This window comes from Sphingomonas faeni, assembly GCF_003053745.1.
In the GTDB taxonomy this organism is placed as follows: Bacteria; Pseudomonadota; Alphaproteobacteria; order Sphingomonadales; family Sphingomonadaceae; genus Sphingomonas; species Sphingomonas faeni.
Genome location: NZ_QAYE01000005.1, coordinates 1 through 113,825 on the forward strand (window position 1 = coordinate 1; position 113,825 = coordinate 113,825).

Consider the following 113,825-nt stretch of genomic DNA (forward strand, 5'->3'; position numbering starts at 1 on the left):
TTCCTCAACAGGAACCGTCGCGGGGTGGAGCAGCCCGGTAGCTCGTCAGGCTCATAACCTGAAGGTCACAGGTTCAAATCCTGTCCCCGCAACCAAACTCACTTGCAACACCTCCAAGGGCTCACCCGCGGAGGGTTTTCGCGTTTCTGGCTCAGCGCATAGCGACAGCATCGATGCCAGTTCGCCGTACCGCTCGAACGCGAGATCGCCGCCTTCCGGCGTCCGCACCACAGCCTCAATAAGCGCGCGCAACCGTTCGAACGCCTGCGCCTTCAGCGCTTCGTCCTCGAAGGCCGCGGTAAGCTTTCCGACCTTCTTGCATAGACGCGGCGAAGACTGCGTGCAGCAGCTCAGCATCGGTCGAGACGGCGTGGGCAGCGTTCTGCTCTGCGACCGGAAGCTTTGCCGATCAGTCCAGATCTCGTTTTGGCCGACCAACATGTCGCCGCGACGCCTTTCAGGATAGCCGCCTCGATGGCACTATCTGCTGCAGCGCGCGGATGCACTCGCCATTCCCGAAGTGCTCGATGCGCTTTTCTTAGCCGTCGGCAGAGACGCCGGGATTTTCTTCGGTCGCGTGGCGACGGACCAGCGCATCGCGGGTCTTGTCGCCAGTGGCGCTCAGGTGCTCGGCGTTGATGGTGAAGGTCATACCGATATGCAGCGGGGTCGCCACGTCATTCCTGCGCGTCGCCAGCATGATGCCACGAAATAGAAGGCCATCGAACAAGGTCGGATATCGGCCTGACTGCGCGACAACCGGTCCATCGCATCGGCGTAGACGATGTCGACGCCGCCTGCCGAAACGGAGGCGAGAATTGCACTTATTTCGCGAGTACCAACGGCAGACATCCATTCATCCCGGGCCGCGCGTCGACAAGCGGTCTTTGAAGGGCCGGGGTGAAATTTGGTTACCCTTCACAGGATCTTGGATAATCGACTATTTTCGAACAAAACAGACCTTTCGGCTCGTTCCGAAGAACCCGGATGACAACCAGTGATAGTCACCGGCTAGGCTCTGACGGCGAACGATCCATTCCGGAGAGGGGGCATTGCAGATTTACTTTAATCGGCCAGCCAATCGGCAGTGATCTCGCCCCTGTGCCCCTCCGGCGCTAGCACGGCGCGCAGGGCTTCCAACAGCGGTGGTAGGGCCTGCGTGAAAGCGTAGGGCGGATTGATGATATAGAGGCCCGCGCCATTATAAACGCCGGGCTGATCGCCATCATACAGCCAATGCTCCACCCCCAACAATTTCGGAATGCCGAGCTTGCGTAGCTGCTCCTTCCAGTGCCAATGCGTAGTGCGGTCTTTCAGCGGATACCAGATCACTGTCACGCCGTGCGCCCATTTGCGGTGAGCAGCGGCGAGGGTGGCTGTGATACGTTCGCGTTCGTCGGGCTGCTCGTACGGCGGGTCGACCACCACTACGCCGCGCGCGGTTCGGGGCGGCAGCATCGCCAGCCAAAGCTCGTACGCGTCGCGCTCATGCACAGCAGCGGATATGTCGCGCATCGCTCTGCGCAGGGTCGACGCGTCCTGGGGATGCTTCTCGTTCAGAATTAGAAAATCCTGTGGACGTAGAAGTTGCGCCAGTATCCGTGGCGAGCCGGGATAGGAGTGTAGCTGGGGCCCCACATTCACCGCCTGTACGGCGGCGCGGTAGTCGCTGAACAAGGGGTTCAGATCAGCTAAGGCGAGCAGCACGCCCTGCACGGACTCGCCGGTGCGCTGGGCGTCCTCGCCGTCAAGGTCGTACAGGCCGCAGCCGGCATGGGTGTCAATCAGAGTCAGCGCGCCCTGTTTTTGCTGCAAGGCCTGTACAAGGGCGATCAGCAGGCTGTGCTTCACGACATCGGCACTATTGCCAGCGTGGAAGGAGTGCCGATAATTCATTGCGATTCAAAATCCTGGCGATCGACCTTTATGCGTACTGCCGGGCCCTAGTGCCGAGCGCGAGGCGACCGAAGTAACTGAGCAGGTGCTATTATAAAGTCGGGCGGCAACCTTCAACGCACTTTTGCGCGAGGCTTCGAGCCCTCGTTTGTGGAAGGGAGGGGGCTTAGGGCTGGCTTTCGCCTGATACAATTCGCCGCGTTGGGGCAATAGACGTCGTCTGCGAAGCCGTTCATTCGAGGGTTCCCCTTTCCGCGTCCCGCGCGCGCACTGTAGTCGCCTGAGTCGCCTGCGCCATCTAGACGACATGGTATCGCGCCGTAACGAAGCGCTCACATCGGGACGTGTCACGATCAGACCGTACGATTGATGCGGTCGGCGCGCGGGCAAGCGCATTCAAACTCCGCGAATTCGCGGCGCCGAACCTGCTGGCGGCGATCATGAGTTGCTTCCTCGACACCGGTCGATCCGCGCGGTCGACGGCAATGACAGCGATGAGGTATTTTTCGGTTCTAGTGTCCCCGCCGGTCCAAATGATAGCTGGCGCAATACGCGTTGGGGCGCCAGATGGTGCCCGCGGCGGGCGGTATGGCGGTGCTCGATCTCTCGGGGATCGGCGTTTGGTTCGGACGTCGCCGATAATTGAGGACGACCGCTATCTCGCGGTGCACCCGCGATACGGTTCTATACAGAGGCTGTGATCGTGGCTTCTGGCGTTTATCTTCTGCAGAGCCTTGTCGCGTGACCGAAGCGATCGAGTTCGGACTACCGCTGCCGGCTTTCGATCGACAAGATAACAGCGACGACCTTGGCTTCTGCGCGCGCCTGCGTTTAGTCACACACAGTAACGAGGCAGTTGTCGGGCACTTACGAGCTCGTACCGTGATGCGATGCGATGCGATCGATGCGATGCGATGCGATCGTAGCTGGCGGGCGGGTGCTCGACCTTGTGTCGAGCTGGGTTAACCATTTGTTGGATGAGACCGCCTATGCCGAGGTGATTAGCCACGGCATAAATGCGGACAAACTTGCGGCCAACTCCCGCCTCGACCGCTTCTGCGTCCAATACCTCAACGATGTGTCTGATTTGTCCGAAGAGGATGCGCGTTACGATAACACGCCGATGTATGTAGGCGCTTAATATCTGCAATACCTGCCAGCGGTACTACGCCAGGTCGTCGCTTGATGAAGTCAGGGGCCATCGCCATCATAAGCTTTTCGAAATCGCCGATTTCCAACCAACGCGGTAACGGTCTGGCGCGCTCCAAATACACAACCACGCGTCACTAATTCGCTTTGATTTGAAAACGGCGAGGTTATTGGATATTACGGTGCCTCTACTTGCCGACATTTGTCTAGGCGATCCATTCGCAATAACTGGTTTCGCTTGAGTCTATCGGAATTACATCAGTAACGAGGTGCCCGCCCGCCAATTTAGTCCGTTGCGCCTGCTACGAGCATGTACCAGGCGCAACAGTGACCCAGTGGTCAGGCCTCGACACTGGCGGTCAAGGGTGGCGTTTGCTGGTGTTGAACGACCAGCCAATCGTCGTGTCCCCGCATCCGTAAGGTCGAGGTGCAGTGTGCTTCGTACTTCTCGTCGCCGCTCGCGCACCGCACGGTGTAGGCAACGACGATCAGGCCCTCCTGAGGGCGTGACACTCGCCGGTCTGACAATTCGACCGAATCCCAGTCGGGCGTCGCCTTGACGGCGTTCTTCGCTTCCTGCCCCTGGAAAACATACGGCGGACGGGGAAGGACCATGACGATCTCCTCGTCTATCCACTCCTGATAATGCTCGTCGCTGGCATCCCATAGGCTGCCTTCGAATTCCCACACACGCTGGTCGTCCATTCTATCTCTCCTTGGTAGCTCAAGCGCGGAGGATGGAAGACGGTTCCGGCGTTTTAGTGCTATCGCGCCGATATTCGTCGCCGTGTCAGGCCAAACGTCTTCGATAAATGAGGCGCCTAGCGTTGATGCAACAAACCTTCCGCTACAATTTCAACAGGGGGAGGATCGGCTGATCAATGAAGGATGATCGTGGTCTCGGCGCAGACCGTCAGGTGCTCTCACATCGCCTTCAGGAGCGGTGCGATCCCCGGGGAATGCAGTCCGATCCCTACTGCACGAATAGAAGCCGTGGATTCCGCCAGGCTAGATCGAGAGGTGCGCAGCGTTGCCCGTTGGCTACCGGCCCTTATGCATGAGCAGGCTGTCGTCCAGCAGCGGATCGATACGATACTGAACAGAGTCGGGGGATGTCTACAGGTCGGAGCATTCCCGCTGCCAGCACCCTCGCGCTGAAACGGTCGCTTCGGCGCCAACTCTCGGCGGGTTAGTCTAAAGAAGACATCGGGCCTGCTGGACGTAACTAATCAGCAACCGATTAACTGCGCAACGTTTGAGTCGAGCCTATTTTCTCTATGCGAGGGAGGTCGACTGCGCATAGTTGCAGGACGTATTGAACAGACATGTCAACGCGGCCGGGGCCCATACAGGATAGGCGGTGGATGCACCGTCGGTATAGTGCATGCGCTATACCGACGGTGCATTTCAAGGTCATAGCACTTCGAACAACCCGGCCGCGCCCATGCCGCCGCCGATGCACATCGTGACCACGACGTACTTCGCGCCGCGACGCTTGCCTTCGATCAGCGCGTGGCCGGTCGCGCGGGCGCCGGTCATGCCGTAGGGGTGGCCGATCGAGATCGCGCCGCCGCTGACGTTGAGCAGTTCGTCGGGGATGCCGAGATGGTCGCGGCAATACAGGACCTGCACCGCGAACGCCTCGTTCAGCTCCCACAGGCCGATATCGTCCATCTTGAGGCCGAAGCGCTTAAGCAGCTTGGGGATCGCCACGACCGGGCCGATACCCATTTCGTCGGGTTCCGTGCCGCCGACCGCCATGCCGACATAGCGACCGAGCGGCTGGAGACCGCGCTGCGAGGCAATCTTTTCTTCCATCAGTACCGACGACGACGAGCCGTCCGACAGCTGTGACGCGTTGCCCGCGGTGATCGTGAAGTCGGGGCCCATCACGGGCTTGAGCGACTGGAGCCCTTCCAGCGTGGTGTCGGCGCGGTTGCCCTCGTCCTTGGTGATCGTCACGTCCTTGTACGTGACTTCCTTCGTCTCCTTGTTGACGATGGCCATGTTGGCATCGACTGGCACGATTTCGGCGTCGAAATAGCCCGCTGCCTGCGCGGCGGCGGTGCGCTGCTGCGACTGGAGTGCGTAGGCATCCATCGCGTCGCGGCTGATGCCGTAGCGCTTGGCGACGACCTCGGCGGTCTGCAGCATCGGCATGTAGACGTCCTTGTGCATCGCGATCAGCTGGGGATCGGGCGCGGCGCGCATCTGCGGAGTCTGGACAAGACTGATGCTCTCGACGCCGCCGCCGATCGTGATGTCCATGTTATCGGTGATTATCTGCTTGGCGGCGGTGGCGATCGCCATGAGCCCGGATGCGCACTGGCGATCGACCGACATGCCCGAGACGGTGACGGGGAGCCCGGCGCGCAGCAACGACGTGCGGGCGATGTTGCCGGCCTGGTGACCTTGCTGGAGGGCGCAGCCGAAGACTACATCGTCAACTTCGGCGCCGTCGATGCCAGCACGTTCGACCGCGGCCTTGATCGAATGCGAGGCGAGCGTGGGGGCGGGGGTGTTGTTGAAGCCGCCGCGATAGGCGCGGCCGATGGGGGTGCGGGCGGTGGAGACGATGACGGCTGAACGCATGGGTATTTCCTTATCTGCTCCCTTCCCGCTTGCGGGAGGGGTTGGGGGAGGGGGTGGTCCAAGCAGCCGGAGCAATCGCGGCTATCTCGGACCCTCCCCTGACCCCTCCCGCAAGCGGGAGGGGAATTAGTTTCAAACGAAGACTTGGCTGATCCATTCGGCGATCAGGGCGGGCTTTTCCTGGCCTTCGATCTCGACGGAAAACGCGTTGGTCTGCTGCCACTGGCCGGGGCGTTTCTCGTCGAACGAGACCAGCTTGAAGCGGCCGCGCACCTTCGAGCCGGACCGGACCGGCGTCAGGAAGCGGACCGAGTTGCCGCCGTAGTTCACGCCCATCTTTGCGCCTTCGATGGTCGGCGCGTCCGGGACCTTCGACGACAGCAACGGCATCAGCGACAGCGTCAGGAAGCCGTGCGCGATCGTGCCGCCGAACGGCGTCTGTGCCGCACGGACCGGATCGATGTGGATGAACTGATGGTCGCCGGTCGCATCGGCGAACTTGTCGATCATGGCTTGCGTCACCTCGACCCAGTCGGAAACCGTCTCGGTGCCGATGCGCTGCTGCATCTGCGTGGTGGTGATCGGCGCCACGGCATTCCCCTCAAGGCTCATTTGGCGCTAAGCGCTGCAATGTCTCTAGGCGTACAGGCAAGCGGATCGCAAGCCTCACCCAACCGGAAGCTGGAAAATGTCGACTGCCGTAACGTCCAATGTCCGCGATATCATGGCAAAGCTGTACCGCGCGAGCGAACCCGATGTTCTAAAACCGTTGCTGGACCGCGCCGCGCTCGATTCGGATTCGCGCGAGCGGGTGATGGGGCATGCGCTGGGCCTGCTTGCGGACCTGCGGGCGGCGCAGAGCAAGGGCTGGGTGAACCAGTTCCTCCAGGAATATCGGCTGAATTCGTCGGAAGGCGTCGCGTTGCTGTCGCTGGCCGAGGCGTTCCTGCGCGTGCCCGATCCCGAGACGGCGGATCTGCTGATCGCGGACAAGCTGGGCGATGCGGATTGGCGTGCGCATGCGGGCAAGTCGAACTCGAAGCTGGTGAACTCGGCGACCTGGGGGCTGGTGGTCGGTCGCGTTCTGGTCGGCGAGGGATCGACCGGGCCGCTGCGACGCCTGATCAGCCGCGCGGGCGAGCCGTTCGTGCGGCAGGCGGTCGGCGCGGCGATGAAGATGATGGGCGAGATCTTCGTGATGGGCCGGACCATCGATGAGGCGATGAAGCGGATGCGCCGGCCGGAGAACAAGGGCTTCACGGCGAGCTTCGACATGCTCGGCGAGGCGGCGCGGACGCATGCCGATGCGCAGCGATACTTCCAGGCGTATGTCGGTGCGGTCGATGCGGTCGGGCGCGATCCGGCGGCGGGGCATTCGATCTCGGTCAAGCTGTCGGCGCTGCACCCGCGGTACGAGGTGGCGCGGTGGAGCGAGTGCGTCCCCGCGCTGACCGAGATGCTCGAGGCGCTGGCGGTGCAGGCGGCTTCGAAGGGCATCGCGTTGACCGTCGATGCGGAGGAATCCGAACGGCTGGAGATGAGCCTCGACATCATCGGCACGGTCGCTGGGCTCCCTTCGCTGAAGGGCTGGGACGGGTTCGGCATGGCGGTGCAGGCCTATGGCAAGCGCGCGCGGCCGGTGATCGAATGGGCGAACGGGCTGGACCGCGTGATGAACGTGCGGCTGGTGAAGGGCGCGTATTGGGATAGCGAAATCAAGCGCACGCAGGTCGAGGGGCTGGCGGACTATCCGTTGTTCACGCGCAAGGCGGCGACCGACGTGTCGTACCTGGCCGTGGCGAAGGACATGCTGGCCGCGGAGAATATCCGGCCGGCGTTCGCGAGCCACAATGCGCTGACGGTCGCGACAATCATGGAGTGGGCGGGCAACTCGCGCGACTTCGAGTTCCAGCGGCTGCACGGGATGGGCGACGGGCTGTACGAGCGGCTGGTGCAGGAGAACGGCTATCATTGCCGGGTCTATGCGCCGGTTGGTGGGCACCGGGACCTGCTCGCGTATCTGGTTCGGCGGTTGCTGGAGAACGGGGCGAATTCCAGTTTCGTGCACCAGTTGGCGGATGAGCGGCTGACCGAGGCGGAGATTCTGGCGGATCCGGTGGCGAAGATCGCTGCGGTCGGGGGGAAGCGGCATCCTAGCATTCCGTTGCCGGTGGATCTGTTCGGGGCTGTGGGGCACCGGAATTCCGCCGGGTTGGATTTGAGTGATGTGGGGACGTTGGAGGCGACGGTGAGGGCCGTTAATGCGCCGTTGTCGCCTTACCTCCACCCCGGCGAAGGCCGGGGCCCAATTGGGGGCGGTGGATTGGCTGAGGACGGCGAGTCGTCACGACAGACCTCCCAATTGGACCCCGGCCTTCGCCGGGGGGGTACAGAAGGGCTTGGCGGGGGTGCCGTTGCGGCCGCCATTGGGCGTGCGCATGCGGCGTTTTCGGGTTGGTCGACCACGCCGGTCGACGAGCGCGCGGCTTGCCTGGAGCGCCTCGCCGACCTGCTCGAGAAGCATCGCGACGAACTCATGGCGATCTGCGTGCAGGAGGCGTTCAAGACGATTGGCGATGCGATCGGCGAAGTGCGCGAGGCCGCGGATTTCTGCCGGTATTACGCGCAGCAGGCGCGGCTGAACCTGCATCCGATCGAACTGCCGGGGCCGACGGGCGAGCGCAACACGCTGCATATCGAGGGTCGCGGCGTCTGGGCGACGATCGCGCCGTGGAACTTCCCGCTGGCGATCTTCCTCGGACAGACGGTGGCGGCGCTGGTCACCGGCAACACCGTGGTCGCCAAGCCTGCACCGCAGACCCCGCGGATCGCGGCGCGTGCGGTGGAACTGGCGCACGAGGCTGGCGTGCCGGTCGATGCGCTGGTGCTCGTGACCGGCGGGCCGGAGGTTGGTGCGGCGCTGACCGCGGACGTGCGCATCCAGGGTGTCGCGTTCACCGGATCGACTGCGACGTCGCGGAAGATCGCGCGGTCGTTGCTCGACGACGAGACGCGGCCGATCGTGCCGCTGATCGCGGAGACCGGCGGGATCAACGCGATGATCGTCGATTCCACCGCGCTGCCCGAGCAGGTGGTGGCGGACGTGATCGCGTCGTCGTTCCGGTCGGCGGGACAGCGTTGCTCGGCGTTGCGCTTGCTGCTGGTGCAGGAAGATATCGCCGACGGCGTGATCGAGATGCTGTCGGGGGCGATGGAGACGCTGCGGATCGGGCGCTCGGGCGATCCCGCGACCGACGTCGGGCCGGTGATCGACCAGGCCGCGTATGACCGGCTGATGGCGTATCGCGAGAGCGTGAAGGCGAAGATCGTCAAGACGCTCGATGCGCCGGCGGACGGGCTGTTCGTGCCGCCGACTTTGGTTCGGATCGGTGCGATCGAGGATTTGAACCAGGAGTGGTTCGGGCCGATCCTGCATGTGGCGACGTGGGAGGCGGGGAAGCTCAGCGAGACGATCGCTCGGGTCAACGCCAAGGGTTACGGCCTGACGATGGGCCTGCACAGCCGCATCGCGCGGGCGGCCGAGGTGATCGAGGCCGAGGCTGCGGTGGGGAATTTGTACATCAACCGGTCGATGATCGGCGCGGTTGTGGGGTCTCAGCCTTTTGGTGGCGAGGGGCTTTCGGGGACCGGGCCTAAGGCTGGTGGGCCGCGGTATCTTTATCGGTTCTGTGCGGAGCGGGCGGTTTCTGTGGATACGACGAGTGCGGGCGGGAACGCGACTTTGTTGTCGTTGGATGAGGGTGGGATTTAGTCTCTCTTCAACCGAACCCGAAGTCCGCGCGGGCGGACTAGAGAGTACCTCCCCGGCGGAGGCCGGGGTCCAATTGGGAAACGGCGCTGACGACCGTTGCGCGTCGTTACTGCGACCTTACCAATTGGGCCCCGGCCTTCGCCGGGGAGGTGTTGGGGCGTGGCGGCGAGTTCTTCATGTCCAGCTGATCTCGGCAGCCGTGATTTCACGGTACTCTAGCAAGCATTGTTTCCCCGCGAAGGCGGGGACCCAGACTGGGCTCCCGCCTTCGCGGGAGAACAAGATAGGGTAGGACTGCCCTAACCGGCGCGTACATATCCGAAGGCGAGGGCGTCGAGCGGCCGGGTGGATAATCAGGCGGGCGTTGCCTCCGCATCCCCCCGTCGCCCTTCGGGATACGGCATCACGACCGAGCCATCCGGGGCGGCCATCATGTTGACCTGCGTGGGGAAGGCGATCTCGATCTTCTCGTCGTTGAAGCGCTTCAGGATCGCGATCCCCACCGCCGTCCGACCGTCGTAGAAGCTCGCATAATCGGGCCCCTTGCTGTCGAATTGTACCTCGAAATCGAGGCTCGATGCGCCGAAGCCGGTGAAGCCGGCGCGGGTGAAGATCTTGTCGTTGGCTTCGACGATCTCCTTCAGCATCGCGGGGATGCGCGAGCAGACCTCCGGGGGCGTCGAATAGGTGACGCCGATGACGAACTTCGCGCGGCGGTGGTTGCGCTGCGTGTTGTTGAGGATCTCCTTGTTGAGGAGGTTCTTGTTCGAGATCACGCGCTCTTCGCCGTCGATGCCGCGGATGCGCGTCGATTTGAGGCCGATCGCCTCGACGCTGCCCGAGGCGGTGTCGTAGCTGATCGAGTCGCCGCGGCGGAACGGACGGTCGAAGATGATCGCGAGCGCGGCGAACAGGTCGGCGAAGATGCCCTGTGCGGCCAAGCCGATCGCGATGCCGCCGACGCCCAGACCCGCGACGAGGCCAGTGACGTTCACTCCGAGATTGTCGAGGACGACGACCAGCGCGACCGCGAACACCACGAACGTGACGAGCAGGCGGATCAAGCCCATCGCCGAGAGCAGGGCTTCGCCCGAATAATGTTCGGACTGCGTGCGGTGCTCGATCGCGCCGAGAATGATCTCGCGCACCCATACGGCCGCCTGGAACACCGCGGCGACGGTGAAGAGGAAGTTGATCGTCGTCGCGACTTCGCCGGGGGCGGCGGAGTATCCGGCGACCAGCTTGGCGGCGAGCATGACGATGAAGAAATTGCCGGTGCGGGCGATCGCCTTGCCGACGACGATGCCCCAGCCGTTGAGCGCGCGCGGGCGTTCGCAGAGCTTGCTGCCGAAGCGGCGCGCGGTGTGGAGCGCGACGACGATCACCGCGCCGATCCCGAACGCTATCAGGATCTGGAGCCAGTAGGCTTGCACCCACGCGAAGCTGGCGGTGACGAAGCCCTGGGCCTGGTCGCCGACGTCGCCTGCGTCGAAGATCGGTTGCTTGGCGGCGGCAGTGGTATTGGTCATGGAAATACTCGTCAGGCCGCTTTAGCCAATGTCGCAACAGCGGGCGTACCGGCTTCAAGGAAGGTGATCAGGCCACATTCCTCGCGGCTGAGATAGCGCTTGGCGCGCGGAAGGCGGAGCGCCTTGCGGAAGGTCGACTGACCGGTCTTCACCAACGCGATCAGCGACGGGTGGACGTAGCTCTTCCGCGCGATGGCGTGCGTGTTGCCCAGGCGCGCAACGACAGGTTCGAGCATCGTCTTGAGGCTCAGGTCGCGCTCGGCCGACGCGAGCGCCTCGAACGCGGCGACGCTGGCGGCCCAGGTTCGAAAATTCTTGGCGGTGAAATCGGTGCCGGTGACATCGCGGATGTAGCAGTTCACATCGGTCGAGGTGACCGGGTGCGCGACGCCGGCATCGTCGAGCCATGCGAACAGATGCTGTTCGTCGAGGTCCTGGCATTTCTTGACGAAGCTGCTGAGCGAGCGGTCGGTGATCTTGAGCGTCCGCATCTTGCCGGACTTGCCCTTGTACTGGAGCTTGAGCGTCGAGCCCTTCACTTCGCCGTGGCGCTTGCGCAGCGTGGTGGCGCCGAAGCTTTCGTTCGCTTCGGCATAGGCTTCGTTGCCGATGCGGATGTGGCCGCCGTCGAGCAGGCGGATGACCGCGGCGACCGCGCGTTCGCGGGGCAGCGAGCGCTTGCGGAGGTCGGCCTCAACCGCTTTGCGAATCTTGGGGAGCGCATGGCCGAAGTCGGCGCAACGCTCGTACTTTGCGGCCTCCTGTGCTTCGCGAAAGCCGAGGTGATAGCGGTATTGTTTGCGCCCCTTCTCGTCCCAGCCGACCGCCTGGATATGACCGTTGGGCTTGGGGCAGAACCAGGCGTCGCGGTAGGCGGGGGGCAGGCCGACTGCGTTCAGCCGGTCGATCTCTTCGCGGTCGGTGATGCGTTCGCCCTTGGCATCCCAATAGCCCCAGCCGTTCCGCATCTTCTTGCGGGTGATGCCGGGCTTGGAGTCATCGGAATACACGATCTTGGTGGGCAATGCGGTGGTCCCTTGGGGGCGTCTGATTCTGACTATCTCTGCAAATGTTCGGGAAGGCGCATCGTTCCGGAACGAGGCGGGCTGCGCTTGGTTGAGGGGGCACGGGATTTCACTGGAGACATGACATGGCCGATCTTTCCCAAGCTCGCGTATTGATGCTCGCTGCCGATGGTTTCGAGACCGTCGAACTGTTCGAACCGCGGAAAGCGCTGGAGGCGGCGGGCGCGAAGGTGACGCTCGCCTCGATCAAGACCGACCCGATCCAGGGCATGAAGGGCGACATCAACAAGGCCGATACGGCGACGCCCGACCTGACGCTCGATGAGGTCGATACCGACGATTACGACGCGCTGGTGCTGCCAGGCGGCGTCGCCAACCCGGACACGATGCGTCAGGAAGAGCGCGCGATCGAGATCATCACCGAGTTCATGGAGGACGGCAAGATCATCGCTGCGATCTGCCATGCGCCGTGGTTGCTCGCCGAGGCGGACGTGATCGATGGACGCCGCGTGACGAGCTTCCCGTCGATCCGCACGGACCTGGAGAATGCGGGCGCGGACGTGGTGGACGAGGAGGTCGTGGTCGACGGCAACCTGATCACGAGCCGCAAGCCGGACGATATCCCCGCGTTCAACAAGGCGATCATCGAGGCGCTGGAAGAAGAACTGGCCGACGAGCCGGTCGACTGATTGAGGAGTAAAGCACGCTCCTTCTTGTTCTCCCGCGAAGGCGGGAGCCCAGACTGGGTCCCCGCCTTCGCGGGGAAACAAGGAGGGGCGGTCTACAGGCTGTTGAGCCAGCGTTGAGCGGGGCGTTCTATCAGGTGGTAGAGGGCGATCGAGGCTAGCATAACCAGACCGAAATACAGCGCGATCCTGGTTGGCGAGACTGCGGTCGCGTCGCTGACGAAAACGAGTTTGAAGGCCTTCCATAAGATGAAGTGGCTGAGATACGTCGCGTAGCTGATCTCGCCGAGATAGTGCGTCCATCTAAGTTCGAACGGATTTCCTAGCCTGCCGGCGGTCAGTGCCAGCAAGAGCAGGACCGCTGCAAATAATGCCGGAACGACCAGAGTTTCCGGCGCGCCGGCGATCCAGCCTCCTGCGGCAAGCACAGTAACGAGTGTCGCACATACTGGTGCTCGTGACCCGCCATGCCAGCGCAACCACAACGCGCAGACGATGCTGCCGGTCGTAAACTCTACCAGGCAACGAAGCAGGCCGTAGCGCGGGATGTCGGTGCCGAGCGTCGGCGCGTCCATCGCCAGATGCAGGCCGACCAGCAAGCCGCCGGCAATTGCCAGCAATGCCCAGCTCGGCAAGCGCCGCCAGTCCACCGGCATAACCAGCAACGGAAACAGCAGGTACGCACCCAGTTCGGCGCTGATCGACCAGGCCGGGTCGTTCCAGGCGAGTTGATGCGTGAAGCCCCAGTTCTGGAGCAGCAGGAGGTGGAACGGCAATTGTGGAAACACGAATTGCGGATCGCTGCGGCCGGTCGCGCGAAGCAGCAGGGCCAGTGCGACGGCGCCGCCCAAGGCGACAAGATGCAGAGGCCAGATGCGGGCAATGCGTTTTTGCAGGAAGCGCGGAATGCTTCTCGCGCCGCCGGTACGAATGCGGTCGGACCAGGTCAGCCAGATCACGAAGCCGGACAGCAGGAAGAAGAAGTCGACCGCCAGATACCCTTTGGCAAAGACGTCGCGCACGCCGGTGGGCAGCCCCGCGATCGACAGGCGGATGTGGTAGAAGACGACGAACCACGCGGCGATTCCTCGAACGCCGGTGAGCGCGCGCAGTTCGTGGACCGGCGCTCGGTCGATCACGTGGAGGTTACTCCGGTAGCTACAGGTTGGGCGCCAGGGGTCACACGACGCATGGGCCGGAACGATTGCTCGCTCCGCTTGCGCGCCAGATAGGTATCGAGGCCGATCTGCGCGCCGATCAGCATGTAGATGAACGGCTGGAACGCGATCGCGATGAACCCTGCGCCGAGCAGGTAGACGATGTGCCCGCTTTGCAATGCCGCTGCAAGCGGTCCGGCCCAGGCGAACTCCCCGTCCGGATCGCGGTAGCGGCGACGGATGAACTCCATGCGGACGATGCCGATCAGGTTGATCGCGAGCCATATCGCAAGGCCGGGATAGCCCTGCTCGCCGAGCATCTCGAAATAGGCGCTGTGATACGCGCGGGCCTTGTCGACCTCGACCTTGGGTGCCTCGGCAGCGCCGGGCGTGGTCTTCAGATCATAGCGGATGTGGTTGCCCAGATACGCGTTGAAGCCCCCACCGAACGGGTTCGCCTTTGCGTATTCGATCGTCCATTTCCACACCGCGAGCCGCGTCGAGGCGGATTCGTCCGCATCATAGGTCTTGATGGTGTTCATGCGGTTGGTGAAGGTCGACGGCAGGAACGGGATCGCCGCCAGCCCCAGCACGCCAAGCATCGCCAGATACGCTACCTTGCGCTTCACGTTGCGGATCGACAGCAATGCCAGCAGGCCGATGCAGAGCAGCCCGGTGCGCGTCGACGTGCCGACGGGGATCAGCAGGCAGGCGAAGACCAGCGCGAGGCAATAGGCCTTTACCCGCCAGTCCGGTCTAAAGATCGTGCCGTGGTGCATGAACCAGATGATGATCGGGACGATCGCGATCGCCACCGCGCTGATCGTGCTGCCCTCGTACAGTCCTGAATTATTGTCGACCATCAGGTTGAGTTGGCCGTATCCGCCGCCGCCGCTGGCGATCGTCTTGATCCCTCCGACGACGATGATCGACGATGCGGCGAGGATCATGAAAAGCAACAGCGCCTCGATCCGCACGCGCGTGCGGAGCGTCAGGGGGAGGAACGCGGCGAAGGCGAGCGCCTTCCACACCCAGTCCCATTTCTCCTTAGCCTCGGCGGGGAAGTCGGCGGCGATCGTCGTGCCCCAGCAATAGAGGAGGAGCAGCACGATCAGCACCTGTCGCCCACCGATGCGCGTGTCGCGCTTGTCGTCGGCGAGGATCCATCCGCCGACCGCCAGCGCGACCGCGATCAGCGAAATCGGCACCGAATTGAGCAGGAGGTAGGTCAGCCGCTGCGGCGAGACGATGTCGATATAGACATAGACGAGCACAAGCAGGAACGGCCGCTTGAACCCCATTCCGAAGAACGCGAGCAGGAAGGCGATGAATGCGAGGTCACGCATCGCGGCGGGGTTTCTCTGTGGCCTTGCGCTTGGTAGCGGCGGTGTCGTGCGGGCTGGGCTCCCGGTCGAGATCGGGACGCTTGAGCAACAGGAACGCCGCAAGCATCATCAACCCGTGGCTGAGGCCGAGCGCGAGATTGTCGATCATGGGTACGGCCTCCTTTCCGGATATGCGGACATCACGGAATCGTCTGTAGGTATAGTCGGTTGACGCGCCGTTAAGCGATCTGTGGCAGGGGGATAGCACGATGCGTATCCTTCATATCCTCGATCATGGCCTGCCGCTGCAAAGTGGCTACACGTTCCGCACGCGGGCGATCCTCAAGGCGCAGGAGGCGCTCGGCTGGACCGTGGCTGCGGTGACGGGTCCGCGGCACGGTGTCGCGCCTGCTTCGGTTGACTCGGTCGACGGGCTGACCTTCCACCGTACGGATACGGACTTGAAGCCGGGGCCGGTCGGCGAGGTCGTCGGGATCGCGGCGTTCGCCAAGCGGATCGATTCGGCGGTCGATGCCTTCAAGCCCGACATCCTCCACGCGCATTCGCCGGTAATCGATGCGCTCGGCGCGCTGATCGTCGCGCGCAAGCGGAACCTGCCGCTGGTCTACGAGATCCGGGCGTTCTGGGAGGATGCGGCTGTCGGCAACGGGACGGGTACCGCGACGTCGTTGCGGTATCGGGCGACGCGGGCGCTGGAGACGTGGGCGGTGCGGCGAGCGGATGCGGTTGCGGTGATCTGCGAAGGCTTGCGCGGCGACCTCATTGCGCGGGGCATCGCGGGGGACAAGATCATGGTGTCGCCCAACGGCGTCGACCTCGACCTGTTCGGCAACGCGCCGCCGCGTGACGATGCACTTGGGGCTGAACTGGGCCTCGACGGTGCCGACGTCGTCGGGTTCATCGGCAGCTTCTACGATTACGAAGGGCTCGACGACCTGATCGCGGCGATGCCTGCCCTGGTGGCGTTGCGGCCCAAAGCGCGGCTGTTGATGGTCGGCGGCGGGCCGATGGAGGCGGCGTTGCGGGCGCAGGCGGAAGCTTCGCCGGTGGCGGATGCGATCCGCTTCGTCGGGCGGGTGCCGCACCAGGAGGTCGAGCGCTATTACGGGCTCGTGCACATCCTCGCCTATCCACGCAAGCGCATGCGGCTGACCGATCTGGTCACGCCGCTGAAGCCGCTGGAGGCGATGGCGCAGGGGCGGCTGGTCGCGGCCTCGGACGTCGGCGGCCACCGCGAACTGATCCGCGACGGCGATACCGGCACGCTGTTTTCGCCCGACGATCCGGGCGCGATTGCAGAGGCGCTCGCGGGGATGTTCGCGGATCGGTCGGGGTGGGACGAACGGCGCGCACGGGGGCGTGCTTTCGTCCAGGAAGAGCGTAACTGGTCGTCAAACATTCGCCGTTATGCTCCAGTCTATGAACGGCTGATCGCGGCCGCGGTGCGGGAAAATTAATGGCAGAGTTTGCTCTTCGGACTTTGCAGCGCGGCAATCTGAATCGTCTGGTGCCGATCGTCGGTGCGATTGCCGGGGGCGTGATCGCGGCGGCGGGCGTGATGCTGTCGTCGGGCGATGCGCTGGAAGCGTTCGTATCGGATACGGGTATCGCGGCGCTGATCCCGATGGCGGCACCGCCGCTCGGGGCGACGGCGCGCGCGATACTCGCGCTGGGGGCGGGGGCGTTGGTCGCGGCGATCCTGTGGTCGTCGCTGTACCTGCTGTTCGGGCCGGGTGGGGTGTTCGCTGGTACGCGACCGCGAGAGGACGGCGTGCCGGTGATCCGCCGCGCCGACGCACATCCCGACGCACCGCCGCGCAAGCCGATGTCGGCGGCCGATCTCGGTACGCCGTTGATGGAGGTTGGCGTCGCGGGTTCGGCCGATGGGGCCGCGCGCGATGAACGGGCTATTCCCGCCGATCTCGACCTGCCGCTGGCCGCCTATGATCCGAAGGCGATGCGGCCGGTGCCGATGGAGCCGGCCCGGCCGGTCGCGCCGCTGGCGCAGCCAACGATGGTCGCGCCGGTGATCGAAATGTCGCCGACCGCCGAGCCGGACACGTTCGTGACCGCGCCTGTGCCGAAGCCGGTCGAGCCACCGGTCGTCGAAACGTCACAACCGGTGGAGGAGGTCAGCGCGCCGACGCCGATTGCCCGGCCTCTGCGTGCGCAGGCCGAGCCGACTACGCCGCCGACGATCGAGACGCTGTTGCAGCGACTGGAACAGGGCGCGCTTCGTCGCGGGCGGATCGGGTCGCACTGAGGTAGACGTGCGCCGCTCGCTCTGGCGTACCCGAGCCTACAGAAAGCGCTGTTTCTCTCTTGTTGCCTCTGATACCCATAGCTCGAAAAACATCGAGGGGGGATCATGGCGAACGCCGAAACCGTTATGGGCGAGCCGGAGAAAGGCGCATCGCGATACGCCTGGTACGTGTTGTCGATCCTGTTTCTCGTCTATGTCCTGAACTTCGTCGACCGGCAGATCATCTCGATCCTGGCGGAGGACATCAAGCGCGACCTGGGGCTCAAGGACCAGGATCTGGGGTTCCTGTACGGCACCGCGTTCGGGGTGTTCTATTCGCTGTTCGGGATCCCGCTCGGGCGGCTGGCGGACAATTGGCACCGCGTCAGGCTGATGACGATCGGGTTGTCGCTGTGGTCGGTGATGACCGCGCTATCGGGCTTTTCGAAGACCGGCGGACATCTTGCCGCCGCGCGGATCGGCGTCGGGATCGGCGAGGCAACCGCTAGTCCTTCGGCATACTCGATCATCTCCGACTATTTCCCCAAGCGGCTGCGTGCGACCGCGTTGTCGATCTATTCCGCGGGGTTGTACGTGGGCGGCGGCTGTTCGCTGTTCATCGGCGGGCTGATCGTGCAGGGCTGGAACAAGGCCTATCCCGGAGGCGGCCCGCTCGGGCTGGTCGGCTGGCAGGCGGCGTTCATGGCGGTCGGCGTGCCGGGGCTGTTGCTCGCGGTCTGGATCGCGACGTTGAAGGAGCCGATCCGCGGGCTGGTCGAGGGCTTGCCCGAACCGGAGAAGCATCCCGCGCCGTTTCGCGCGTTCGGGGCCGAACTGGTGACGATCGTGCCGCCGCTGACCTTGATCGGCGCGGCGATGGGGGGAGCGCGGGCGCTGGGGTATAATCTGGTTGCGCTCGCGCTGGTGGTCGCGGCGGTGTCGGGGGTGGTCGCGGCGGGCGAGCCCTGGCCGCAATGGGTGGCGATCGGGATCGGCGTGTACGCGGTGTTCTCGTGGGCGTCGGCGCTGAAGCGGCGCGATCCGCCGACGTTTGCGCTGATCGTGGGGACGCCGGCGTTCCTGTGCACGGTCGTCGCGTACGGGTTGAACGCGTTCCTGAGCTATGCCGCGAGTTTCTGGGCGGCGCCCTATGCGTTGCGCGAGCTTGGTGCGACGCCGGCGTCGGCGGGGTTCATGATCGGCAGCCTTGGCGCGACCGCGGGGTTTCTTGGGCTGACGATCGGTGGCGTGGTGTCGGATCGGTTGCGGCAAGGGAATCCGGCGGGGCGGTTGTGGGTGGTGATCTTTGGTGCGGTTGTGCCGGTGCCGTTCCTGATCCTGGCCTTCACCGCGTCGTCTCCGGTCGCGTTCTATGCGGGGATCTTCTTTGCGCAGTTGACCGCATCGTGTGCGCTGGGGGCGGCGGCGGCGACCACGCAGGACATGGTCTTGCCGCGGATGCGGGGGACGGCGACGGCGACGTTCTTCATCGGGACGACGCTGATCGGGTTGGCGCTCGGGCCGTACATGGCGGGGCGGGTGTCGACGCTGACCGGGAGCCTGTCGATCGGGATGCTGTCATTGCTGGTGGTGACGCCGATTACTTTGGCGTGTGCGGTGGCTGCGTATCGGTTGGCGCCTGGGGCTGAGGCTACGCGGGAGGCTAGGGCTCGGGCGGCGGGGGAGGGGATTTAACCGCTCCTGTCGAACTTATCTCGTCACACCCTTCCGTTCGCCCTGAGCGAAGTCGAGACACCTACGCTTGCGGTAGACCCTTCGACTTCGCTCAGGGCGAACGGAGATGGGGGCGGGTCAGTGCGCGAAAAACGTGCTTCGATACGAGCCCTCGATACGCCGCCTTCGGCGACTGTTCGGTCTCTACTCAGCACGAACGGACGTTGCGCAGGCGAATGTGCCCCTCCTGAAAATTAGGAGGGGCCACGCACTCACCCCGCCTGGAACACACCGCAGGCGATCCGCCCGCCGCTGTTACCGGCTGGGTCGGTCATCAAGTCGTCCGGACCCGCGTGCACCACGAAGGCCGAGCCGTCCGTATCTATCAGGCCCGCCATCGTCGCGCCGGGGATCGTGATGCCGATCGTGCCGCGGCCGTCGGTGCCGATGACGAGGTTGGGCAGGTCGCCTTCGTGAGGACCCTGTGGGTTCATGCTGCCGTGCTTCATGCCTGTCGGGTTCCAGTGGCCGCCCGCGGTCGTGAAGTCGGGGGCGTCGCAGCGGCCGACCATGTGGATGTGCGCGCCGTGCGTGCCGGGGGGCATCGCCTTGGCGTCGAGCGTGAAGCGGAGGCCGCCCGCGACTTCGGTGGCGGTGGCGCGGCCGACATCGCTGCCGGTCGCGGTCTGGAGCGTTGCCGTGGCGCGCTGCCCGCCGGATACGGGGGCACCAGTCTCCATGCCAGTCTTCTCGCAGGCGGTCAGCCCGATCGTCGCCGCGCCGAGCAGTGCCAGTGTCGCAATCCGCATAATGTCTCTCCCTGTTGTCTCTTGGCGAACCCTTCGCCGTGGCTCAGGTTCCACCCCCGGTATCGAGCGCCCAGCGTGCGACCGGTTCGTACGTCGCGCCGTCGCGGCCGAGATGGCTCTGGTACAGCACGAGATGGGGTAGCGGGAAGGGCGCGCTGGACAGTGCGGCATGTGTTGCAAGCCAGTCCTCGATCGCGAACCCGACACCCGCCGACCGCGCCAGCCGCGCGACGGTGATGTGCGGGAGATAGGCGCGATGTTCGGGCGGGAGGCCGGCGCGGACGCACGCCTGGTCGACCTTGCGGTGGAGCGCGGCGAGCGCGCCGGGGGGCGTCACGCCGGCCCAGAGCGTATCGGTCCGTCCGCGCTTCTCGAACCGGCCGACTCCGGTGAGCGCGACGCTCGGGACCGGCGCGACGATCTGGCTCAAAGCGACCGCGACGTCCTCCGCGACCGGTCGTTCGACCTCGCCGATGAAGCGCAGCGTCACATGCAGTTGCTCCTCGTCCTGCCAGCGCGCGGACGGCACGCCCTCCATTATGTCGAGCAAGCTCTGACGGATAGCGGGCGGCGGGCGGAGGGCGACGAAAAGGCGGATCATGGATTGCGGCAGGTTAACCGCGAACCACCATGCCGATGCAACCACTCTGCTTGAAAAGCGTCCTGTAAAAGACGATATTCACCGTAACCGGCACCATGCCGGACAAAGGAGCTGATTTCACCATGGCTAATTGGTCTGACCCCCGGCCCCGCGCCGCGCCGTTCGGAACGACGGCCACGGGCCAGCGTACCGAGGCCTATGACGCTGGTCTTCGGTCGTACATGCTGTCCGTGTATAACTACATGGGCTCGGCTGTCCTGCTGACGGGCATCGTCGCGATGCTGTTCGCATGGGGCGGCGCAGAGTCGCCCGCCGCACAGGTGTTCATGAGCGGCGGCATCCTGAAGTACGTCATCATGTTCTCGCCGCTCGCGATCGTGTTTGGCATGAGCTACGGCCAGAACAAGATGTCGACCGGCACGATGCAGATGCTCTTCTGGGGCTTTGCCGTCCTGATGGGCTTGTCGATGTCGACCATCTTCCTGGTCTATAGCGGCACGTCGATCGCGGGCGCGTTCTTCGCCACCGCAGCCGGTTTCGCTGGTCTCAGCCTGTACGGCTACACCACCAAGCGCGACCTGTCGGCGTTCGGGACGTTCCTGATCATCGGTGTCGTCGGCCTGCTGGTCGCGAGCCTGATCAACATGTTCCTGCAGTCGGGCGTGATGCAGCTGGTTATCAGCGGCGTCGGCGTGCTGCTGTTCGCGGGCCTCACCGCCTACGACACGCAGCGTACCAAGAGCCTGTATGGGCAGGTTGCCGGCACGGACATGGTCGGCAAGGTCGTCATCATGTCGGCGCTGAGCCTGTACCTCGACTTCATCAACATGTTCATGTTCGTGCTGCGTCTGTTTGGTAGCAGCCGCAACTAACTCCCGCTAAGGGTGTGACGAACGCAGGGCTCGGCGGGACACCGCCGGGCCCTTTTCTTTTGGCCTCGGGACAGGAATGGGACGCGCAATGCGGCTCTCGATCGACGTGCGTCTGGATTACGGGATCACCGGGGACGCCGATGTGCTCCTCCAGATCGAGGCTGCGGCGATGGCCGACCAGCAGATCGAGTCCGAGTCCCTTACCTTGTGGTCCGACAGTCCAATCCGGGCGGTGCGTGGCGAAGACGGGATCGGGCAGCGTTGCTGGTCGCGCGGACATGGGCGGTTCACGGCCGAGTATAAGGCCATCGTCGCGGTAAAACGCGAGCGGGTGCAGCTCGAGCTGTATCCGGCGACGCCGCCGCGGATGCTCGATGGCGAACTGACGCCGTATCTGATGCCGAGCCGTTATTGTCCGTCGGATCGGTTCGAGGGGTTCGTCGCGCGCGAGTTCGGCGGGCTGGAAGGCGGTCCGCTCGCGGCCGCGTTGACCGAGTGGGTGTACCAGTCGCTCGACTATCGCTGTGGATCGAGCAGCGGGGAGACGACCGCGCTCGATACGTTTGCGTCGCGCTCGGGGGTGTGTCGGGATTATTCGCATCTGCTGGTATCGCTCGCGCGCGCGGGTGGGATCCCGGCGCGGTGTGTATCGGCCTATGCGCCGGGGGTCGATCCGCCCGACTTCCATGCGGTCGCGGAGCTGTGGCTGGCGGGCGACTGGCGGTTGATCGATGCGACCAAGATGGCGACGTGCAGCGATATCGCACGTGTTTGTGTGGGGCGTGATGCGACCGATATCGCGTTCATGACGGTGTTTGGGCAGGCGTATCTGTGGGAGCAGACGGTCAAGGTGACGCCGCTCGATTGAGCCGCTTCCCGGGGCCCGTCGCCGGGAAACAAACTTCGCTTCGACCGTTGGTCATCGCCAAGATTAAAAAGGGACGTCGCAATGACCGACATAGACAAGAGCGCGCTGGATAGCCTGTCCGTAGCGCCCGACGACAAGGATGCCGAGGGCAAGAGCTCGGGTCGCGATCCACGCCAGGAAGCGGGACAGGACAAGTCGATCGGCAAGCGCCTGCAGAAGAACCCGGACAGCGCTGACGCACGTCTCGACAACGGGCTCGACGAGTCGATGGACGGCAGCGATCCGATTTCGGCGACCCAGCCGGGGTCAGGCACCGAGCCGGCGAAGTCGTCGGGTTATGACGAGGATGCCGAGCGGGCGCTGCGCGAAAAGCAGGCGTAACCCTTAGCATCTGCTCAACGAACGGGCGTCGGTCGGCAACGACCGGCGCTTTTTTGTTGCCCAAACGCCTCGCAAGACGATCAAATCGCTTGGTTTCGTTCGGTTCGTCGCAGCCTTGTTGCAGCGCAACAGCTTTCATGGTCGCTTGGTGTTACGGAAAGATGACGCGCGATAGGGTCGTTGTTAACCATCCGAGCGCATAGTCTGCCGGTTCCTTGACGAGAGCGGGGTGACGACATGGCTTCCAGAATGAAACCGGCACAGGGGTCGATGACCCTCGCCGAGATGAAGGAATTCGCGGCTTTTCCGAGTTCGACGCAGCGGTATATCCGGCGTTCGCTCGACGTGGGCCTGGACCGCGAGGATGCGATGCAGCGCTGGTCGCGCGACGTGGTCGAGGCGGCAAGCATACGGGCGCAGGCACGGCTGTACAACAACCTCCCCGATCTGCGCGCGATGGTGCCGGACGATAGCGGCCTCGATGCGATCGAGCCGTTCCTGGCGCCGTTGATGACGCTGGTTGCGTTCGACCTGGGGCAGGGGCGGCTGACGAGTTTCTCGGCGTTGCGGTTCCTGTACGAGCGGTTGATCGGGGCTGAGGTCCGGCCCTGGCTGCCCTCGGCGTTCTGCGCGGCGGCGGCGCTGCCGCATCTGCATCCGGAACTGCGGCGAAAGCTGCTCCAGTCGATCAGCGAGGCGGCGGCGACCGCGTCGGGCTGGTCGAACCGGCAGCCGGCGTTCTTTCCGTATTGGGTCGAGAAGGTGGATTCGGGGACGACCTTGGCGAGCTGACCCCTGCTGATCCTCCCCCGCCAGGGGGAGGTGGCGCCGTAGGCGACGGAGGGGGAGGACACGAAGCGGGGGGTAGCGCTTTCCTCCCCCTCCGTCTGGCAAGCGCCAGCCACCTCCCCCTTGCGGGGGAGGATAGGTTCTCTCTCGCCAAACTACCGGCACGCGCGCCAGCGGGTTGCGCCGCGGTTCGCCTGGTCGAGATGCAGGTGGTCGGCATGCGCGGCATTGTAGTCGGGGGACAGCGTCGTCGCGAACAGCTGGCACGCGCCGTCGCGGACGTCGCGGAGAAATGCGGCTTTGGGGGCGTCGCCCTTCCAGTCTCGCGCGACGGTGATGCGGGTGCCGTCGGTCAGGCGGAAACCGGCGATGTCGACCGCGTCGGCGGTCGCGTGTTCGCTCCAGTTGCTCGAATGGCTGCCGGCGATGCGGCGGCAACTATAGCTGCCGAAATGATCGATCGTCGCGACGCGTGCGCCGATGTGGCGTTCGGCGGCAGGCTGGACGATGTCCCATTCCCACATCGCCAGTGCCGCGGCGACCGGACAGGCGACGCCTAACCCGGCAGGTGCGAAGGCGATCTTTCGGGCGCCGCCGGTCAGGCGCACGCCGTCGGCATAGCCGCATTGCCCGTCGCCCTTGCGTGGCGGCAGGACGGTGTAGCGGACGCCGGCGCGGTCGAGCAGCGCGCGGCATTGCGGAAAATCCTTGGTCAGCGCGGTGAGCTTGCGGCCCGTGAACAGTCCGATCGGCTGGCCGAGATCGAGTGGCGCCCAGGGCACGTCCCGCGGCCGGCCGCGCAGGCTAGCCCACAGCATCAGCGCCAACGTCGCGATGACGACCAGCGCCACCAGCCACCCGATCGTCCTCCGCACCGCGCGCATGTCAGCCGCGCACCGCGTCCGACATCGGCTCCGACGTTACCGGATAGCCGAGGTCGTCGGGGATGCAGAGATGCTCGACGCCGTCGCGTATCTCGGTCCACGGCGTGACGGTGCGGATCGGGTGCGCGCGGGCGTCAGCGACTGCGGCGTCGAAATCGGTGAACTTCGCGAGGCGTTCGAGATTGCGGCGGGTCGGGAAGATGATCGTCGCGCGTCCGGAGTCGGTCTCGGCGAGAATGTGCGCGGCGGTTGCCCAGAACAGGCGGACGTTTTCGGTCTCGTCGACCCGCGCCGCAGGGGCTTCGGCGGGCCGGCGGGCGAGATAGAAGCGCGTGTCGAAGATGCGTGCGTGGGCGTGCGCTGGCCGCCAGCGGGCGAAATACTCCAGCGTTTCGAGGTCGAGGGATGTGCCTGCGTCCGCCAATGCTGCGCCGAACGCGGTTCCGGCGTGAAGGGCGGCGCGCAACTGCTCGAAAGCCTGGATGGAGGGCATCGGTGACAGGCCGATCGGCAGGCCGGCCTCCTCTATCGTCTCGCGGATCGCGGCGATGCGCGCGGCGGTTTCGTCGTCGGGGTGGCCGAGCAGAGCCGCCAGCGCATGGTCGCCGGGATCGACGCGGCCGCCGGGGAATACCAGTGCGCCGCCCGCGAACGCCATCGCCTTGGCCCGCTCGACCATCAGCAGTTCCGGGGGACCGGCTGGCGTGTCGCGGAAGATGACGAGCGTCGCGGCGGGGATGGCGGGGGGGAGCGCGTCGGTCATTGGCTTTGGTAACGCGCGAGGGCGGGATCGGGTAGCGTCGTGGGGTGGAGTTACTCAGAGGTGGGACGGTGCAATCCGACGCAGTTAAGCTTGTTCTCCCGCGAAGGCGGGAGTCCAGTCTGGGTCCCCGCCTTCGCGGGGAAACAGGGACGTTCGGTTCTAGCCGTCAGTCTGCGAGCATCGCGGCGAGTGCGGGAGTCAGGGATTCGCGGGCGGTGCCGTCGATTTCGGTGACGAGGCGGGCGGCGATGCCGTGATTGTGCGCGAGGTCGAAGCCGTTTGGGCCGAGGACGGTGAGTGCGGTTGCCCAGGCGTCGGCGTCGAGCGCAGTCTCGTGAATGACGCTGGCGGAGACTACGGCGGTGTCGATCGGGCGTCCGGTGCGTGGATCCAGCGTGTGCGCGCCGCGGCGGTAGTCGCCGGAGGTTGCTACCGCTTGGCCGTGCAGCGCGATCCGGAGCGGGGGGAGTGTCAGGCCCGGTGGGCTTTCGAGGTCGACCCACCAGGGCTCGCCGTCCGGCTTGATCCCGCGACCGACGAGTTCGCCGCCGATCTCGACCAGTGCGTTCGGGATGCCGGCGTCGTGCAAGAGGTCGGCGATGGCGTCGACCGCGTGGCCCTTGGCGATCCCCGACAGGTCGAGCGCGGTGCCGCCGGGTTGGCGGAGGTGCGCGCCGGTGGCGGCGAACGAGATCCGGGACCAGCCCGATGTCGCGCGCGCCGTCTCGATTTCGGGTGTGCTCGGGGGGCAAGCGACGGGGACGGGGCCGAAACCCCAGGCATCGACGAGCTTGCCGATCGCCGGATCGAACGCGCCGCCGGTTATCTTGGCGATCGCCAGGCCGCGCGTCATGACGTGCGCGAAGTCGGGTGGGAGCGTCGTCCAGGTGCCGCTCGGCGACCGGTTGAAGCGGGACAGGAGCGAGTTCGGTGCCCAGTGGCTCATCTCCGCGACGAGCTCGGCCAGCCGCGCGATGATCGCGGACCGGATCGACGACGGATCGGTGCCGGCGGGCGCAGCGAAGCGTACGCTCCACGACGTCCCCATCGTCTCGCCGCGGAGATCGAGCACCACCGCCGACGGATCGCGCGCCGCGAACGCTGCGGCGTCGATCGTCGGCGGCAGCGCGATTCTCATGCCGCCAAACTCATGCCGAACGCCTCAGGGCGTGAGGACTTCGAGCGTCGTGACGTAACTCATCCGCCGCTCGGTCGCGCGCGGGCTGGTTGCCTTGGCGTCGGTCAGCGTGGCGTTGAGCCAGTACATCCCGGCGGTCGGCCACGAGACGCTGAGCACGCCGTCAGCGCCGGTGGTCAGCTCGCGTGCGCCCTCGTCGTTGCGATAGCGCTTGCCGCCTGGGATCACTGTCACCTTCAGCCCCGCAGCGGGTTTGCCGTCGACCAGGAAGCGGAACTTGGCGGTCTCGCCCGCGACCAGTTCGTCGGGGTGCGTGATCGGTGCGAATTCCAGGCCCTTGCCGGTCGGCTTGAAGACGGTGGTGGTCGGCGCGCCCGCGGTCACGAAGATCTCGTTGCGGCCCGACACCTCGGTGACCTTAACGTCGGTCGCGTTGGCGGGGATGTCGGCGACGGTCAGCGGGGCAGGCGCGTTCGGCTGCGGCGGACCACGACGACCGCCGAGGCGCTTCTCGACGCCATCGACCTTGAAGCTGCCCATCACGGCGGACATCTGCGTGCTGATCTTCCACGTGCCGGGCTTGTCGAGCTTCACGTCGAACACCGAGCGATAGCGCCCGGTCGCGCCGTTCTGCAAAATGCCTTCGCTACCGTCGGGCTGCCAGACCTTCATGGCGTCGAGGCGAAGCGGTTGGTGATCGAAGAAGAAAAGGTCGTTCGAGACGGCGGCGTCGACCGTGACCCAGCCATCGGTCCCCGAGAACACGGTGGCCGAGGGCAACAGCCACATGCGGTGCGCCGACAGTGCGGCGGGGATCGACAACAGCGCGGCGGCGGCCATCAGGCGTGCAACAAAAGGCTTCATGCTGTGATCCTTAGCGGGCGGAGATGGCGACGACGCCGAGCTCGGTCTTGCCCGTGGTGCGGGCTCCGGCGGTAAGCGGTACGGAGACGAGTTCGCGACCGCCGGTCTCGCGCGCAGCCTCGACGTTGAGGACATACTGGCCGGGCTTGACGTCGGCGGGCAGGGGAATCGTGTACTGGCCCGGCGTCCGCGTCGCCCCGCTGACGCCGTCGGCGGGCATCGTCATGCTGCGGCCGCCCTTGCGCCACCACGCGCGCAGATCCGCGAGCCATTTGGTACCGGGATCGTTGCCGCGCTTCTTGAGATCATACCAGACCGCCAGCGTCCGCGGCGCGCCGCCGCCGACCGGCTCGAGCCATACCGCGACATAGGGGCGATGATATTCGGCGACGTCGAGCCGCGGGATCGTGATCGTCACCGCACCGGGCGGCGCTGCAACCGCAGGCGACAACAGGGCAGGTGCGGTGATCGCCCCGCCGAGCAACAGGAACGCGGTAGGACGCATGGCGAAACCCCTCAATGGATGAACAGGATGGCGAGCAAGACGGGAAGCGCGAGCCCGGCGGCGACGATCGGCCAGGTCGAGGGCCGGTGCCGCGCGTGGAGTTGCAGCAGCAGGAGTCCGGTGAGTGTGAAGAGGATGCACGCGCCGGCGAAGACGTCAATGAACCAGAACCACGCCGCGCCCGCGTTGCGCCCCTTGTGCAGGTCGTTCAGATACGAGATCCAGCCGCGATCGGTGGTTTCCGCGGTGATCGCGCCGGTCGCGCGCGCGATGCTGACCCAGCCGTCGCCGCCGGGTCGCGGCAGCGCGACATAGGCGTCGCTATCGGACCATTCGACAGGCTTGCCAGCGGGATCGAGCCCGACTGCGGTCGCGACCGCCTTGGCGACGGGAACGGGGAGCGGCGCGTCGGCGGTATGCGGTGCGCTCAGCATGTGGAGCAGCGGGCGCGGTAACGTCCCGCTTTTCTCCACGACGACCGGTTTGGCACCGATCGATGCCGCATGATTGAGCGTGATGCCGGTGATCGCGAACAGCAGCATCGCGGTCAGCGACAGCGCCGCGCTGATCCAGTGCCAGCTGTGCAATTGCTTGAGCCACCAGCTTCGCCACTTGCGTTTGCGCTTGGCGGTCGTCGCAGGCGACGGGGAAGTTCGGGACGCGTTCACAGAGGTCCGCCTATCGGCTCGCGACACGCAGATCAAGGCTATTGAGAATAGTTAGCAGAAATGACGAGTGGTGCCTCGACGTCGCAGGAGGGCGTCGAGGCGATAGCATCAGTCTCCGCGTCGTGCGCGCTCGGCCATCTCGTTGAACTGGTCGAGCGTTTCCGAAAAGCGGTGATCGGCTTCGGCATTGCGCAAAGGGCGGACGCGTTCGACGAGAATCTCGCTCGGCGTCGGCTGTTGTGTCCAGAGCGCCATGACCTCATCCGCAAACGCCTCCAGCGGCATGTAGGCCGAGCGCGTCTCCTGTCCGGGGGTGAGGCTGGTTTGTACGCCGGGGGGCACGATCTCGATGACCTCGACCTTGCCGTCCAACGCGCGACGCAGGCTGACGGTGTAGGAGTGGATCGCCGCCTTGGTCGCGGAATAGACCGGCGCGGTGGTCAGCGGGATATAAGCCAGCCCGGACGTCAGGTTGACGATCGTGCCGCCGGACTGTCCCACGAGATGATCGACCAGCGCGTTGGTCAGCCTGATCGGCCCGAGCAGGTTGGTGACGATCGTCGCCTCCGCGTCGGCGAGATCGCGGCGGGTCGAAATATCCTCCAGCTTCATGATGCCGGCATTGTTGACCAGCACGTTGAGCGCGGGGTGTTCGGCGACGAGGCGCTGCGCAAAGTCCTCGATCGCGGCGGGATCGTCGATGTCGAGCGTCATCGCGCTCATGTTCTCGCGCCCCGCAATCGTCTCGTCGAGCGCTTCCTGACGTCGGCCGGCAACGATCACCGCGTTGCCCGCATCGTGGAGACGATGCGCCAGCGCGGCGCCGATACCCGACCCGCCGCCGGTGATGAGAATGGTGTTGCCGGTCGGGTTCATGCCGCGTCTCCTGATGATAGCGGCGGTACAACGCAGGCGATGCGCGTTCGGTCCGCATCGATCAGGGGTCGGCTTCTACATAACCTCGACCGGACTCGCCGAAGCTGAATGGCGTTGATCGCGTACGGTATTCCGGCGAACGCTGACGATCACCGCGACGAGGCCAAGCGCTGACGAGACGGCACCCGCGATCGCCACCGCCGGATACCCGAACCCTGCCGCGATCACGCCGCCGCCGACCGCTGCGCCAATCGCATTGCCCAGGTTGAACGCGCCGATGTTCATGGCGGATGCGAGGTTGGGCGCGTCCGCCGCGGCGTGCATCACGCGGATCTGCAGCGGCGGAACGAGCGCGAAACTCGCAATACCCCAGAGGAAGATGAGGATCGCGGTCGGAATCTTGAATGGCATTAGCAGTGCGAAGACGATCAGGATTGCCGTCAGGGAGGCGAGCGTGACGATCAACGTCTTGTCGACCGAGCGATCGGCGAAACGGCCGCCGAGCCAGTTGCCGAGCGTCAGCCCCAGGCCGTAGGTCACCAGCATCGCGGTAATGTAGCCGAGCGAGGCGTGGGTCACTTCGCGCAAGATCGGCGTGATGTAGGTGAACACGGTGAACATCGCGCTCGCGCCCACCACGGTCAGGCCCAGCGCGCCGAGCACGGGGCCCCGTGTCAGTACGCGCAGTTCCGCCATCGCATCGCTGCCCTCGGGCGCAGGCAAAGCCGGCAGCGTCAGCCGCAGCGCCGCCATCGTCGCCACGCCGAGTGCCGATATGCCCCAGAACGACGCGCGCCAGCCGAGATGGTCGCCTGCCCAGGTCGCGAGCGGCACGCCGACGACGTTCGCGATCGTCAGCCCCATGAACATCGCCGCCACCGCGCCCGCGCGTCGTTCCGCCGGTACGAGGCTGGCCGCCACGATCGACCCGACGCCGAAGAACGCGCCGTGGTTGAACGAGGTCAGTATCCGTGCGGCCATCAGCATGCCGTAGCCGGTCGATACCGCCGCGAGCAGGTTGCCGATGGTGAAGATACCGGCGAGTGCGATCAGCAACGTTCGCCGCGGCACCCGCCCGGTGGTCAACGTCATCAATGGCGCACCAATGACGACGCCGAGCGCATAGGCGCTGATCAGCAATCCCGCGGTCGGGATCGACACGCCGAGATCGGTCGCGATGACCGGAAGCAGCCCCATCGGCGCGAATTCGGTCACGCCGATGCCGAACGCGCCGACGGCGAGGGCCAGCAGGCCGGGATTGAGTTTCATGATGTCGTTCCTCAGACCAGCGCAGGGTTTAGCCGGGCGAAACCCTCTTGCTGGCGATAGGGCGTATGGGGGTAGGGCGGCAGCACATCGCTGGCCGTATCGAGCACAGCGACCTGTGCGGCCGTCAGTTCCCAGCCGACCGCCCCTAGATTGTCGCGCAACTGGGCTTCGTTACGTGCGCCGATGATGACGGACGATACGGTCGGGCGGCGCAACAGCCAGTTGATCGCGACCTGCGGCACGGTCTTGCCCGTCTCCGCCGCGACCGCCTCGAGCGCGTCGATCACGCGGTAGAGATGCTCGGCCTCGACCGGCGGTGCGAACTGTTCGGTGTCGTGCAGGCGGCTGCCCGCGGGGATCGGCCGGTCGCGCCCGATCTTGCCGGTCAGGCGACCCCAGCCAAGCGGGCTCCACACCAGCGCGCCGACTCCCTGATCCGCGCCGAGCGGCATCAGGTCTGCCTCGTACGCGCGGCCGATCAGCGAGTAATAGACTTGATGCGCGACCAGCCGCGGCGAGCCGTGGCGGTCGGCGATGCCTTGCGCCTTCATGAGCTGCCAGCCGGGATAGTTGGACACGCCCGCATAGCGGACCTTGCCCGCAGCGATCAGCGTGTCGAGCGTGCCGATCACCTCCTCCGTCGGGGTCGATGCATCGAAGGCGTGAAGCTGGAGTAGGTCGACGTAATCGGTGCCTAACCGCCGCAACGAATCCTCGACAGCGCGGATCAGCCGCGATCGCGACGCGCCCCAATCCTGCGGGCCGTCACCCATCGGCAGGCCGGTCTTGGTCGAGATCAACACCCGGTCGCACCGCCCCTTGATCGCCGCGCCGAGCACGGACTCCGAGGCGCCGTTGGAATAGACGTCGGCGGTGTCGAACAACGTCACGCCCGCTTCCAGGCAGACATCGACCAGCCGCCGTGCTTCGGTCTCGTCGCTGCGTCCCCACGCGCCGAACAACGGCCCCGTGCCGCCGAAGGTCGCGGTGCCGAAGCTCAACACGGGAACGCGCAAGCCCGATGATCCCAATTGCCGATAGTCCATGTGCGTATCCCCGATGTTCGCGTTGGTGCATAGATGGACGGTATGGTGCCCCCTTATTAGACGATGCGGCGGCGAAGGATTTGTGACGTGGACGCAAAGATCGGGATAGGCGCCGACCGGGCCCGTGCGCTGGAGATCTTCGCGACGGTGATGCGCGAGGGCAGTTTCTCGGGGGCTGGTCGCGCGCTGGGGCTGACGCCATCAGCGGTGGCGCGGTCGATCGACCGGATCGAGACACGGCTTGGCGTGCGGTTGCTGCTGCGCTCTACGCGGGCCCTGACGCCGACCGTCGAGGGGCAGGTCTATCTGCAGACCGCGCGGCGGATTCTTGCCGACCTGGACGACGCGGAGCAGCAGATCGCCGATCAAGGTGCGCCGCGGGGGCGGCTGCGGATCAGCGCCGCGCTATCGCATGGGCGGTTGTGCATCGTGCCTCTGCTGGGCGAGTTCGCGCGTTCGTACCCACATATCCTGGTCGATTTCGCGCTGACCGATACGCTCGTCGATGTCGCGGGCGGGCAAGCGGACGTCGCGGTGCGCTTCGGTCCGCTGGCCGACAGCCTGCTGACCGCGCGCAAGCTGGGCGAAAGCGGCCGCGTCATCGTCGCGGCGCCCGACTATCTCGCACGGTGCGGGACGCCGACGGTCCCCGAAGACCTGCACGCGCATAATTGCCTCAACTTCAACTTTCGTCGCGTCGAACCTGTTTGGCCATTCCGCCGCGATGGGCAGGACATCGCGTTGTCGGTGAGGGGCAATATCGAGGCCAACAACGGCGAAACGTTGGGTCAGCTTGCGTGTGCGGCGGTCGGAATCGCGCGTGTCGGCGCGTTCAGCGTCGTCGACGACATCGCCGCGGGACGGCTCGTGCCCGTACTGGAGGACTTCAATCCAGGCGATGTCGAGCAGATCCACGCGGTGTTCGTCGGCGGCACGAACACGCCGGCGCGCGTGCGCGTGTTCGTAGACTTCCTCGTCGCCCGGCTGGCCAACTAGGCGATCGGACGGTCAGCGCTCGATCGAGAGTATGCGCGCATAGCCTTCCAGTTGCAGCGCGCGGTCTCGCGTCAGGATTGTCCCGGAAGCCGCCTCCATCGGGACGTACATCGTGCCGCTGCGGGTGGCGTAGATAGCAGTTCGCACCCTGTCCTCGGCATCCCGGAAGGTGATCCAGACCCTTTGCGATTGGCGCAGGGATTGCGCCGCCGGGGCAGGGAGTCGCCGCAGCAGTGCCGCGTACGCAAGGTTCATGCGCCGATCATAGTCGCGCAGCGCTGTGGTCTCGCATTCGGTCTGGCCGGCGGTGGAGGCGTTGGCTTCGCGCTCCAGGCAACGCGGCAAGCTGGTGCCGGTAGGATCACCCGACGGCATTGCGGCAAGGTCGGCGGGCGATGCCAGCAGCGTCAGGAGATGCCATGCGAGAGTCATCGGTTCGCCTCGATGCGGGTCGATCCGCGGCAATCTGTTCGATAGAAAAATGGGCCGGTGTTACCCGACCCATTTCACTTAGTTGCTGTCGGAGTTGTTGTCGTCTTCATGATCGACGATCAGGTACGTCACACCAGCGACGATGCCGACGCCGATGATCAGCGGAACAATGCTCACGCCCGTGAGATTGCTTGCCTTCTTCGACGACGTGCCCGCACGAACCGGCGACGCGACCGAGAGCGACTGTGCCGAATTGGCGACAGGCGCGGCGCTGGCCGCAACTGGCAGGGCAGTCATGGCGACGGCGGACGCGCCGAGAATCAATGTTTTAATCATAAGTCACTCTTCTCATGGAACAGCCGTTGCGGCTGCGGGGCACCAACGATTCCAGACCGCGTGGGTTCCTGATGATAACATGTCCGGATCGGACGAATAATTGTGTCGGGTATCGATGCGGATTAGTTGCTTGTAATGAAGAGAATTATACGTTCAAATATAACTGTTTTGGGTTTCTTATACTTGTAACATAGTGCGTATGTGTCGAGAATGGCGTCCTAATTACCTGAAATATCTGCATAAGGTGGTCAGTCGGCTCTTCCGTGCGCGTCCGCATGGGCAGTGATGGCTTCGCAGAGCGCGTGTGTCGCCAAAATGGCTGCAGCCGGGGTGGTGCGTTTCTCGCGTACCGCCGTCAGAAAGTCGGCGCACATCGCTTCGAAGCCGCGCTGACGTCCGACGGAGGTCCAGTCACTACGCCGATGGTGGCACTCCGTGCCGGCGGAGCGCACCCGTTCCGCCATGTTCCGCACCGACTGCCTCACGCCGTTCCCGATCACGTCCAGTCGTTCCTCGTCCAGTCCGCTATCCCGGTGCATCGTGCCGATGGCCGTAAAGCCCTCGCCCGCCAGCATCAGCGTCACCACCTTGAGCACTCCATGCTCGACATGAGTCTCGATCGTGCGGCGCAGTAATGGGGCAGGCGCCAGAAACAGCAGCGTGTCGGCGACATGGATGAAGTCGTCGAACACTACTTTGCGCGGGGTGTCGGCCTGGCGGTAACGGTGCTTTTCCATGACGATCAAGCTCGGGCCGGTACCACGAAGCGCCGCGTAGTCCGGGGCAAACCGGCGGTTGAACCCGACTGTCAGCAGCGTTTCCTGGCGTTCCGCCAGCGCCACAAGTTCTTGGGTTTCGGCAAGATTGTCGGCGAGCGGCTTGTCGACAAAGGTGGGGATACGCCGTTCCAGCAACAGTCGAACGAGCGCCGGATGCGCACCGGTCGCGGCGTGGATGAAAGCCGCGTCGAAGGTCGCCGCCTCCAATGCATGCTCTACGCTGGCATGAAGGTGAGGCACGCGGAACGAACGTCCGGCTTCACGGAGAACCCGCTGGTCGCGCGTCGCCAGATGGAGTTCCAGTTCGGGGTTCGCCGCCAGCACCGGCAGATATCCCTTGTGAGCGATGTCGCCCAATCCCGTCACCAACACGCGCATCGCGACCTCCGAACCGTCAATTCCGGTGCGCTAGATACCGCAATCGCGCTCCGTGCCGATACGTGGCTTCGCGGGGCTGACGATTTACGCAGGCGCCACAGAACCGACCCGGGTTTGCGACGTTGGACAGGGAAAGGAGACCTGAAATGCTGATCCTAGCGCTTGCCCTCACCCTGGCTGGCTCGCCCGATCTCGACCGCTGCCTCAACACCGGGGAGGCCGCACAGGGTATCACCCCGGCGATGGCGGCCTGTTTCGGCGCGGATTACAAGCGGGCCGATGGGCGACTGAACAGGACCTATGTTGCCACCATGAAACGGTTGCCGTCTGCGCGTCGCACCGCATTGCGCATGTCGCAGCGCGCCTGGATCAAACAGCGCGACGCTGCCTGCCCGCTCGATCAAGGCGACGGCGTCGGCACGATCGAACGCCTGAACCATCCCGCCTGCCTGACGAAGCAGACTGACCGGCGCACCGCGTGGCTTGCGCGCTACCGCTGATGTGATTCCTGCCGCAGCCGATTGGAAGCGGGGCGGGGTCGGGGAGAGTCTTCAGCCCGGTGAGATCCTCTATCCGTGCAATCCGATTCTCAATGCCCCGCTGTTCCAGTCGACGGCGCGCCGGGCCCGGTCCGAACGACCCGGATCAAGCCGCGAGCATGCTGATGGTGGCGCGGTTGCGGCCGTCACGCTTGGATTGATACAATGCCATGTCCGCCGCCTGGATGAGCGTCGTACCATCCCGGTCCATGGCGTCGGACCAGGTCGCGATGCCGAACGACATGCTGGTCGAGCCCAGCGTGCGGTTGCCGTGTCGGACAGCCAGTTCCGCAATGGCGCGCCGCACGGTCTCGACGCGACCGGCAAGTGCTTCCGCGGTCGTGCCCGGCGCGATGATCGTGAACTCCTCGCCGCCGAAGCGGCAAATGACATCGCCGTCGCGGAACCGACTGCGCATCTCCGCCGCGACCATCTGCAGCACTGAGTCGCCGGCATCGTGGCCGAACTCGTCGTTGAACCGCTTGAAATGATCGATGTCGCACATGACGAGGCTGAGCGGACTCCCCGCGCGCAAGGATCGGGCGATCTCCAGCTTGAGCGTTTCTTCCATGTAGCGACGATTGAACAGGCTGGTGAGCGGATCGCGGATCGTCTGCTCGCGTAGCGATCGCTGCAAGCGGTGGTTGACCAGCGCGGATGCGATGTTCTCGGTCAGAACGTTCATCCGGAAGCGGTTCTCGGCTCCGATCCGTCCCTGGAGATAGAGCACGCCGATGACCTCGCCGCCCGCGAGCAGGGGTTCGCAATGATACACCTCGTTCTCCGCGACATGCCCGCAGACGATCTCGCGGCTGGGGTCTTCGACGGAGTGGCTCTGGCCGCGACGCAGCGCCCAGCACCGCTCTGGCGCGAAACCTTCGATCGGCACGGTAATGCCGCCCCAGCTCGCGACGGGGGCAAGGCAATTGCGCGAGTTGTTGTGCGCGTACAGCGCGCCGGGGATGTCGGGGAGCACCTGCGGTACGAACACCCGGACGATCTGCGCCAACTCGTCGTCGGTGCGCGCGGCCTGCATGCGATGCGCCATGCCGCCGAGCAGTTCGATGACGTCGCCGCGTTCGCGAAGCGACTTCGTGTTCTGCTCGAGTTCGGTGTTGACGATCTGCAATTGCCGCTCACTGGTTCCCTGGTCTGCGACGGCACCCCTTAATCGGTCGGCCATCGCATTGTAGCCGACGGCGAGGCGGGTAAACTCCCGCGATCCCATCGCAGTATCGATGCGGGCGTCCTGTTCGCCGCTGCCAAGCGCGGTCATCGCTCGCATCATGGTCGCCAGCGGGCGGCGGATCGCCCGGACGAGCAGCGCAAAGCTGCCGACGACGATGAGGGCGACGGCGATCGCGCCAAGTATCGCCAATCTCTTGCCGCTTTCCAGCCGCTGAACCGCTGCGTCCTGCCGCGTGGACTGGAGCGCGCGTTCCTCGTCGAGAAAGTCCTGCGCGCGCACGCTGATCGCATCCATCAGTTCGCGGCCGCGGCCACTCGCGATGACCGCGACCGCGCCGGAAAAATCACCCCGGCGGGCAAGATTCAACGGTTGCAGCAAAATGGCGGAGCGCTCCTTCATCAGCACCGCGATTTCCTGCGCCCGTGCATGCTGAAGCGGATTGTCGTCGGTCTGTTCAACGACTCGGGCGATGGTTCGGGCAGCGCTATCCACACGTTCGGCGTACGACCGAGCATAGGCTGGATCGCGCGTGATGACGAAGCCACGCTGGCCGGATTCGGCCTCGCGCAGATCGCCCAGCGCCGCTTCCGTCGTCTCGATGATCCCGGCGGAATGCGCGGCCCAGTGAACGCTCTGGCTGGCCTGATACGACGCATCGGCGAGGAGCCCCGCCAAAGACGCCAACGCGAGGAGGACGATGAGTCCGATCGCGGTTATACGCGCTGTCAGCGATACGAACATCGCGGCATGCTTATCCCCAAGAGCTTAGCGTTTGGTTACGCTGCGAGGGACCGGCCCTGTTTCGTCCTAGGGAGAAGGGGCGGGCCTGATAAAAATGTGTGCGAACGGCTCGCTTGGAAAAAAAGGCAAACCGCTGGAAACCGACTCTTGACGGGCTTCCGCTGTGTGCGGTCATCCAGTCACGGATCGAAGCTCCACGAAGGCCGCTCAACTAGTCCGCCGAAGCACGCACGGGGTTGCCATCCCGCCCCGCGCATCGGCATAGGCGCGCGTTCATTGAAGGACGACGCGATGCAGACGGACGCTGGCGGCCCCGCCTTGGGGCTGGATTTCGGCACGACCAACAGCGTCGTGGCGCTGGGGACGCGCGGCGGGACGCCCGAACTCGTGAGCTTCGCCGCCCCTGCCGAGACGAGCCCGGTATTCCGCTCGGCGTTGTGCTTCTGGCAGGACGACAGCGGCAAGGGGCTCGCGTCGGACGCGGGGCCGTGGGCGATCGCGGAATATATGGAGTACCCGCTCGACAGCCGGTTCATCCAGTCGTTCAAGTCGGTCGCGGCGATGAAGACGTTCGAGCAGGCGTCGGTCTTCGATAAGCGGTACCGCTTTGAGGAAATGGGCCAGCTGTTCCTCGAAAAGCTGATTTCGCATGCGGGCGGCAAGCTCGATACGCGGCCGCACCGGATCGTCGTCGGCCGCCCGGTCGAATATGCCGGCGCGCGGCCTGACGAAGCGCTCGCCCGCACGCGCTATGACGCGATGTTCAAAGGCTTCGGGGCGGAGATCCATTACGTCTACGAACCGCTCGGGGCGGCGTATAGCTACGCGACGCGGCTGACCGAGCCGGCGACGATTCTGGTGGCGGATTTCGGCGGTGGTACGAGCGACTTTTCGGTGGTGCGCGTTGCCGAGCCGGGCGCGGCGCGGCGCTGTACGCCGCTTGGGCATGCGGGCGTCGGGATCGCGGGGGATCGGTTCGATTACCGGATACTCGACCGGCTGGTACTGCCGATGCTGGGCAAGGGCGGCGCGTACAAGTCGTTCGGCAAGGAACTGGAGATTCCGCGCGCGTATTTCGCCGACTTCGCGGACTGGTCCAGGCTCGCGCTGATGCGCAACCGCAAGACGATGACCGAACTGGAGCGGTTGCAGAAGACCGCGGTCGATCCCGACGCGATCGGGCGGATGATTGCGGTGATCGAGAACGAACTGGGGTATCCTCTGTACGATGCGGTCGGGTCGCTCAAGCGGGCGCTGTCGAGCGGCGAGGATGCGCATTTCCACTTCGCAGGCGCAGGCCTGGAGATCGAGGCGGACGTGACGCGGGCGCAGTTCGAGGGCTGGATCGCCGACGACGTCGTGCGGATCGAGGCGGCGGTCGACCGGGCTTTGGAGGTGGCGAACGTCGGTGGCGGCGAGATCGACCGGGTGTTCCTGACTGGCGGGTCGTCGCTGATCCCGCGTATCCGCCGCATCTTCGTGGAGCGGTTCGGCGAGGCGGCGATCATGAGCGGCGGCGAGCTGACCTCGATCGCACACGGTCTCGCGCTGATCGGCGAGCAGGACGATATCGCGGCTTGGTCGGCATGATCCCACGTGTGCTTCTCGGGACGGCGCAGGTTCCGGGTGGGGGTGAGCTTCGCTTGCTCCAGCGTGGCGCCGAGTTTTCGATCATGCTCGGTGCGAACGAGTTGATGAACAGTCGGTTGAGCGGGTCGGAAGAGGCGCTGGCGGAGCAGGCGTGCGACCGGATCGGTGGGCGGCCGGGTGTTCGGATGCTGATCGGCGGGCTTGGGATGGGGTTTACCCTTCGCGCGGCGCTCGCACGGCTTGGGCCCGATGCGGCGGTGGCGGTTGCGGAGATCGTGCCGGCCGTGATCGAGTGGGCGCGCGGGCCTATGGCGACGCTGCACGACGACAGCCTGACCGATCCGCGGACCCGGATCTTCGAGGGCGATGTCGCCGCGGCGATCGCGGAGGGTGATTGGGACGCGATCCTGCTCGATGTGGATAACGGTCCGGACGGGATTTCTCGGCCGGGTAACGATCGGCTTTACGGGGCGCGCGGATTGTCTCTGGCGCGAGCGGCTTTGCGGCCGGGCGGCGTGCTCGCCGTGTGGTCGTCCGCTCCGAGCAAGCCGTTCGCTACCCGACTTTCCGAAGCCGGGTTCGCGGTCGACGAAGTGATCGCGCGGGCGACGCGGAAGGGCGGCGCGCGGCACACGATCTGGTTCGCCACCAAGCCATGATCTGGCGGTGGGCTGTCTTGATCGCGCTGTCGGCGGTGATCGCCGGTCTGCTTGAGGTCGTCGGGCTGCCTGCGGGGTTGCTGCTCGGGCCGATGGTCGCTGCGGTCGTGCTGGCGGTGCGGGGATGGTCTCTGAGCGTGCCGACTTCGGCGTTTCGCGGGGCGCAGGCGGCGGTCGGGACTTTGATTGCGGGGTCGATCACCACGGGGATCGTCGCGACAGTGGCGGATCACTGGCCGGTGTTCCTGATGGTCAATTTCGTCACGCTCGCGGCGAGTAGCGTGCTCGGATACCTGCTGAGCCGGTGGCAGGTGTTGCCGGGCACCGTCGCGGTGTGGGGTTCGACGCCGGGTGCTGCGAGCGCGATGGTGTTGATGGCGCAGGCCTACGGCGCGGACTCGCGGCTGGTCGCGGTGATGACCTACACGCGGGTGGTGAGCGTGGCGGTGGTCGCGTCGGTGCTGGCAGCGGTGATGGTCGGCGGCGGGAGTGGGCATCATGTTGCGGGCGCGTGGTTTGCGGCGGTCGATCCGGTCGCCGTCTTGCGGACGATCGCGATTGCCGGGGTTGGTGCGAGTGTCGGTGTGGTGCTGAAGCTTCCCGCCGGCGCGCTGCTCGGGTCGCTGGTCGCGGGGGCGGCGCTCAATGTCACCGGCGTCGCGCAACCGGTTTTGCCGCAGTGGCTGCTCGCGATCAGCTATGCGGTGGTCGGGTGGCGGATCGGGCTGTCGTTCACGCGCGATACGTTGCGGGTGGCGGGCAAGGCGATGCCGCGGATCCTGTTGTCGGTGGCGCTGCTGATCGCGTTCTGCGGCGGGATCGCGGCGGCGTTGACGCGCTGGTGGGGGATCGATCCGGTTACCGCGTATCTGGCGACGAGCCCGGGCGGGATGGACTCGGTCGCGATCATCGCTGCGTCGAGCCCGGTCGATGTGCCGTTCGTGATGGCGCTTCAGGTGTTGCGGTTCCTGGGGGTGTTGCTGATCGGGCCGCCGCTCGCGAAGTTCGTGGCGACGCGGCAGGGCGGTGTGCCGCCGCCGGTTATTCCGACTTAGATCTCGATCGGCACTCACCCTCGCCGCCCTGATCCTCCCCCGCAAGGGGGAGGTGGCTGGCACTTGCAAGACGGAGGGGGAGGTAAGGGTAACCGCTGTTCCGTGTCCTCCCCCTCCGTCACCTTCGGTGCCACCTCCCCCTGGCGGGGGAGGATTGAGAGTCACCCCTTAGTCGGGCGGTAGGCCTCGACGTCGATCTCGTGGCGCTTGAGCTTGTCGTAGAACGTCTTGCGCGGGATGCCGAGCGCGGCCAGCGCGGAGCGGACGTCGCCACTTACCTGTTGCAGCACGGCGCGGATCGTCGCTTCCTCGAACTTGTCGACGCGGGCGGGAAGGGGGATGTCGCTGTCCTCGTCGACCGCCTCTTCCGCCTCGACTCGGAGCACGAGACGTTTCGCCAGGTTGTCGAGTTCGCGGACGTTGCCGGGCCAGTCGTGCTGACCGAGATACGCTAGCGTCGCGGTGTCGATCGTCGGGACCTCGCGGCCGAACCGTTCGGCGGCCTGGTGGAGCAAATGGCCGAACAGCAGCGGAATGTCGTCGCGGCGTTCTCTGAGCGGCGGGATGCGCAGGCGGACCGCATCGAGGCGGAACAGGAGGTCGGCGCGGAACCTCCCTTCCTCGACAGCCTGTTCGAGGCCGGGTTTGGCGGCGGCGATTACGCGCAGATCGAGCGCGCGGGGGAGATCTCCGCCGACGGGCATCACCTCGCGCTCCTCGAGCACACGGAGCAGTTTTGCCTGAAACGCCGGCAGCGTGCTCTCGATCTCGTCGAGGAACAGCGTGCCGCGGTTCGAGGCCTCGATCCGGCCGGTGCGGGGGAGGCGGGAGTCGCCGTCGTGGCCGAACAGCTCGATCTCGGCGACCGCCTCGGGGAGCGCGGCGCAGTTGACCGCGACGAACGGGCGGGAGCGGCGGTTGCTCCAGCGGTGGAGCAGGACGGCGACGAGTTCCTTGCCGGTGCCGGTCTCGCCTTCGACCAGCACGTCGATATCGGCTTGGGCGATCTGGCGCATCGTTTCGCGGAGGCGGACCATAACCGGGGTCTCGCCGATCAGCGGTTCGGCACCGATCGTTTCTTCGGCGGCGGCGCGGAGACGGCGGTTGTCGAGGACGAGCCTGCGCATTTCGAGCGCCCGGCGTGCCCCCGCAATCAAATGGTCGGTCGCGAAGGGTTTCGGGATGAAGTCGAACGCGCCGTTCTTCAGCGCGGCGACCGCCATCGCGACGTCGCCGTGGCCGGTCATCAGCAGCACCGGGATCTCATGGTCGATCGCGGCGATCCGGCGGAAGAGTTCGAGGCCGTCCATCTTCGGCATGCGGATGTCGGACACCACCGCACCATCGAACCCGGCGGTCACGCGGGCGAGCGCGACGGTCGGGTCGCGCTCGGCGATCACCGCGATGCCGGCGAGTTCGAACGATTGCTCCAGCGCGCCGCGGAGGACGTCGTCGTCGTCGACGAGCAGAACCGCTTGCTCGCTCATGCCTTCACCAGGATCATACGGAAGATGGCGCCTTCTGGAGCGGGGACGAGGTCGAGCGTGCCGCCGAACTCGGTCATGATGTCGCGCGCGATGCCGAGGCCGAGCCCGAGGCCGTCCTTCTTGCTCGTCGCGAACGGGGTGAAGAGGTGGTCGGCGATATCGGCTTCGATCCCGGGGCCGTTGTCGGCGACGGTCAGCACGACATCGCGGCCTTTGCGTCCGACGGTGACGCTCACGCGGGCATCGCGGCGGTCGGCGACCGCGTCGAGCGCGTTCTGGAGGAGGTTGACCAGCACCTGCTCCAGGCGGACGCGGCCGGCGATGACAGTGAGCCGTGCCTCGGGGCCATTCGGCAGGTCGAGCGTCACGCCCTTGGCGCGGAACCGGTCGCCGATCAGCAGGCGGACGCCGTCGATCGCCTCGTCGAGCGCCACCGGGCCGATCGATCCTGCACCGCGCCGGGCATAACGGCGGAGGCCCGCGGTGATCGTTCCGATCCGGCTGGTGAGGTCGACGATCGACTGGAGATTGGTTGCCGCGCGCGCGGGTTCGCCGCGGTCGAGGAAGGCCGCGGCATTGTCGGCGAAGGTGCGGATCGCGGCGACGGGCTGGTTGATCTCGTGCGCGACGCTGGCGGTGATCGTCCCAATCGAGCCGACGCGGTTGGCGTGCGCGAGTTCCTCGCGTGCCTGGCGGAAGCGCTGGTCGGACGCCTCGCGCTGCTCGACCTCGATCTGGAGGCGATCGGCGGTGGCGCGGAGCTCGGCGGTGCGGCGCGCGACCTCCGCCTCTAGTTCGGCGCGAGCACCGACGTTGCGCTTGCGCCGTTCGTACAGCCACCACGCGCCGAGCATTGCGGCGATCGTCAGCATCGCGGCGATCGCGGTGGCCCAGCGCGTGCGGGCGGCGGCGGTGCGCAAGGCGGCGTCGAGCGGCTCCATGTGCACCAACCGCCAACCCGAAATCGGTACCGGCAGCGACACCGTGATCGCAGGCGATCCGTCGGGCAGCCGCGAAACCCCCTCGGCAAGCGTCAGTGGGGCGGGGGCCAATGGCGACGTCCCGAACTGCCGCGTCTCGACCAGCTCGGCGCGACGCGAAGGCGAGAGTGGGCGGGTGGTCCTAAATTCGAGCTTCGGATCGCTGGAGATCAGGATGACGCCGTCGGGATCGGTGACGAAGGTCGCCATCCGGTCCTGGATCCACGCGCGCGCGATCTTCTCGAACTCGACCTTGACCACGACCACGCCGAGCGGGCGACCGGCGCGGTCGATCCGTCGCGACAGGTACAGGCCGGGCCGCCCGCTGACGCTGCCGAGTGCGAAGAACTCGGTCGCGCCGGAGGCCATCGCCTTCGTGAAATAGTCGCGGAACCGGTAGTCGTGGCCGAGGAAGCTGTCCGGGCGCCCGGCGTTCGAGGCGGCGATCGTCATGCCCTGCGTATCCAGCGCGTAGATGACGGGGGCGCCGGTGCGCTCGGCCAGCAGCGCGAGCTTGGTGTTGAGCGCGGGGTCGACCTTGCCCGACGCGAGTGCTGCCCGGACGTCGGGGTATTCGCCGAGCATGATCGGCAACAGGCGATAGGTCTGCAGCTCCGCTTCGAGCAGGCGAAGGTTGCTCCGCGTCTGCTGGCCCGCGCGCATCCGAACGCCGGCGCGCGCGTCTTCGGCGGCGCGCTGGCCGTAGATCGAGGCGACTCCCGCGACGATCATACCAAGCGCCGCGAACGCCATCAGCACCGTCAACGCCGTGACGAAAAGAGGAGATCGGAGTCGCGTCATTTTGTGCGGATTATCACACACGCAATGGCCGCGCCATTGGTGAAACGCGGCAATTTCCGCACGTCCGAACAATGGGTATGGTAATAAATGGCTAGAAACCAACGTTTTAAGCGCTGAAGGGGCTGCTCTTGTGGTCCTGGGTTCGGCCCGGCATTACCGTCGCACACAACGTCCCGCGTGAGTGGACGAGAATACCAGGAGGCGATGTTGACCCTACCCACTCAGACATATGGCGTCGCGGAAACGCCCGCGCGGAAGCGCTGGAGCGGCCAGCTTTATATCCAGGTCCTGATCGCGATCGCGCTCGGCGCGGCGCTCGGGCATTTCTATCCGACGTACGGCGCGGCGCTGAAGCCACTCGGCGATGCGTTCATCAAGCTGGTGAAGATGATCATCGCCCCGGTGATCTTCCTGACGCTCGTCACCGGCATCGCGGGGATGAAGGAGCTCGGCTCGGTCGGCCGCGTCGCGGGCAAGGCGTTCGCCTACTTCCTGTTCTTCTCGACGCTCGCGCTCATCGTCGGCCTGATCGTCGCCAACGTCGTCCAGCCGGGCGCGGGGATGAACATCGACGCCGCCACGCTCGATACCAAGGGCATCGCCGACTACACCGTGAAGGCGCACGAGACGACGATCACCGGGTTCCTGATGAGCATCATCCCGGACACGATGGTCAGCGCGTTCACCGAGGGCAACATCCTCCAGATCCTGCTCGTCGCGATCCTGTTCGGCATTTCGCTGAGCCTGGTCGGCGAGCCTGCCAAGCCGGTGCTGAACTTCCTCGAGCGCCTCAGCCTGATCGTCTTCAAGCTGGTCGGCATCCTGATGCGCGCAGCCCCGCTCGGTGCGTTCGGTGCGATCGCGTTCACGATCGGCAAATACGGGATCGGCAGCCTCGCCAATCTCGGCGCGCTGGTCGCGACCTTCTATCTGACCGCTGCGCTGTTCGTGATCGTCATCCTCGGCACCGTCGCGCGGCTGACTGGCTTCTCGATCTTCAAACTGATCAAGTATCTGAAGGCCGAATTGCTGCTGGTGCTCGGTACGTCGTCGTCGGAAGCTGCGCTGCCGAACCTGATCCAGAAGATGGAGGCGGCAGGCTGCGAGAAGTCGGTGGTCGGGCTGGTCGTGCCGACCGGCTATTCGTTCAATCTCGACGGCACCAACATCTACATGACGCTGGCGGCGCTGTTCATCGCGCAGGCGACCAACACGCATTTGACGCTCGGCCAGGAACTGTTGCTGCTGGTCGTCGCGATGATCTCGTCCAAGGGTGCGGCGGGCGTCACCGGCGCGGGCTTCATCACCTTGGCCGCGACGCTGTCAATCGTGCCGACCGTGCCGATCGCCGGCATGGCGCTGATCCTCGGCGTCGATCGCTTCATGAGCGAGTGCCGCAGTCTCACCAACTTCATCGGCAACGCAGTAGCGACGATCGTCGTCGCCCGCTGGGAGGGCGCCCTCGACCGCGACAAGCTCGACGCTGCCTTGTCGGGCAAGCTTCCCGAGTTCGTGCCGGCGGCAATCCCCGCCGCTGCTACCGCCCATTGATGCCGGCGGGGACGGCCAGTCCGTCCCCGTTCGCCAGTACCGGAACTTGCTTATGACCTCGATGACGATGCGCCGCTTGCGGCACGCGGCTGGCCTTGCCACGTCCGCGCTCTCGATCTTCGCGTTCGCGAATGTCGCCACCGCGCAGGCCGAGGCGCCGCCGTCACGGCAGGCCAATATCGGCGCCAAGGACGTGTCGAGCACCGCCGAAGCCTCGCCGATCGCCGAGAGCTATCCCAACGCCGCGATCGGCGACGGCGTGACGGCGGGTGGTTACAACCAGTCGCGCTGGGCGGAGGACTGGTCGAAGCTGCGCGATCCGAAGAAGCGCAAGGACATCGTCGACCAGTTGAAGTTCATCTCGATCGCGGGTGATGGCGACGTCTATCTGACGCTGTCGGGCGAGGCGCGGTTGCGCGTCAACGAGACGACCAACCCCAATCTGCGCGATGCCGAGGCACAGCGGCAGGACATTCTCCGCCTGTTCGGTGGCGCCGACCTGCACGTCGGCCAGCATCTCCGCTTCTACGGCGAACTCGCGCACGGCACGCTGGAGGGGCAGAATCTCGGCACCGCGCTGCCGAACCTGCGCAACAAGCTGGCGGTGCAGCAGGCGTTCGTCGATCTGACCGGGACGGTCGCCGATGTCGATGTCGGCGTGCGCTATGGTCGCCAGACGTTCGCGGACGGTCCGAATCTGCTGGTCGTGCCACGCGACAACAACACGTTGTTCTTTGGCTTCAACGGCTTCCGCGCCTGGGCGCGCACCGCCGGTGTCCGCGCCGACGTGTTCGATTTCAAGCCGACCGCGTATGGCAATGGCGGTACTCAGGACGACAACGCCGAGCGCGCACGGCGCTTCTCGGGCATCTCGACGGGCATCGTCGTGCCGGAGACGCTGTTCGGTGGCTCGAAGCTATACGTCGATCCGTTCCTCTGGCGCCTGCGCAACCGCGCGGCGGTATGGGGCACGGACAATGCGCGCGAAGTCCGCAATTTCTACGGCCTGCACGTCTGGGGCGATGCGGGGCCGGTCAACCTAGACTGGACGATCAACTATCAGGGCGGTTCGTACGACAACCGCTCGATCAAGGCGTGGCTGATCCTGTTGGCGCAGACCTACAAGCTCGGCGAGGGCAAGTCCGCACCGCGCGTCGGCTTCCACGCGGACTATGCGAGCGGCGGCGGCGCGTACGGTAACGGCACGTTGCGCAACTCGTTGGCGCCGTTCGGCAACAACATCTATTACAGCTATCAGCTGTTCGCGACGCCGACCAACCTGATTGCGCTGGCACCGAACGTGACCTTCACGCCGTTCGGCAAGCTGCGCATGACCGCGGAATATCAGCGCTCGTGGCGCGATACGACGAGCGATGCGGTGTACCGCGCGAACGGCTCTGCATTCGCGGGAACGCAGAATTTCGGGGGCAAGAAGATCGCCGATACGCTGCGGTTCCAGGCGGTGTATCCGTTCACCTCGCGGCTGTCGTTCACCGGGCGATACGAGCATCTGATCGCCGGGCCGGCGCTGACCAATGCGGGGTATAAGAACTCCGACTTTCTGGCGGGCTGGATCAGCTACCGGTTCTGACGGGGCGATCGCCCCACTCCACTCCGTCATCCTGACGAAAGTCAGGACCCAGGGTCACGGGCGCTAACGTTCCTGGCTCTGGGTCCTGACTTTCGTCAGGATGACGGGAGGGGCCGCGATACCGTTCGGATCAACCTGCGTCGCTCCGCACGACAAATTCGATTACCCAGACCATACCGGTCCTTCAATTCTTCGATCGACTGTGGCACACAGGCTCCAACATCAGGAGTCACATGGTCATGGATCTCAGCTTCACGCCCGAGGAAGAAGCCTTTCGCGAGGAAGTCCGCGCGTTCTTTCGCGACAAACTCCCAGCGCGTCTTTCTACGCTGGTCCGCGAGGGCAAGCGACTGCGCAAGTCGGACATGGAGGAATGGCACGCGATCCTTAACGAGCGCGGCTGGCTGGCGAACCACTGGCCCGAGCAATGGGGTGGTCCGGGCTGGAGCGTGATCCAGCGGTTCATCTTCGACAATGAGTCCGCGCTCGCGCACGCGCCCCGCGTCGTCCCGTTCGGCGTCAACATGCTCGGCCCGGTGCTGATCAAATACGGCTCGGAAGAGCAGAAGAAGCAGTGGCTGCCGCGGATTCTCGACGGCTCGGACTGGTGGTGCCAGGGCTATTCCGAGCCGGGCGCGGGGTCCGATCTCGCGGGCCTTAAGACGACGGCTGTGCGGAAGGGCGACGTCTATGTCGTCAACGGCCAGAAGACGTGGACGACGCTCGGCCAGCATGCCGACATGATCTTCTGCCTCGTTCGCACCGACCCGACCGCGAAGAAGCAGGAAGGCATCTCGTTCCTGCTGATCGACATGAAGTCGCCCGGCATCGAGGTCCGCCCGATCACGCTGATCGACGGCGAGCAGGAAGTGAACGAGGTGTTCTTCACCGATGTCGAGGTGCCCGTCGCCAATCTCGTCGGCGAAGAGAACATGGGCTGGACCTACGCCAAGTACCTGCTGACCTATGAGCGCACCAACATCGCCGGCGTCGGCTTCTCGATCGCGTCGTTCGAGCGGTTGAAGGAAGTCGCGCAGATGCAGAAGAAGGGTGGGCGTGCGCTGGCCGACGATCCCTTGTTCGCGGCGCGGATGGCGCGGGTCGAGATCGATCTGGCCAACATGCAGACGACTAACCTGCGCGTGCTCGCGGCGGTCGCGGGTGGCGGTGCGCCGGGTGCGGAGAGTTCGATGCTTAAGATCAAGGGCACCGAGATCCGGCAGGAGATCACCTCGCTGACGCGTCGCGCCTATGGCTCGTATGCGGCGCCCTACATACCCGAAGCTCTGGAGGCAGGCTGGAACGGCGAGGATGTCGGCCCGGAGGACGCGGCGATGGCGGCGCCGAGCTATTTCAACAATCGCAAACTGTCGATCTTCGGCGGGTCGAACGAGATCCAGAAGAACATCATCTCCAAAGCCATCCTGGGTCTGTGATACCATGAACTTCGAACACACCGACGACCGCCGCATGCTCGCCGACACGCTCGTGCGGGCGTTGCGCGACGGCTATCCGATCGAGACGCGCAATGCGGGTGCGTATGGCGAGGCGGGGTATGACCCAGCGGTCTGGCAGCAACTGACCGAACTCGGGATCGTCTCGGCGTTGTTCGACGAGGCGGCGGGCGGTTTCGGTGGCAGCGGGTTCGACATCATGGTGGTGTTCGAGGCACTCGGCCGCGCGCTGGTGGTCGAGCCGTTCTTGGGCGCGCTGATGGCCGGGCGTGCGCTGGCTGCGGGCGGCGGCCATGACGAGACGCTGGCCAGGATCGTGTCGGGCGAGACGATCGCCGCGTTCGCGCATGACGACGGCGCGACGCCGCTGATAGCGACGAAGAGTGGCGATGGCTGGACGCTCAGCGGGACGAAGGCGGTCGTGTCGCAGGCCGGTGCGGCATCGGTGTTCGTCGTGACGGTCGAGCAGGATGGCGACCCACTCGTGCTGCTCGTGCCGGCGGACACGGCGGGGGTGTCGGTCCGTAGCTTCAACGTCGTCGAGGGTGGTGCGGCCGGGGATGTGACGTTCGAGAACGTGGCGCTTAGCGCCGATGCGCGCGTCGGGGGCGAAGGGCAGGGGCAGGCGATCGTCGATGCGGCGGTCGGGGCGGGGTTGCTCGCGCTGTCGGCCGAAGCGGTCGGGGCGATGGAGTTCGTCAAGGAGGCGACGCTCGGCTACCTCCGCGACCGGAAGCAGTTCGGCGTGCCCATCGGCAAGTTCCAGGCGCTCCAGCACCGCATGGCGACGGTGCTGCTCGAGATCGAACAGGCGCACTCCGCGGTGATCAACGCGGCGTCGGCGTTCGATGGCGACGATGCGAAGGCGCGCGAGCGGGCGCTGGCGGCGGCGAAATACACGATCGGGCGGACTGGTGCGCTGGTCGCGGAGGAAACGATCCAGCTTCATGGCGGGATCGGCATGACGTGGGAATACGCGGTGTCGCATTATGCGAAGCGGCTGGTGATGATCGACCACCAGCTAGGCGATGAGGATTATCACCTTCAACGCTACATCGCGCTGGGCTGAGCTGGGTCGGTTGGCTAGTTTGAATAGACCAAGCCAGCCTGCCCACAACGCGTTCCCCTCCCTGGAAGGGAGGGGCTAGGGGTGGGTTGGCTGCTTGGGATGCTCGGCGCTAGCCAACTGGCCGACCCACCCCCAACCCCTCCTTTCCAGGGAGGGGGGCAGGTTAGTGTCTGGTCTCGACTGGTACGCTTTCGATCGGGACGACATCAGGCACCGTCTCGACCAACGCCGTTTTGACCGTGACCCGCTGCGCGATCATTGGCCGCAATCGTACCCCAAGGCAGATCACCGTCGGCCATAGCAGCGTGTTGACGATGTCCAGCGAGGTATCCTCCCACCGCCACGATCCGAAGTTCAGCCGATCCATGATCTCGTTGAACGCCTCGCCCGCGACGACCACCCACCACGGAATGAACGTCCCGAACGACCGCCGCGTGATCAGCCGCGCGATCATGAGCAGCGCCATGCCGGCATGAATATGGAGGATGATATCGGGGAGGCCGGTGCCGTCGCCGATCGCGTCGATCATCTGGTGATAGAGTTTGGGGATCAACGCGCTGCTCCAGGCCCGGCGATGCTGCCATGCAACATCGATCTATACGGGCCTCACTCGGGGGCGGCAATCGGTGGGGACGACACGCCCATCATCAGCGGCTTCAGGTCGCCAATGGTCGAGTCCAGCCAGGCGATGAACCGGTCGATCCGCGCGATCCGGCGGACGTCGCGGTGGACGACGAGCCAGAACGAGCGCTGGATGTCGACGGCTTCGAGAAGGACGCGAACCAGTCCCGGCACGCTGTCGCCGATGAAGCACGGGAGGATGCCGCAGCCGGCGCCGGCCGCGATCAGCTCGGCCTGCGCGACGATGCTCGAACTGCGGATCGACGCGTCGAGCCGGCCGTCGATCTCCGCTAGATACCGGAGTTCGGGCGCGTAGATCATGTCGGGCACGTAGCCGATCAGCTGGTGCCGCATCAGGTCCGCGGTGGTCGCGATCGGTCCGGACCGCGCGAGGTGATCGGGATGCGCGTATAGGCCGAGGTGATAGTCGGTGAGTTTTCGCGCCACCAACGGGCCACTCTTCGGTCGCGCGAGCATCACCGCGATATCCGCCTCTCGCCTTGAGGGATTGAGGAACCCGGTCGACGCGATCAGGTCGACCGCGATCCGCGGATGCTGGTTGGTGAACGACGCGAGACGCGGCGCGAGAATGCGGCTGCCGAAGCCTTCCGAGACGCTTAGCCTGATCGGCCCCGCGAGCACGCCTGCGTCATTGCCCACCACTTCCTGGATGCCGAGTGCGGACGCCTCCATCGTCTCCGCGTGGTCGAGCAGTGCAGCGCCACGTTCGGTTAACGCGTAGCCGGCCACAGTCTGTTCGAACAACGTCGTCTGGAGGCGTCGTTCCAACCTTTGCAACCGCCGCGAGACCGTCGTTGCGTCTTGCCCGAGCAGTTTTGCCGCTGGCCCAAGCCTGTGCGTGCGCGCCAAAGCGAGGAAATACCGGACGTCGTCCCAATCCATGAACGCCTCACCCTATGCTGCATATTCGCAGAGCGATTCTGCAAACAACCCCGCTTGGCTGCGAAACGCTTATGCCCGACGGTGCGTGCAACTAGAAGAGGATGCCCATGCGGACGATCGAGAATTTCGTGAGCGGTGCGGTCAGCACGGCCGAGCGCTTCGGTGATGTGTTCGACCCGAATTCGGGCGACGTACAGGCGCGCGTGCGGCTGTCGGGTGCGACCGATCTGGACCGTGCGGTCGCCGCCGCAAAAAAGGCGCAGCCGGGCTGGGCCGCGACTAACCCTCAACGGCGTGCTCGCGTGATGTTCGAGTTCAAGCGGCTCGTCGAAGCGAACATGGACGAACTCGCACGACTGCTCTCGTCCGAGCACGGCAAGGTGATCGCGGATTCGAAGGGCGACATCCAGCGCGGGCTCGAGGTCATAGAGTTCTGTTGCGGCATCCCGCACATCCTCAAGGGCGAATATACGCAGGGCGCCGGGCCGGGGATCGACGTATATTCGATGCGCCAGCCGCTCGGCATCGGTGCCGGCATCACGCCGTTCAACTTCCCGGCAATGATCCCGTTGTGGATGTCGGGCGTCGCGATCGCCACCGGCAACGCGTTCATCCTCAAGCCGTCCGAGCGTGATCCGTCGGTGCCGGTGCGGCTCGGCGAATTGTTCGTCGAGGCGGGGCTTCCCGAGGGCATCTTCCAGGTCGTCCACGGCGACAAGGAAATGGTCGATGCGATCCTCGATCACCCGGCGATCTCGGCGGTGAGCTTCGTTGGCTCGTCCGACATCGCGCATTACGTATACCGTCGCGGCGTCGAGGCGGGCAAGCGCGTCCAGGCGATGGGCGGCGCGAAGAACCACGGCATCGTCATGCCCGACGCGGACCTCGACCAGGTCGTCGCCGACCTGTCGGGTGCGGCGTTCGGGAGCGCCGGCGAGCGTTGCATGGCGCTGCCGGTGGTGGTCCCGGTCGGCGAGAAGACCGCAATCGCGCTGCGCGAGAAGCTGATCCCGGCGATCGCGGCTTTGGGCGTGGGCGTGTCGACCGACAACGACGCGCATTATGGGCCGGTGGTGAACGCGGCGCATCGCACCCGGATCGAAAACTGGATCCAGACCGGCGTCGACGAGGGCGCGGAACTGGTCGTCGATGGGCGCGGGTTTGCGTTGCAGGGCCATGAAAAGGGCTTCTTCATCGGGCCTTCGCTGTTCGATCACGTGACGACCGAGATGTCGGCGTACAAGGAGGAGATCTTCGGGCCGGTGCTGCAGATCGTCCGCGCCGCCGATTTCGAGGAGGCGGTGCGCCTGCCGAGCGAGCATCAATACGGCAACGGCGTCGCGATCTTCACGCGCAACGGCCACGCGGCGCGCGAGTTCGCGGCGCGGGTGAACGTGGGGATGGTCGGCATCAACGTGCCGATACCGGTGCCGGTCGCGTATCACACGTTCGGCGGGTGGAAGCGCTCGGCGTTTGGGGACACCAACCAGCACGGGATGGAAGGCGTGAAGTTCTGGACCAAGGTCAAGACGATCACGCAGCGTTGGCCGGACGGGTCTGCGCTGCCGGCTATGGCTGAGGATGGCGGGCCGGCGCGGAATAACGACGCGTTCGTTATCCCGACGATGGGGTAAGGGATGCTGCCCTCTCATCCCGTCATCCTGGACTTGATCCAGGATCCAGAGCCATCAGCGGCGACGTCCGTGGCTCTGGATCCTGACTTTCGTCAGGATGACGGGATTGGGGTGGGGAGCGGATCGAAACCCCAGTCTTCGGCCAGATCGCGCCACGTGGGATTGTCGGTCTCGATCAGTTCTTTCTTCCAGGAGCGCTTCCAGACCTTGAGTTGCTTCTCGCGGGTGATCGCCGCTTCCATCGTGTCGGCCATCGCGAACCACACCAGTTGGTTCACGCCGTATCGCTTTGTGAACCCAGCGAATGCGCCCTCGCGGTGCTGAACGATCCGCGCCATCAGGTCCGACGTCACGCCGATGTAGAGCGTTCCGTTGCGCCAGCTTGCCATGATATAGACCGCCGGTTGCCTAGCCACATCATTCCCCCAAGTCGTCATCCTGACGAAAGTCAGGATCCAGAGCCACCAGTTTTGGCGTTCCTGGCTCTGGATGCTGGGTCGAGCCCAGCATGACGGAAGAGAGACCTATGACCAACCAGTTCGACCTCACCGACGACCAGCGCGAGATCCAGGACCTCGCGCGCCGGTTCACCGCCGACAGGATTACCCCGCACGCGGCCGAGTGGGACGAGAAGCACATCTTTCCGCGCGAGACGATCAAGGCGGCGGCCGAGCTCGGGTTTGCGGCGATCTATGTCAGTGAGGAGAGCGGCGGGATCGCGCTGGGGCGGCTTGAGGCGGCGCTGATCATGGAAGCGATGTCGTACGGGTGCCCTTCGACGTCCGCTTTCATCAGCATCCACAACATGGCGGCGTGGATGATCGACCGGTTCGGATCGGCTGCGGTGAAGGACAAGTATCTGCCCGATCTAGTGACGATGGACCGGCTGGCGAGCTATTGCCTGACCGAGCCGGGGTCAGGTTCCGACGCGGCTGCTCTGAAGACGCGAGCCGTCCGCGATGGCGACGACTGGATCGTGACCGGTTCGAAGCAGTTCATCTCGGGTGCGGGCGAGAACGAGGTGTATGTGACGATGGTCCGCACCGGTGAGGACGGGCCGAAGGGCATCTCGTGCCTCGTGATCGAGAAGGACATGCCGGGCGTGTCGTTCGGCGCGAACGAGAAGAAGCTCGGCTGGCATTCGCAGCCCACGCGGCAGGTGATCTTCGACGGCGTCCGCGTGCCGGGGGCGAACATGGTCGGCGGTGAGGGCGAAGGCTTTCGGATCGCGATGATGGGGCTCGACGGCGGGCGGCTGAACATCGGTGCGTGCTCGCTCGGTGGGGCGCAGCGGTGTCTCGACGAGGCGATCGCCTATACCAAGGACCGCAAACAGTTCGGGAAGGCCATCGCGGATTTCCAGAACACACAGTTCATGCTGGCCGACATGGCGACCGAGTTGGAGGCGGCGCGCGCGCTGCTCTACATCGCGGCGGCGAAGGTGACGGCGAACGCGCCCGACAAGACCAAGTTCGCGGCGATGGCGAAGCGGCTGGCGACCGATACCGGCTCGTCGGTAGTCGACCGCGCTCTGCAGCTGCATGGCGGCTACGGGTATCTTCAGGACTATCCGATCGAACGCTTCTGGCGCGACCTGCGCGTGCATTCGATCCTTGAGGGGACGAACCAGGTCATGCGCATGATCGTCGGTCGCGAACTGACGCGGCAATAGCATGTTCTCCCGTGAAGGCGGGAGTCCAGTCTGGGCTCCCGCCTTCGCGGGAGAACAAGGAAGAGCGAATGACCGAAGACGTGATCACCACCGTTGAGGGCCCGATTGGCCGGATACGGCTCAACCGCCCCAAGGCACTGCACGCGCTGAATCTGGGCATGTGCGAAGGCGTGCTTGAGGCGCTGGAGGCCTGGCGCGGTGACGCGGCGGTCGAGGCGATCGTGGTCGATCATGCCGAAGGGCGTGGGTTCTGCGCTGGCGGGGATATCCGCATGCTTGCAGCCTCGGGCGCGACCGATGGCGTCGAGGCGAGGGCGTTCTTTCATGCCGAGTACCGGATGAACCACCGGCTGTTCACCTATGCCAAGTCGATCGTCGCGTTCATGGACGGGATCACGATGGGCGGTGGCGTCGGGCTGGCCTTGCCCTGCCGGTATCGGGTCGCGACCGAGAATACGAAGTTCGCGATGCCGGAGACGGGGATCGGGCTCTTCCCGGACGTTGGCGGCGGCTGGTATCTGTCGCGGTTGCCAGGGCGGATCGGGCAGTATCTGGCGCTGACGGGGCATCGGCTCGATGGAGCGGAGTGTCTCGCGCTGGGGTTGGCGACGCACTATCTGGCGAGCGACGCGCTTGACGCTGCAAAGGCGCAGATTGCGGAGGCGCCTCAGAATATCGCGGGCGTGCTGGACGCGTTGGCGACGTCGGCAACCGACGCGAAGATCCTCGCGCGCAAAGACGAGATCGACCGGCTGTTCGCGTCGGACGTGCTCGAGGAGATCTATGCCGCGCTCGAAGCCGATGGTGGGGAGTGGGCGACTCAGACGCTCGCGACGCTGAAGACCAAGTCACCGCAGACGATGAAGGTGTCGCTGCGGCTGCTCCACGAGAGCGCGGGGATGGCGAGCTTCGCGGACGAGATGCGGCAGGAATATGCGGTCGGCGCGCATGTCGTGCAGCGGCATGACTTTATCGAGGGCGTGCGGGCGGTGATCGTCGACAAGGACAATGCGCCGCGCTGGGACCCTGCGACGCCCGAGGATGTGACCGATCACGTGATCGACCAGATCTTCGCGCCTTTGCCTGAGCATGAGGCGTGGACGCCGGGCTGAATGACAGAAAGCACGTCACCCTAGCTTTCGCTGGCGTGACGAAATTGGAAGGGTTTGGAATGGCCGAATACGAAACGATCCTGGTCGAGCAGCGCGGTGGCGTCACGCTCGTTACGCTGAACCGGCCTCAGGCGCTGAACGCGCTCAACTCGCAGGTGCTCGCCGACCTCATCACCGCGTTCGCCGCGTTCGATGCGGATGCGTCGCAAGGCTGCGCGGTGCTGACTGGGAGCGCGAAGGCGTTCGCGGCGGGGGCGGACATCAAGGAGATGCAATCGCAGGGCTTCGCGGAGATGTACGCGAGCAACTTCTTCGCGGGCTGGGAGAATTTCACGCGGACGCGCAAACCCGTCATCGCGGCGGTCGCGGGCTATGCGCTCGGCGGCGGGTGCGAGCTGGCGATGATGTGCGACTTCATCCTCGCCGCGGATACCGCCAAGTTCGGCCAGCCCGAGATCAAGCTGGCGGTGTCACCAGGCATGGGCGGATCGCAGCGCCTCACGCGCGCGGTCGGCAAGGCCAAGGCGATGGAGATGTGCCTGACCGGGCGGATGATGGACGCCGCCGAAGCGGAGCGCGCGGGCCTCGTCTCGCGGATCGTACCGGCCGACGATCTGGTCGAGGAGGCGGTGAAGACGGCGACCACGATCGCCGCGATGGCGCCGCTGGCGGTGCTGGCGAACAAGGAAATGGTCAACGCGGCGTTCGAGACGGGGCTGGCGATGGGCGTCCAGTTCGAGCGGCGGTTGTTCCACGGGCTGTTCGGGACTGAGGACCAGAGCGAGGGGATGGCTGCGTTCGTCGAGAAGCGCGCCGGGACCTGGACGGGGAAATGATCGTAATTCCCCTCCCGCTTGCGGGAGGGGTCAGGGGAGGGGCCTGCCGCGACTGCCGACGCTTTGATTGTGGCACCGCCCTCCCCCAACCCCTCCCGTGAACGGGAGGGGAGCAAGATTAGGAGAGAAAACATGGCACGGATCGGTTTCATCGGGCTCGGCAACATGGGCGGCGGGATGGCGGCGAACCTCGCCAAGAAGGGCCACGACGTTCGCGCGTTCGACCTGAGCGCCGACGCACTGCACAAGGCGAAGGCCGCAGGATGCCTGCCGGTCGCCTCCGCTTCCGAAGCCGCGGACGGTGCCGAGGCGATCGTGACCATGCTCCCCGCCGGCAAGCATGTCGCCGAGGTCTACGGCGCGTTGTTCGCCGTCGCGTCGCCGTCCGCGATCCTGATCGACTGCTCGACGATCGACGTCGCCACCGCCAAGCAGGTCGCCGCCGCCGCGCAGGCTAAGGGACTCGTCGCGGTCGACGCGCCCGTCTCGGGCGGGATCGGCGCGGCGAATGCGGGGACACTGACTTTCATGGTCGGCGGCTCGGCGGAGGCGTTCGACCGCGCGCAGGCGATCCTTGCCGGCATGAGCAAGGCGGTCATCCACGCGGGCGCGAACGGCGCGGGGCAGGCGGCGAAGATCTGCAACAACATGATCCTCGGCGCGACGATGATCGCGACTTGCGAGGCTTTCGTGCTGGCGGAGAAGCTCGGGCTCGACGCGCAGGCGTTTTACGACATAGCCAGCGTCTCGTCGGGGCAGAGCTGGTCGATGACGACCTATGCGCCGCTGCCCGGTATCGGTCCCGAGACGCCCGCCGATCATGACTATCAGGGTGGCTTCGCGGCGGCGCTGATGCTCAAGGACCTGCGGCTCGCGATGGCGGCGGCCAAGGATACCGGTGCGGATACGCCTATGGGCGCGAAGGCCGCGGAGCGTTACGAGGCGTTTGCCGAGGCCGGGCAGGGTGGGCTCGACTTCTCGGCGATCATCCGCACTTTTTGAGACTAGGTTTCAGAGGAAGCGGATCAGCATCAGCAGCAGGCCGAGGATCGACACCGTCCAGCACAGGCTGCGGACATATTTGATGCCGAACAGATAGAGCGGGATGTAGGCGATCCGCGCACCGAACCAGAGCCATGCGCCGATCGCACCGAGTCCGCCGGTGCGATCGGTCACGGCCAGCCCCAGCGCGAGCGCGATGAAGACGGGGTAGGTTTCCTGGAAATTCTTGAGCGCCCGTTCGGCGCGACCGGCCATCTCGCCGAGCGGTTTCTGGTCGCCGTCGCGCGGGCCTGCGTTCCAGTCGAGGCCGCGGTCGCGTGTCGCAGTCTGTCCCTGGATCATGACGTACGCGAACAGCAGGACCGTCGACCAGCCAAGCAGCAGCATTTCGGTAGGCAGCGTCATGATCGATCTCCGCGGGGCAGCGGGTCTCGAACGCCGCTATGCGAGCGTGGTTGCGCTGCGCTGGATTGGAATGGCGAGCCGCTGGGCATCGCGGGCGCGGTGGAACGCACGGTCGGCGTCGTCGATCGCGCCGAGCAGCGCGCCGAAGCAAGGCATCTCGTCGATCGGATAGACGCGCGACAGGTCATGGCCGAGCGCGAAAACGTCGCGCTGCGTGAGCAGTCCGATCGCGACGATGCGGTCTTGATCCGGCATATGTCAGGCTCCGTTTGTATAACACATGTTAACACAACGGGGCGACTATGTATCAGAAATGTCGGACGAAGAGACCAAGCGAGCCTTAGCCGAGCCCAAGTCGCTCGCGCGCCTGCCATCGGGCGATCATGAGCACCGAAACCACCGCCAACCCGGTCGCCAGCCCGGTCCAGATGCCGACTCCGCCCCAGCCGCGCCCGAACGCTAGCCATGCACCGACGCCGATGCCGATCCCCCAGTAACCGACCGCGGCGAACAGCATCGGCACTTTCGTATCGCCCAACCCGCGCAACATGCCTGCGCCGATCACCTGCGCGCCGTCGACCACCTGGAACACCGCGGCGACCGCGAGCAGCGAGATCGCCAACGCGACGACGGGTGCGTTGGCGGGCGCGTCGACATCTACGATGATGCCGATCAGCATTTGCGGGGCTAGGATCAGGAGCGTGGCGGTCAGCACCATGAAGCCTTCGCCGATCGCGAACGCCGCCCAGCCGGCACGCCCAATGCCTGCGCGGTCGCCGCGTCCGGAGGCGAGACCGACGCGGACGGTGGCAGCTTGGGCGATGCCGAGCGGGACCATGAACGTGACGCTGGCGATCTGGATCGCGATCGCGTGCGCGGCGAGCGGCACGGTGCCGAGCAGGCCCATCAGGAACACCGCGGCGATGAACACGGTGGACTCGAACCCGAGCGTGATCGCGATCGGCAGGCCGAGCTTCCAGACCGCGCGGTATCGCGGCCAGTCGGCGCGCCAGAACCGGCCCAGCAGGTGGTAGCGGCGGAACGGCCTGGCATAGACGATGACCGCCGCCATCGCGACGAAGCTGAGGCCGTTGGCGATGCTGCTCGCCATGCCCGAGCCGAGCAAGCCGAGCGCGGGGAGGCCGGCGTGGCCGAAGATCAGCAGCCAGTTGAGCCCCGCGTTGACGACCAGCAGTCCGACCATCACGACCAGCGACCAGGCGGGTTTCTCGAGTGCGGCGACGAACGCGCGGAGTACAAGGAAGCAGAGGCTGGGCAGCATTCCCCACATCACGGCGCGGACGAAGCGTGCCGCCTCGTGCGCTAGCGCCGGATCCTGGTCGAGTAGGTGGACTAGGATCGGCTCGGCATTCAACAGGATGATCCATGACGGAATGCAGAGCGTTGCGGCGACCCATATGGTCTGGCGCACGGTCCGCCGGATATCGCGCACCGCATGCGGCCGCGCGCCGCGCTCGCGTGCGATCATCGGGACGGCGGCGGTGGTGAGGCCCATGCCGAAGATCAGGAAGACGAGGTAGAGGTTCAGGCCGAGCGTCGCCGCCGCCAGCGTGTCGGAGCCCAGCCGCCCGAGCATTGCGACGTCGGTCGCGCCGACCAGTGCCTGCGCGAGATTCGTCGCTACCAGGGGCCAGGCGAGTTTCAGCGTCGCGGCGAACTCGGTGCGCCAGGGGCGGGGCGGGGTGGACGTCATCCGCTGGCTTTAGCCGGGTTGGGCGGCTTGTCGATTACTCCCGTCGATCCTTCGCTGTAAGGAGGTGGCGCCGTAGACGACGGAGGGGGAGGATGCGCGACGGATGCCGTCCGTCCCGCCCCCTCCGTCAGGCGAGCGCCTGCCACCTCCCCCTGGCGGGGGAGGATCGATACGGCGCGACTCGATGGAATGGCACTGGTCGAATTGCCCAACGCTCCCAAGCCCCTCCGTCATCCTGACGAAAGTCAGGATCCAGGGTAACGGATGGTGTCCTGTCTGGCTCTGGGTCCTGACTTTCGTCAGGATGACGGGTGGGCGTTGGCGGGAGTGCACCCAACCGCTAGCCGATGGCTATCCTACCGCATCAACCCGGCTGCGCGGAGGGCGTTCTCGATCGTCGCCTGGATACCGGGGGCTTCGGCGCGGGGCTTCGACGCAGGCTTCGGCGAGACCGGGATCGCGATCTTGGCGACCCGTTCGACCGGTGCGGCCTTGACCGCGGTCTCCGCTTTCGCCGCCGTAACCAACCCCCAGGATTTCGCGATCACCGCCGTGCTGGAAATCCCGACGTCGAGCATGAACGGCCCCGCGGCGCCCAAGCGTTCGCCACGCGAAGGATCGATCGGCGTGCCGTGGCCCATGCCCGGCACGGTCCAGTCCTCGACGACGTCACGCCCTTGCGCGTCCGACCAGATCCGGTGGACGGCGGTGCCTATCTGCTCCATGCGCATCGATTTGACGTCGACGCCGTGGATCCCGCGCCATTGCCGCGCGATCGTGTCCGCGTTCGCCACGCTCACCGTCGCATCCGCGCCGCCGTGCCAGATCGCGAGCGTCGGCCAGCGTCCGTCGTGGCCACGAGCGCCGCTGCGGACCATGTCGACCAGCGCTGTGTCGCTGGAGTCGCCGTGCCCGCGCATCCGGTCGAGTGCCTGCGACACGCCGGTGGCGGTGCCGTAGGCGAGGCCGCCGATCACTGCGCCGCCCGCGAACAGGTCTGGACGCGTGGCGAGCATCGCCATCGTCATCGCGCCGCCCGCGGACAGGCCGGTGACGTACACGCGGCTGCGGTCGAGGCCGTGGCGCGCGATCATCGTCTCGGTCATCTGCGCGATCGATTCGGCCTCACCGCCGGCTTGTGCGGTGTCCTCCGAGGCGAACCAGTTGAAGCAGAGGTTAGGGTTGTTAGCGCGCGTCTGCTCGGGGAAGACCAGCGCGAAGCCCGCGCGATCGGCGAGCTTCGACCAGCCCGAACCGTGGTCATACCCCGCCGCGGTTTGCGTGCAGCCGTGCAGGACGACGACTAGTGGTGCGTTCGCTGGCAGATTGGCGGGAACGTAGCTGAAGCCCAGCAGCGCACCTGGGTTGGTCCCGAACTCGGTCAGCGGCGTCAGGCGGCTAAGCGCAGTGTCGCGCTGCGTCGGGGCTCCGGCACGCGCCATGCGGGCGAGGGTATCGGCGATGTTTCTCACGGTAATCGAGCCTTTCGTCGCCAGCGTACTCGGCCGCGATCTTATCTCAACGTCGCACGTACATCATTTGTTGCTGCAGTGCAGCAAGAGCGTCAGGATCAATGCCGGATTGCGTCGCATGCTTCGGCGATCGCCGCATAGATTCGGTCCAGATCGGAATCGTCGATGCAATAGGGCGGCATGACGTAGACGGTGTTGCCGAGCGGGCGGAGCAGCAGGTCGTGGTCGCGGAAGAAGGCGAGCAATTGCGGGCCGATTTGCGACAGATAGCCGTCCTCGCCGCGGAGTTCGACCGCGGTGATGGTGCCGATCTGGCGCGCGTTGGCGATGCGGGGGTGGCGGGCGAGGCCTTCGAGGCGCGAGGCTTGGCGTGTGGCGAGGTCGGCAATCCGATCGCGGACCGGTTCGTCGCGCCAGATCGCAAGGTTCGCATTGGCGGCGGCGCAGGCGATCGGGTTGGCGGTGTAGCTCGACGAGTGGAAGAACATGCGCGCGCGGTCGGTGCCGTAATGCGCCTGGTAGATCGGCTCGGTCGCCATCGTTACGGCGAGTGGGATCGCGCCGCCGGTCAGCCCCTTCGACAGGCACAGGATGTCGGGCACCACGCCCGCCTGTTTGCAGGCGAGCAACGTGCCGGTGCGGCCCCAGCCGGTCATCACCTCGTCGGCGATGAACAGGACGTCGTGCGCTGTGCAAATCCGCCGCATCTCGGCGAGGATGTGCGCTGGATAGATGTGCATTCCGCCCGCGCCGAGCAGCAACGGCTCGACGATGAACGCGGCGGGTTTCGCGGCGCAGGCGGCTTCCAGCGCGTCGAGTGTCGCCTGTTCGTGCCCGGCGGCGGGGAAGGGGATCGTGCCGACGTCGAACAGCAACGGCGCGTAGGCGCGGTTGTAGACGCCGCGCGCGCCGACCGACATCGCGCCGATCGTGTCGCCGTGATAGCCGTGTTCGAGTACGAGAATGCGGTGGCGATCCTCGCCGCGATCGAGCCAGTAACCGAGCGCCATCTTCAGCGCGCACTCGACGCTGGTCGAGCCTGAGTCGGAGAAGAACACGCGGGTCAGTTCGGGCGGCATGATCGCGGTCAGCCCGCGTGCGAGGTCTTCGGCGGGCTGGTGCGTCCAGCCGGCGAAGATGATCTGGTCGAGCTTGCCCGCCTGTTCGGCGATGGCGGCCATGATCTTCGGGTTGGCGTGGCCATGCGTGGTGACCCACCAGGACGAGATCGCATCGACGATCCGTCGCCCGTCCGTGTAGAGTGCGGCGCCCTCTGCATGCGTGACGAGCGGGATCGGCTCACCCAAGCCGTGCTGCGTGAAGGGGTGCCAGACGGGGGAGTCGGTCACCGGAACGCCTCCAGGTCGAAGTTTGCGGCGAACGCCTGCGCCAGTGTTGCGGCGTTGAGCGGATCAAGGCGGGGCAGGCGACCGAGCCGGCGGACGTCGCCGAGTGCGGCGATCGTTGCTTCGCTATCCTCGACCGCATCGCCGACGAAGGCGATGCCGAGGATCGGTACGCCGCGGCTGCGCAGCGCTTCGATCGAGAGCAGGCTGTGGTTGATCGTGCCGAGCCCGGTGCGCGCGACGAGCACGACCGGCTCGGCCCAGCGCGCGAACAGGTCGGCGAAGATCAACTCGCGCGTGACGGGGACCATCACGCCGCCTGCGCCCTCGACGACCAGTGGTCCGTCGATTTGAGGTAGCGCGAGGCGGTCGGGGTCGATCGTGACGCCGTCGATCTCGGCGGCGAGATGCGGCGAGCAGGGGGTCGTCAGCCGGTATGCTTCGGGAAGTACGTGGTCCGCTGGAACGCCGAGTGTCACGACGGAGGCTGCGTCGCTGCCGTCCGCGAGCCCTGCCTGCACCGGCTTCCAATATCGCGCGCCGAGTGCAGCGGTGAGCCCGGCGGCGAACACGGTCTTGCCGATATCGGTATCCGTTCCGGTAACGACGATCGTCATCGCAATGCCTCTCCCATGACCTCACCCAAAGCCTCGATATCCGCGATCGTCGCGTTCAGCGTCAACGAAATCCGCAACCGTGATCCGCCCTCGGGCACGGTCGGCGGCCGTATCCCGCGCACGTCGAACCCCGCCGCCTGGATCGCGCCCGCCACATGCATCGTCCGCGCGGCGTCTCCCAGCACTAGCGGCAGGATCTGAGACCCCGTCGCCGCGACGCCGTAAGGGGCAAGCACGCGCTCCGCCGTCGCGATCAGGTCCCAGAGCCGCTCCCGCCGTGCCGGTTCGTCTGCGATGATGCGGAGGACTTCTCCGACCGCCAGCGCCATCAGCGGCGAGGGTGCGGTCGAGAAGATGAACCCGCGCCCGCGATTGACGATGAACTCGCGCATGACCGCCGGCCCGCACAACAGCGCGCCTTCGCATCCCAGTGCCTTGCCGCAGGTTCGCAAGCTGATGACGTTCTCGCGCCCGTCGAGTCCCTCGGCCAGTCCGCGGCCATCGGTGCCGAACACGCCCGTGGCATGCGCTTCGTCGATCAGCAGGATCGCATCGTGTCGATCGGCAATCTCGGCCAACGCGGCCAGCGGTGCGCGGTCGCCATCCATGCTGTAGAGGCTCTCGACCGCGATCCAGGCGCGGCCGGTGGCACCCGATCTGCGCCAATCGACGATCGCATCCTCGAATGCGTTTGCATCGTTATGCGCAGCGGCGACGAAGGTCGCTCGCGTGAGACGCATGCCCTCATGCGCGCTGGCGTGGATCAGCGCATCGTGGACGATCAGGTCGCCGCGTTGCGGTAGCGTCGCGAACAATATCGTGTTCGCGACGTAACCGCTGGCGAAGAACAACGCCGTCGCGGTGCCGAAGAAGGTGGCGGCGTCCGCTTCGAGCGCCTCGTGCTCGGGTGCATTGCCACGGAGCAATCGCGACCCCCCGGAGCCGACCGGCACGCCGCGTCGCAGGGCATCGACCATGGCGCCGCGCAGTCGGTCCGACCCGGCCAGCCCGAGATAGTCGTTCGAGGCGAAGTCCACGCCCTGTCGCGGGCGAAGCGATCGGTACCGGTCCGCTGCGGCCAGCGCGGCGAGGTCTCGTTCCTGAGCGGCGAACATCATCGCGACGCCCTAACCGCAACGCGCGGCGAAGACGATCCCCGCCAGATGATCTGGTTATCCTGCGTTCAACGCCGCAATAAAGCCGGCCGCCCGTGCGCCGACGTCGTCTGCGGTCATGCCCGGCGCATACAGTGCCGAGCCCAGACCGAATCCTGCCGCGCCGGCGGTGCGCCATTCCGCCATGCGTTCGGGCGTTATCCCGCCGACCGGCAACACGCGCGTATCCTTGGGAAGAACCGCGCGCATCGCCTTGAGCACCGTGGGGCTTGCGGCCTCGGCGGGAAACAGTTTCAGCGCGGCGGCACCGGCGTCGAGTGCGGCGAACGCCTCGGTCGGAGTCGCGATGCCGGGGAGCGCGACATAGCCCTTGTCCGCCGCTGCGGCGATCACGCGTACATTGGCGTTGGGGGCGATGATCAGCGTGCCGCCCGCCGCGCCGACCGCCTCGACGTCCTCGACCCGCAAGACCGTCCCCGCGCCGACGACCGCGCGTCCCTCGAACCGGCGCGCCAGTCGGGCGATGCTGTCGAGCGGATCGGGCGAGTTCATCGGCACTTCGATGATCGTAAAGCCTGCGTCGACCAGCGCCTCGCCGATCGCCTCGACCTCGTCTGGCTTCACCCCGCGCAGGATCGCGATCAGCGGGCATTTCGCGAAGGCGTCGTCGAAAGCTTGGCGGATGGTCATGCAACGAGATCCTGGATGCGGGTGATGCCGGCCACGAACGCGGCCTGACTGTCTATATGGTGCGACGTGCCGCCGAGCGCACCGATCGCGCTGGCGTACAGCGCGCCGAGGGCCGGGTCGGCGAGGATGTGGACGGTCGCGCCGGCCTCGATACGCGCGGCGGTGTCCGCGCCGATCAGTAGCCCGCTCGCGAATGAGGCAGCGTGCGCATCGTCGGCAAGCCCGAGTACGCCGCGCGCGCGGATCGCGAACAGGCCGGCGGCGAGATCGCGTTTGGCGCCTTCCGCAACGCCTTCGAGAAACGCTGCGCCCGGCTCGACCGGATGGCCGAGCTGCCGTGACAGGATGCCGTGTGCGCGTAAGAGCGCGAAGAGTTCGCCGGTCATCGCGGTCGTGAACCGAGCGATCCTACCGCCCTCGACGGTCGCCCATTTGCAGTGCGTGCCGGGCTGGCAGAGCAGCGCGTCCGCTGGCACCAGTTCTGCGGCGATCGCGCCCAGCAGTTGGACCTCTTCGCCGCGCATCACATCGGCGTGCAACCCGTCGCGGTATGACAAGCCGGGGACGATCGCGGTCCGGTCGTCGATCCGGTCGAGTGCGGCGGCAACGTCTGCAAGTCCTGCGGGGGCGGCGACGTAGGGCACGCTACGCCAGCCGATGTTCGATCCGACCATCCCCGCGAGCAGCATCGGCAGGTCGCCCAGCCGTTCGCGGATACCCGCAACCTCAGCATCGTACTCGCCGGCCGCTACGGCTGCGGCACCACGGTCGTCGCGTTCGGTCGCGACGACCGCACCATCCTCGATCCGGAACGCACGCCGATTGGTGGTGCCCCAGTCGACTGCAATGAAAGGCTGCATAACTCTACCTCGACGTCGTCGCGAGCTTGACGGTTTCGCCCGTATCCGCCCGCATTGTCGCTAATTGTACGATGAATGCCGCAAGCCTTCCACCGGATATCGTTGCGGCGCGTTGCAAGACGCGTGACACCAGGAGCGCGTTGCGCCAAAACCCGGCCGATGGCGACCGATACGACAGACACCGACGTTCTTCCGGCCACCGCGATCTTGGGCCGTAATCTGACGCATGGGATGCTCGACACGCTTGGGCGGGCGATCGTCACCGGGCGCTATGAAAACCGTCCGTTCCCGACCGAAGCGGAGATCGCCAAGACGCATGGCGTGAGCCGATCGGTGACTCGCGAGGCGGTCAAGATGCTGACCGCCAAGGGCTTGGTCAGCGCACGGCCGCGGCAGGGGACCGTCGTACAGCCGGCGAGCTCGTGGAACCTGTTCGATACCGACGTGCTGCGCTGGACGCTGGAGCGCAAGTTCTCGGTCGAGTTGCTGCGGCACTTCAACCAGTTGCGCGTCGCGATCGAGCCGGAGGCCGCGGCATTGGCGGCGCGGTTCGGTGACGCTGCGGACGAGGCGGCGATCCGCAACGGGCTGGCGCAGATGGAAGCGGGCGAGGCGGGAACGACCGATCCGCTCGAGGCCGACATCGCGTTTCACATGGCGATCCTGCGCGCGTCGAAGAACCCGTTCTACGCGCAGTTCCAGTCGGTTGTCTCGACCGCGCTGCGGACGTCGATCCGCTTCACCAACCGGATCAAGGGCCGTTCCGCCAATATCCCCGATCACGCCGCGGTGGCGGACGCGATCATCGCACGTGACCCCGCCGCGGCGCGGATCGCGATGACGCGGATCATCGGCGACGTGCTGACGCTGATCGGCGACGAGTAAGCCGGCGCGAGGTGATCGCGGACGGAGCGGACGCGCGCCACCCCTAATACTATAATCGAGAGGATTTCTAATGGCGACCGAGGCAATGTCTGCGAAGCCGATCCGGCTGGCGATCATCGGCGTTGGCAAGATCGCGCGCGACCAGCATCTGCCGGCGATCGCGAACGATCCGCGCTTCGAACTGGTCGCGGCGGTCAGTCGCAATGCGGTGGTCGACGGCGTCGATAACTACCACGACATCGCTGAACTGCTTGCGGCGGGGCATGACCTCGATGCCGTTTCGATCTGCACGCCACCGGTCGGACGGTCCGCGATCGCGATGGCGGCGCTCGATGCCGGACTGGACGTGATGATGGAGAAGCCGCCCGCCGCGACGCTGTCCGAAGTCGCGCGGATCGAGGCGCATGCGGTTACCGCTGGTCGTTCGCTGTTCGCGACCTGGCATTCGCGCGAAGCGGCCGGCGTCGCGCCGGCGCGCGCGTGGCTTGCCGATCGCAAGGTCGAGCGCGTCACGATCGCATGGCGCGAGGATATCCGACGCTGGCACCCCGGCCAGGACTGGATTCTGGAAGCAGGCGGGTTCGGCGTGTTCGATCCGGGCATCAACGCGCTGTCGATCGTGACCGAGATCCTCCCCGGCGACTGGGTCGTGCATCGTGCGGACCTGCATGTGCCGGACGGCCGGATGTCGCCGCTGGCTGCCGATATCGATCTCACCTGTGGCGACATCCCCGTGACGGCGGCGTTCGACTTCCTGCACGAAGGCCCGCAGCAATGGGACATCGTCGTCGAGACCGACGGCGGTACGCTCAAGCTGAGCATGGGCGGCGCGATTCTGGAAGTCGACGGCGAGGTGACAAAGGCGCCAGACGCGGAATATCCCGGGCTCTATGCCAAGTTCGCGGCGCTTGTCGGCTCGCGCTCGAGCGATGTGGACGTTACGCCGCTGCGGCTCGTGGCGGACGCGTTCCTGGTCGGACGGCGCACGATCGTTCCTGCCTTCGAATGGTGATCGAATACCCTGATCGAGGATAGTATCGCCGGAACGCACGCTGCCTGCATCACGTTCATCCTCGAAAGAAGGATGCGTATCGGTGCTTCAGATCAGTCAAGACGTCGAGAATACGGATGTTGCGCCAGCGATAGCGGCGAAGTCTAGCGCGGTGGCGCCGCTGGCGGCGGCGATCGTCGAGCGTTTGTCTGACGGGAACCTCGTCTACGTCGCGGCGGACGATCAGCGTGCGACGGAGATCGCGACCATCGCGGCGGCGCTCGCGCCCGATGCGCTGGTCGTCCATGTGCCGTCGAGTGACGCTCTGCCGGGCGACGATGCGCCGGCATCGCCTGCCAATGTCGGACGTCGGGTTGCAGCGTTGCGGCGGCTGCGCGCGGGGGCCGAGAGTGAGGCGGCGCCGATCCTGGTTGTCACGACTGCCGAGGCGACGGCGGTCCGCTATCCGCCGCCGCCAATGTTCGACGTCGCGCCACCGCGGCTGCAGGTCGGCGATCCGATCGACATCGAGGCGTTTGCCGCGATCGCCGAGGAGGTCGGCTACCTGACCGACGATCGGATCGACGAACCCGGCGAGATCGCGGTACGCGGTGGCGTGATCGACGTGTTCCCCGCGGACCGCGAGACTCCGGTCCGGATCGAGTTCGCCGATGGCCACATTACCGGGCTTCGCGATTACGATCCGGTGTCTCAGCTCGGCCTGGGCGACGTCGACGTCGTCGAGATCGGCCGCGCGACCGAGCCCGTGGTCGAGAAGGGCGTGTCGATCCTCGCGCACCTACCGGATGCAGCGATCGCGTTCGACCGGGATGCGGAGAAGCGGCGCGATCGGTTCCTTGCCATCGCCGCGGACGGCCTACCCAGACGTCGTGCCTCCGCCGATCTGGTCCTCGAAAAGGTCTGGGCAACCGAGATCGCGAACCGTGGAACGGCTGCGTTCGACGTCGGCGACGACATGCCCCCACGGTTCATCGAACGGCGCGATCCAGCGCGCGCGTTCGCCCGGTTCGCGAAGGCCGCGCTTGCAGATGGGCGTCTGCTCGTCGTGGGGTCGCCGCGCGACCTGCGGTTCCTCCAGCCCAGGCTCGAGCGGGCAGCGAAAATCACATTTACGTCGGTCGATCACTGGACGGACGTCGTTTCGGCCAAGCCCGGCACCGCGATGCTGCTGGTCGCCCCGGTCGATCGCGGGTTCGTCGCGAGTGGGACCGCGGTCGTTGCCGGCGCGGATATGCTCGGCGGGCGCGCGCGGGGTGACGAGATCGCAGGCGGCAGCGCAGGCATGCTGCCGGGACTGACGAGCGAGCTGCGATGCGGCGACGTGATCGTCCACGAGGAGTTCGGGATCGGCGTCGTCCGCGGGCTTGAGATGCTCCCGGGTACCGATGGCGACGCGATCGTCCTGGAATATGCCAAGGAAGGCCGCCGCCTCGTGCCGGTGCGCGAGGCCGACCGGATCTGGCGGTATGGCGCGGAGATCGACGCGGTCACGCTCGATTCGCTCGACGGCGCGTCGTGGCAGAAGCGGCGTGGCGCGATCGATGCGGCGATTGCCGAAAGCGCGCGGGACCTCGCCGCGATCGCCGCCGAGCGCGACGCACGGACGACCGATCCGATCGAGCCCGACCGCGCCCGCTACGAGAAATTCGCCGCCGGCTTCGCGTTCACCGAGACGCCGGATCAGGCAAAGGCGATCGCGACGACGCTGGCGGACCTTGCGAGCGGCAAGCCGATGGACCGGCTGATCATCGGCGACGTCGGCTACGGCAAGACCGAGGTCGCGTTGCGTGCCGCTGCTGCCGTCGCGCTGGCTGGACGCCAGGTCGCGATCGCCGCGCCGACGACGGTGCTGGTCCGCCAGCATATCGAGACGTTCTCGAAGCGCTTCGAGGGGACCGGCGTGGCCGTTGCCGGCCTGTCGCGGTTGTCGAGCACGGCGGAGAAGGCACGGGTTCGGGCGGGGCTTGCGGATGGATCGATCGGCGTCGTGATCGGCACGGGGGCGATCGCCGGCAAGGGCGTCGCGTACAAGGATCTCGCGCTCGTCGTGATCGATGAAGAGCAAAGGTTCGGTGCGGCCGACAAGGCCAAGATGCATGCGCTAGGGGCGGGGCATGTCCTGACGCTGAGCGCGACGCCGATCCCGCGCACGCTGCAATCCGCGATGATCGGGTTGCAGGGCCTATCGGTCATCGCCACTCCGCCGGCGCGTCGCCAGCCGATCCGCACGTCGGTCGCACAGTTCGATGATGCGACGGTGCGCGCGGCGCTGCGTCGGGAACGTGCGCGAGGCGGACAGAGCTTCGTCGTGGTGCCGCGGATCGACGACATGGCGCCGCTTGCCGCCAAGCTGGCCAAGCTCGTGCCCGAACTTGGGCTGGTGCAGGCGCATGGGAAAATGCCGGCGGGGGAGATCGACGAGGCGATGGTCGCGTTCGCGGCGGGCGACGGTGACGTGCTGCTCGCGACCAACATTATCGAGGCCGGGCTCGACGTGCCGCGCGCGAACACGATGATCGTCCATCACGCGGATCGGTTCGGGCTGTCGCAGCTGCATCAGTTGCGGGGACGCGTCGGTCGCAGTGGACGGCGGGGGCAGGTTATGCTGCTGACCGACGGCGAGGCGACGATCGCGGAGGCGACGCTGAAGCGGTTGCGCACGCTCCAGGCGTTCGACCGCCTGGGCGCGGGGTTTGCGATCAGTGCGCGCGATCTCGACTTGCGGGGCGCCGGCGATCTGGTCGGCGAGGCACAGGCTGGTCACATGAAGCTGATCGGGATCGACCTGTACCAGCATCTGTTCGGTCGCGCGTTGCGGCTGGCGCGGATCGACCGCGAGGGCGGTGCGCCGATCGACGACTGGATTCCCGAGCTCCACCTCGAACTGGGCGGCAGCCTTCCCGAAGCGTGGATCCCCGAGATCGAGGTCCGGATGTCGCTCTATGGCCGGCTTGCGCGGCTGGAGGATGTCTCGGCACTCGACCTGTTCGAGGCGGAGCTGGACGACCGGTTCGGCAAGGCGCCCGAGGCAGCGCTGCGACTGTTGCAGGTGGCGCGGATCCGGATGATGGCGCGTGAGGCGGGCGTACGACAGATCGACGCGGGTCCCGCTGCGATCGCGTTCACGCCGCACGACCGGACTGCCGCGAAACCGCTCGACGATCTGGTCGAGAAGAACGGACGGTGGATCGCCGCCGAGGGCATCGCCGACCCGATCGCGCGGGCCGGACGGATCGAGGAACTGCTGGACGCGCTGATCGGCTAGGCGCGTCCGCTTACTCGGCGGCGGCGGCCAGAGGAACGGGCAAGGCCTCGTCGGTCAGCGCCGCCAGGATCGCGCGGACGAGATCGACCACGCGCGCGAAGCCGGCGCCGGGCGCGTGGAGCTTGCGATCGAGATACAGCGTGCGGTCCAGTTCGAACTGGACCGCATGGACGTTTGCGGCCGGGCATGCATGACGTTCGAGGATGTGGCCGCCCGCATAGGGTGCGTTGATCGCGGTCGAGAACCCGCGCGCGACACACTCCGCCTCGATCCGCGTGACGAAGCGGGGCTCGGCGGAATGGCCGAAGCGGTCACCGATCACGATTCGCGATCCACTCGGTCCGAGCGGCGGCATCGAATGCACGTCGAGCAACACCGCCACGCCGAATCGGTCGTGCGCCGCCTTCAACGCCGCCGTGAGCGCCGCATGGTAAGGCCGGTGATCGTTGGCGATCCGCGCGGTGACGTCGGCATCGGTGAACCGCCGCGCCCAGAGATCGCCCGCCCCCGATGCGCGGCGTGGGACGAGCCCGAGCCCGCTGCGCAGCTTGGCGGATTGCTGGGCAAGCGGCATCGTCGGCGCACCCTCGTCGAGTAGCGGATCGCGTTCGTCCTCGCGCCGGTTGAGATCGATCCAGGCGCGCGCACGGGTCTGGACGATCGTCGTCTGGTCGGTCCGTGCGGCACGCGCCACCGCATCGACGAGCCGGTCCTCGAGCGGCAGCAGCCCGGCAAGCGGCACGCGCAACGCCGTCTTGAGCGCGAGCGGATAGTCCCGGCCTGCGTGCGGGACGGACACCACCACCGGGCTCACGGGCGGCATTGCGCCCAGGCGCTCGAAGGAAGAAGACTGCATGGCACCACGCTAGGCCCAGCACCGGGCGCGAGCAATCGACCTGGATATGTTAACCAATTTCAGGGTAGGGCGGCACCAGAATGTACGTGTGAAAACGGGACTTTAGATCGATGTTGCGAATTCTGCTGGCCGAGGACGATCAGGTCATGCGCGAGTATCTGACTCGGGCGCTCGAACGCTCCGGCTATGCCGTGACCGCGGTCGACCGCGGGACGGCGGCGATTCCGTTGCTCGAAACCGAGACGTTCGACCTGCTGCTGACCGATATCGTCATGCCCGAGATGGACGGCATCGAACTGGCGCAGAAGGCCGGCGAGATGTGCGCGGACCTGCGCGTGATGTTCATCACAGGCTTTGCGGCGGTCACGTTGAAGGCCGGGCGGGCGATGCCGCAGGCGCGCGTCCTGTCGAAGCCGTTCCACCTGCGCGACCTGGTCGCCGAGGTCGATCGGCTATTCGAGATGGATAATGTGACGGGCATGCATTGAGGGCTTGCACGCCGCGAAGAGCGCGGCTAGTGGAGCCCTCCGGCGGGCGTGTAGCTCAGTGGTAGAGCACTGTGTTGACATCGCAGGGGTCGCAAGTTCAATCCTTGCCACGCCCACCATTGAAAACCCCGCTAGTCCCATGGACTAGCGGGGTTTTTATTTGCCCGGAGTGAAAGCGGGGTCCCCGAAGGGACCCTTGTCTCAGGCAGGTATCTGGTCGATTTTCGCGGTGTTTTCGGCCTTAATGCCGTTCTCGCCATGCCGCAGTTTCGACAGCGCCTGATAGACCTGCAACCGGGCGCGCATTACCGAGCCCAGCGGGCGATGCGCCGCGAGTGCGTGGGCGGGGCGGAACGTCATCACATCGTCGAAATAGCGGACGCGGGCGGCGCTATAGGCTTCCTGCCGGGGGATGCCGATCGTCCCGACCGTGAGGTAGCGGCTGTCTTCCTCGGGCCAGTCGACCGAGGTGTCCTCGATCGACTGCGTCTCGGCGTTCGCCCAGAGCTGTACGCGCAGTTCGAAGACCGCGTCGTGTTCGCCGAAATAGCGGACGGCGGCATGACGGAAACCGTCCTCGTCCTGCTTTGCGTCGAGTTCCCAGCCCTTCAGTGCGGCCTGTTCGGCCGAGGCAGGGAAGGCGCCGAGCTTGGCGACGTAATCGCCGTAGCGGATCGGACATTGGCTGAAATACGGTTCGGCGAGCGGATGGCTGAACGGGTGGCCGAAAAAGTCCGCCTTGGGGCTCTCGGTGCCGACCGCGTGCAGCGCCTTGTTCACGTTGCGCGCGAGGCTCGACACCGCGCTCTTGAAGCCCTCGGGCAAGGGTACTGCCGCACCGATCTTCTTGGCGTCGCTCAGGAAGCCTTGCGCGGTGCCGGACGGAAACGTCGTGCCCGTCGCGAACACGAAATCCTGCGTGTCGGCATCGTGTCCCGACAGCTTGTCGCCGGGCACGTCGAAGATCTTGATCGCCATGCCGCGGTGCGTCGAGACGCGGTCGCCGAGTGTCTCGCCCGGCCCTTGCGCGAAGCGGATCGCGACGGGGTGCGTGCCGGGCGTCGCGAACACGCCTTGTGCAAGTTCGGGCGGCAGGCCGGGCGCGATCGTCAGTTCGCCGATCACGCACGCCGAACTCTTCGCGTGGCTCGCGCGGACCGCATGGCCCTCGCGCTTCTCGACGGTTTCGGTCTGCTGCGACATGCCCTGGATGATGCCGTCGATCGACTCCTGCTCGTCGGGCTGGATCGTCTCGATGTCGTCGCTGTAGCGGAGATAGGTCATGTCGGGCCTCACTTTGCGGGTGCGAACGAGAACAGCTCGGTCTTGAGCGACGCGGGCGCACCGGGCTTGAACCAGTTGGTGTCCTGGATGTGGCTGGCGGTGACGTAGATGCGGCCGTCCGGGCCTTCCGAGAAGGTGTCGGGCCAGCGCAGGCGGGCGTCGGTCAGCACCGGCTCGACATGATCGCCGACCAGCCGGGTGATGCCGTTGGTCACCGGTGACGTCAGGTACAGCGTGCCCGCCTTGCTCATCCACAGGCCGTCGGCGACGTGCGTCTGCGCGACCGTCTTCACGCCCGCGGCCCGCGTCGCCTCGCTGACGCCGTCGCGCAGCAGGGCGGTGTCGATCGCGTAGAGCGTCTTGCCGGTGAGCGCCTGGTAATAGAGCGTCTTGCCGTCGTTGGAGATCGCGATGCCATCCGCGGCGAAGGCGGGCTGGCGACCGTCGGGGCGGACGAGCGGTTTGCCGTCGGTCATCACCTTCACGGTCTTGTCGATCTGCGTCGAGCCGTGGCCGTCGAGCGCGCGGAAGCCCTTGCCGGTTTCGAGATCGATGACGATGATCGCGCCGCGCGTGCCGGAATCGGTGATGTAGCCGGTCTTGCCGTCCGGCGAGAAGCGGATGTCGTTGAGGTAGGTGCCCTGCAACGCGACGTTGAGCGGCACCTTGATGACCTTGGTCACGCGGTTGGTGGCGAGGTCGACCTTCACTAGCTTGGGCGCGCCCTCGAGGATCTTCTCGTTACCGGGCGCGCCGGGATCGAGCACCCAGAGGTTGCCGTGGCCGTCGGGGACGATCGACTGCACGCAGACGAAGTAATCGCCGACCGGCATCTCCGCCGACTTCGCGTTGCGCCAGCTGTTCCATTTGGCGTCCGGATAGGCCTTGAGCGAGCCGTCCTTCATCACTTCGGCGACCGAGATCGGCGCGTCGTCGGTCCAGCGCGGGAAGTTGACGAAGCGGCGGCCGTCGGCGGTGACGGCGACGCCGGTCGCCTGGTGATCGAACTGCGCGACCTGGGTGAGCGGGCGACCGCTGGTCTGCGATGCGGTCTGCGCGCTGGCGACGCCGATCGCAGCGGCGACGACGGCGATCGCGGCAGCGCCGGCGAGGAAGGGCTTGGTCTTGGACATGATAAGGCTCCGGTCGGTGGTGTCGGACAGGTCGGCGGGGTTGCCGGTGAAAAGCTGGATGAGATGGCGCGCGACCGCGTCGGGGGCTTCGCGCTGGATGAAATGGCCGACGCCGTTGAGCGTCACGAACGCGAACGGGCCGGTGAACTTGGCGGGTACCGAGGTGCTCGCCGATGGCGGGTTCACGCCGTCGACCGCGCCCTGGAAATACATCGTCGGCAGCGAGAGCGTCTTGGTCGCCTTCACCTTGTCCTCGAGCCACTGGCTGCGCGGATCGGGCTCGGCCTCGTTCCAGCGCGCGCGGTAGCTGTGCAGCGTGACGTCCGCCCAGTCTTGGTTCTCGAACGAGCGTGCGACGCGGGCGAAGGTCGCCTCGTCGAACCAGCCGGGGGGCGACCAGTTGACCCAGTGGATGTGCGCGAAGCCCTTGTGGTCGTCGCGAACGGCCTTCGCACCGCGCTCGGTCGCCATGAACCAGTGATACCATTGGCGCTGCGCCTGCTCGAACGGCGGCGTCGGCATGCCGCCGAGACGGGGCGGGGTGGCGAGCATCGCCATCCGCTCGACACGGTCGGGCCAGCCGACCGCGAGCGCCTCCGCTGTGTTCGAGCCCCAGTCGTGTCCGGCGATCATGAATCTCTCGATCCCGAGCCCGTCCATCAGTGCGATCATGTCCATCGCCAGGATCGCGCTGTTGCCGGTGCGCGGTGCATCGCGCACGAACCGCGTTTCGCCGAAGCCGCGCAAGGTTGGCACGATGGTCCGCAATCCGGCCGCGTTGAGCGCGGGGACGACGTCGTCCCAGGTCGATGCGTCGTCGGGCCAGCCGTGGATCAGCAGGACCGGCTGGCCGTCGCGCGGCCCGGTATCGGCATAGGTGATTGCGAGATCGTCGGTGGTCTGGATCGGCATGATGGTCCTCGTCGGATCGGGGCGTCGGGCTCGTGGTGGACGCTCATGGTGGAGCGGGCCGACGCGAAGGGTCCAGGTATCGAAACAGTCTCGGGAGGCTGCTGTTCCGGCGGCTAAGCCAATGATTTGCAAAGATGATCGGGCGGCGTGACGTGGTGGGCCGATTTGCGATCCGCGCGTTGTGGACGGCAGAACTTCAGGAGCGAAATGATGGATTCACGACGTATGGCCGGTGCGGTCGCGGGTGGCCTGGTGGCCGGGCTGGGCATTACCGCGCTGCTGATGGCGGGCGAGCGCAAGAGCGGCGAACCGTCCGAGATCGTCACGCTCGAACGCAAGACCGCGGGGAAACTGGGCATCGACACGCCGGCCGCGGATGCCCTGCCGTCGTCGCGCGAGCAGGCGATCACGCAGGGCTGTCACCTGTTGCTGTCTGCGGCGGCGGGTGCGGTCTATGCCGCGACCGTCGACGAGGAAGCGTCGTTCGTCGGCTCGGGCCTGATGTTCGGCGCGGCGTTCTATACGGCGATGCACTGGATCACGGGGCCGTTGCTCGGCGTGAAGCCGCCGGAGTGGCAGGCCGATGCGAAGACGATCGGCATGCACAGCGTGAACCATGCGGTGTTCGGGCTGGTCACGGCGCTGGGCGCGAAGCTCGCGACCCGGCGCTGAACGGAAGTCTCTTTAGGGCGTGACGGTGTGCCCGTGCGGCACACCGTCACGCGTCACTGTCAGCCTGCCGCGTCGACCTGCGGCAGATAGGCGGCATACCCGTTGGCCTCCATTTCGGCGCGCGGGACGAACCGCAGTGACGCCGAGTTGATGCAATAGCGCAGGCCGCCCTTGTCCTGCGGGCCATCCTCGAACACGTGGCCGAGGTGGCTGTCGGCACCCGCCGAACGGATCTCGGTGCGGACCATGCCGTGGCTGCGATCGTGGAGTTCGGCGACGTGCTCGGGCGTGACCGGCTTGGTGAAGCTCGGCCAGCCGCAATGCGAATCGAACTTGTCGGCGGACGCGAACAGCGGCTCGCCCGAGACGATGTCGACGTACAGACCGGGCTCACGCGTGTTGAGATACTCGCCGGTGCCAGGCCGCTCGGTGCCGCTCTGCTGCGTGACGTGGAACTGCTCGGGGGTGAGCTTGGCGATCGCTTCGTCGGTCTTCTTGTAGTCGGTCATGGTGATCCTCTCGCGCTCAGGAGAGCGCCGGTTGGCCGTTCGACGCGGACAGGCCGCCGTCGACCGGCAGGTTGACCCCGGTTATATAGTGCGCGTCGGCGCTAGCCAAAAACGCGATGGCGCCGGCGATGTCTTCTGGCTGTGCGCCGCGTGCCATCGGGATGCGCTCCTCGAACTTCGCGATCAGGTCGGGCTGGTCCTTCATGCCCGCGGTCAGCGCGGTGTAGGTGAGCGACGGGTTGACCGCGTTGACACGGACGCCGTGCTTCGCCTCGTCCATCGCGAGCGCGCGGGTGAAGTTGGTCACCGCGCCCTTGGCCGCGCAGTAGAAGCTGTGGTTCCAGTCGCCGCCGAGGCCCGACACCGACGAGACGTTGACGATGCAGCCCTTGTTCGCGCGCAGCGTGGCGATCGCGGCGCGGCTCATGTGGACGACGCCGTAGAGGTCGGTTTCGATGACCTTGGTGAATTCGGAAAGGTCGCCTTCGTCGAGCTTGCCGAGATGGTCGACGCCGGCATCGTTGACGAGCACATCGATGCGGCCGAACTTGTCGATCGCATGCGCGACCAGCGCCTCGCAGGCGGCCATGTCGGAGACGTCGGTTTCGAGCGTTTCGACGGTCGTGCCGTCGAGGCTGGCGGCGACCTTCGCGAGGCCGTCCGCGTCCTTGTCGCCGAGTACGAGCGTCGCGCCTTCCGCGGCGAAACGACGCGCGGCACCTTCGCCGATGCCGGAGGCGGCACCGGTGATCACCACGATCTTGTCATCGAATCTCATCGATCTGTGTCCTGAAGCTTTGGGAGATACCGCGATGAACGACCGACACGCGTAGCGGTTTCCTTGCTGAATCAAGGAGATCGCCCGTTCGCCCTATTGGCGGACCCCGGCCGGTCTCGCGCGCGTTGATGCGCTCGAACCTATTTCCGGAGAACACCATGCTCGCATCCTTCCTGATGGGCCTCGTCGGCGGCCAGCGCGCGATGACGCCGCTCGCCGCGGTCGCCATCGCAGCCGCTCGCGACGAACTGCCCGCTGACAATGGTGCGCCGAAGCTGCTGTCGCATCCCGTCGTCGCAGCGGGTGCGCTGGCGCTCGCGATCGGCGAGATGGCGGGGGACAAGCAGAAGACCGCGCCCGACCGGATCGTCGCGATCGGCCTGGCCGCGCGGTTCGTCACGTCGGCGATCGCGGGGGCTTCGCTCGTCCCGCGGCGGCAGCGGTGGATCGGCGCCGCGGTCGGTGGACTGACCGCGGTGGCGGCGTCCTATCCCGGCTGGCGTGCGCGGATGGCGGCGATGTCGCAGTACGGCCAGACGCCGACGGGGTTCGTCGAGGATGCGGTGGTTCTTGGGGGCGCGGCGGCGATCGCGCGCAACGCGGCGAAACTCGGCGCCGATTGACGTCGGAGGCGTATTCCGGGTGAGCGGAAAAGCTGCCATGCGGCGGCGATGATCCGTATCTCATTCTCTACGCTCGCCTTCGTGTTGATTTCGTCCGGTGGCGCCGTCGCGCAGACGACCGTCGCACCTCGCGACCAGTCGGCTGACATCGTCGTTACCGGGCGCGGGCTTGCCGATGCGCCTGGCGATCGTGCGTACGACATCGTCACGATCGATCGGGACCGGGTTCAGGCGAATGCGAGTAACCGGTTAGAAAGCGTGCTGGCCGATGTCGCGGGGCTCCAGCAGTTTCGTCGGTCGGACTCGCGGAGCGCCAACCCAACCAGCCAGGGGATTTCGTTGCGCGGGATCGGCGGGAATGCGTCGAGCCGCGCGCTGCTGATCTTCGACGGCGTGCCGCAGGCTGATCCGTTCGGCGGCTGGGTCGCGTTTCCGGCGTATGCGACGGGGCGACTCGGGCGCATCCGCGTGACGCGCGGCGGCGGGAGCGGGTATCAGGGGCCGGGCGCGCTGGCCGGGACGGTCGAGCTCGAGAGCGTGACGCCGGAACAGGCTGTGCCTTTCCAAGGTAGCGTTGCGTATGGCAGCCGGGATTCGGTCGATGCCCAGGGGTCTGCGGCACTGGTGCGCGGGTCTGGGTTTGCGACCTTGTCCGGAGCCTATGCGCGCGGGGACGGCTTCACGCCGACCGTCGAGGAGAGCCGGGGGATCGTCGATCGCGCCGCGCCGTACGAGCAGGCGTCGGGCGCGCTGCGGACCGTCGTCGGGATCGGTGCGAAGACCGAATTGCAGATGAACGCGAGCGCGTTCACCGATCGGCGCGACCGGGGCAGCGACTTCACCGACAACAAGAGCGAAGGCGCGGATGCGAGCGTCCGGCTGGTCGGGCGCGGGCGCTGGGGGTATTCGGCGCTGGCGTATCTGCAGACGCGCGCGTTCGCGAGCAGCTTCAACAGCATCAATGCCGCGCGGACGACCGCGATTCAGTCGCTGAACCAGTATAATACGCCCGCGACGGGGCTTGGCGGACGGATCGAGATCGCGCCGCCGCTGGGCGAGAGCATCACGCTGCGGCTGGGGGCGGACGTTCGCGACGTCAGCGGGAAGACGCAGGAGCTGTATACGTTCGTCAACACGGTGCCGACGCGGCGGCGCGAGGCCGGCGGGAGCACGACGACGACCGGCGTGTTTGCGGATGGGAGCCTTGTCGCGGGCGACTTCACGTTCAGCCTGGGTGGCCGGGTCGACTGGTGGTCGATCGATGGCGGCTATCTGTCCGAACGTCCGCTGGCGACGGGCGCAGCGCTGACCAACCTGCGCTATGCGGATCGCGATGGCAGCGAGACGACCGGCCGGGCGGGCGTAGCGTATCAGCCGGTCGAGGCGATCACGTTGCGCGCGGCCGGGTATCGCGGGTGGCGATTGCCGACGCTCAACGAACTGTATCGACCATTCCGCGTCGGGAACGATGCCACTGCGGCGAACGCGCTGTTGTCGCCGGAGCGGCTGACCGGGGTCGAGGGCGGGGTCACGCTGACGCCAGCGCCGGGCGTGAGCATCGCCGCGACCTATTTCTACAACCGGCTGAAGGATGCGGTGGCCAACGTCACGACGACCAACCCGCCGCAGGTGTTGCCGGGTGTCGCCACCTACCGCGTCCGCCAGAACCTCGACGCGATCCGCGCGCACGGGTTCGAACTGGATGCGGCGTATCGGCCGGGTCCGTTTGGCGTGCAGGCATCGTGGTCGCATACGAATTCGAAGGTCGAGGGGTCGGGGATCACGGCTGCTCTGGACGGTTTGCGTCCGGCGCAGACCCCGCGCGATCAGGTGTCGGGGACGGTCGACTGGCGACACGACGCGGCAGCGATGTCGCTGACCGTGCGGCATATCGGCCGGCAGTTCGATGACGACCAGAATACGCGGGTGCTCGATCCGGCGACGACTCTGGACGCGTATGCGGCGTTGCCGATCCTGCACTCGCTGGTCGCGGAGGTGCGCGGGGAGAACCTGTTCAACGAGCGCGTCGAGGCAGGGATCAGCGGCGCGAACATCGTCGAGCGCGCCACGCCGCGAACGATCTGGGTAGGGTTGCGGTACGGGCTTCGGTGATATGCTCCCTGCCAAGGAAAACGAAGACAGCATGTTTCCCCGCGAAGGCGGGGACCCAGACTGGGCTCCCGCCTTCGCGGGAGAACAAGGAAGGGAAAGCGGCGTCCTGACACGCCACCACTCCGGCGGAGGCCGGGGCCCAGTTGGCAAGATCGCGGTAACGACGGACCGCGGTCAGTTAGCGACGTTCCCCAACTGGCCCCCGGCCTCCGCCGGGGTGGTGCGATGGACGGTGCCAACTTTCCCCAGCGCGCCATCGCGGGTTGATGCTCCTTATCCCCCCGCGTTGACCCGTGTCTGGCGCGCGACTAATGCCGCACTCGTGAAGGGTTCCCGGCGACGGGATCAAAAGGGAAGTCGGTGCGCGGATATGTCCGTAAGACCGGCGCTGTACCCGCAACTGTGACCGGATAGCGGCCACCCCGATATGCCACTGGGTCTCGACCTGGGAAGGCGGGGTGGGCGCGGCGACCCGGAAGCCAGGAGACCTGCCTCTCACGGTCGATCCACTGCGCGGGCGGGTGTCCGGCGCGGACGAGTGCTCCGGTCCAGCCGGGTTTCCTCGAGCGAGAGACGTCTGGCCGCGCGGCGAATGGTCGCTGGCGGTTCTGGTTAGGACGCAGCCGAATGACGAAATTCTTCCTTCTCCTGAGTGCCGCGGCGATCGCATCGCCCGCCTATTCTCAGACCATCTCCAACCCAGACGCCCCCGAAATCGTCGTCACCGCGACCCGCGCCGCGCAGCCGCTGAGCGAGATCGGCCAGGCCGTGACCGTGATCGACCGCGCCGAGATCGAGCGCCGCCAGACCACCATCGTCTCCGACCTGCTCGCGACCACGCCCGGTGTCACCGTCACGCGCAACGGCACGGTCGGCGCGCTGACCAGCGTCCGGATTCGCGGCGCCGAGGCGGACCAGACCTTGGTCGTGATCGACGGCGTTCGCGTGAACGATCCGTCGTCGACCGGCGGCGGCTTCAACTTCGGCAACCTCCTGTCGAGCTCGGTCGAGCGGATCGAGGTGTTGCGCGGCCCGAACTCGGTGCCATGGGGCAGCCAGGCGATCGGCGGCGTCGTCAACATCATCACCGCCGCGCCGACCGAAGGCGTGCAGGCGCGCGCCAACGCCGAATATGGCTATGCCGACAGCGTGTTCGCGAGCGCGGGCGTGTCGGGCAAATCGGGGCCGGTATCGGGATCGCTGACCGGCGGCTATCTGCGCACCGACGGTATTTCGTCCGCAGCCAGCGGTACCGAGCGCGACGGCTATCGCCAATATGGCGCGACCGGGCGGGTGGGCGTCGAGTTCGCGCCGGGCATCGGCCTCGACCTTCGCGGCTATTTCGCGGACAGCCGTGTCGACATCGACGACGGTTTCGACCCGAAGACCTACGTGGTTGCCGACAGTCCCGCCTACGCCACCACGCAGGAGCTGTACGGCTATGCGGGCCTACATGCGAACCTCGCAGACGGTCGGTTCAACAACCGCGTGGCGTTCACGATCGCCGATATCAACCGCGACAATTACTCGCAGCCCGGCGGGGACGTGACGTTTCTCGGCCGCGGCCGCAGTGAGCGCTACGAGTATCAGGGCGACTTCCGTCCGCTCGAACAGGTCCGCGTCGTCGCAGGCGTCGAGCGCGAAAACAGCCGCTTCAACGATGGCTTCACCTTCGCGGATACCGGCATCACCAGCGTGTACGGCCAGCTGATCATCAAGCCGCTCGACATCTTCACGATCACCGGCGGCGTCCGCAACGACGATCACGACGATTTCGGCAGCCGCACGACGTTCGGGGCGAATGCCGCGCTGGCGTTGCGGACCGGCACCACCGTCCGCGCGAGCTATGGTGAGGGCTTCAAGGCACCGACCTTGTACCAGCTCTTCTCCGACTACGGAAACCGCGGCCTCGATCCGGAGACGGCGCGCAACTTCGACATCGGTGTCGAACAGGCGTTCCTCGGCAACCGGGCGCGCGTCGGGGTGACCTATTTCAATCGGCGTACGCGCAACCAGATCGACTTCCGCGATTGCAGCCCGGCCGAATTGACGACGGCCGGTTCGATTTGCGCCAACCGCCCGTTCGGCGTCTACGACAACGTCGCGCGTGCCGAAGCGGACGGCGTCGAATTCACGCTCGCGCTGCGCCTGGTCGATGCGCTGACGCTGACGGCGAACTACAGCTATATCGACACCGAGAACCGCTCGACCGGGGATAATTTCGGCAATGTTCTCGCACGCCGGCCCAAGCAGACCGCGAGCGTCGACGCCGATTACCGGTTCGCGTTCGGGTTATCCGTCGGCGGCACCGTGACGATGGTCGGCGACAGCTTCGACGACGCCGCCAACACCACGCGCCTCGATGGCTATGCGGTCGCCGGCGTCCGGGCGGAACTGCCGATCGGCGAACGGCTCGCGGTCTATGGCCGCGTCGATAACCTGACCGACTCGCGGTACGAGACGATCGCAGGCTACGGCAATTACGGCCGCGCGGCCTATGGCGGCGTGCGGTTGCGCCTGAAGTGAGGCGCGGGGCGATCCTCCTCGCGCTCCTGCTCGGGGGCTGCGCCAAGCCCCCGGGTTTGGCAGCGCGCGGCGGCGGGGGGATCGTCTCGACCAATCCGTGCGTCGATTCGGTGCTGGTCCGCATCCTGCCGCCCGCGCGGATCGCCGCGATCAGCCATTATTCGCAGGACCCTTCCGCGACCTCGATCCCGATCGCCGTCGCGCGCCGGTTTCGGGGGATCGCCGGGACCGCGGAGGAGGTGATCGCGCTCCACCCCGATCTGGTCATCGCCAGCACCTACACGTCGCCCGCGACTCAGGCGGCCTACGCGCGCGCCGGTTTGAAGACGCTGCTGGTCGGCATCCCCGACTCGATCGCCGAGAGCCAGGCGCAGGTCACGCAGATCGCCGAAGCCGCCGGAGCACCGATGGGCGGCGCGCGGATCAATGCCGAGATCGACCGCGCGGTGGCGCGCTGGAGCAGCAAGGGTGGGCCAAAGGATGACATGCCGCCGAGCGCGTTGCTCTATATCAGCGGCGATCTCGCGACCGGGGGGAGCACGTTGCTGAACGACATGATGACGCGCGTCGGCTTCCGCAACGCCGCCGCGACTTACGGCCTGACGCATACCGGCACGCTGTCCGCCGAGACGATCGTGATGCAGCCGCCCTCGGTCGTGATCGCTTCCGAACGCGCTAGCCGTGGGACAGCGCTGCGCCACCGCTTGTTGCCGGGCACGCCGCAAGCCGTCTTTCCGCGCGTGCTGATCAATTGCGGTGGGCCGACGATCCCGCCCGCGCTCGAACGCCTCGCCGCGATCCGGGCGGGGCTGTGATGCTGCACGCATACCAAAGCCACCCCGGCGAAGGCCGGGGCCCAATTGGAATGGCCGGAGTAACGGATTGCCGCGCGCTGTTACGACCGTCTCCCAATTGGGCCCCGGCCTTCGCCGGGGTGGCGGTGGTGGCGGTGGTCGGTATGAGCGAGGAGGCGTTCTGATGACCCGCACGCTCAAACTCATCGCGCTCGGCCTACTCGTGATCCTCCTGTTCGGCCTGTCGCTCGGCTGCGGGAAAGTCTGGGTGCCGGCCTCCGCCTGGTTTTCGGGCGACCCGCGCTGGTGGATCATCGTCGAGCTACGCCTGCCACGTGCGGTGCTGGGCCTCGCGCTCGGCGCGACGCTCGGGCTGTCGGGTGCGGTGCTGCAAGGCTATCTCCGCAATCCGCTCGCCGACCCCGCCGTCGTCGGCGTGTCGTCGGTCGCAGCGCTGGCGGCGGTCGCGGCGATCGTGTTCGGGCTCGGCTCGGGCCCGGCGATCTTCGCCGCCGCGATGTTGGGCGCAGGCGGCGCGGTCGCGTTGCTCGCCGCGCTGACATGGCGGTCGCCGAGCGCGATCACCTTCATCCTCGCGGGCACGGTGCTGTCGAGCCTAGCCGGCGCGCTGACCGCGTTCCTGATCTCGATCGCGCCGAACCCCTATGCGGTCGCCGAGGTGATCGACTGGATCATGGGCGCGCTGACCGATCGCGGTTGGGACGACGTGACGCTCGCGCTCCCGCCGATGGCGGTCGGCGCGGCGCTGCTGATGCTCACCGGCCGCTCGCTCGACGCGCTGGCGCTGGGCGAGGCGGCGGCGCGGTCGCTCGGGACGCGGATGGGCCGGGTCCGATTGCTGGTCGTGCTCGGCACGGGGCTCGTCGTCGGTGCTGGCGTTGCAGTGACGGGCGTGATCGGCTTCGTCGGACTGGTCGTCCCGCATCTGTTGCGACCGATCTTTGGCCACCGCCCAAGCGCGTTGCTGCTCCCCTCCGCGCTCGGTGGAGCGGCGCTGGTGCTCGCTGCCGACAGCCTCGTCCGTCTTGCTCCGGGCGCGGGCGAAATCCGGCTCGGCGTCGCGATGGCAATGATCGGCGCGCCGTTTTTCCTCGGGTTGCTGGTCAGGGAACGAGGTCGCGCATGGATCTGATCATCGACGCGCTGGGCGTGAAGCTCGGCAAGCGCACCGTCCTCAGCGACGTGTCCGCGCACCTGCGTCCCGGCCGCGTCACCGCGATTCTGGGCCCCAACGGCGCCGGCAAGAGCACGCTCGTCAAGGCGGCCGCCGCGCTCGTCGACCACAGCACCGGCAGCGTCCGCCTCGATGCGCAGGACGTCGCCAGTATGGACCCGCGCGCCCGAGCCCGCGCGATCGGCTATCTCCCGCAGGACGCGACGGTCCACTGGAACATCGTAGCCCGCGACGTCGTCGCGCTCGGCCGCGTGCCGCACCTCGGCGCGCATGCTGCTCCATCGCTCGAAGATTATGCCGCCGTCGACCGCGCGATGCACGATACCGAGACCGAGCATCTCGCGGATCGCCCGGTCGGCGAACTCTCCGGCGGCGAACGGGCGCGTGTCCTGCTGGCACGCGTGCTGGCGGGCGAGCCACGTTGGCTGCTCGCCGACGAACCGCTCGCCAGCCTCGACCCCTCACACCAGATCGACCTGCTCGCTCGACTGCGCGGCTACGCGCTTGGCGGGGCAGGGGTGGCGATCGTCCTTCACGACCTCGTCCAGGCACAGCGCGCGGCCGACGATGCGCTGCTGCTCGCCGATGGCCGCGTCGTCGCGTTCGGCCCGGTCGCAGAAGTCATGACCGCGGAAACGCTCGCGCGCGTGTTCGGCGTCCGCGTGGCGCCGCTCGAAGACGGCGATCGCCGCCTGCTAGTCCCGGTCGGGCGCATCAAGGCGGCATAGACGGTCGACGCGCCGCGCCCGCGGCACTATCCCGCGCCGGGTGATCGATATTCCTGCCCCCCTCCGCCTGCGCCTAGACGGCGACGCTCTCGTCCAGAACTGGCGCACACTCGACCGCATGAGCGGCACCGCAGCGTGCGGCGCCGCAGTGAAGGCGAACGGCTACGGTCTCGGCGCGATCGAAGTCGCGCGGCGGTTGGCGGGCGCAGGCTGCCGAGATTTCTTCGTCTCGAACTGGCAGGAAGCCGCCGAACTCGCGCCACTGGGCCTGACCGTCTCCGTCCTCCACGGGGTTCGCGAAGAAGACATGCCCGCAGCCGCCGCCGGCTTCGCCCGCCCGGTCCTCAACACCCCCACACAAGTCGCGCGTTGGAAAGCAGCCGGCGGTGGCGCATGCGACGTCATGGTCGACACCGGCATGAATCGCCTCGGCGTGTCGGCGGACGACGTCGCAAGCGGTCTACTCGACGACCTCCAGATCGAAACGCTGATGAGCCATCTCGCCTGCGCCGACGAGGATACGCCGATGAACGCGGAACAGCGCGATCTGTTTGCGGCGTTGGTCGGTAGGACGACGGCTAAACGCATGAGCTTGGCGAACTCGGGTGGCGTCGCGCTTGGCGAGCGATATGCGTTCGACCTGACACGGCCCGGTCTTGCTCTGTATGGCGGCATCCCCCGGCCCGAACTGGGCGATCTGATCCGACAAGTGGTCAGGCCCGAAGCGCAGATACTACAACGGCGTCGCGTTCCGAGAGGCGGGAGCGTCGGTTACAATGCGCAGTGGTATGCGCCTGTCGATACCGAGGTGGGAATCGTCAACCTCGGCTATGCGGACGGCTATTGGCGGGGTTTTTCCAATATCGGGACAGCGTCGTCCGTTGCGGGCAACGATCTGCCGGTTCTGGGCCGCGTTTCGATGGACCTGGTGGCGATCGCCCTGGCGGGGGACGAGATCGAGGGGGACTGGGTGTCCTTCGACTATCGTCTTCCTGCGGCGGCGGCGGCGTCAGGCATGAGCCAGTACGAGTTACTGACAGGGCTGGGCGGCCGGTTCGTGCGGATGTGGAATTGAGCGATCATGCCGCGTTTTCGGGGCCGGTCCAGACACTGAACGGTCGCGCGCGAATCCAGCGTGTTGCGAGCCACTTGACCCCGGCGGTGACCGGTTCTCCCGCATGTTGCGTCGCCGGATCGATCGAGCCATCCGCGCGAACATTGTCGAAGATGATCGCATCGCCGGTGCGTGGCGTCACCCTGAGTGCGTTGTTCACGAAATAGGTCGCGCCGCCAGCAAAGCCTTCGTTCAGATAGACCAGGACAGTCCGGATGCGCTGATTGCTCGTGACCGGCAATGCATCGACATGCGGTCGGAACTGCTGGCCGGGTTGGTAGCGTAATACCGACAGCGCTTCGCCTTGCCGCCAGTCTGTCCCGGTGACGGCCGCAAGGCGTCGGTTCAGCGCCTGGACGACAAGCGTCTCGCGGGTCGGGCCGATGACGGCGCCATCGGACGTGCGGACCGGGTTGGCGACGTTACGCCCGGTCCGCGGATCGGCGACCGTCGCGGGTTGAAGCATATCGGCCGCGCGCTGGGCGATATGGAGGCACTCCTCCTGCGTGAATAGCCGGGCGATATGCCGAACGTGGGGGTTCTCGCCGATCCTCTGCGCGCGTGGTGGATCGATTGGCGCACCGTCTTTGGTTAGCGTCATTGCATCAAGCAGGGTCAGTTGGTCGGCGGCGACCTGATCGGTTCCCGCCGCCGCGTCGAGCAAAGCGCGGGCCCCGGCCCAATCCGCTGGGGCGCCACTGCCGTTCGCAGTCAGTGCGATCTCGACGAGCGCCGCATCTGGATTGCCCAGCGACGTCGCCTGTCGAAGCAGCGCGCGCGCGCCGGGCAAGTCGCGCGGGACGGGAGTACCCGCAAGCTTCCACGTCGCATGCCGGAACACCGCATCGACGTTGCCCGAATGGCCAGCCTGCTCGATCAGCATCACGGCGTCGCGAACGCGGCCTGCGGCGAGCAGGCGATCGGCTTGCGCAACGGGATCGTGGATCATTCGTCACCCATTAAAAAAAAGGGGCCGGTGGAAACCACCGACCCCGCAATATCGCACGTCTGGTTCGTTTGGAACCGGATCAGAAGCGTGCGCGGACGCCCGCATAGAAGTTTCGCCCACGGATGTCGTAGATCGAGCTGCCGGCGCCGGTGCCGGAACTGCCGAGCGGCGGCAGCTTGTTCAGAACGTTGTCGACACCGAAGTAGAATTGGAAGTCATCGCCGGCACCGCCCTGGTTCGACAGGTTCCAGGTGAACCGTACGTCGTTGTAGAAGACGTTCGGGTACTTGCGGATATCCGAGTAATCCGCGTTGACTGGTGGACAACCGGCAGGCGTGCATGCCGATTGCAATGCGTTGAAGTCTTCGTACGCGTTCACCCACATCGGCCCAATATAGCGGAGCCGATAGCCGAAGCTGACCGCACCTACGCTAAGGTCGGTGTCGAAGCGGACTTCGTCGACCGGATCGCCGAGTTCTCCGAGCAACCTGTTCTCGAATGACGGGATCGCCGGATTCTCGAAGTTGCTGCTTTCAAGGCCGTGGACATAGATCACACTCGAGTTGATCCGGACGTCATTGGCAATTTCTGCACGGTAGCCGACGTTGACGTCGATGCCGCGACGGACGCGCTTGGCAAAGTTCACGCCTGCCGACACCAGCGAGTTGCCGAGAATCTGACCCGGCTGCTCACCGAACGATCCGGTGCCCGGCCCGCGGAAGCGCGTGAAGAGCGAGCAGAAAATGTTGCTGGTCGTAGCCTGATCGTAGCAGTTGTTGGCGATCGTCTGCGCCGTCAGCGAGACGATGACGTTGTTAACCTTGATGTCGTAATAATCGACGCTCAGCGACAGGCCGGGCACGGCACGCGGCGTGAACACGCCACCCAGAGTAAGCGACTTAGAGGTCTCTGCATCCAGGTTCGGATTGCTGCCGCTGATGATGTTCAGCGAATATGAGACGTTGGGCAGTCCTGCGAGCAAGCCGGCACCGAGGTCGGCGAGGCAGTTGCCCGCACGATTGGGGTTGTTGGCGATGTTGCCCGACGCGCACGGATCGAGGAAGCCCGGCGCGAAGTTGGGCACTGCCGGGAAGCCGGTTTCCGAAACGTTCGGTGCACGAACCGACTTGCCGTAGTTCGCACGGAAGCGGATGTCGGGAATCGGAGCCCATTCGCCGCCAAAGTTGTACGTATAGACCGTGCCGACCGAGCCCTTGTAGTCGGACACGCGCCCTGCACCGTTGAACGTCAGCTCATGGAAGAACGGCATGTTCTTCAACAGCGGAATGCGGATTTCGCCGAACGCTTCCTTCACCTCGAACGCAGGCGGGTCGAACTCGCCGATGATGACCGCATTGGTCGCGCCGCTCTCGACGAACGGATCGTTCTGGTAGCGTGCGCGCTCCTTGCGATATTCGCCACCGAGCGAGAAGCCGATCGGACCACCTGGCAATTCGAACAGCTGGCTCAGATCGCCGCCGACGAAGCCCTGGATGTCGAGCTGCGACAGGCTTGCCTTGTGGCGGGCGTTGTAGCGGAAATAGTTCGCCGCTGCCGAGTTGTCCGCGCCACCGAACGGATTGTAGGGAACGCAGGCCGCGATGTCGCTGGCGAGACGCGCGTCGCTGCCGGCGAACGGTACCGCGGAAGCCGCATCGAACTGGGCACGGCACTGGATCTGGCCGTTTGCCGGGTTACGGCCCGCATCAAGCGACAGCAGGAAGCGCTGCTTGTCGAGATAACCGAACGTCGTCGTATCTTCCTTGAACTTGCCGTAGTTCCCGGAGATTTCGTAGTTCCAGTCGTCGTTGAAGTTTCCGCGTACGCCACCGACGATCCGGTAGGTGTCACGACGGAACTTCTCGTCGCGGATTCCCGAGTCGGCGAGGACGCGCGAGTCGACGAAGCGATAGGTGCCAGCGGCGATCGCTGCGCGATCCGCCGCGTTCAGCGGACCGCCGATACCTTGACCGCTCAACGTCGTGCGGCTCCCGGTAGGTGAGCAGGCCGCGGTCAGGCTGGTGTTGCAGCCCGATGCCAGGATCGCATTGGCAAGCGTTGCACGATCTGTCTGGTTGAGGAACGGGTTGTCCAGGCGAACGCGCTCGCGCACGTCGAACTGGTTGAACGTACCTTGGATGAAGGACGGTCCGGCGTTGGAGCCGACTGCATCCACGCGGTTCCACTTGGCTTCGATGAACGGTACGAAAGCATCGCTGACCTTGAAGTGGCCAAGGACGTTGAAGTTGAGCCGCTGCTGGTAGGGCAGTACCGACAGGAGCTGGCCTTCGCGACCGGTCTGGCCGTTGCCGCCGAGGATGCCGCCGATGATGCCCTGGCCGTAACGGGTGCCGGTCTGGGGGGTGAGACGTCCGTCCTGCGAGAAGACGTAGGTGCAGTTATACGCCGTGCCACCCGTCGTGCCGGGCGCCCCGTTGGTGGAGCCGATCCCCGTACCGCAACCGGGGTTGGTCGACAGCTGGGTGATCGGAACCAGGCCATAGCGGTTAATGCTGGCGCTACGGATGTCGCGGAGGAAGATACGATCTGGAAAACCGTCGCTGCCGTTGGGCAGGCCTGCAGGATCAACATCGACGATGCCAAGCCCGTCAACGCGGCGGAACGAGGGAATGTCCGATCCGAAGACACGCTCCTGACGCGAATATTCACCGTGCAGCGTCAAATTGCCACGGCCATCGGCGAAGTTCTTGCCGACCATGGCCGACACGTACTGATTGCCGCCGAAGCCCTTTTCGGAAACGCCAGCCTGGCCGCGGATTTGCGCGCCGTCGTAGCTGTCGCGCAGCACGAAGTTGACGACACCGGCGATCGCGTCAGAACCGTAGACCGACGACTGCGCGCCGGTAACGATGTCGACCCGCTCGATCAGATCGTTCGGAATCGAACTGACGTCGGGCGAAACCGCGTTGTTAAGGATGTCGGCTGGGACGTGACGACGACCATTGACCAGTACCAGCGTACGCGACGTGCCGAGTCCGCGAAGATCGAGCAGGCTGAGGCCGGCGATGCCGATGCCCGAACCGGGATTCTGCTGCGAGAACGTGCTGCGCAGCTGCGGCAGATCGTTCAGCGTGTCACCAACGTTGGTGTTGCCGCGCTGGAAGAAGACGTCGCCAGCGATCGAGGTGATCGGGACGGCCGAGTCCAGGTTAGGGCGACGGATGCGTGAGCCTGTAACGGTAATTTCACCATTTTTGGCTTCTTCGCCGTCTGCGCTCTCTAGCGTCGTGCCGTCCGGGCAAGGCGACCCTGGGGCTGGCGTGCAAGCCTGAGAATTAGCGCCGTCGGGCACCCCTCCGGCCGTCGCGGGTGCGACCTGCGCGGATGCCGCGGACGGCAGGATGACAGCTCCGGCCGCAAGGATCGTCGCAGATAAAAAATCACGTGCTCTAGACAATTAATGTCCCCCATTTTCCGGCACTTTTGCCGTTATGGGTGACATACAGCCCGCATCGCAGCGAACTGGCAAGCCTGTGTTCAGGTTGAGATGAGCTCACCTGTACGTTTGCAACCGGATGTGACAAAATCGTCACAATTTGTCACACCCGGTAGCGCTATCGATACAAAGTTACGGGATTTTGGGGTCTTACCGCTCGATACACATAGCGATGCCCATGCCGCCGCCGATGCAAAGCGTGGCGAGTCCCTTCTTCGAATCACGCTTCTGCATCTCATAGATCAGCGTCGTCAGGACGCGGGCGCCGCTGGCGCCGATGGGGTGGCCGATCGCGATTGCGCCGCCGTTGACGTTGACCTTCGATGCGTCCCAGCCGAGTTCCTTGCCGACCGATAGCGCCTGCGCGGCGAAGGCTTCGTTGGCCTCTATCAGGTCGAGGTCGGCTAGCGTCCAGCCGGCTTTCTCAAGTGCGCGCTTGGTGGCGGGGACGGGGCCGATGCCCATGATCGACGGGTCGACGCCGGCGGAGGCCCAGCTCTTGATCGTCGCGAGGATGGTCGAGCCGCGGCGTTCGGCTTCGTCGCGGCGCATCATGACGAGGGCTGCGGCGCCGTCGTTGAGGCCGCTGGCGTTGGCGGCGGTCACAGTGCCGTCCTTCTTGAACGCGGGCTTCACGCCCGAGACGCTCTCGATGGTCGCGCCGGCGCGGATGTATTCGTCGTCGGCTACCACGGTGTCGCCCTTGCGGCCCTTGATCGTGACGGGGGCGATCTCGTCCTTGAAGCGGCCCGAACCGCGAGCGGCCTCGGCCTTGTTCTGCGAGGCGACCGAGAAGGCGTCCTGCTCATCGCGCGTGACCTGGTATTGCTCGGCGAGGTTCTCGGCGGTGATGCCCATGTGATAGCCGTTGAAGACGTCGGTCAGGCCGTCGCTGACCATCGTGTCGACGAGGCTGAGATTGCCCATCTTCTGGCCGCCGCGGATCGACTGCGCGTGCGCGGAGAGCGACATTGATTCCTGGCCGCCTGCGACGACGATGGTCGCGTCGCCGGTCTGGATCGCCTGTGCGGCGAGCGCGACTGCGCGGAGGCCCGAGCCGCAGACCTGGTTGACGCCCCAGGCGGGGATCTCCTTCGGGACACCGGCGGCCATCGAGGCCTGGCGGGCGGGGTTCTGTCCCTGGGCTGCGGTGAGGACCTGGCCGAGGATCACTTCGGAAACGTCTTCGCCAGCCACGCCCGCCTGTTCGAGCGCGGCTTCGATCGCGATGCGGCCGAGCTCGTGCGCGGGTACGCTCGCGAACGCGCCGAGGAAGCTGCCGACGGGAGTGCGCTTGGCGGCGGTGATGACGACGTCGTGGGGGTTCAGGTCGGTCATGTCGGGATCCTCTATGGTTGGACCCCATGTAGGTCAGTCGAGCGCGGCGATCCAGTTGGCGAGCGGTTCCCACAGGCGCGAGCGCGCGGAGCGGCCGACGATCATCCCGACATGGCCTGCGCCGAGATCGCGGCGGTCGGCGAGACCGATCGCGGTGGCGGCGGGGACGATGCGGTCGCTGAGCGACACGAACTCGACCGTGGGGCAGGCTAGTGTGAGCGGATCGACCGGGGTGCCGGCGATCTCCCAGCGGCCTTTGCCGGGGAGGTCGTTGGCGATGCAGTCCTCGAACAGCGAGGCGGCGGCGGCGTAGGGTAGGGGGGCGCCGGCGTTAGCCCAGTCCTCGAGTCGGACGAACGCGCGCGCCGCGTCGCTGTCGGGGGCGAGGTCCGCGAAGGCTTCGTATTTGGCGATCGTGCGCGCAGGGTCGAGTTGCCAAAAGCCGGCTTGGAGCACTTCCATCGGGAGCAGGCCGAGCAGCGCCGCGGCGGGCTGGACCGCGGCCCAGGTCGCGGCGAGCGTGGGACGGCCTTCGCCATAACCAGCAAAGTGCCACGGGGCGGCGATCGTCGCGACACCGGCGGTGGGCGTGATCGCAGCGGCGCCCAGCGCGAGCGTGCCGCCGAGGCAATAGCCGACCAGCACCGGCGGTTCGGGGAGTGCCCGGAGCAGCGGAACCAGCAACCGCTCGACATGCGCCGCCAGATCGAGGTCGCGGTCCGCGTCGCCGGGTGATCCCCAGTCGACCAGCCAAACGTGGAATCCTTGCTTTGCGATCCATTGCACCAGCGAAGACTCGGGCGAATGATCGAGGATGTCGGGCGGGTTTATCAACGATGGGACGAACACGACGGGACGCCCTTCGCCGCCATAATCGCGCAACGCGACCCGGCCGGCGCGATGGATCGCAGGCCGCGAAACGGGGCGTTCCTCTCGCGGTGCGCCCTGATATGCGCGCAATCCCGCTAGCGCGCGGGCCATGCGTTCCGGCGATGCTGCAGTCTCGTTGCGCAGCACGGAAAGGAACAAGGGTAAGGGCCTCGGACCTTGTTGCGGTGCGTCATCAAAGACTGTAGCCTCCGTTTCAAACATAAGACGGGGGATCCATGAAGAAGCAAAAGGCTGCCGACGGAATCGTCATCATCAAGAAGTACGCCAACCGGCGGCTCTATAACACCGAGTCGTCATCCTACATCACGCTCGATCATCTCGCGACGATGACTCGCGAGGGGCGCGACTTCAAGGTGGTCGATGCGAAGACCGACGAGGACATCACGCACAACGTCCTCACGCAGATCATCATGGAGGAGGAGAGCCGCGGCGAGACGATGATGCCGGTGAACTTCCTGCGCCAGCTGATCTCGATGTATGGCGATTCGATGCAGACGATGGTGCCGGGCTATCTGGAGGCGTCGATGGACAGCTTCCGTCGCAATCACGATCAGTTCAAATCCGCGGTCGAGGGCGCATTTGCGAACTCGCCGTTCGCCGACATCGCCAAGCGCAACCTCGAGATGTTCGACGCCGCAACACAGGCGATGACGCCGCCCGCACCTGCACCCGCTGCCAGCAAGGACGATGAGATCGCTGCGCTGCGCAACGAACTCGCCAAGTTGCAGGAAAAGGTCGAGAAACTCGGCTGAACGCTTGGACTGATGGGGGCGCCGGTGTTGTGGAGTGCAAGCGGCGGACTGGCCGTGCTGGCCGTTGTGGCGGGACTTGGCGAACGTAGACGGCGCCGTCGGCGCGATCCGGATTCGGTGGGCTGGGTCGACTGGCCGACCGTCCAGATGCTGGCGCTGATCGGACTCGCGGTGACGATCGGCCTCGCGTTCAAGACTTGAGGTAACCACGCCTCGTCATCGGGTAGCGTCGGTACGCAGGCGATAGACGCTCTGCGGCAACCCGCCGATCTTCACCGAGCCGACCAGTCGATACCGCGTTGCGATCGCGCGCAGTACCAGCGCCTGGGTCGCGAGGTTCGTGGTGGGCTTGGGCGCGCGTACGACGATCACGCCGGGCCGGGCTGCGAGCAACCGCGCGACTTCCACGACGGGATCGACCCCCGTGCCGTGCGACTCGGTTGTCTGGCCCAGATGACTGCGAAAGATATAGGGCGTCGGCAGGCAGGACCGGGTCAGGAAATAGAGGATCGGTTCGCTGCCATAGGCGAACATGCAGCCGCGGGGTTGCTGGCCGATCATCTGGACAAGTTGCGCGATCTGGTCCGCATTGCCGCGCCGTCCGATACGGACGCTGGTCATGATGGTCGCCGCCAGCGCGCCGAACACCAGCACGGCGGCAAGGCGGACCATGGTCGTGCGGACGGTCGGGCCGCTCAGCCCCGTGCCGGCGGCGACCGACAGCGGCAGCGCGAGGGGCAGCAGGTAGAGCAGCTCGAACGTGTGCATGATGAGGATCGCGATCACCGCCGCCGCAAGCCATCCGAGCGCGAAGCTTCCCGCCCGACGGCCACGCCACGCAAGCCAGGCGAGCGGCAGGCTCATGCCGACGCCGCCCAGCAGCTTCAGCAGGTTGGAGCTGAGCGTATCGTCGTCCTGCTGACCGAATATCGACAGGAAATTGGCGAAGACGAAGGCGTCGCCGTGGCCGGCCGCAGCATACACTGCCCAGGCGAGCGCGGTCGGGAACAGCGCTGCGCCGATCCACAAGGCGGCATCGGCTGCCAGGCGACCGATCGACCGCCCTTCGCGATACGCTGCCCACACCAGCGTCAGGCCGAAGAATATCCCTTCGAACATGGCGGTGTATTTGATCTGCATCGCCAGGCCGATCAGCAGCATCGCCCCGGCACCGCGCAAGGAGATATGCCGGTGGCCGCGGGTCGTATCGAGCACCAGCAGCGCGGCGGCGGCCATCAAGGCATTGCCCCATATTGCCGACTGCCCGCCCGCACCGTCGAACACGATGATCCAGACGAGATAGATCAGCGCCGCGCCGACGCTCGCCACCGGGTTCGCATCATCGGAGGACAGGCGGCTGACGATCCGCGCGATCAGGAATGCCGTGGCGGTGGCGACGAGCGTCGCGGCAAGCTGGTACATCAGCACGCCATCGCCGCCGACGCTGCGGATGCCGGCGAAGATCAGGAACAGGCCGACCGGCTTGCGATCGAAGATGTCGACGAATGGCCATGCGCCGTGCAGCAGGCGATCGCCGACCAGCAGGTAGAATTGCTCGTCGCTATGGATCACCGGATTGCCGAAGAACGGACTACGGAGGGCGAAGGCGACGAGGAGCAGCAAGATTGCCTGCCCCGATCGGTGACGCAGGCTAAACATTGGCAGTCCTAATAAAAATGCGTCAATTCGAGCTTGCGTATGGTGCCGTCGCACAGTCCGAGCGTCACGACACGGCCGGGTATGCCCGCGGTCCATGACGCGATCGGGGTCGTCGAATAGCCGCTGGTGACGGTTGTGCCGTCGATCGTGCAGATCAGGTCGCCGTCCTTCCAGCCCGATGCCGCCGCCGGGCCGCCGCGCATCACGTGAAGGACTTTCAACCGGTCCTTTTCGATGCCGATGAGCAGGCCACTGGTCGAACGCGGCGGCGGCAGGTCGGCCTTGGGACCTCGGCTGAGCACCATCCGCCGTGCGCCCGGATCGAGCAGGACGCGGTAGTTCTGAAGGAAGCCGGAGCCGATCCGCCCGGCGGTGCCGATCGCCTGCGAGAAGCCGTCTGCGGGTTCGATCCGGACCTCGGCCTCGCGCGCGATCATCTCGCCGACGCCGATCTCAGGAACGATCGCAAGGCCGCTGACTGCCGGGCCGGCGAGCCCGAACGCGATCGCGCTGGTGGTGCGCAACGCTTTCAGGTTCGCCGCCTGCCATCCCGCCGCCGTGACGGTGATCGACGAGCCGTCGCCGGTATCGACCACGATCGGCGCGAGGCGCCGGTCGCCCAGCGTGAGCGCGCTTTCATACACGCTGCGCTCGGCGGAGACGCGCAGCGGTGCGCTCACGCCCTTGAACGGCAGGCGGCCGGAGCGGAGCAGGCGGAAGCGCTTGGCGGCGTAATCGATGTCGAGCGCATGGCCGGCGAGCATGTCGGCACCGACCAGCAGGTCCACCGCGGAGGCGCTGCCGGTGGCGATCGCGGGCAGGTCGGCGACGGTCACGCCGCCACCGGTCCGCGCAAGGCCACCGAGCGCGACCGAGCGCGTTGGCATCCAGCCGAGCGAGACCGATCCACCGATCGCGGTCGCGCTGCCACTGGCGACCAGCTTGGCGGGATCGACCGCGGGGGAGGCCTTTGCGAGCAGCGTGTAGCTGACGCCGGTGTCCAGGATCGCGGTCACGTCGCGGCCGTCGAGCTGCATCTTGAAGCGGATCTGGTTGCCGGGGGTGAGGTCGAACGCGATCCAGCGGGCTTCGGCGTCCGCTGCGAGATGGTACACGCCGCGGTCGCGTGCGGCGGGCGAGGTCGCGGTTGCCGGAGCGGATTTCGAGGGCTCGCGCGCCGAGACGAAGAGGACCGCGATCAGCGGGATGAGGGTGAGCAGGGCACGACGCATGTGGCGCTGTCCCCTAGCGGGTCGGGGGACGGGTACAAGCGGGGGCTTTGCCGGGGCGGGGTGGAGACGGGATGGATAGCGATGCGGCGTGCTTGCCTGCGAGACAGTATCCGCTTGGCACGGCGCGCTTTATCTTGATCCAGTTAAGCCTGGCCTGGCGAAACAATAATTGTCCGCCCGCGAACGCGGGAGTCCAGGGTCACAGGCGGGGGCGTTCGTGACTCCTGGCCCCCCGCGTTCGCGAGGGAACGGTAGGAGGGGCGTGCAGTGACTTGAACCAGTCTTGCAATCAGCCCGGCGAACTAGCGTGCCGAAAGCAGCCTAGAACAGTTCGGGATGCACTCAACGTTCGCAACGGCCACCACCCCGGCGGAGGCCGGGGCCCAGTTGGGGGACGGTGATGACAGCGGACCGCGCTCCGTCATTGCCACCTTTCCAACTGGGCCCCGGCCTCCGCCGGGGTGGCATTGGGTGGTCGGCGACGCGAGAGTTAACCCTACAGGCACGCCTCCAGATACGCTTGGTCGAACCCGAACTGCTTCGCCTTCTCCAGCGTATACGGCCGCAACCCCATCGACCGGTATTCGCCCAAAATCTTACCGTCCGCCGACTCGTCCATGTATTCGAACTTGAACAGCTCCTGCGTGACGATCACCGGGCCTTCCATGCCGATCACCTCGGTGATGTTCGTCACGCGGCGCGAGCCGTCGCGCAAGCGCTTCACCTGGATGATCAGTTCGACCGAATCGGCGATCTGGCGCGAAATGGCTTCCTTCGGCACCTTGATGTCGGACATCATCACCATGTTCTCCATACGGGCGAGAGCCTCGCGCGGGGAGTTGGCGTGGAGCGTGCACATCGAACCGTCGTGACCCGTGTTCATGGCGGCGAGCATGTCGAAACACTCGCTGCCACGAATTTCGCCCAGGATGATCCGGTCAGGCCGCATACGCAGCGCGTTCTTGACGAGATCGCGGATCGAGATCTCGCCCTGGCCCTCCAGATTGGCGGGCCGCGTTTCGAGCGGGAGCCAGTGCGGCTGTTGCAGGCGAAGCTCGGCGGCGTCCTCGATCGTCAGCACGCGCTCGCCGGGGTCGATCATCTTCGACAGCGCGTTGAGCATCGTCGTCTTGCCTGAGCCGGTACCGCCCGAGATCACGACGTTGAACCGCGACGCCCCGGCGATCTTCAGCGCGGTGGCCATCTTCGGCGACATCGAGCCGAAGCCGGCCATCATGTCGAGCGTGATCGGTTTCGCGGAAAATTTACGAATCGAGATCGCGGTGCCGCGCAAGCTCAGCGGCGGCACGATCACGTTGACGCGGGAGCCGTCCTTCAGGCGCGCATCGGCCAGCGGCGAGGTCTGGTCGACACGACGGCCGACCGAGTTCACGATCCGCTGCGCGATTTGGAACAGATGCTCCTCGTCGCGGAACTGGATCGGCGCGAGTTCGAGCTTGCCCTTGCGCTCGACATAGGTCTGGTCGGGCCCGTTCACCATGATGTCGGTGATGTTCGGATCGGCCAGCAGCTCTTCCAACGGTCCGAGCCCGAGCAGCTCGTCGACCAGCACTTTTTCCAGTGCGAACTGTTCGCGGCGATTGAGCGTCAGCTTCAGCTCGGCGAGCACTTCGCCGATGATCGGGCGGAATTCCTCGGCGAGTTCGTCCTTGTTGAGTGTCGCCGCGGCCTCGGGATCGACGCGTTCGAGCAGGCGCGGCAGCACCTGTTCCTTGATCTTGTGGATCGACTGCTCGAAGCCCTCGGTCCGGCTATTGCCCGCTTCCCCGCTTGCATTCTGGCGATCGGACAGGCGCTGCATCGCGTCCAGCTGTCCGGCGGGCATCATGCCCGAGCTGAACCCGTCGGTCTCCCCCGGCATCGGCAGCGAATCGATCGGCGGGAATTGCGCGCCGCCCTCGGGTTCCGCGCGCGCCACGGGGCTGCTGCCCGAGCTTCCCTGCATCGGACGCGCGACGCCGAATGCGGGACGGGCCGACTGCCCCCCGCTGATGCCATTACGACGCCCGAATGCGCTCATGCCTGTATCCCTGGATGAATGCCGACCGGGTTAGGCGCGAAGGCTTGATAATTTGCTAACCAAAACAGGCGCGTGATTGGGCCGCTGTCGCGCGGTGCGATGGTCAGGGTTGATCGCCGCCGCGAACTCCCCGAAGGCAGGCACATGATCCGCCTGCTGCTTCTTCTCGCGCTCACCTTCGGGTTGGCGAGCTCCGCATCTGCGGACGACATCGCCGCCACAGGGCGCGGCGTCGTGCGCGTCGTGACGATCGCGGTGGTCGACGATCAGGTGGTCGGCTTCGGCCATGGCAGCGGCTTTGCGATCGCGCCCAACCGGATCGTCACCAACGCACACGTTGTCGATCTCGCCGAACGCTATCCCGACAACGTCGTCGTCGGCATCGTCCCGACCGAGGGCAGCAAATCCTACCAGGGTAAGGTGATCGCGTACGACTCACAGCGCGACCTGGCGCTGATCGAGTTCACCGGCGCGCGCCTGCCGCCGAGCGCACTCTATACCGGGCCGATGACCGAGGGCGATCCGGTAGTGTCGCTCGGCTTTCCGGGTAACGTCGACCTGGCGACGGCGCGGTCGGCGGCGGATTACATCCGGCCGATGACGCCAGTGCGGTCGGAGGGCGTGCTCTCCGGTCGCCGCGTGCTGAGCAGTGTCGAGGTGCTTCTTCACACGGCGAGCATCGCACGAGGCAATTCGGGCGGTCCTCTGCTTGACCGGTGTGGGCGGGTGATCGGGGTGAACTCGGCGATCACGCGTGGCGAGGAGGGCGATTCGACGTTCGGGTTCGCGATTGCGGATACCGAACTGGCGGGCTTCCTCCACGATGCGAAACAGCCTTATGCGTCGATCGGGACGGGGTGCACGTCGATCGAGGATCGCTTGCGGCAGGACGCCGACGCGGATGCGAAGGCGACCGCCGATGCGGCGTCGGCCAAGCGCGATGCGGCGACGCAGGATGCGATGACTCGCGAGGTCGCGCTGGAGAAGGCGCGGACCGAGGCCGGGCGGGCTCGCGAGAACGTCATGGCACTTGCCGGGCTGTTGCTCGTGGCGGGGGCGCTGGTCATCGGTAGCGCGGGCCTGCTCGAATCGCGCGGCCAGCGGCGCCAGGCGGTATGGGCTCTGGGGATCGGCGGGCTGAGCGTGCTGGTCGCGATCATCGTGTTCGTGCTGCGGCCTTCCGGTGAGGTCGACGTGCCGCTGTCCGCGCTGCCCAAGACGCGAATATCGACGCCCGATGCGGCGCTCGGCAAGCTGATGTGCACGCTGATCCCCGAGCGGAGCCGGATCACGATCTCGTCGAGCGAGGACGTGCCGATCGACTGGGGCGCGAAGGGGTGTGTAAACGGCAAGACGCAATATGTCGGCGCGAATGGTCGCTGGGACCGCGTGCTGGTGCCCGATGCCGAGCAGACCGTGTCCGTGCTGTCGTTCGATCCGGCGACGCGCGTGTATTCGAACACGCGTTACCTCATGTCGGCGGCGGGGATGGAGGCAGCGCGGACCGCGCGCGGCGTCGTGCCGAACGTGTGCAACATGGATGAGGCGGCGTTGGGTCGGCTTGCAGGGCAGCAGGCTGCGGTCCGAGCGGTGTTGCCGCCGCTGCCGAACGAGAAGCTGGTCTATTCCTGCAAGTCGGCGCGCTGAGCTTCGGAGGCGAGTAGCGCGCGCTTGCGGTCCAGCCCGTAGGCATAGCCGCCGAGCGCGCCGCCGATGCGCTGGGCGCGGTGGCAGGGGATGACGATCGACACTGGATTCTGGCCGCACGCGGTGCCGGCGGCGCGGACGGCGGCAGGACGGCCGGCGAGCGCTGCGAGTTCACTGTAAGTGCGGGTTTCGCCGATCGGGATAGTGCGCAGGGCTTGCCAGATCGCTTCCTGGAAGGCGGTGCCGCGGACGTCGAGCGGAAGGTCTTGGTCGCGGTCAGGCGATTCCACGGCTGCGACAACTTGCGCCGCCAGGTCTGCAAGGGCTTCGTCGCCCGGCTCGATTGTGGCATTGGGGAAGCGGCGGCGGAGTTCGTCCGCGTCTTCGTCGAAGGATACGCGGCAGAGGCCCTTTTCGGTGGCGGCGACGAACAGCGTGCCCAGGCTCGTGTCGGCGGTGGTCCAGCGGATCGTGACGCCTTCGCCGCCGCGTGCCCAGGCGCTGGGGGCCATGCCTAACCGCTTGGCGTCGGCCTCGTAGAAGCGGCTGGGGGCGGAATAGCCGGCGTCGTAGATCGCTTCGGTCACGGTCGAGTCCTCCGATAAGGCATCGCGCGCGCGGCCGGTGCGGAGCGCCCGCGCATAGGCGGCGGGGGTGACGCCGGTGGCGCGCTTGAACAGGCGGTGGAAATGATGCGGCGCGTAGCCGACTCTGGCGGCGACCTCGTCCAGCGAGAGGCGGTCTTCGGTGGCTTCGAGCAGCGCAACGGCGGCGGCGACGGCGATGCGGTCGCGGCCGACTTCGTCAGGGGTGCAGCGCAGGCATGCGCGGAAGCCAGCGGCGCGGGCGCTCGACGGGTCTGGGTGGAAGGTGACGTTCTCGCGCTTCGGGTGGCGCGCGGGGCAGCTTGGCTTGCAGTAGATGCCGGTGGTCTTCACGCCGACGACGAACCGGCCGTCCCACGCGCGGTCGCGGGCTTCGAACGCGGTCCAGGCGGAGTCGTAGTCAGGGGTGGTGATCATCGGATCGGTATAGCCGGTCGCGCCGCACGCGCATCCCGTGGCTTGCGGTCAAAACGGAGCCAATCGGCGGTCCGGCCGTTCTTCGGTGCATACCCCCTAACGAAAGATGTCTCATGGCCTCCGACACCCCCGTCTGGTTCATCTCTGGCTGCTCGACCGGCTTCGGTCGCGAACTCGCCAAGCTCGTCCTCGCGCGTGGTTGGCGTGCGGTGGTCACTGCGCGGGATGCCGACCGCGTTGCCGATCTGGCGGAGGGCGCCGAAGATCGTGCGCTCGCACTGTCGCTCGACGTGACGGAGCAGGCGCAGATCGACGATGCCGTGGCGCAGGCCATGGCCAAGTTCGGTCGGATCGACGTGCTCGTGAACAATGCGGGATACGGCTATCAGGCGTCGGTCGAAGAGGGCGTCGAGTCCGAGATCCGCGCGCAGTTCGACGCGAACGTGTTCGGGTTGTTTGCGCTTACGCGGGCCGTTCTGCCGATCATGCGGGGGCAGAAGAGCGGAAATATCATCAACATTACGTCGGTCGCGGGCCAGGTTGGCTTCCCGGGCTCGGGCTATTATGCTGCGTCGAAGCATGCGGTCGAGGGTTGGTCCGATGCGCTGCTCGCGGAGGTGAAGCCGCTTGGGATCGACGTGACGTGCGTCGAGCCGGGGCCGTTCCGGACGGACTGGGCCGGGCGTTCGTTGAAGCAGACGCCAGTGAAGATCGCCGGCTATGCCGATACCGCGGGTAAGCGACTGGACGGGACGCGGGAGGTTAGCGGGACGCAGGCGGGTGACCCGGTGCGGGCGGGCGAGGCTATGATCGCGCTGACCGATGATGCGAACCCGCCTCGGCATCTGGTGCTCGGGGCTTGGGGGTATGATGCGGTGACGAAGAAGCTGGCGGAGCGGCTGAAGGAGATCGAGGCGCATAAGGCGGACAGCCTTGGGGCTGATTTTCCGGGGGAATGATCTCGACCGAGCGAAATAGAATTGTTTCCCCGCGAAGGCGGGGACCCAGACTGGGCTCCCGCCTTCGCGGGAGAACAAGGAAGCAGGGGCTGCTTTCACGTTTGTAGCGTCAGCCTGCATCGACGCCTTCTACCACATCCACCACCCCGGCGAAGGCCGGGGTCCAGTTGGAAAGGTGGTAATAACGACGGGTCGTCTACCCTTTAGCGACGTCCCCCAACTGGGCCCCGGCCTTCGCCGGGGTGGCGTTAGTGTTGGGGAAAAGGCCGCTCACCCGCGGTTGGCACGGAACAGGTCCAGCGTGCGCTGCTTCGCAAGATCCGCACTAGGCTCGTGATAATCCTTCCGCCGGTCCGAATTGAACCCGTGGCCCGCCTCGTAGACGTACACCGTCGCATTCGGCCAATCCTTGGCAATGACCTGCTCGACCCCCTCCATCGGGATACCGTGGTCGTGGCGACCGAAGTGCAGGATGACCGGCACCTTCGGTTCCTCGTCCGCCGCCGCCGGGATCATGCTTCCGTAATAGCCACTGGCCGCTGCCACGCCGGTGAGCTTGGTCGAGGCGAACCATGCGACCGAACCGCCATAGCAATAGCCGACCACGAACACCGGCCCGGCGGGCGCGAGCGTGTCGATGCAGGTCTGGACGTCCTTCAGCGACAGGTCGAACGGGTGAAGCTGGCGCGCGAGTTCGACGCCGCGCGCGAGGCCGTCGCCCGAATAGTCTGCCTCGAAGCCCGGGTGCTCGCGGTCAAACAGGGCGGGGGCGAGGACCTCGTAGCCATCGGCGGCGTACTCGTCGCAGAGGTCGCGGATGTGGTCGGTCACGCCGAAGATCTCCTGCACCAGCACGACGCCACCGCGACGCTCGCCGGTAGGCTGTGCGTGATAGACCCCGACGGTCGCGCCGTCGGACATGGTCATCGTTTCCATCGTGCCGGTCATTCTCTCGTCCTCGTCGATTGGTCGTAATGCCTGCCCAATACCGTCATTCCCGCGGAGGCGGGACCCCATAGTGGCAGGCCGTGCGGGGAAAGCGCCGGGTCCGGAGATATGGATCCCCGCCTTCGCGAGGATGACATAAGAAGGCTGGTCGCCTCGACACGAATGACAAAACAGTCACAAACCCGTCCCTCCGACCCTCCCGCCGGGTTGCCAATCCGACAACCCGATGCTAACCGCGCCGCGTCCCAGGAGAGGTGCTTTCGCGCCCTCTCTTCCTTTGGGTCGGTTATTCGTTGCAGGCGAGGATAGAGGTTCCGTGGAGACATCCGGCGGTATTCAGGCGAGCTTAGGCGGGCGTTATGCGCTGGCCCTGTTCGAACTCGCGCGTGACGCGAAGACGATCGACGCGGTCGAGTCGAGCCTGGCGAACGTGCGCGACGCACTCGCGCAGTCCGAGGACTTCCGCAATCTGACGGTCAGCCCGATGGTCTCGCGCGGTGCCGCCGTGAAGGCGGTCTCCGCGGTCGCCGACGAGCTCGGTGTCGATGCGACCACCAAGAGCTTCCTCGGCGTGCTCGCCGAGAATCACCGGCTCGGCGCGCTGCCGAAGATCATCAAGGCATTCCGGACACTTGCCGCGCAGCATCGCGGCGAGATTGCCGCCGAGGTGACGTCCGCGCATCCGCTGACCGACGAGCAGGTGATCGAGCTGAAGCATCAGCTCCGCCAGCGGGTCGGCCGTGAAGTTTCCGTCGACCTCAGTGTCGACCCATCGTTGCTGGGTGGACTCGTCGTCCGCGTCGGCAGCCAGATGATCGATTCGTCGATCAAGACGCGTCTCAACACTCTCGCGCACGCGATGAAGGGCTAAGCTAATGGATATCCGCGCCGCAGAAATCTCGAAGATCATCAAGGATCAGATCGCCAATTTCGGCACCGAGGCCCAGGTCAGCGAGACCGGCCAGGTGCTGAGCGTCGGCGATGGCATCGCGCGCATCTTCGGCCTCGACAACGTCCAGGCCGGCGAGATGGTCGAATTCTCGAACGGCGTGCAGGGCATGGCGCTCAACCTCGAGGCCGATAACGTCGGCGTCGTGATCTTCGGGAGCGATTCCGAGATCAAGGAAGGCGACATCGTCAAGCGCACCGGCACGATCGTCGACGTGCCGATCGGCAAGGAGCTGCTCGGCCGCGTGGTCGACGGCCTCGGCAACCCGATCGACGGCAAGGGCCCGATCCATACCACCGAGCGCAGCCGCGTCGAAGTGAAGGCACCGGGCATCATCCCGCGCCAGTCGGTCAGCGAGCCGGTCCAGACGGGCCTGAAGGCGATCGACGCACTCGTCCCCGTTGGCCGCGGCCAGCGCGAGCTGATCATCGGCGATCGCCAGACCGGCAAGTCTGCCGTCGCGATCGACGCGTTCATCAACCAGAAGATCGCCAACGCTGGCGACGACGAGTCGAAGAAGCTGTATTGCGTCTATGTCGCGATCGGCCAGAAGCGCTCGACCGTCGCCCAGCTGGTCAAGACGCTCGAAGAGAACGGCGCGATGGAATACACCATCGTCATCGCCGCGACCGCGTCGGACCCTGCACCGCTCCAGTATCTCGCACCGTACACCGGCGTCGCGATGGGCGAGTATTTCCGCGATCGCGGCATGCACGCGCTGATCTGCTACGACGATCTGTCGAAGCAGGCGGTCGCCTATCGCCAGATGTCGCTGCTGCTGCGTCGTCCGCCAGGCCGTGAGGCGTATCCGGGCGACGTGTTCTATCTCCACAGCCGCCTGCTCGAGCGTGCGGCGAAGATGTCGGACGCGAACGGCGGCGGCTCGCTGACCGCGCTGCCGATCATCGAGACGCAGGCGGGCGACGTTTCGGCGTACATCCCGACCAACGTGATCTCGATCACCGACGGCCAGATCTTCCTCGAAACCGACCTGTTCTTCTCGGGCGTGCGTCCGGCGATCAACGTCGGCCTGTCGGTGAGCCGCGTCGGTTCGGCGGCTCAGACTAAGGCGATGAAGAAGGTGTCGGGCTCGATCAAGCTCGAGCTGGCGCAGTACCGCGAGATGGCGGCGTTCGCGCAGTTCGGGTCGGATCTCGATGCGTCGACGCAGAAGCTGCTCAACCGCGGCGCGCGCCTGACCGAGCTGCTGAAGCAGGCACAGTTCTCGCCGCTGCCGTTCGAGGAGCAGACCGTGTCGATCTTCGCCGGCACCAGCGGCTATCTCGACAAGGTGCCGGTCGCCGACGTGACCCGCTACGAGCAGGCGCTGCTGGCCGACATGCGCGCGAACCATGCCGACGTGCTGAAGCTGATCCGCGATACCCGCGATTTGGGTAACGAGGCGAAGGACAAGCTGAAGGCAGCGCTCGAAGCGTTCGCGAAGACTTTCGCCTGATTAACTCCCTCTCCCCTGCGGGGAGAGGGTTGGGGTGAGGGGTTGTACCGGGCGTTGCGCTTTGCAACTGCCCCTCACCCCGACCCTCTCCCCGGCGGGGAGAGGGAGCAGAGCATGTAATCCGACCCTCCTCTGTGAGGAGCGAGGGAGCAGGAAGAGAAGATGGCATCACTTAAGGCCCTCAAGATCCGCATCGGCTCGGTAAAGTCGACGCAGAAGATCACCAAGGCGATGAAGATGGTCGCCGCCGCGAAGCTGCGCCGTGCGCAGGACGCGGCGGTCGCCGGGCGTCCGTATGCCGAGCGTCTCGAAGCGGTAATGGCGAGCCTCGCGGGGCGTGTCGGCATCGCGCCGGGCGCATCGCCGCTGCTCGCGGGCACCGGCAAGGACCAGGTCCACCTGATCGTCATCGCGACGTCGGAGCGCGGCCTCGCGGGTGCGTTCAACACCAACATCGTCCGCGCGGCGCGTCGCAAGGCCGAGGAGCTGATCGCGGCCGGCAAGACCGTGAAGTTCTACGTCGCCGGCAAGAAAGGGCGCGTGATCAAGCGCTTCTTCCCGAACGATATCCTCGCCGATCACGAGATGGGCCAGATCAAGCGGCTAGCGTTCAGCGATGCACAGGAAATCTCCGAAGACCTGATCAAGCGCTTCGGTGAAGGCCAGTTCGACGTCGCACACCTGTTCTACGCCAAGTTCGTGTCGGCGCTGGTGCAGGTCCCGACCGGCATCCAGATCATCCCGATCCCGCTGTCGGCCATCCCCGGCGCGGAAGCCAAGCCTGGTGCGCCCGCCGAAGCCGTGGTCGAGTATGAGCCCGACGAGGAAGCGATCCTTGCCGATCTCCTGCCGCGCAACGTCGCGATCCAGATTTTCCGCGCGCTGCTCGAGAATGCGGCGTCGGAGCAGGGCTCGCGCATGAACGCGATGGACAACGCCACGCGCAATGCCGGCGACATGATCACGCGTCTCTCGATCCAGTATAACCGTACCCGCCAAGCCGCGATCACGACCGAGCTGGTCGAAATCATCTCGGGCGCCGAAGCGCTCAAGTAAGTCCAAGGAAGCAGACAATGGCAACCGCCCCAGAGACCCTCGGAACCACGCTCGCCCCCAAGGCCACCAACAACACCGGCCGCATCTCGCAGGTCATCGGTGCGGTCGTCGACGTGCATTTCCCCGATAATTTGCCCGCCATTCTGTCGGCGCTCGAAACCGACAATAACGGCAACCGACTCGTCCTCGAAGTCGCGCAGCATCTCGGCGAGAACACCGTTCGCACGATCGCCATGGACGCCACCGAGGGTCTGACCCGCGGCCAGACCGTCACCGATACCGGCTCGCAGATCCGCGTGCCGGTCGGCCCGAAGACGCTCGGCCGCATCCTCAACGTTATCGGCGAGCCGATCGACGAGCGTGGTCCGGTCGGCGCAGAGACGACCGCGCCGATCCACGCTTCGGCACCGCTGTTCGTCGACCAGTCGACCGAGAGCGCGATCCTGGTCACCGGCATCAAGGTCATCGATCTGCTCGCGCCGTATGCGAAGGGTGGCAAGATCGGGCTCTTCGGCGGCGCAGGCGTCGGCAAGACCGTGCTGATCCAGGAGCTGATCAACAACATCGCCAAGGGCCATGGCGGCACGTCGGTGTTCGCAGGCGTCGGCGAGCGTACCCGCGAGGGTAACGATCTCTACCACGAGTTCCTCGACGCGGGCGTCATCGCCAAGGATGCCGACGGCAATCCGCAGTCGGAGGGCTCGAAGGTCGCGTTGGTGTTCGGCCAGATGAACGAGCCGCCAGGCGCGCGTGCCCGCGTCGCGCTGTCGGGTCTGACGATCGCCGAGTATTTCCGCGACGTCGAAGGCCAGGACGTGCTGTTCTTCGTCGACAACATCTTCCGCTTCACGCAGGCGGGCGCCGAGGTTTCGGCACTGCTCGGTCGTATTCCGTCGGCCGTGGGCTATCAGCCGACGCTGTCGACCGACATGGGCGCGCTGCAGGAGCGCATCACGTCGACCAACAAGGGGTCGATCACCTCGGTGCAGGCCGTGTACGTTCCCGCAGACGATCTCACCGATCCGGCACCGGCGACGTCGTTCGCGCATCTCGATGCGACGACCAACCTCAACCGCGCGATCTCGGAGCTGGGTATCTACCCGGCGGTCGATCCGCTCGATTCGACCTCGCGTCTGCTCGAGCCACGGGTCGTTGGTCAGGAGCATTACGATACGGCTCGTGCGGTCCAGTCCACCCTGCAGAAGTACAAGTCGCTGCAGGACATCATCGCGATTCTCGGCATGGACGAACTGTCCGAAGAGGATAAGCTCACCGTCCAGCGTGCGCGGAAGATCCAGAAGTTCCTGAGCCAGCCGTTCCACGTCGCCGAGGTCTTCACCGGCATCAGCGGCAAGTTCGTTCAGCTCGAGGACACCGTCCGCTCGTTCAAGGCGGTGGTCGAGGGCGAGTATGATCACCTGCCAGAGGCGGCGTTCTACATGGTCGGCGGCATCGACGAAGCCGTCGCCAAGGCCGAGAAAATGGCTTCCGAGGCTTAAGCTACTACTGCTCCCCCTCCCGCAAGCGGGAGGGGGCTGGGGGGTGGGCACCCGCCCTCCACGTCGCGCGACGCTGTTAGCGCGAGCCCACCCCCGGCCCCTCCCGCATGCGGGAGGGGAGTGAGACCCAGACATGCTGCATTTCGAACTCGTCACGCCAGAAAAGCTCGTCCGCTCGGAGGAGGTCTACATGGTCGTCGTCCCCGGCACCGAAGGCGATTTCGGCGTCCTCGAAGGCCATGCGCCGTTCATGTCGACGGTCCGCGACGGCGGCGTGCAGATCTTCCGCACGCAGAACGGCACCCCCGAGGTCATCGCGATCAAGGGCGGTTTCGCCGAGGTCAACGCCAAGGGCCTGACCGTCCTCGCCGAACACGCCGGCGAGTAACTTCTGTCAGGCGAGCGCCGGTGCTCGCCCGATCGATACTGACGGGCGACGCTGCAACCGCGCCAGCAGCGGTCGCTCGATCCACCGATGCACCACCAATCCCAGCATCGTCGATGCGACGATAAACGCCAGCGCGAACAGATAGGGTGACATGGTTGGGGCATGGCCGCCGACCATCCAGAGCAGTGCGATCAGGCAGGGATGGGTCAGGTACGTCGAATAGGACGCATCGCCCACGCGCGCGATGATCCGTTCGAACCGTCCCTCCGCCGATGTGTCGATCACCCCGACTACCACCAGCGCCCAGGGAATGCCCCACGTCCAGGTCCGCGCGAGGCCCGAGGTACCGGCAACGGCAACTTCGATCTGAAGCGATAGCGGCACGCCTAGTCCGAAGGCGATCCCGACCACCAGCAGCACGGTCCCGATGACGAGCGCAGGCGTCGCATAGCGTGCGCTGATCCCGCTGTGCCAAGCCATCCACACACCCACGCCTAGCACAAATTCGAGCAGGAGCGGGTTCAGCAGCAGCCTCAAAGGCGCCCAGCCGGGATGAACGACGCTGCCGATCAGCGCCAACGCCACCGTGAGGGCCAGCAGCGTTTCGACACGGCGCTGCGGAGCCCGCATGGCAACCGCGACGATGGCGTAGAACGCGAATTCGAATCCGAGCGTCCAGCCGGGATACAGCGCGGGAACATGGTAGCCCGCTCCGTCGAGAACGGGCAGCACGGTGATCGACATCCACGCCGCCGCAACCGTCAACGGGTCGTGCATGATCATCATGTAGACCGCGCTGACGCACGCGAACAACGGTACGATCCGCAGCCATCGCTTCGCCAGGAACCGCCACGAATCAGCGTCCGCGGTCGCCAGCGACTGCGCCATGACGAACCCGCTGATGACGAAGAACAGGTCGACCCCGCTCGCGCCGAACATCGAGAGATTGGGAACCGACGGTACGAACTTGCCGGTCAGTGCGACCGGTCCAGAATCGATCATGTCGGACGCGTGCATCAGCAACACGAGCGTCGCCGCGAGTGCGCGAAGCCATTGGATGGGTGCGATGCGGGATGACGTCATCCGGCACGCATACCGGGCCGAGCGTTAAGGCCGCGTTGCCCGCGCGATCACAGAAAATTATACGGGTCGACGTCCACCGTCACCCGCGCCTTGGATGGCCATTCCAGCTTTCCCAGCCAGTCCCGTATGACGTCCTGCACGTCCAGCGCGCGCCGCGCATGGACGAGCAGTCGGTAGCGATGCCGGCCGCGCAGCATCGCCAGCGGGGCGGGGGCGGGGCCGTATACGTGCATGCCGTCAACTTCGGGCGCACTGCGACCGACGAGCTTGGCGGTCTCGTGCGCGCAGGACTGGTCCTCCGACGACACGACGATCGCCGCGTACCGACCGAACGGCGGCGCGCCCGCGTCCTTCCGCGCGTCCGTCTCCGCGGCGTAGAACGCGTCGGCATCGCCGGTGATCAGCGCCTGCATGACCTGAGCGCCGGGGCTATGCGTCTGGATGAACACGTGCCCCGGCTTTTCGCCACGCCCGGCGCGTCCCGACACCTGCCGGATCTGCTGGAACGTTCGCTCCGCAGCCCGCAGATCGCCGCCGTCGAGGCCGAGATCCGCATCGACCACGCCGACCAGGGTGAGGTTCGGAAAGTGATAGCCCTTGGTCACGAGCTGCGTGCCGACGACGATGTCGATATCGCCGGCTTCCATCCGCCCGACGAACTCCGCCGCCTTGGCCGGTGACCAGATCGTGTCCGATGTGACGACGGCCGTCTTCGCCTCGGGGAACAGCGCCGTTACCTCGTCGGCGATTCGTTCGACCCCGGGTCCGCAGGCGACCAGCGTGTCCTCACCCTTGCACTCGGGACACACGCGCCGCGTCGGCTCGGCATGCCCGCAATGGTGGCACGCCAGGCGGCGCGTCAGGCGGTGCTCGACCATCCAGGCGGTGCAGTTTGGACATTGGAACCGGTGCCCGCACGTCCGGCACAGCGTCAGCGGCGCGTAGCCCCGCCGGTTGAGGAACAGCAGCGATTGCTCGCGCCGTTCCAGCGTCTCCTGCATCGCCTTCACCAGTCGGGGGGCCAGCCAGCGCCCACGCTCGGGCGGCTCCTTGATCAGGTCGATCGGCTCGATCGTCGGCATCTCCGCCGCGCCGAACCGGCCGGGCAGCTTCAGCTCCGCATAGCGCCCGGTCGCGACCTGTTGCCGAGTCTCGATCGCCGGCGTCGCGGACGCGAGGATGACCGGGCAGCCCTCGAACTTGCCGCGCATCACGGCGACATCGCGTGCGTGATAATGCACGCCCTCTTCCTGCTTGAAGCTGGTCTCGTGCGCCTCGTCGACGACGATCAGCCCGAGGTCGCGGTAGGGCAGGAACAGCGCTGAGCGCGCCCCGACCGTCACCAATGCCTCGCCGCTCGCGATCGCCCGCCATGCCCGTCGTCGCTGGGTCGAGCGAAGCCCGGAATGCCACGCGATCGGCTCGCAGCCGAAGCGGTCGTGGAAGCGCTTCAGGAACGGCTCGGTCAGCGCGATCTCGGGGAGCAGGACGAGCGTCTGGCGGCCGTCGCGGATCGCCTGGGCCACCGCCTCGAAATACACCTCGGTCTTCCCCGAGCCCGTAACGCCGTCGAGCAACGTCGGGTGGAACGCGTGCTCTGCGACGCCAGCGACCAGGACATCGGCTGCTGCCCGCTGGTCCTCTGACAAAGTCGGCTCATGATGCTGCGGATCGGGCACGGGGTAGGGGACGTCGATGCTGACCTCGACCGCCTCGATCGCGCCGACCTTCACCAACCCGCGGATCACCGCGTCGCTGACCTCCGCCAGCGTTGCCAGTTCGCGGATCAGGCCCTGGCGATCACCGATCCGCTCCAGGGCCTGCTCACGCTGTGGCGTCAGGCGAGGGGGCACGACCCCGGTAGAACGATACTCGACAGCGGTTCGCGCACCCTCCAACGCCGAGGTCGACGCCAGCGTCATCCGCAACACCGAAGCCGCGGGCGCGAGGTAATAATCGGCGGTCCACTCGACCAGCCGCCGCAACGGTGCCCCCAAAGGTGGGACGTCCGCGACCGCGAGCAGATTGCGCAACCGGTTGTCACCGACCTCCGCATCGGACGGCATCCGTTCGGCTTCCCACACCACGCCGAGCAATTGGCGCGGCCCGAGCGGTGCGACGACGACCGAGCCGGGCTCGACGCTCATGCCCGCCGGCACGCGGTAGTCGAGCGGCCCGAGGGCGGCGTTGAGGATCAGGACACGGGCGCGGGATGACATCGTGTCGGTATATGGGGGCGGATCGACTCCGCGTGAACCGCTTTACGCAGCGCTTCGGCGATCGGATCGTCGGCGTTCGCCTACCCGCGCACGCTTGGCCTGGTACAGCACCGTGTCCACGCGGTGGACGAAGTCGCGGATCGAGTGGCAATCAGGCGTTAGTGCGGCGATCCCGACCGTGCCGGCGCTGACCATCGCTAATCCGTTCATGGAAATGGGAAACCGCAGCGATTCCTCCAGCCGCGCACAGATTCGTGCGGGTGTCGCGGCGAGCACTGGATCTTCGATCAGCACGGCAAACTCGTCGCCACCGAGCCGCGCGACGAAGCTGCCCATCAACCACTGCGCCTGGAGTTCCCGCCCAACGCCGCGCAGCACGTCGTCGCCGGCGGTATGCCCAAGCGTATCGTTGATCGCCTTGAAGCCATCGAGATCGACCAGTGCCAGCAACAGCGGCGTTCCCTCGGCATGCGCGCGGGATATCGCCCGATCGAGCACGCGATCGAACGCCGCACGGTTGGCGATCCCGGTCAGCGAATCGGTATCGGCGGTCCGTCGCAACGTCGTTTCAAGCGCATGGCGCTCTGTGACATCCTGAAATACCCCGACAAACCCAACGGCCTTGTTGTTGTCGATCTCAAGTTCGCCCAGCACGCGAACGCGACGCGGTTCATCCTTTGCTGTCAGGAAGTCTACCTCGATATCGAACGGCCTACCTGTTTCCAATGTCGAGGCCATCGAGGCGTTCAGCTCGTCCCTCGCGTGCGGTGGATAAAAGCCCATCGCGATTTCCATTTCTGGCACGGGACCAACGGGCAGGCCGTAGATGTGGAACACGCCGTCCGACCAAGCCATCTCCTGATGATCGAGCGAGGCTTGCCAAGACCCCATCGCAGCCATCCGTTCAGCCTGACGGAAAATCCGGTCCTGGCGTTCGAGCGCCGCGGCTTGCCGGTCGGCGGTGGTGGCGATCGCAATCGCCTGATTCGCGGCGGAGCGCGCCGCGATCGCCGTTTCCGCTAGCGTTGCCAGATGCATCAGCGCGCGGCGGCCGGCATCGTTCAGACTGCGCGGCGCCGTATCGATGACGCATATCGTGCCGATCGCATGACGCTCACCCCGGCCATCGATCGCATGGATCGCCGCACCTGCATAAAAGCGAGCGCCCCGCTCGGCCATCACCAGCGGGTTCATGGCAAATCGCGAATCGACGTCGAGGTCGTCGATGACGAGCGGATCGTCGTTCTGGATCGTGTAGGCGCACATACCGATATCGCGGCTGATTTCGCCGCGTTCGCCGCCGGTTGCGGCCTTGATCCATAGTCGATCGCTGTCGACCAGGGTCATCAGCGCGATCGGACACCCAAGCATTTCTGCCGCCAGCGCGACGAGCGCATCGAATTCGCGTTCCGGCTCGCTGTCGAGCAAGGCCAGTGCGTGAAGCGCGGCCACGCGCCGCTTTTCGTCGGCGAAGGACTCGGACTGGAAATCGGTAGCGGACATGGCACTGACTATCGCGATGGGGTTAATTTTCTTTGCCGAGGGAACGCGTTACTGTGCTTCTATGGATAATACGGAAACGGTGCCACCGTCTATGCTTTGGGCGAACCACCTCGCCCGCGACCGTCGGCGATCGGTGCACACGGTGCGGGCCTACCAGGCATCGGCGGAGCGGCTGACGGCGTTCCTGGTCGGGCATTGGGGCGAGCGGATCACGCGCGGGGCGCTGGCGCGGGTGACGGCGACGGACCTGCGGGCGTATCTGGCGCAGCGTCGCGAGGCGGGGTTGGGCAATGCATCCGCGGCGCGCGAATTGTCGGCGGTGCGGGGGTTTCTCGCCTGGGCGAACGAAGGCGCGGAGCAGCCGCGGATGCGCGGGCCGCGCGTGAAGGCGGGCGTGCCGCGGCCGATCTCGCCGGCCGAGGCGGTCGCATTGGCGGAGGAGGTGGCCGACGATGCGGCCGAGCCGTGGATCGGCGCGCGCGACTGGGCGGTGCTGATGCTACTGTACGGCGCAGGATTGCGCATCGGCGAGGCGCTGACGTTGCGGGGCGATATCCTGCCGCTCGGCGATACGATCCGGGTGACGGGCAAGCGGGCCAAGACGCGCGTGGTGCCCTTGTTACCGCAGGTGCGTACGGCGATCGAAGCATATGTCGCGCAGACACCATGGCCGGTTACGCGCGGCGAACCACTGTTTCGCGGGGCGAAGGGCGGGGCGTTGTCGCCGGTGATGATCCGCCGGGCGGTGCAGTCGGCGCGGACGCGGTTAGGGCTGGGCGATCGGACGACGCCGCATGCTCTGCGCCACAGTTTCGCAACGCATCTGCTGGGGCGGGGGGCGGATTTGCGCGCGCTCCAGGAGTT

Annotated in this window: 102 protein-coding genes, 2 tRNA genes and 1 riboswitch (1 of these 105 running past the window's edge); of the genes, 48 read left to right on the plus strand and 56 right to left on the minus strand. The window is 66.1% G+C overall.

Features of this window, described 5'->3' with window-relative positions; genetic code table 11:
- Positions 1-18: 18 nt before the first annotated feature.
- Positions 19-95: transfer RNA gene (locus tag C8J25_RS10120), tRNA-Met, on the plus strand.
- A 443-nt stretch (positions 96-538) separates the two neighbouring features.
- Here the strand turns inward: C8J25_RS10120 and C8J25_RS20285 are convergent.
- Entirely contained in the window at positions 539-730 is a 192-nt protein-coding gene (locus C8J25_RS20285) for a hypothetical protein (protein ID WP_146173326.1), read from the minus strand.
- 335 nt (positions 731-1,065) lie between these two features.
- Positions 1,066-1,896 carry a 23S rRNA (adenine(2030)-N(6))-methyltransferase RlmJ gene (locus C8J25_RS10125; protein ID WP_107954337.1) on the minus strand — a complete coding sequence of 277 codons (831 nt, stop codon included), beginning with the start codon at positions 1,894-1,896 and terminating at the stop codon, positions 1,066-1,068.
- A gap of 937 nt (positions 1,897-2,833) precedes the next feature.
- Here C8J25_RS10125 and C8J25_RS10130 point away from each other — a divergent pair.
- The gene (locus C8J25_RS10130; RefSeq protein ID WP_107954338.1) at positions 2,834-3,037 is read left to right on the plus strand and encodes a hypothetical protein; all 204 of its coding nucleotides are present in this window, start codon (positions 2,834-2,836) and stop codon (positions 3,035-3,037) included.
- A 347-nt stretch (positions 3,038-3,384) separates the two neighbouring features.
- Here the strand turns inward: C8J25_RS10130 and C8J25_RS10135 are convergent, their stop codons facing one another.
- From C8J25_RS10135 to C8J25_RS10145, 3 genes are all read right to left on the minus strand, one after another.
- On the minus strand, positions 3,385-3,750 hold the full coding sequence (locus tag C8J25_RS10135; protein ID WP_107954339.1) for a DUF4440 domain-containing protein: 366 nt from the start codon (positions 3,748-3,750) through the stop codon (positions 3,385-3,387).
- Between the two features lie 708 nt (positions 3,751-4,458).
- The gene (locus C8J25_RS10140) at positions 4,459-5,637 is read right to left on the minus strand and encodes an acetyl-CoA C-acyltransferase (protein WP_107954340.1); all 1,179 of its coding nucleotides are present in this window, start codon (positions 5,635-5,637) and stop codon (positions 4,459-4,461) included.
- A 132-nt stretch (positions 5,638-5,769) separates the two neighbouring features.
- Positions 5,770-6,204, minus strand: coding sequence for a MaoC family dehydratase (locus tag C8J25_RS10145; protein ID WP_208622582.1), 435 nt, complete (start codon positions 6,202-6,204; stop codon positions 5,770-5,772).
- A 157-nt stretch (positions 6,205-6,361) separates the two neighbouring features.
- Here C8J25_RS10145 and putA point away from each other — a divergent pair, with 157 nt between their 5' ends.
- Positions 6,362-9,409 carry a bifunctional proline dehydrogenase/L-glutamate gamma-semialdehyde dehydrogenase PutA gene (gene putA / locus C8J25_RS10150; protein WP_244187028.1) on the plus strand — a complete coding sequence of 1,016 codons (3,048 nt, stop codon included), beginning with the start codon at positions 6,362-6,364 and terminating at the stop codon, positions 9,407-9,409.
- 353 nt (positions 9,410-9,762) lie between these two features.
- Here the strand turns inward: putA and C8J25_RS10155 are convergent, their stop codons facing one another.
- Positions 9,763-10,938: a mechanosensitive ion channel family protein gene (locus tag C8J25_RS10155; protein WP_107954343.1), complete on the minus strand. Its 1,176-nt coding sequence runs from the start codon at positions 10,936-10,938 to the stop codon at positions 9,763-9,765.
- 11 nt (positions 10,939-10,949) lie between these two features.
- Positions 10,950-11,906: a DNA topoisomerase IB gene (locus tag C8J25_RS10160; protein WP_107954545.1), complete on the minus strand. Its 957-nt coding sequence runs from the start codon at positions 11,904-11,906 to the stop codon at positions 10,950-10,952.
- Between the two features lie 182 nt (positions 11,907-12,088).
- Here C8J25_RS10160 and C8J25_RS10165 point away from each other — a divergent pair, with 182 nt between their 5' ends.
- Complete coding sequence (locus C8J25_RS10165) at positions 12,089-12,652, plus strand: type 1 glutamine amidotransferase domain-containing protein (protein ID WP_107954344.1); 564 nt, start codon at positions 12,089-12,091, stop codon at positions 12,650-12,652.
- Between the two features lie 92 nt (positions 12,653-12,744).
- On the opposite strand, the gene C8J25_RS10170 is transcribed toward C8J25_RS10165, so the two are convergent.
- Genes C8J25_RS10170 through C8J25_RS20720 form a run of 3 tightly spaced genes read right to left on the minus strand, consistent with a single transcriptional unit; the run spans position 12,745 to position 15,300 of the window.
- Positions 12,745-13,788, minus strand: a complete 1,044-nt coding sequence (locus tag C8J25_RS10170) for an acyltransferase family protein (RefSeq protein ID WP_244186970.1) — start codon at positions 13,786-13,788, stop codon at positions 12,745-12,747.
- Positions 13,785-15,152, minus strand: a complete 1,368-nt coding sequence (locus C8J25_RS10175; RefSeq protein WP_107954345.1) for a putative O-glycosylation ligase, exosortase A system-associated — start codon at positions 15,150-15,152, stop codon at positions 13,785-13,787. The genes C8J25_RS10170 and C8J25_RS10175 overlap by 4 nt, the downstream gene beginning before the upstream one ends.
- Positions 15,145-15,300 carry a hypothetical protein gene (locus tag C8J25_RS20720; RefSeq protein WP_167397700.1) on the minus strand — a complete coding sequence of 52 codons (156 nt, stop codon included), beginning with the start codon at positions 15,298-15,300 and terminating at the stop codon, positions 15,145-15,147. The genes C8J25_RS10175 and C8J25_RS20720 overlap by 8 nt, the downstream gene beginning before the upstream one ends.
- Positions 15,301-15,400: 100 nt before the next feature.
- On the opposite strand from C8J25_RS20720, the gene C8J25_RS10180 reads away from it, so the two are divergent.
- The 3 genes from C8J25_RS10180 to C8J25_RS10190 all read left to right on the plus strand — a co-directional run bounded on the left by C8J25_RS10180 (position 15,401) and on the right by C8J25_RS10190 (position 19,089).
- On the plus strand, positions 15,401-16,609 hold the full coding sequence (locus tag C8J25_RS10180; RefSeq protein WP_107954346.1) for a TIGR04063 family PEP-CTERM/XrtA system glycosyltransferase: 1,209 nt from the start codon (positions 15,401-15,403) through the stop codon (positions 16,607-16,609).
- Complete coding sequence (locus tag C8J25_RS20725; protein ID WP_167397701.1) at positions 16,609-17,415, plus strand: hypothetical protein; 807 nt, start codon at positions 16,609-16,611, stop codon at positions 17,413-17,415. Before C8J25_RS10180 ends, C8J25_RS20725 begins: the two co-directional genes overlap by 1 nt.
- A 105-nt stretch (positions 17,416-17,520) precedes the next feature.
- Positions 17,521-19,089: a spinster family MFS transporter gene (locus C8J25_RS10190; protein WP_107954347.1), complete on the plus strand. Its 1,569-nt coding sequence runs from the start codon at positions 17,521-17,523 to the stop codon at positions 19,087-19,089.
- Positions 19,090-19,340: 251 nt separating this feature from the next.
- Here C8J25_RS10190 and C8J25_RS10195 read toward each other — a convergent pair whose 3' ends face one another.
- Both C8J25_RS10195 and thpR read right to left on the minus strand, forming a co-directional pair.
- Positions 19,341-19,877, minus strand: a complete 537-nt coding sequence (locus C8J25_RS10195) for a superoxide dismutase family protein (protein ID WP_107954348.1) — start codon at positions 19,875-19,877, stop codon at positions 19,341-19,343.
- 43 nt (positions 19,878-19,920) lie between these two features.
- Positions 19,921-20,478 (minus strand): RNA 2',3'-cyclic phosphodiesterase, encoded by a 558-nt coding sequence (thpR, locus tag C8J25_RS10200; RefSeq protein WP_107954349.1) that lies wholly within the window; start codon positions 20,476-20,478, stop codon positions 19,921-19,923.
- A 122-nt stretch (positions 20,479-20,600) separates the two neighbouring features.
- Here thpR and C8J25_RS10205 point away from each other — a divergent pair, with 122 nt between their 5' ends.
- From C8J25_RS10205 to C8J25_RS10220, 4 genes are all read left to right on the plus strand, one after another.
- Positions 20,601-21,350, plus strand: coding sequence for a Bax inhibitor-1/YccA family protein (locus C8J25_RS10205; protein WP_107954350.1), 750 nt, complete (start codon positions 20,601-20,603; stop codon positions 21,348-21,350).
- An 88-nt stretch (positions 21,351-21,438) separates the two neighbouring features.
- Positions 21,439-22,218, plus strand: coding sequence for a transglutaminase-like domain-containing protein (locus C8J25_RS10210; protein ID WP_107954351.1), 780 nt, complete (start codon positions 21,439-21,441; stop codon positions 22,216-22,218).
- Positions 22,219-22,299: 81 nt separating this feature from the next.
- On the plus strand, positions 22,300-22,599 hold the full coding sequence (locus C8J25_RS10215) for a hypothetical protein (RefSeq protein WP_056051272.1): 300 nt from the start codon (positions 22,300-22,302) through the stop codon (positions 22,597-22,599).
- A gap of 237 nt (positions 22,600-22,836) precedes the next feature.
- Positions 22,837-23,391: a hypothetical protein gene (locus tag C8J25_RS10220; protein ID WP_056065323.1), complete on the plus strand. Its 555-nt coding sequence runs from the start codon at positions 22,837-22,839 to the stop codon at positions 23,389-23,391.
- A 152-nt stretch (positions 23,392-23,543) separates the two neighbouring features.
- On the opposite strand, the gene C8J25_RS10225 is transcribed toward C8J25_RS10220, so the two are convergent.
- From C8J25_RS10225 to C8J25_RS10265, 9 genes are all read right to left on the minus strand, one after another.
- The gene (locus C8J25_RS10225) at positions 23,544-24,272 is read right to left on the minus strand and encodes an extensin-like domain-containing protein (RefSeq protein ID WP_107954352.1); all 729 of its coding nucleotides are present in this window, start codon (positions 24,270-24,272) and stop codon (positions 23,544-23,546) included.
- A 1-nt stretch (position 24,273) separates the two neighbouring features.
- Complete coding sequence (locus C8J25_RS10230) at positions 24,274-25,035, minus strand: NUDIX hydrolase (protein WP_107954353.1); 762 nt, start codon at positions 25,033-25,035, stop codon at positions 24,274-24,276.
- Positions 25,036-25,201: 166 nt separating this feature from the next.
- On the minus strand, positions 25,202-26,173 hold the full coding sequence (locus C8J25_RS10235) for an FAD:protein FMN transferase (protein WP_244186972.1): 972 nt from the start codon (positions 26,171-26,173) through the stop codon (positions 25,202-25,204).
- A 24-nt stretch (positions 26,174-26,197) separates the two neighbouring features.
- Positions 26,198-27,037 (minus strand): DUF4198 domain-containing protein, encoded by an 840-nt coding sequence (locus tag C8J25_RS10240; protein WP_107954354.1) that lies wholly within the window; start codon positions 27,035-27,037, stop codon positions 26,198-26,200.
- Between the two features lie 10 nt (positions 27,038-27,047).
- Positions 27,048-27,542 (minus strand): DUF2271 domain-containing protein, encoded by a 495-nt coding sequence (locus tag C8J25_RS10245; protein ID WP_107954355.1) that lies wholly within the window; start codon positions 27,540-27,542, stop codon positions 27,048-27,050.
- A gap of 11 nt (positions 27,543-27,553) precedes the next feature.
- Positions 27,554-28,210: a PepSY-associated TM helix domain-containing protein gene (locus C8J25_RS10250; RefSeq protein ID WP_107954356.1), complete on the minus strand. Its 657-nt coding sequence runs from the start codon at positions 28,208-28,210 to the stop codon at positions 27,554-27,556.
- Positions 28,211-28,318: 108 nt separating this feature from the next.
- The gene (locus C8J25_RS10255) at positions 28,319-29,086 is read right to left on the minus strand and encodes an SDR family oxidoreductase (RefSeq protein ID WP_107954357.1); all 768 of its coding nucleotides are present in this window, start codon (positions 29,084-29,086) and stop codon (positions 28,319-28,321) included.
- Between the two features lie 75 nt (positions 29,087-29,161).
- On the minus strand, positions 29,162-30,355 hold the full coding sequence (locus C8J25_RS10260) for an MFS transporter (protein WP_107954358.1): 1,194 nt from the start codon (positions 30,353-30,355) through the stop codon (positions 29,162-29,164).
- Positions 30,356-30,366: 11 nt separating this feature from the next.
- Positions 30,367-31,401 carry an aldo/keto reductase gene (locus tag C8J25_RS10265; protein WP_107954359.1) on the minus strand — a complete coding sequence of 345 codons (1,035 nt, stop codon included), beginning with the start codon at positions 31,399-31,401 and terminating at the stop codon, positions 30,367-30,369.
- Between the two features lie 87 nt (positions 31,402-31,488).
- Between C8J25_RS10265 and C8J25_RS10270 the strand changes: the two genes are divergently transcribed.
- Complete coding sequence (locus C8J25_RS10270) at positions 31,489-32,397, plus strand: LysR family transcriptional regulator (RefSeq protein WP_107954360.1); 909 nt, start codon at positions 31,489-31,491, stop codon at positions 32,395-32,397.
- A gap of 12 nt (positions 32,398-32,409) precedes the next feature.
- Here the strand turns inward: C8J25_RS10270 and C8J25_RS10275 are convergent, their stop codons facing one another.
- From C8J25_RS10275 to C8J25_RS10285, 3 genes are all read right to left on the minus strand, one after another.
- Positions 32,410-32,829 (minus strand): lysozyme inhibitor LprI family protein, encoded by a 420-nt coding sequence (locus C8J25_RS10275; protein WP_244186973.1) that lies wholly within the window; start codon positions 32,827-32,829, stop codon positions 32,410-32,412.
- 78 nt (positions 32,830-32,907) lie between these two features.
- Positions 32,908-33,165: a hypothetical protein gene (locus C8J25_RS10280; RefSeq protein WP_056065305.1), complete on the minus strand. Its 258-nt coding sequence runs from the start codon at positions 33,163-33,165 to the stop codon at positions 32,908-32,910.
- A 248-nt stretch (positions 33,166-33,413) separates the two neighbouring features.
- Positions 33,414-34,322, minus strand: a complete 909-nt coding sequence (locus tag C8J25_RS10285; RefSeq protein WP_107954361.1) for a Gfo/Idh/MocA family protein — start codon at positions 34,320-34,322, stop codon at positions 33,414-33,416.
- A 146-nt stretch (positions 34,323-34,468) separates the two neighbouring features.
- Here C8J25_RS10285 and C8J25_RS10290 point away from each other — a divergent pair, with 146 nt between their 5' ends.
- Positions 34,469-34,822 carry a lysozyme inhibitor LprI family protein gene (locus C8J25_RS10290; protein WP_107954362.1) on the plus strand — a complete coding sequence of 118 codons (354 nt, stop codon included), beginning with the start codon at positions 34,469-34,471 and terminating at the stop codon, positions 34,820-34,822.
- A 145-nt stretch (positions 34,823-34,967) separates the two neighbouring features.
- On the opposite strand, the gene C8J25_RS10295 is transcribed toward C8J25_RS10290, so the two are convergent.
- On the minus strand, positions 34,968-36,791 hold the full coding sequence (locus C8J25_RS10295; protein ID WP_208622568.1) for a diguanylate cyclase: 1,824 nt from the start codon (positions 36,789-36,791) through the stop codon (positions 34,968-34,970).
- Between the two features lie 291 nt (positions 36,792-37,082).
- Here C8J25_RS10295 and C8J25_RS10300 point away from each other — a divergent pair, with 291 nt between their 5' ends.
- The 3 genes from C8J25_RS10300 to C8J25_RS10310 are packed head-to-tail and all read left to right on the plus strand — an operon-like array spanning position 37,083 to position 40,095.
- Positions 37,083-38,381, plus strand: coding sequence for an Hsp70 family protein (locus C8J25_RS10300; protein WP_107954550.1), 1,299 nt, complete (start codon positions 37,083-37,085; stop codon positions 38,379-38,381).
- Positions 38,378-39,040 (plus strand): spermidine synthase, encoded by a 663-nt coding sequence (locus C8J25_RS10305; protein ID WP_107954363.1) that lies wholly within the window; start codon positions 38,378-38,380, stop codon positions 39,038-39,040. Before C8J25_RS10300 ends, C8J25_RS10305 begins: the two co-directional genes overlap by 4 nt.
- Entirely contained in the window at positions 39,037-40,095 is a 1,059-nt protein-coding gene (locus C8J25_RS10310) for an AbrB family transcriptional regulator (RefSeq protein ID WP_107954364.1), read from the plus strand. The genes C8J25_RS10305 and C8J25_RS10310 overlap by 4 nt, the downstream gene beginning before the upstream one ends.
- A 161-nt stretch (positions 40,096-40,256) precedes the next feature.
- On the opposite strand, the gene C8J25_RS10315 is transcribed toward C8J25_RS10310, so the two are convergent.
- The gene (locus C8J25_RS10315; protein WP_107954365.1) at positions 40,257-41,582 is read right to left on the minus strand and encodes a sigma-54-dependent transcriptional regulator; all 1,326 of its coding nucleotides are present in this window, start codon (positions 41,580-41,582) and stop codon (positions 40,257-40,259) included.
- The gene (locus tag C8J25_RS10320) at positions 41,579-43,363 is read right to left on the minus strand and encodes a sensor histidine kinase (protein WP_208622569.1); all 1,785 of its coding nucleotides are present in this window, start codon (positions 43,361-43,363) and stop codon (positions 41,579-41,581) included. Before C8J25_RS10320 ends, C8J25_RS10315 begins: the two co-directional genes overlap by 4 nt.
- 207 nt (positions 43,364-43,570) lie before the next feature.
- Here C8J25_RS10320 and C8J25_RS10325 point away from each other — a divergent pair, with 207 nt between their 5' ends.
- The 4 genes from C8J25_RS10325 (at position 43,571) to C8J25_RS10340 (ending at position 49,028) form a co-directional block, all read left to right on the plus strand.
- Complete coding sequence (locus C8J25_RS10325; RefSeq protein ID WP_425275463.1) at positions 43,571-44,914, plus strand: dicarboxylate/amino acid:cation symporter; 1,344 nt, start codon at positions 43,571-43,573, stop codon at positions 44,912-44,914.
- Positions 44,915-44,966: 52 nt separating this feature from the next.
- Positions 44,967-46,505 (plus strand): alginate export family protein, encoded by a 1,539-nt coding sequence (locus C8J25_RS10330; protein WP_244186975.1) that lies wholly within the window; start codon positions 44,967-44,969, stop codon positions 46,503-46,505.
- A gap of 239 nt (positions 46,506-46,744) precedes the next feature.
- Positions 46,745-47,941 carry an acyl-CoA dehydrogenase family protein gene (locus C8J25_RS10335; RefSeq protein WP_107954553.1) on the plus strand — a complete coding sequence of 399 codons (1,197 nt, stop codon included), beginning with the start codon at positions 46,745-46,747 and terminating at the stop codon, positions 47,939-47,941.
- Positions 47,942-47,945: 4 nt separating this feature from the next.
- Complete coding sequence (locus C8J25_RS10340; protein WP_107954367.1) at positions 47,946-49,028, plus strand: acyl-CoA dehydrogenase family protein; 1,083 nt, start codon at positions 47,946-47,948, stop codon at positions 49,026-49,028.
- 163 nt (positions 49,029-49,191) lie between these two features.
- Here C8J25_RS10340 and C8J25_RS10345 read toward each other — a convergent pair whose 3' ends face one another.
- Complete coding sequence (locus C8J25_RS10345) at positions 49,192-49,581, minus strand: hypothetical protein (RefSeq protein ID WP_244186976.1); 390 nt, start codon at positions 49,579-49,581, stop codon at positions 49,192-49,194.
- 53 nt (positions 49,582-49,634) lie between these two features.
- Entirely contained in the window at positions 49,635-50,552 is a 918-nt protein-coding gene (locus C8J25_RS10350; protein WP_107954368.1) for a LysR family transcriptional regulator, read from the minus strand.
- A 107-nt stretch (positions 50,553-50,659) separates the two neighbouring features.
- On the opposite strand from C8J25_RS10350, the gene C8J25_RS10355 reads away from it, so the two are divergent.
- A complete protein-coding gene (locus C8J25_RS10355; protein ID WP_107954369.1) occupies positions 50,660-52,186 on the plus strand; it encodes a CoA-acylating methylmalonate-semialdehyde dehydrogenase in 1,527 nt (508 codons plus the stop codon).
- A 92-nt stretch (positions 52,187-52,278) separates the two neighbouring features.
- Here C8J25_RS10355 and C8J25_RS10360 read toward each other — a convergent pair whose 3' ends face one another.
- Positions 52,279-52,602 carry a GIY-YIG nuclease family protein gene (locus C8J25_RS10360; RefSeq protein ID WP_244186977.1) on the minus strand — a complete coding sequence of 108 codons (324 nt, stop codon included), beginning with the start codon at positions 52,600-52,602 and terminating at the stop codon, positions 52,279-52,281.
- Between the two features lie 110 nt (positions 52,603-52,712).
- Between C8J25_RS10360 and C8J25_RS10365 the strand changes: the two genes are divergently transcribed.
- The 4 genes from C8J25_RS10365 to mmsB all read left to right on the plus strand — a co-directional run bounded on the left by C8J25_RS10365 (position 52,713) and on the right by mmsB (position 56,808).
- The gene (locus tag C8J25_RS10365) at positions 52,713-53,858 is read left to right on the plus strand and encodes an acyl-CoA dehydrogenase family protein (RefSeq protein WP_107954371.1); all 1,146 of its coding nucleotides are present in this window, start codon (positions 52,713-52,715) and stop codon (positions 53,856-53,858) included.
- Positions 53,859-53,926: 68 nt separating this feature from the next.
- Positions 53,927-54,970 carry an enoyl-CoA hydratase/isomerase family protein gene (locus C8J25_RS10370; RefSeq protein ID WP_107954372.1) on the plus strand — a complete coding sequence of 348 codons (1,044 nt, stop codon included), beginning with the start codon at positions 53,927-53,929 and terminating at the stop codon, positions 54,968-54,970.
- Positions 54,971-55,029: 59 nt separating this feature from the next.
- Positions 55,030-55,806, plus strand: a complete 777-nt coding sequence (locus C8J25_RS10375) for an enoyl-CoA hydratase (protein WP_107954373.1) — start codon at positions 55,030-55,032, stop codon at positions 55,804-55,806.
- Between the two features lie 132 nt (positions 55,807-55,938).
- Positions 55,939-56,808, plus strand: coding sequence for a 3-hydroxyisobutyrate dehydrogenase (mmsB, locus tag C8J25_RS10380; protein WP_107954374.1), 870 nt, complete (start codon positions 55,939-55,941; stop codon positions 56,806-56,808).
- A gap of 9 nt (positions 56,809-56,817) precedes the next feature.
- On the opposite strand, the gene C8J25_RS10385 is transcribed toward mmsB, so the two are convergent.
- From C8J25_RS10385 to C8J25_RS10425, 9 genes are all read right to left on the minus strand, one after another.
- Complete coding sequence (locus tag C8J25_RS10385; RefSeq protein WP_107954375.1) at positions 56,818-57,213, minus strand: MAPEG family protein; 396 nt, start codon at positions 57,211-57,213, stop codon at positions 56,818-56,820.
- Between the two features lie 36 nt (positions 57,214-57,249).
- On the minus strand, positions 57,250-57,468 hold the full coding sequence (locus tag C8J25_RS10390) for a hypothetical protein (RefSeq protein ID WP_107954376.1): 219 nt from the start codon (positions 57,466-57,468) through the stop codon (positions 57,250-57,252).
- Positions 57,469-57,553: 85 nt separating this feature from the next.
- Positions 57,554-58,927 (minus strand): MATE family efflux transporter, encoded by a 1,374-nt coding sequence (locus C8J25_RS10395; RefSeq protein ID WP_107954377.1) that lies wholly within the window; start codon positions 58,925-58,927, stop codon positions 57,554-57,556.
- A gap of 356 nt (positions 58,928-59,283) precedes the next feature.
- Positions 59,284-60,399, minus strand: coding sequence for an extracellular catalytic domain type 1 short-chain-length polyhydroxyalkanoate depolymerase (locus tag C8J25_RS10400; protein ID WP_244186979.1), 1,116 nt, complete (start codon positions 60,397-60,399; stop codon positions 59,284-59,286).
- Positions 60,400-60,497: 98 nt separating this feature from the next.
- Positions 60,498-61,748, minus strand: coding sequence for an adenosylmethionine--8-amino-7-oxononanoate transaminase (locus C8J25_RS10405; protein ID WP_107954379.1), 1,251 nt, complete (start codon positions 61,746-61,748; stop codon positions 60,498-60,500).
- Positions 61,745-62,362, minus strand: coding sequence for a dethiobiotin synthase (gene bioD / locus C8J25_RS10410; protein ID WP_208622570.1), 618 nt, complete (start codon positions 62,360-62,362; stop codon positions 61,745-61,747). The genes C8J25_RS10405 and bioD overlap by 4 nt, the downstream gene beginning before the upstream one ends.
- Positions 62,359-63,480: an 8-amino-7-oxononanoate synthase gene (locus tag C8J25_RS10415; protein WP_107954381.1), complete on the minus strand. Its 1,122-nt coding sequence runs from the start codon at positions 63,478-63,480 to the stop codon at positions 62,359-62,361. Before C8J25_RS10415 ends, bioD begins: the two co-directional genes overlap by 4 nt.
- Positions 63,481-63,534: 54 nt before the next feature.
- Positions 63,535-64,167: a 2-dehydro-3-deoxy-6-phosphogalactonate aldolase gene (locus C8J25_RS10420; RefSeq protein ID WP_107954382.1), complete on the minus strand. Its 633-nt coding sequence runs from the start codon at positions 64,165-64,167 to the stop codon at positions 63,535-63,537.
- Positions 64,164-65,027, minus strand: coding sequence for a 2-dehydro-3-deoxygalactonokinase (locus tag C8J25_RS10425; RefSeq protein WP_107954383.1), 864 nt, complete (start codon positions 65,025-65,027; stop codon positions 64,164-64,166). The genes C8J25_RS10420 and C8J25_RS10425 overlap by 4 nt, the downstream gene beginning before the upstream one ends.
- 159 nt (positions 65,028-65,186) lie before the next feature.
- On the opposite strand from C8J25_RS10425, the gene C8J25_RS10430 reads away from it, so the two are divergent.
- From C8J25_RS10430 to C8J25_RS10440, 3 genes are all read left to right on the plus strand, one after another.
- A complete protein-coding gene (locus tag C8J25_RS10430; RefSeq protein ID WP_107954384.1) occupies positions 65,187-65,912 on the plus strand; it encodes a FadR/GntR family transcriptional regulator in 726 nt (241 codons plus the stop codon).
- A 70-nt stretch (positions 65,913-65,982) separates the two neighbouring features.
- Entirely contained in the window at positions 65,983-66,924 is a 942-nt protein-coding gene (locus tag C8J25_RS10435) for a Gfo/Idh/MocA family protein (RefSeq protein ID WP_244186981.1), read from the plus strand.
- An 82-nt stretch (positions 66,925-67,006) separates the two neighbouring features.
- A complete protein-coding gene (locus tag C8J25_RS10440; protein ID WP_341871534.1) occupies positions 67,007-70,189 on the plus strand; it encodes a TRCF domain-containing protein in 3,183 nt (1,060 codons plus the stop codon).
- Positions 70,190-70,199: 10 nt separating this feature from the next.
- Here the strand turns inward: C8J25_RS10440 and C8J25_RS10445 are convergent, their stop codons facing one another.
- Positions 70,200-71,045 (minus strand): N-formylglutamate amidohydrolase, encoded by an 846-nt coding sequence (locus C8J25_RS10445; RefSeq protein ID WP_107954385.1) that lies wholly within the window; start codon positions 71,043-71,045, stop codon positions 70,200-70,202.
- 110 nt (positions 71,046-71,155) lie between these two features.
- Here C8J25_RS10445 and cpdR point away from each other — a divergent pair, with 110 nt between their 5' ends.
- Positions 71,156-71,533 carry a cell cycle two-component system response regulator CpdR gene (gene cpdR / locus C8J25_RS10450; protein WP_056065257.1) on the plus strand — a complete coding sequence of 126 codons (378 nt, stop codon included), beginning with the start codon at positions 71,156-71,158 and terminating at the stop codon, positions 71,531-71,533.
- Between the two features lie 44 nt (positions 71,534-71,577).
- A tRNA-Val gene (locus C8J25_RS10455) sits at positions 71,578-71,652 on the plus strand.
- Positions 71,653-71,734: 82 nt separating this feature from the next.
- Here C8J25_RS10455 and C8J25_RS10460 read toward each other — a convergent pair.
- Positions 71,735-72,817, minus strand: a complete 1,083-nt coding sequence (locus tag C8J25_RS10460) for a catalase family protein (protein WP_107954386.1) — start codon at positions 72,815-72,817, stop codon at positions 71,735-71,737.
- 8 nt (positions 72,818-72,825) lie between these two features.
- Positions 72,826-74,862, minus strand: a complete 2,037-nt coding sequence (locus C8J25_RS10465) for an L-dopachrome tautomerase-related protein (protein ID WP_107954387.1) — start codon at positions 74,860-74,862, stop codon at positions 72,826-72,828.
- A gap of 210 nt (positions 74,863-75,072) precedes the next feature.
- Between C8J25_RS10465 and C8J25_RS10470 the strand changes: the two genes are divergently transcribed.
- Positions 75,073-75,534, plus strand: coding sequence for a hypothetical protein (locus C8J25_RS10470; protein WP_146173327.1), 462 nt, complete (start codon positions 75,073-75,075; stop codon positions 75,532-75,534).
- Between the two features lie 59 nt (positions 75,535-75,593).
- Here C8J25_RS10470 and msrB read toward each other — a convergent pair whose 3' ends face one another.
- Both msrB and budC read right to left on the minus strand, forming a co-directional pair.
- Positions 75,594-76,043 carry a peptide-methionine (R)-S-oxide reductase MsrB gene (gene msrB / locus C8J25_RS10475; RefSeq protein WP_107954389.1) on the minus strand — a complete coding sequence of 150 codons (450 nt, stop codon included), beginning with the start codon at positions 76,041-76,043 and terminating at the stop codon, positions 75,594-75,596.
- A gap of 16 nt (positions 76,044-76,059) precedes the next feature.
- Entirely contained in the window at positions 76,060-76,821 is a 762-nt protein-coding gene (gene budC / locus C8J25_RS10480) for a meso-2,3-butanediol dehydrogenase (protein WP_107954390.1), read from the minus strand.
- A 158-nt stretch (positions 76,822-76,979) separates the two neighbouring features.
- Between budC and C8J25_RS10485 the strand changes: the two genes are divergently transcribed.
- The 7 genes from C8J25_RS10485 (at position 76,980) to C8J25_RS10515 (ending at position 85,874) form a co-directional block, all read left to right on the plus strand.
- Positions 76,980-77,444 (plus strand): DUF4126 family protein, encoded by a 465-nt coding sequence (locus C8J25_RS10485; protein WP_107954556.1) that lies wholly within the window; start codon positions 76,980-76,982, stop codon positions 77,442-77,444.
- 48 nt (positions 77,445-77,492) lie between these two features.
- On the plus strand, positions 77,493-79,556 hold the full coding sequence (locus C8J25_RS10490; RefSeq protein WP_107954391.1) for a TonB-dependent receptor: 2,064 nt from the start codon (positions 77,493-77,495) through the stop codon (positions 79,554-79,556).
- A 310-nt stretch (positions 79,557-79,866) separates the two neighbouring features.
- Positions 79,867-80,066: riboswitch (cobalamin riboswitch) on the plus strand.
- Between the two features lie 117 nt (positions 80,067-80,183).
- Entirely contained in the window at positions 80,184-82,082 is a 1,899-nt protein-coding gene (locus C8J25_RS10495) for a TonB-dependent receptor plug domain-containing protein (RefSeq protein ID WP_107954392.1), read from the plus strand.
- Positions 82,083-82,138: 56 nt separating this feature from the next.
- Positions 82,139-82,897 carry an ABC transporter substrate-binding protein gene (locus C8J25_RS10500; protein WP_244186983.1) on the plus strand — a complete coding sequence of 253 codons (759 nt, stop codon included), beginning with the start codon at positions 82,139-82,141 and terminating at the stop codon, positions 82,895-82,897.
- A gap of 163 nt (positions 82,898-83,060) precedes the next feature.
- Positions 83,061-84,029, plus strand: a complete 969-nt coding sequence (locus tag C8J25_RS10505) for a FecCD family ABC transporter permease (protein WP_107954394.1) — start codon at positions 83,061-83,063, stop codon at positions 84,027-84,029.
- Positions 84,020-84,799 (plus strand): ABC transporter ATP-binding protein, encoded by a 780-nt coding sequence (locus C8J25_RS10510; RefSeq protein WP_107954395.1) that lies wholly within the window; start codon positions 84,020-84,022, stop codon positions 84,797-84,799. The genes C8J25_RS10505 and C8J25_RS10510 overlap by 10 nt, the downstream gene beginning before the upstream one ends.
- 49 nt (positions 84,800-84,848) lie before the next feature.
- Complete coding sequence (locus C8J25_RS10515) at positions 84,849-85,874, plus strand: alanine racemase (RefSeq protein WP_208622585.1); 1,026 nt, start codon at positions 84,849-84,851, stop codon at positions 85,872-85,874.
- 4 nt (positions 85,875-85,878) lie between these two features.
- Here the strand turns inward: C8J25_RS10515 and C8J25_RS10520 are convergent, their stop codons facing one another.
- The 4 genes from C8J25_RS10520 to C8J25_RS10535 form a co-directional block, all read right to left on the minus strand.
- Positions 85,879-86,862: a 2OG-Fe(II) oxygenase gene (locus C8J25_RS10520; RefSeq protein ID WP_107954397.1), complete on the minus strand. Its 984-nt coding sequence runs from the start codon at positions 86,860-86,862 to the stop codon at positions 85,879-85,881.
- Positions 86,863-86,941: 79 nt separating this feature from the next.
- Positions 86,942-90,280 carry a TonB-dependent receptor domain-containing protein gene (locus C8J25_RS10525; RefSeq protein ID WP_107954398.1) on the minus strand — a complete coding sequence of 1,113 codons (3,339 nt, stop codon included), beginning with the start codon at positions 90,278-90,280 and terminating at the stop codon, positions 86,942-86,944.
- A 189-nt stretch (positions 90,281-90,469) separates the two neighbouring features.
- On the minus strand, positions 90,470-91,657 hold the full coding sequence (locus tag C8J25_RS10530; protein ID WP_107954399.1) for an acetyl-CoA C-acetyltransferase: 1,188 nt from the start codon (positions 91,655-91,657) through the stop codon (positions 90,470-90,472).
- Between the two features lie 33 nt (positions 91,658-91,690).
- Positions 91,691-92,638 (minus strand): alpha/beta fold hydrolase, encoded by a 948-nt coding sequence (locus C8J25_RS10535; RefSeq protein ID WP_244186985.1) that lies wholly within the window; start codon positions 92,636-92,638, stop codon positions 91,691-91,693.
- A 125-nt stretch (positions 92,639-92,763) separates the two neighbouring features.
- On the opposite strand from C8J25_RS10535, the gene phaR reads away from it, so the two are divergent.
- Positions 92,764-93,300: a polyhydroxyalkanoate synthesis repressor PhaR gene (phaR, locus tag C8J25_RS10540; RefSeq protein ID WP_107954401.1), complete on the plus strand. Its 537-nt coding sequence runs from the start codon at positions 92,764-92,766 to the stop codon at positions 93,298-93,300.
- A gap of 24 nt (positions 93,301-93,324) precedes the next feature.
- Positions 93,325-93,501, plus strand: a complete 177-nt coding sequence (locus C8J25_RS10545; RefSeq protein ID WP_235524745.1) for a hypothetical protein — start codon at positions 93,325-93,327, stop codon at positions 93,499-93,501.
- A gap of 15 nt (positions 93,502-93,516) precedes the next feature.
- On the opposite strand, the gene C8J25_RS10550 is transcribed toward C8J25_RS10545, so the two are convergent.
- From C8J25_RS10550 to C8J25_RS10560, 3 genes are all read right to left on the minus strand, one after another.
- Positions 93,517-94,959, minus strand: coding sequence for a hypothetical protein (locus C8J25_RS10550; RefSeq protein ID WP_107954402.1), 1,443 nt, complete (start codon positions 94,957-94,959; stop codon positions 93,517-93,519).
- Positions 94,960-94,967: 8 nt separating this feature from the next.
- A complete protein-coding gene (locus C8J25_RS10555; RefSeq protein WP_208622572.1) occupies positions 94,968-96,191 on the minus strand; it encodes a hypothetical protein in 1,224 nt (407 codons plus the stop codon).
- A 496-nt stretch (positions 96,192-96,687) separates the two neighbouring features.
- Positions 96,688-98,232 carry a TadA family conjugal transfer-associated ATPase gene (locus C8J25_RS10560; RefSeq protein WP_107954403.1) on the minus strand — a complete coding sequence of 515 codons (1,545 nt, stop codon included), beginning with the start codon at positions 98,230-98,232 and terminating at the stop codon, positions 96,688-96,690.
- 144 nt (positions 98,233-98,376) lie between these two features.
- Between C8J25_RS10560 and C8J25_RS10565 the strand changes: the two genes are divergently transcribed.
- Positions 98,377-99,879, plus strand: a complete 1,503-nt coding sequence (locus C8J25_RS10565) for a S1C family serine protease (RefSeq protein ID WP_107954404.1) — start codon at positions 98,377-98,379, stop codon at positions 99,877-99,879.
- Here C8J25_RS10565 and ada read toward each other — a convergent pair.
- On the minus strand, positions 99,855-100,901 hold the full coding sequence (gene ada / locus C8J25_RS10570) for a bifunctional DNA-binding transcriptional regulator/O6-methylguanine-DNA methyltransferase Ada (protein WP_107954405.1): 1,047 nt from the start codon (positions 100,899-100,901) through the stop codon (positions 99,855-99,857). The genes C8J25_RS10565 and ada overlap by 25 nt on opposite strands.
- 113 nt (positions 100,902-101,014) lie before the next feature.
- Here ada and C8J25_RS10575 point away from each other — a divergent pair, with 113 nt between their 5' ends.
- Complete coding sequence (locus tag C8J25_RS10575) at positions 101,015-101,860, plus strand: oxidoreductase (RefSeq protein ID WP_107954406.1); 846 nt, start codon at positions 101,015-101,017, stop codon at positions 101,858-101,860.
- Between the two features lie 270 nt (positions 101,861-102,130).
- Here C8J25_RS10575 and C8J25_RS10580 read toward each other — a convergent pair whose 3' ends face one another.
- Positions 102,131-102,808, minus strand: a complete 678-nt coding sequence (locus C8J25_RS10580) for a dienelactone hydrolase family protein (RefSeq protein ID WP_107954407.1) — start codon at positions 102,806-102,808, stop codon at positions 102,131-102,133.
- 316 nt (positions 102,809-103,124) lie between these two features.
- On the opposite strand from C8J25_RS10580, the gene C8J25_RS10585 reads away from it, so the two are divergent.
- The 5 genes from C8J25_RS10585 to C8J25_RS10605 all read left to right on the plus strand — a co-directional run bounded on the left by C8J25_RS10585 (position 103,125) and on the right by C8J25_RS10605 (position 108,156).
- Positions 103,125-103,679 carry a F0F1 ATP synthase subunit delta gene (locus C8J25_RS10585; RefSeq protein WP_060527190.1) on the plus strand — a complete coding sequence of 185 codons (555 nt, stop codon included), beginning with the start codon at positions 103,125-103,127 and terminating at the stop codon, positions 103,677-103,679.
- 4 nt (positions 103,680-103,683) lie between these two features.
- Positions 103,684-105,213 (plus strand): F0F1 ATP synthase subunit alpha, encoded by a 1,530-nt coding sequence (atpA, locus tag C8J25_RS10590; RefSeq protein ID WP_055873607.1) that lies wholly within the window; start codon positions 103,684-103,686, stop codon positions 105,211-105,213.
- Between the two features lie 162 nt (positions 105,214-105,375).
- Positions 105,376-106,269 (plus strand): F0F1 ATP synthase subunit gamma, encoded by an 894-nt coding sequence (locus C8J25_RS10595; protein ID WP_056065178.1) that lies wholly within the window; start codon positions 105,376-105,378, stop codon positions 106,267-106,269.
- 17 nt (positions 106,270-106,286) lie between these two features.
- Positions 106,287-107,768 (plus strand): F0F1 ATP synthase subunit beta, encoded by a 1,482-nt coding sequence (gene atpD / locus C8J25_RS10600; protein ID WP_056488474.1) that lies wholly within the window; start codon positions 106,287-106,289, stop codon positions 107,766-107,768.
- 133 nt (positions 107,769-107,901) lie between these two features.
- Positions 107,902-108,156: an ATP synthase F1 subunit epsilon gene (locus tag C8J25_RS10605; protein WP_056065173.1), complete on the plus strand. Its 255-nt coding sequence runs from the start codon at positions 107,902-107,904 to the stop codon at positions 108,154-108,156.
- Between the two features lie 6 nt (positions 108,157-108,162).
- Here the strand turns inward: C8J25_RS10605 and C8J25_RS10610 are convergent, their stop codons facing one another.
- The 3 genes from C8J25_RS10610 to C8J25_RS10620 are packed head-to-tail and all read right to left on the minus strand — an operon-like array spanning position 108,163 to position 112,961.
- Positions 108,163-109,239: an acyltransferase family protein gene (locus C8J25_RS10610; protein ID WP_107954408.1), complete on the minus strand. Its 1,077-nt coding sequence runs from the start codon at positions 109,237-109,239 to the stop codon at positions 108,163-108,165.
- 47 nt (positions 109,240-109,286) lie between these two features.
- Positions 109,287-111,458, minus strand: coding sequence for a primosomal protein N' (locus C8J25_RS10615; protein ID WP_107954409.1), 2,172 nt, complete (start codon positions 111,456-111,458; stop codon positions 109,287-109,289).
- Between the two features lie 42 nt (positions 111,459-111,500).
- A complete protein-coding gene (locus C8J25_RS10620) occupies positions 111,501-112,961 on the minus strand; it encodes a diguanylate cyclase domain-containing protein (protein ID WP_107954410.1) in 1,461 nt (486 codons plus the stop codon).
- Positions 112,962-113,022: 61 nt separating this feature from the next.
- Here C8J25_RS10620 and C8J25_RS10625 point away from each other — a divergent pair, with 61 nt between their 5' ends.
- A protein-coding gene (locus tag C8J25_RS10625; RefSeq protein ID WP_244186986.1) for a tyrosine recombinase XerC crosses the window boundary here: on the plus strand, positions 113,023-113,825 show its 5' portion. 103 nt of this gene lie beyond the right edge of the window; 803 of the gene's 906 nt are visible here — the first part of the coding sequence; its start codon is at positions 113,023-113,025; its stop codon lies beyond the right edge, outside the window.

Coding starts and splice junctions, on each gene's coding strand:
- C8J25_RS10125 (WP_107954337.1), bottom strand. CDS start 1,896: ATGAATTATCGGCACTCCTTCCACGCTGGCAATAGTGCCGATGTCGTG.
- C8J25_RS10135 (WP_107954339.1), bottom strand. CDS start 3,750: ATGGACGACCAGCGTGTGTGGGAATTCGAAGGCAGCCTATGGGATGCC.
- C8J25_RS10140 (WP_107954340.1), bottom strand. CDS start 5,637: ATGCGTTCAGCCGTCATCGTCTCCACCGCCCGCACCCCCATCGGCCGC.
- C8J25_RS10145 (WP_208622582.1), bottom strand. CDS start 6,204: ATGCAGCAGCGCATCGGCACCGAGACGGTTTCCGACTGGGTCGAGGTG.
- putA (WP_244187028.1), top strand. CDS start 6,362: ATGGCAAAGCTGTACCGCGCGAGCGAACCCGATGTTCTAAAACCGTTG.
- C8J25_RS10155 (WP_107954343.1), bottom strand. CDS start 10,938: ATGACCAATACCACTGCCGCCGCCAAGCAACCGATCTTCGACGCAGGC.
- C8J25_RS10160 (WP_107954545.1), bottom strand. CDS start 11,906: ATGCGGAACGGCTGGGGCTATTGGGATGCCAAGGGCGAACGCATCACC.
- C8J25_RS10165 (WP_107954344.1), top strand. CDS start 12,089: ATGGCCGATCTTTCCCAAGCTCGCGTATTGATGCTCGCTGCCGATGGT.
- C8J25_RS10175 (WP_107954345.1), bottom strand. CDS start 15,152: ATGCGTGACCTCGCATTCATCGCCTTCCTGCTCGCGTTCTTCGGAATG.
- C8J25_RS20720 (WP_167397700.1), bottom strand. CDS start 15,300: ATGATCGACAATCTCGCGCTCGGCCTCAGCCACGGGTTGATGATGCTT.
- C8J25_RS10180 (WP_107954346.1), top strand. CDS start 15,401: ATGCGTATCCTTCATATCCTCGATCATGGCCTGCCGCTGCAAAGTGGC.
- C8J25_RS20725 (WP_167397701.1), top strand. CDS start 16,609: ATGGCAGAGTTTGCTCTTCGGACTTTGCAGCGCGGCAATCTGAATCGT.
- C8J25_RS10190 (WP_107954347.1), top strand. CDS start 17,521: ATGGCGAACGCCGAAACCGTTATGGGCGAGCCGGAGAAAGGCGCATCG.
- C8J25_RS10195 (WP_107954348.1), bottom strand. CDS start 19,877: ATGCGGATTGCGACACTGGCACTGCTCGGCGCGGCGACGATCGGGCTG.
- thpR (WP_107954349.1), bottom strand. CDS start 20,478: ATGATCCGCCTTTTCGTCGCCCTCCGCCCGCCGCCCGCTATCCGTCAG.
- C8J25_RS10205 (WP_107954350.1), top strand. CDS start 20,601: ATGGCTAATTGGTCTGACCCCCGGCCCCGCGCCGCGCCGTTCGGAACG.
- C8J25_RS10210 (WP_107954351.1), top strand. CDS start 21,439: ATGCGGCTCTCGATCGACGTGCGTCTGGATTACGGGATCACCGGGGAC.
- C8J25_RS10215 (WP_056051272.1), top strand. CDS start 22,300: ATGACCGACATAGACAAGAGCGCGCTGGATAGCCTGTCCGTAGCGCCC.
- C8J25_RS10220 (WP_056065323.1), top strand. CDS start 22,837: ATGGCTTCCAGAATGAAACCGGCACAGGGGTCGATGACCCTCGCCGAG.
- C8J25_RS10225 (WP_107954352.1), bottom strand. CDS start 24,272: ATGCGCGCGGTGCGGAGGACGATCGGGTGGCTGGTGGCGCTGGTCGTC.
- C8J25_RS10230 (WP_107954353.1), bottom strand. CDS start 25,035: ATGACCGACGCGCTCCCCCCCGCCATCCCCGCCGCGACGCTCGTCATC.
- C8J25_RS10235 (WP_244186972.1), bottom strand. CDS start 26,173: ATGAGAATCGCGCTGCCGCCGACGATCGACGCCGCAGCGTTCGCGGCG.
- C8J25_RS10240 (WP_107954354.1), bottom strand. CDS start 27,037: ATGAAGCCTTTTGTTGCACGCCTGATGGCCGCCGCCGCGCTGTTGTCG.
- C8J25_RS10245 (WP_107954355.1), bottom strand. CDS start 27,542: ATGCGTCCTACCGCGTTCCTGTTGCTCGGCGGGGCGATCACCGCACCT.
- C8J25_RS10255 (WP_107954357.1), bottom strand. CDS start 29,086: ATGAACCCGACCGGCAACACCATTCTCATCACCGGCGGCGGGTCGGGT.
- C8J25_RS10260 (WP_107954358.1), bottom strand. CDS start 30,355: ATGAAACTCAATCCCGGCCTGCTGGCCCTCGCCGTCGGCGCGTTCGGC.
- C8J25_RS10265 (WP_107954359.1), bottom strand. CDS start 31,401: ATGGACTATCGGCAATTGGGATCATCGGGCTTGCGCGTTCCCGTGTTG.
- C8J25_RS10275 (WP_244186973.1), bottom strand. CDS start 32,829: ATGACTCTCGCATGGCATCTCCTGACGCTGCTGGCATCGCCCGCCGAC.
- C8J25_RS10280 (WP_056065305.1), bottom strand. CDS start 33,165: ATGATTAAAACATTGATTCTCGGCGCGTCCGCCGTCGCCATGACTGCC.
- C8J25_RS10285 (WP_107954361.1), bottom strand. CDS start 34,322: ATGCGCGTGTTGGTGACGGGATTGGGCGACATCGCTCACAAGGGATAT.
- C8J25_RS10290 (WP_107954362.1), top strand. CDS start 34,469: ATGCTGATCCTAGCGCTTGCCCTCACCCTGGCTGGCTCGCCCGATCTC.
- C8J25_RS10295 (WP_208622568.1), bottom strand. CDS start 36,791: ATGTTCGTATCGCTGACAGCGCGTATAACCGCGATCGGACTCATCGTC.
- C8J25_RS10300 (WP_107954550.1), top strand. CDS start 37,083: ATGCAGACGGACGCTGGCGGCCCCGCCTTGGGGCTGGATTTCGGCACG.
- C8J25_RS10305 (WP_107954363.1), top strand. CDS start 38,378: ATGATCCCACGTGTGCTTCTCGGGACGGCGCAGGTTCCGGGTGGGGGT.
- C8J25_RS10310 (WP_107954364.1), top strand. CDS start 39,037: ATGATCTGGCGGTGGGCTGTCTTGATCGCGCTGTCGGCGGTGATCGCC.
- C8J25_RS10315 (WP_107954365.1), bottom strand. CDS start 41,582: ATGAGCGAGCAAGCGGTTCTGCTCGTCGACGACGACGACGTCCTCCGC.
- C8J25_RS10320 (WP_208622569.1), bottom strand. CDS start 43,363: ATGACGCGACTCCGATCTCCTCTTTTCGTCACGGCGTTGACGGTGCTG.
- C8J25_RS10330 (WP_244186975.1), top strand. CDS start 44,967: ATGACCTCGATGACGATGCGCCGCTTGCGGCACGCGGCTGGCCTTGCC.
- C8J25_RS10335 (WP_107954553.1), top strand. CDS start 46,745: ATGGATCTCAGCTTCACGCCCGAGGAAGAAGCCTTTCGCGAGGAAGTC.
- C8J25_RS10340 (WP_107954367.1), top strand. CDS start 47,946: ATGAACTTCGAACACACCGACGACCGCCGCATGCTCGCCGACACGCTC.
- C8J25_RS10350 (WP_107954368.1), bottom strand. CDS start 50,552: ATGGATTGGGACGACGTCCGGTATTTCCTCGCTTTGGCGCGCACGCAC.
- C8J25_RS10355 (WP_107954369.1), top strand. CDS start 50,660: ATGCGGACGATCGAGAATTTCGTGAGCGGTGCGGTCAGCACGGCCGAG.
- C8J25_RS10365 (WP_107954371.1), top strand. CDS start 52,713: ATGACCAACCAGTTCGACCTCACCGACGACCAGCGCGAGATCCAGGAC.
- C8J25_RS10370 (WP_107954372.1), top strand. CDS start 53,927: ATGACCGAAGACGTGATCACCACCGTTGAGGGCCCGATTGGCCGGATA.
- C8J25_RS10375 (WP_107954373.1), top strand. CDS start 55,030: ATGGCCGAATACGAAACGATCCTGGTCGAGCAGCGCGGTGGCGTCACG.
- mmsB (WP_107954374.1), top strand. CDS start 55,939: ATGGCACGGATCGGTTTCATCGGGCTCGGCAACATGGGCGGCGGGATG.
- C8J25_RS10385 (WP_107954375.1), bottom strand. CDS start 57,213: ATGACGCTGCCTACCGAAATGCTGCTGCTTGGCTGGTCGACGGTCCTG.
- C8J25_RS10390 (WP_107954376.1), bottom strand. CDS start 57,468: ATGCCGGATCAAGACCGCATCGTCGCGATCGGACTGCTCACGCAGCGC.
- C8J25_RS10395 (WP_107954377.1), bottom strand. CDS start 58,927: ATGACGTCCACCCCGCCCCGCCCCTGGCGCACCGAGTTCGCCGCGACG.
- bioD (WP_208622570.1), bottom strand. CDS start 62,362: ATGACGATCGTCGTTACCGGAACGGATACCGATATCGGCAAGACCGTG.
- C8J25_RS10415 (WP_107954381.1), bottom strand. CDS start 63,480: ATGATGTTCGCCGCTCAGGAACGAGACCTCGCCGCGCTGGCCGCAGCG.
- C8J25_RS10420 (WP_107954382.1), bottom strand. CDS start 64,167: ATGACCATCCGCCAAGCTTTCGACGACGCCTTCGCGAAATGCCCGCTG.
- C8J25_RS10425 (WP_107954383.1), bottom strand. CDS start 65,027: ATGCAGCCTTTCATTGCAGTCGACTGGGGCACCACCAATCGGCGTGCG.
- C8J25_RS10430 (WP_107954384.1), top strand. CDS start 65,187: ATGGCGACCGATACGACAGACACCGACGTTCTTCCGGCCACCGCGATC.
- C8J25_RS10435 (WP_244186981.1), top strand. CDS start 65,983: ATGGCGACCGAGGCAATGTCTGCGAAGCCGATCCGGCTGGCGATCATC.
- C8J25_RS10445 (WP_107954385.1), bottom strand. CDS start 71,045: ATGCAGTCTTCTTCCTTCGAGCGCCTGGGCGCAATGCCGCCCGTGAGC.
- cpdR (WP_056065257.1), top strand. CDS start 71,156: ATGTTGCGAATTCTGCTGGCCGAGGACGATCAGGTCATGCGCGAGTAT.
- C8J25_RS10460 (WP_107954386.1), bottom strand. CDS start 72,817: ATGACCTATCTCCGCTACAGCGACGACATCGAGACGATCCAGCCCGAC.
- C8J25_RS10465 (WP_107954387.1), bottom strand. CDS start 74,862: ATGCCGATCCAGACCACCGACGATCTCGCAATCACCTATGCCGATACC.
- C8J25_RS10470 (WP_146173327.1), top strand. CDS start 75,073: ATGGATTCACGACGTATGGCCGGTGCGGTCGCGGGTGGCCTGGTGGCC.
- msrB (WP_107954389.1), bottom strand. CDS start 76,043: ATGACCGACTACAAGAAGACCGACGAAGCGATCGCCAAGCTCACCCCC.
- budC (WP_107954390.1), bottom strand. CDS start 76,821: ATGAGATTCGATGACAAGATCGTGGTGATCACCGGTGCCGCCTCCGGC.
- C8J25_RS10485 (WP_107954556.1), top strand. CDS start 76,980: ATGCTCGCATCCTTCCTGATGGGCCTCGTCGGCGGCCAGCGCGCGATG.
- C8J25_RS10490 (WP_107954391.1), top strand. CDS start 77,493: ATGATCCGTATCTCATTCTCTACGCTCGCCTTCGTGTTGATTTCGTCC.
- C8J25_RS10495 (WP_107954392.1), top strand. CDS start 80,184: ATGACGAAATTCTTCCTTCTCCTGAGTGCCGCGGCGATCGCATCGCCC.
- C8J25_RS10505 (WP_107954394.1), top strand. CDS start 83,061: ATGACCCGCACGCTCAAACTCATCGCGCTCGGCCTACTCGTGATCCTC.
- C8J25_RS10510 (WP_107954395.1), top strand. CDS start 84,020: ATGGATCTGATCATCGACGCGCTGGGCGTGAAGCTCGGCAAGCGCACC.
- C8J25_RS10520 (WP_107954397.1), bottom strand. CDS start 86,862: ATGATCCACGATCCCGTTGCGCAAGCCGATCGCCTGCTCGCCGCAGGC.
- C8J25_RS10530 (WP_107954399.1), bottom strand. CDS start 91,657: ATGACCGACCTGAACCCCCACGACGTCGTCATCACCGCCGCCAAGCGC.
- C8J25_RS10535 (WP_244186985.1), bottom strand. CDS start 92,638: ATGGCCCGCGCGCTAGCGGGATTGCGCGCATATCAGGGCGCACCGCGA.
- phaR (WP_107954401.1), top strand. CDS start 92,764: ATGAAGAAGCAAAAGGCTGCCGACGGAATCGTCATCATCAAGAAGTAC.
- C8J25_RS10550 (WP_107954402.1), bottom strand. CDS start 94,959: ATGTTTAGCCTGCGTCACCGATCGGGGCAGGCAATCTTGCTGCTCCTC.
- C8J25_RS10555 (WP_208622572.1), bottom strand. CDS start 96,191: ATGCGTCGTGCCCTGCTCACCCTCATCCCGCTGATCGCGGTCCTCTTC.
- C8J25_RS10560 (WP_107954403.1), bottom strand. CDS start 98,232: ATGAGCGCATTCGGGCGTCGTAATGGCATCAGCGGGGGGCAGTCGGCC.
- C8J25_RS10565 (WP_107954404.1), top strand. CDS start 98,377: ATGATCCGCCTGCTGCTTCTTCTCGCGCTCACCTTCGGGTTGGCGAGC.
- ada (WP_107954405.1), bottom strand. CDS start 100,901: ATGATCACCACCCCTGACTACGACTCCGCCTGGACCGCGTTCGAAGCC.
- C8J25_RS10575 (WP_107954406.1), top strand. CDS start 101,015: ATGGCCTCCGACACCCCCGTCTGGTTCATCTCTGGCTGCTCGACCGGC.
- C8J25_RS10580 (WP_107954407.1), bottom strand. CDS start 102,808: ATGACCGGCACGATGGAAACGATGACCATGTCCGACGGCGCGACCGTC.
- atpA (WP_055873607.1), top strand. CDS start 103,684: ATGGATATCCGCGCCGCAGAAATCTCGAAGATCATCAAGGATCAGATC.
- C8J25_RS10595 (WP_056065178.1), top strand. CDS start 105,376: ATGGCATCACTTAAGGCCCTCAAGATCCGCATCGGCTCGGTAAAGTCG.
- atpD (WP_056488474.1), top strand. CDS start 106,287: ATGGCAACCGCCCCAGAGACCCTCGGAACCACGCTCGCCCCCAAGGCC.
- C8J25_RS10605 (WP_056065173.1), top strand. CDS start 107,902: ATGCTGCATTTCGAACTCGTCACGCCAGAAAAGCTCGTCCGCTCGGAG.
- C8J25_RS10610 (WP_107954408.1), bottom strand. CDS start 109,239: ATGACGTCATCCCGCATCGCACCCATCCAATGGCTTCGCGCACTCGCG.
- C8J25_RS10615 (WP_107954409.1), bottom strand. CDS start 111,458: ATGTCATCCCGCGCCCGTGTCCTGATCCTCAACGCCGCCCTCGGGCCG.
- C8J25_RS10620 (WP_107954410.1), bottom strand. CDS start 112,961: ATGTCCGCTACCGATTTCCAGTCCGAGTCCTTCGCCGACGAAAAGCGG.